The sequence below is a fragment of the Kitasatospora sp. NPDC088391 genome (assembly GCF_044753345.1).
Taxonomy (GTDB): domain Bacteria; phylum Actinomycetota; class Actinomycetes; order Streptomycetales; family Streptomycetaceae; genus Kitasatospora.
In genome coordinates this window covers 61549-174183 of record NZ_JBIVNB010000007.1, presented here as the reverse complement: position 1 = coordinate 174183, position 112635 = coordinate 61549, and the positions used below count along the sequence as shown (strand labels likewise).

Annotated in this window: 100 protein-coding genes, 1 tRNA gene, 2 pseudogenes and 1 riboswitch (2 of these 104 cut by a window edge); of the genes and pseudogenes, 38 read left to right on the top strand and 65 right to left on the bottom strand. The window is 74.2% G+C overall.

Going from position 1 to position 112635, the window contains the following annotated elements; genetic code table 11:
* The 3 genes from ACIQBJ_RS22070 to ACIQBJ_RS22060 all read right to left on the bottom strand — a co-directional run.
* Positions 1-150, bottom strand: partial view of an adenylate cyclase gene (locus ACIQBJ_RS22070; protein ID WP_400713028.1) — the 5' end (the start) only. It extends 321 nt beyond the left edge of the window; only the first 150 of its 471 coding nucleotides appear in the window; it begins with the start codon at positions 148-150; its stop codon lies beyond the left edge, outside the window.
* Between the two features lie 119 nt (positions 151-269).
* Positions 270-485: an SPOR domain-containing protein gene (locus ACIQBJ_RS22065; protein ID WP_400713025.1), complete on the bottom strand. Its 216-nt coding sequence runs from the start codon at positions 483-485 to the stop codon at positions 270-272.
* Between the two features lie 132 nt (positions 486-617).
* A complete protein-coding gene (locus ACIQBJ_RS22060) occupies positions 618-1427 on the bottom strand; it encodes a methyltransferase domain-containing protein (protein WP_400713022.1) in 810 nt (269 codons plus the stop codon).
* Positions 1428-1564: 137 nt separating this feature from the next.
* On the opposite strand from ACIQBJ_RS22060, the gene ACIQBJ_RS22055 reads away from it, so the two are divergent.
* The 3 genes and pseudogenes from ACIQBJ_RS22055 (at position 1565) to ACIQBJ_RS22045 (ending at position 4085) form a co-directional block, all read left to right on the top strand.
* Entirely contained in the window at positions 1565-2149 is a 585-nt protein-coding gene (locus ACIQBJ_RS22055) for a pyridoxamine 5'-phosphate oxidase family protein (RefSeq protein WP_400713019.1), read from the top strand.
* A gap of 74 nt (positions 2150-2223) precedes the next feature.
* Positions 2224-3358: pseudogene (locus ACIQBJ_RS22050) on the top strand (dihydrofolate reductase family protein).
* A gap of 70 nt (positions 3359-3428) precedes the next feature.
* Positions 3429-4085, top strand: a complete 657-nt coding sequence (locus ACIQBJ_RS22045; RefSeq protein ID WP_400713016.1) for an HAD-IA family hydrolase — start codon at positions 3429-3431, stop codon at positions 4083-4085.
* Positions 4086-4119: 34 nt separating this feature from the next.
* Here the strand turns inward: ACIQBJ_RS22045 and ACIQBJ_RS22040 are convergent, their stop codons facing one another.
* Positions 4120-5472, bottom strand: a complete 1353-nt coding sequence (locus tag ACIQBJ_RS22040; RefSeq protein WP_400713013.1) for an MFS transporter — start codon at positions 5470-5472, stop codon at positions 4120-4122.
* Positions 5469-6053 (bottom strand): TetR/AcrR family transcriptional regulator, encoded by a 585-nt coding sequence (locus tag ACIQBJ_RS22035; protein ID WP_400713010.1) that lies wholly within the window; start codon positions 6051-6053, stop codon positions 5469-5471. The genes ACIQBJ_RS22040 and ACIQBJ_RS22035 overlap by 4 nt, the downstream gene beginning before the upstream one ends.
* Positions 6054-6105: 52 nt before the next feature.
* On the opposite strand from ACIQBJ_RS22035, the gene ACIQBJ_RS22030 reads away from it, so the two are divergent.
* Positions 6106-6687, top strand: coding sequence for a Uma2 family endonuclease (locus ACIQBJ_RS22030; protein ID WP_400713007.1), 582 nt, complete (start codon positions 6106-6108; stop codon positions 6685-6687).
* Between the two features lie 63 nt (positions 6688-6750).
* Here the strand turns inward: ACIQBJ_RS22030 and ychF are convergent, their stop codons facing one another.
* Positions 6751-7824 carry a redox-regulated ATPase YchF gene (gene ychF, locus ACIQBJ_RS22025; RefSeq protein WP_400713004.1) on the bottom strand — a complete coding sequence of 358 codons (1074 nt, stop codon included), beginning with the start codon at positions 7822-7824 and terminating at the stop codon, positions 6751-6753.
* Between the two features lie 331 nt (positions 7825-8155).
* On the opposite strand from ychF, the gene ACIQBJ_RS22020 reads away from it, so the two are divergent.
* Complete coding sequence (locus tag ACIQBJ_RS22020; protein WP_400713001.1) at positions 8156-8614, top strand: DUF6542 domain-containing protein; 459 nt, start codon at positions 8156-8158, stop codon at positions 8612-8614.
* 27 nt (positions 8615-8641) lie between these two features.
* Here the strand turns inward: ACIQBJ_RS22020 and ppgK are convergent, their stop codons facing one another.
* A complete protein-coding gene (gene ppgK, locus ACIQBJ_RS22015) occupies positions 8642-9382 on the bottom strand; it encodes a polyphosphate--glucose phosphotransferase (protein WP_400712998.1) in 741 nt (246 codons plus the stop codon).
* Between the two features lie 176 nt (positions 9383-9558).
* Positions 9559-10533, bottom strand: coding sequence for a 4-hydroxy-3-methylbut-2-enyl diphosphate reductase (locus ACIQBJ_RS22010; protein WP_400712995.1), 975 nt, complete (start codon positions 10531-10533; stop codon positions 9559-9561).
* Positions 10534-10637: 104 nt separating this feature from the next.
* Between ACIQBJ_RS22010 and xseA the strand changes: the two genes are divergently transcribed.
* On the top strand, positions 10638-11858 hold the full coding sequence (xseA, locus tag ACIQBJ_RS22005) for an exodeoxyribonuclease VII large subunit (protein ID WP_400712992.1): 1221 nt from the start codon (positions 10638-10640) through the stop codon (positions 11856-11858).
* Positions 11859-12035: 177 nt separating this feature from the next.
* Positions 12036-12593: an RNA polymerase sigma factor gene (locus tag ACIQBJ_RS22000; protein ID WP_400712989.1), complete on the top strand. Its 558-nt coding sequence runs from the start codon at positions 12036-12038 to the stop codon at positions 12591-12593.
* Between the two features lie 7 nt (positions 12594-12600).
* Here ACIQBJ_RS22000 and ACIQBJ_RS21995 read toward each other — a convergent pair whose 3' ends face one another.
* On the bottom strand, positions 12601-13083 hold the full coding sequence (locus ACIQBJ_RS21995; protein WP_400712986.1) for a GNAT family N-acetyltransferase: 483 nt from the start codon (positions 13081-13083) through the stop codon (positions 12601-12603).
* A 60-nt stretch (positions 13084-13143) separates the two neighbouring features.
* Here ACIQBJ_RS21995 and ACIQBJ_RS21990 point away from each other — a divergent pair, with 60 nt between their 5' ends.
* Positions 13144-13380, top strand: coding sequence for an exodeoxyribonuclease VII small subunit (locus tag ACIQBJ_RS21990; RefSeq protein WP_400712983.1), 237 nt, complete (start codon positions 13144-13146; stop codon positions 13378-13380).
* A 136-nt stretch (positions 13381-13516) separates the two neighbouring features.
* A complete protein-coding gene (locus tag ACIQBJ_RS21985; RefSeq protein ID WP_400712980.1) occupies positions 13517-14110 on the top strand; it encodes a malonic semialdehyde reductase in 594 nt (197 codons plus the stop codon).
* Positions 14111-14168: 58 nt separating this feature from the next.
* Here ACIQBJ_RS21985 and ACIQBJ_RS21980 read toward each other — a convergent pair whose 3' ends face one another.
* On the bottom strand, positions 14169-14696 hold the full coding sequence (locus ACIQBJ_RS21980) for a DUF4245 domain-containing protein (protein WP_400712977.1): 528 nt from the start codon (positions 14694-14696) through the stop codon (positions 14169-14171).
* A 193-nt stretch (positions 14697-14889) separates the two neighbouring features.
* Between ACIQBJ_RS21980 and glpX the strand changes: the two genes are divergently transcribed.
* The gene (gene glpX, locus ACIQBJ_RS21975; RefSeq protein WP_400712974.1) at positions 14890-15930 is read left to right on the top strand and encodes a class II fructose-bisphosphatase; all 1041 of its coding nucleotides are present in this window, start codon (positions 14890-14892) and stop codon (positions 15928-15930) included.
* Between the two features lie 85 nt (positions 15931-16015).
* Here glpX and ACIQBJ_RS21970 read toward each other — a convergent pair whose 3' ends face one another.
* Positions 16016-16372, bottom strand: coding sequence for a WhiB family transcriptional regulator (locus ACIQBJ_RS21970; protein WP_400712971.1), 357 nt, complete (start codon positions 16370-16372; stop codon positions 16016-16018).
* Between the two features lie 247 nt (positions 16373-16619).
* Positions 16620-17306, bottom strand: coding sequence for a DUF1707 domain-containing protein (locus ACIQBJ_RS21965; RefSeq protein WP_400713587.1), 687 nt, complete (start codon positions 17304-17306; stop codon positions 16620-16622).
* 208 nt (positions 17307-17514) lie between these two features.
* Here ACIQBJ_RS21965 and ACIQBJ_RS21960 point away from each other — a divergent pair, with 208 nt between their 5' ends.
* Positions 17515-19176, top strand: coding sequence for a fumarate hydratase (locus ACIQBJ_RS21960; protein WP_400712968.1), 1662 nt, complete (start codon positions 17515-17517; stop codon positions 19174-19176).
* A gap of 81 nt (positions 19177-19257) precedes the next feature.
* On the opposite strand, the gene ACIQBJ_RS21955 is transcribed toward ACIQBJ_RS21960, so the two are convergent.
* A complete protein-coding gene (locus tag ACIQBJ_RS21955; RefSeq protein WP_400712965.1) occupies positions 19258-19464 on the bottom strand; it encodes a hypothetical protein in 207 nt (68 codons plus the stop codon).
* Between the two features lie 216 nt (positions 19465-19680).
* On the opposite strand from ACIQBJ_RS21955, the gene ACIQBJ_RS21950 reads away from it, so the two are divergent.
* The 3 genes from ACIQBJ_RS21950 to ACIQBJ_RS21940 all read left to right on the top strand — a co-directional run bounded on the left by ACIQBJ_RS21950 (position 19681) and on the right by ACIQBJ_RS21940 (position 25671).
* Positions 19681-22656 (top strand): BTAD domain-containing putative transcriptional regulator, encoded by a 2976-nt coding sequence (locus ACIQBJ_RS21950; protein WP_400712962.1) that lies wholly within the window; start codon positions 19681-19683, stop codon positions 22654-22656.
* Positions 22657-23124: 468 nt separating this feature from the next.
* Entirely contained in the window at positions 23125-23862 is a 738-nt protein-coding gene (locus ACIQBJ_RS21945; RefSeq protein WP_400712960.1) for a class I SAM-dependent DNA methyltransferase, read from the top strand.
* A gap of 54 nt (positions 23863-23916) precedes the next feature.
* Positions 23917-25671 (top strand): SpoIIE family protein phosphatase, encoded by a 1755-nt coding sequence (locus tag ACIQBJ_RS21940; RefSeq protein WP_400712957.1) that lies wholly within the window; start codon positions 23917-23919, stop codon positions 25669-25671.
* On the opposite strand, the gene ACIQBJ_RS21935 is transcribed toward ACIQBJ_RS21940, so the two are convergent.
* The 3 genes from ACIQBJ_RS21935 to ACIQBJ_RS21925 form a co-directional block, all read right to left on the bottom strand.
* Complete coding sequence (locus tag ACIQBJ_RS21935; RefSeq protein ID WP_400712953.1) at positions 25661-26386, bottom strand: HNH endonuclease; 726 nt, start codon at positions 26384-26386, stop codon at positions 25661-25663. The genes ACIQBJ_RS21940 and ACIQBJ_RS21935 overlap by 11 nt on opposite strands.
* On the bottom strand, positions 26383-27303 hold the full coding sequence (locus ACIQBJ_RS21930; RefSeq protein WP_400712950.1) for an AAA family ATPase: 921 nt from the start codon (positions 27301-27303) through the stop codon (positions 26383-26385). Before ACIQBJ_RS21930 ends, ACIQBJ_RS21935 begins: the two co-directional genes overlap by 4 nt.
* A 181-nt stretch (positions 27304-27484) precedes the next feature.
* A complete protein-coding gene (locus tag ACIQBJ_RS21925; RefSeq protein ID WP_400712947.1) occupies positions 27485-28426 on the bottom strand; it encodes a LysR substrate-binding domain-containing protein in 942 nt (313 codons plus the stop codon).
* A gap of 166 nt (positions 28427-28592) precedes the next feature.
* Between ACIQBJ_RS21925 and ACIQBJ_RS21920 the strand changes: the two genes are divergently transcribed.
* A complete protein-coding gene (locus tag ACIQBJ_RS21920; RefSeq protein WP_400712944.1) occupies positions 28593-29144 on the top strand; it encodes a peroxiredoxin in 552 nt (183 codons plus the stop codon).
* Positions 29145-29148: 4 nt separating this feature from the next.
* Positions 29149-29682 carry an alkyl hydroperoxide reductase gene (locus tag ACIQBJ_RS21915; RefSeq protein ID WP_400712941.1) on the top strand — a complete coding sequence of 178 codons (534 nt, stop codon included), beginning with the start codon at positions 29149-29151 and terminating at the stop codon, positions 29680-29682.
* 80 nt (positions 29683-29762) lie between these two features.
* On the opposite strand, the gene ACIQBJ_RS21910 is transcribed toward ACIQBJ_RS21915, so the two are convergent.
* From ACIQBJ_RS21910 to ACIQBJ_RS21895, 4 genes are all read right to left on the bottom strand, one after another.
* Positions 29763-31190 carry an AI-2E family transporter gene (locus tag ACIQBJ_RS21910; protein WP_400712938.1) on the bottom strand — a complete coding sequence of 476 codons (1428 nt, stop codon included), beginning with the start codon at positions 31188-31190 and terminating at the stop codon, positions 29763-29765.
* A 240-nt stretch (positions 31191-31430) separates the two neighbouring features.
* Positions 31431-32105, bottom strand: coding sequence for a transglycosylase SLT domain-containing protein (locus ACIQBJ_RS21905; RefSeq protein WP_400712935.1), 675 nt, complete (start codon positions 32103-32105; stop codon positions 31431-31433).
* 408 nt (positions 32106-32513) lie between these two features.
* On the bottom strand, positions 32514-33845 hold the full coding sequence (locus tag ACIQBJ_RS21900) for a PhoH family protein (protein WP_400712932.1): 1332 nt from the start codon (positions 33843-33845) through the stop codon (positions 32514-32516).
* A gap of 211 nt (positions 33846-34056) precedes the next feature.
* Complete coding sequence (locus ACIQBJ_RS21895; RefSeq protein WP_400712929.1) at positions 34057-34851, bottom strand: isoprenyl transferase; 795 nt, start codon at positions 34849-34851, stop codon at positions 34057-34059.
* Between the two features lie 368 nt (positions 34852-35219).
* Between ACIQBJ_RS21895 and ACIQBJ_RS21890 the strand changes: the two genes are divergently transcribed.
* Both ACIQBJ_RS21890 and ACIQBJ_RS21885 read left to right on the top strand, forming a co-directional pair.
* Positions 35220-36824, top strand: coding sequence for a chitinase (locus ACIQBJ_RS21890; protein WP_400712926.1), 1605 nt, complete (start codon positions 35220-35222; stop codon positions 36822-36824).
* Positions 36825-36946: 122 nt separating this feature from the next.
* Complete coding sequence (locus tag ACIQBJ_RS21885; protein ID WP_400712923.1) at positions 36947-37192, top strand: hypothetical protein; 246 nt, start codon at positions 36947-36949, stop codon at positions 37190-37192.
* A gap of 34 nt (positions 37193-37226) precedes the next feature.
* On the opposite strand, the gene ACIQBJ_RS21880 is transcribed toward ACIQBJ_RS21885, so the two are convergent.
* Positions 37227-37892: a prepilin peptidase gene (locus ACIQBJ_RS21880; RefSeq protein WP_400712920.1), complete on the bottom strand. Its 666-nt coding sequence runs from the start codon at positions 37890-37892 to the stop codon at positions 37227-37229.
* 118 nt (positions 37893-38010) lie between these two features.
* Here ACIQBJ_RS21880 and ACIQBJ_RS21875 point away from each other — a divergent pair, with 118 nt between their 5' ends.
* The gene (locus tag ACIQBJ_RS21875) at positions 38011-39225 is read left to right on the top strand and encodes a pyridoxal phosphate-dependent aminotransferase (RefSeq protein WP_400712917.1); all 1215 of its coding nucleotides are present in this window, start codon (positions 38011-38013) and stop codon (positions 39223-39225) included.
* A 54-nt stretch (positions 39226-39279) separates the two neighbouring features.
* Here ACIQBJ_RS21875 and ACIQBJ_RS21870 read toward each other — a convergent pair whose 3' ends face one another.
* Positions 39280-41109: a phosphoenolpyruvate carboxykinase (GTP) gene (locus ACIQBJ_RS21870; protein ID WP_400712914.1), complete on the bottom strand. Its 1830-nt coding sequence runs from the start codon at positions 41107-41109 to the stop codon at positions 39280-39282.
* A gap of 264 nt (positions 41110-41373) precedes the next feature.
* On the opposite strand from ACIQBJ_RS21870, the gene ACIQBJ_RS21865 reads away from it, so the two are divergent.
* On the top strand, positions 41374-42042 hold the full coding sequence (locus ACIQBJ_RS21865) for a hemolysin III family protein (protein ID WP_400712911.1): 669 nt from the start codon (positions 41374-41376) through the stop codon (positions 42040-42042).
* Positions 42043-42070: 28 nt separating this feature from the next.
* On the opposite strand, the gene ACIQBJ_RS21860 is transcribed toward ACIQBJ_RS21865, so the two are convergent.
* Positions 42071-42340, bottom strand: coding sequence for a hypothetical protein (locus ACIQBJ_RS21860; RefSeq protein ID WP_400712908.1), 270 nt, complete (start codon positions 42338-42340; stop codon positions 42071-42073).
* Positions 42341-42541: 201 nt separating this feature from the next.
* On the bottom strand, positions 42542-43474 hold the full coding sequence (locus tag ACIQBJ_RS21855) for an NADP-dependent oxidoreductase (RefSeq protein WP_400713584.1): 933 nt from the start codon (positions 43472-43474) through the stop codon (positions 42542-42544).
* 159 nt (positions 43475-43633) lie between these two features.
* On the opposite strand from ACIQBJ_RS21855, the gene ACIQBJ_RS21850 reads away from it, so the two are divergent.
* Positions 43634-44584 (top strand): GlxA family transcriptional regulator, encoded by a 951-nt coding sequence (locus ACIQBJ_RS21850; RefSeq protein WP_400712905.1) that lies wholly within the window; start codon positions 43634-43636, stop codon positions 44582-44584.
* Positions 44585-44669: 85 nt separating this feature from the next.
* Here ACIQBJ_RS21850 and ACIQBJ_RS21845 read toward each other — a convergent pair whose 3' ends face one another.
* Together ACIQBJ_RS21845 and ACIQBJ_RS21840 are read right to left on the bottom strand one after the other, a co-directional pair.
* Positions 44670-45503, bottom strand: a complete 834-nt coding sequence (locus ACIQBJ_RS21845) for a hypothetical protein (protein WP_400712902.1) — start codon at positions 45501-45503, stop codon at positions 44670-44672.
* Between the two features lie 11 nt (positions 45504-45514).
* Positions 45515-46156 (bottom strand): papain-like cysteine protease family protein, encoded by a 642-nt coding sequence (locus ACIQBJ_RS21840; RefSeq protein WP_400712899.1) that lies wholly within the window; start codon positions 46154-46156, stop codon positions 45515-45517.
* Between the two features lie 240 nt (positions 46157-46396).
* Between ACIQBJ_RS21840 and ACIQBJ_RS21835 the strand changes: the two genes are divergently transcribed.
* Positions 46397-47329, top strand: a complete 933-nt coding sequence (locus ACIQBJ_RS21835) for a hypothetical protein (protein ID WP_400712896.1) — start codon at positions 46397-46399, stop codon at positions 47327-47329.
* 18 nt (positions 47330-47347) lie between these two features.
* Here the strand turns inward: ACIQBJ_RS21835 and ACIQBJ_RS21830 are convergent, their stop codons facing one another.
* Complete coding sequence (locus tag ACIQBJ_RS21830; protein WP_400712893.1) at positions 47348-48112, bottom strand: SDR family NAD(P)-dependent oxidoreductase; 765 nt, start codon at positions 48110-48112, stop codon at positions 47348-47350.
* A 98-nt stretch (positions 48113-48210) separates the two neighbouring features.
* On the bottom strand, positions 48211-48912 hold the full coding sequence (locus ACIQBJ_RS21825; RefSeq protein WP_400712890.1) for a DUF4386 domain-containing protein: 702 nt from the start codon (positions 48910-48912) through the stop codon (positions 48211-48213).
* A gap of 76 nt (positions 48913-48988) precedes the next feature.
* Here ACIQBJ_RS21825 and ACIQBJ_RS21820 point away from each other — a divergent pair, with 76 nt between their 5' ends.
* Positions 48989-49498: a MarR family winged helix-turn-helix transcriptional regulator gene (locus ACIQBJ_RS21820; protein ID WP_400712887.1), complete on the top strand. Its 510-nt coding sequence runs from the start codon at positions 48989-48991 to the stop codon at positions 49496-49498.
* 323 nt (positions 49499-49821) lie between these two features.
* On the opposite strand, the gene ACIQBJ_RS21815 is transcribed toward ACIQBJ_RS21820, so the two are convergent.
* From ACIQBJ_RS21815 to mca, 4 genes are all read right to left on the bottom strand, one after another.
* Positions 49822-50676 (bottom strand): GNAT family N-acetyltransferase, encoded by an 855-nt coding sequence (locus ACIQBJ_RS21815; protein WP_400712884.1) that lies wholly within the window; start codon positions 50674-50676, stop codon positions 49822-49824.
* Positions 50677-50739: 63 nt separating this feature from the next.
* Positions 50740-52773, bottom strand: a complete 2034-nt coding sequence (locus ACIQBJ_RS21810; RefSeq protein WP_400712881.1) for a thioredoxin domain-containing protein — start codon at positions 52771-52773, stop codon at positions 50740-50742.
* Between the two features lie 530 nt (positions 52774-53303).
* Entirely contained in the window at positions 53304-53495 is a 192-nt protein-coding gene (locus tag ACIQBJ_RS21805; protein ID WP_400712878.1) for a hypothetical protein, read from the bottom strand.
* Positions 53496-53565: 70 nt separating this feature from the next.
* A complete protein-coding gene (gene mca, locus ACIQBJ_RS21800) occupies positions 53566-54435 on the bottom strand; it encodes a mycothiol conjugate amidase Mca (RefSeq protein ID WP_400712875.1) in 870 nt (289 codons plus the stop codon).
* A 162-nt stretch (positions 54436-54597) separates the two neighbouring features.
* On the opposite strand from mca, the gene ACIQBJ_RS21795 reads away from it, so the two are divergent.
* Both ACIQBJ_RS21795 and greA read left to right on the top strand, forming a co-directional pair.
* Positions 54598-55047, top strand: a complete 450-nt coding sequence (locus tag ACIQBJ_RS21795; RefSeq protein ID WP_400712872.1) for a DUF4307 domain-containing protein — start codon at positions 54598-54600, stop codon at positions 55045-55047.
* Positions 55048-55256: 209 nt separating this feature from the next.
* The gene (greA, locus tag ACIQBJ_RS21790; RefSeq protein ID WP_400712869.1) at positions 55257-55754 is read left to right on the top strand and encodes a transcription elongation factor GreA; all 498 of its coding nucleotides are present in this window, start codon (positions 55257-55259) and stop codon (positions 55752-55754) included.
* 117 nt (positions 55755-55871) lie between these two features.
* Here greA and ACIQBJ_RS21785 read toward each other — a convergent pair whose 3' ends face one another.
* The 3 genes from ACIQBJ_RS21785 to ilvA all read right to left on the bottom strand — a co-directional run bounded on the left by ACIQBJ_RS21785 (position 55872) and on the right by ilvA (position 59196).
* Positions 55872-56732, bottom strand: coding sequence for an ABC transporter permease (locus ACIQBJ_RS21785; protein WP_400712866.1), 861 nt, complete (start codon positions 56730-56732; stop codon positions 55872-55874).
* 1 nt (position 56733) lies between these two features.
* Complete coding sequence (locus ACIQBJ_RS21780) at positions 56734-57744, bottom strand: ATP-binding cassette domain-containing protein (RefSeq protein WP_400712863.1); 1011 nt, start codon at positions 57742-57744, stop codon at positions 56734-56736.
* A 240-nt stretch (positions 57745-57984) separates the two neighbouring features.
* Positions 57985-59196, bottom strand: coding sequence for a threonine ammonia-lyase (ilvA, locus tag ACIQBJ_RS21775; RefSeq protein WP_400712860.1), 1212 nt, complete (start codon positions 59194-59196; stop codon positions 57985-57987).
* 89 nt (positions 59197-59285) lie between these two features.
* On the opposite strand from ilvA, the gene ACIQBJ_RS21770 reads away from it, so the two are divergent.
* Positions 59286-59717 (top strand): MarR family winged helix-turn-helix transcriptional regulator, encoded by a 432-nt coding sequence (locus tag ACIQBJ_RS21770; RefSeq protein WP_400712857.1) that lies wholly within the window; start codon positions 59286-59288, stop codon positions 59715-59717.
* Between the two features lie 15 nt (positions 59718-59732).
* Here the strand turns inward: ACIQBJ_RS21770 and ACIQBJ_RS21765 are convergent, their stop codons facing one another.
* Positions 59733-60887, bottom strand: coding sequence for a cystathionine gamma-synthase (locus ACIQBJ_RS21765; protein WP_400712854.1), 1155 nt, complete (start codon positions 60885-60887; stop codon positions 59733-59735).
* 168 nt (positions 60888-61055) lie between these two features.
* Here ACIQBJ_RS21765 and ACIQBJ_RS21760 point away from each other — a divergent pair, with 168 nt between their 5' ends.
* The 3 genes from ACIQBJ_RS21760 to ACIQBJ_RS21750 all read left to right on the top strand — a co-directional run bounded on the left by ACIQBJ_RS21760 (position 61056) and on the right by ACIQBJ_RS21750 (position 64357).
* Positions 61056-62714, top strand: coding sequence for a M48 family metallopeptidase (locus ACIQBJ_RS21760; RefSeq protein WP_400712851.1), 1659 nt, complete (start codon positions 61056-61058; stop codon positions 62712-62714).
* Between the two features lie 30 nt (positions 62715-62744).
* Positions 62745-63872, top strand: a complete 1128-nt coding sequence (locus ACIQBJ_RS21755) for a hypothetical protein (protein WP_400712848.1) — start codon at positions 62745-62747, stop codon at positions 63870-63872.
* Positions 63873-63988: 116 nt separating this feature from the next.
* Positions 63989-64357, top strand: a complete 369-nt coding sequence (locus ACIQBJ_RS21750; protein WP_400712845.1) for a cupin domain-containing protein — start codon at positions 63989-63991, stop codon at positions 64355-64357.
* Here ACIQBJ_RS21750 and ACIQBJ_RS21745 read toward each other — a convergent pair whose 3' ends face one another.
* From ACIQBJ_RS21745 to ACIQBJ_RS21725, 5 genes are all read right to left on the bottom strand, one after another.
* A complete protein-coding gene (locus ACIQBJ_RS21745) occupies positions 64358-64864 on the bottom strand; it encodes a DUF1203 domain-containing protein (RefSeq protein WP_400712842.1) in 507 nt (168 codons plus the stop codon).
* Between the two features lie 143 nt (positions 64865-65007).
* Entirely contained in the window at positions 65008-66390 is a 1383-nt protein-coding gene (locus tag ACIQBJ_RS21740) for a hypothetical protein (protein ID WP_400712839.1), read from the bottom strand.
* Between the two features lie 65 nt (positions 66391-66455).
* Positions 66456-67727, bottom strand: a complete 1272-nt coding sequence (locus ACIQBJ_RS21735; protein WP_400712836.1) for an Ig-like domain-containing protein — start codon at positions 67725-67727, stop codon at positions 66456-66458.
* Between the two features lie 140 nt (positions 67728-67867).
* A complete protein-coding gene (locus ACIQBJ_RS21730) occupies positions 67868-68194 on the bottom strand; it encodes a hypothetical protein (protein ID WP_400712833.1) in 327 nt (108 codons plus the stop codon).
* A gap of 450 nt (positions 68195-68644) precedes the next feature.
* The gene (locus ACIQBJ_RS21725) at positions 68645-70069 is read right to left on the bottom strand and encodes a cystathionine beta-synthase (RefSeq protein WP_400712830.1); all 1425 of its coding nucleotides are present in this window, start codon (positions 70067-70069) and stop codon (positions 68645-68647) included.
* 614 nt (positions 70070-70683) lie between these two features.
* On the opposite strand from ACIQBJ_RS21725, the gene ACIQBJ_RS21720 reads away from it, so the two are divergent.
* The 3 genes from ACIQBJ_RS21720 (at position 70684) to ACIQBJ_RS21710 (ending at position 74329) form a co-directional block, all read left to right on the top strand.
* Positions 70684-71784 carry an SGNH/GDSL hydrolase family protein gene (locus ACIQBJ_RS21720; protein WP_400712827.1) on the top strand — a complete coding sequence of 367 codons (1101 nt, stop codon included), beginning with the start codon at positions 70684-70686 and terminating at the stop codon, positions 71782-71784.
* 57 nt (positions 71785-71841) lie between these two features.
* Positions 71842-73062, top strand: coding sequence for an acetyl-CoA C-acetyltransferase (locus ACIQBJ_RS21715; RefSeq protein WP_400712824.1), 1221 nt, complete (start codon positions 71842-71844; stop codon positions 73060-73062).
* A gap of 289 nt (positions 73063-73351) precedes the next feature.
* The gene (locus tag ACIQBJ_RS21710) at positions 73352-74329 is read left to right on the top strand and encodes a hypothetical protein (RefSeq protein WP_400712821.1); all 978 of its coding nucleotides are present in this window, start codon (positions 73352-73354) and stop codon (positions 74327-74329) included.
* Positions 74330-74431: 102 nt separating this feature from the next.
* Here the strand turns inward: ACIQBJ_RS21710 and ACIQBJ_RS21705 are convergent, their stop codons facing one another.
* Together ACIQBJ_RS21705 and ACIQBJ_RS21700 are read right to left on the bottom strand one after the other, a co-directional pair.
* The gene (locus tag ACIQBJ_RS21705; protein WP_400712818.1) at positions 74432-74806 is read right to left on the bottom strand and encodes a hypothetical protein; all 375 of its coding nucleotides are present in this window, start codon (positions 74804-74806) and stop codon (positions 74432-74434) included.
* A 76-nt stretch (positions 74807-74882) separates the two neighbouring features.
* Positions 74883-75788, bottom strand: coding sequence for a Bax inhibitor-1/YccA family protein (locus ACIQBJ_RS21700; protein ID WP_400712815.1), 906 nt, complete (start codon positions 75786-75788; stop codon positions 74883-74885).
* A gap of 170 nt (positions 75789-75958) precedes the next feature.
* Between ACIQBJ_RS21700 and ACIQBJ_RS21695 the strand changes: the two genes are divergently transcribed.
* Entirely contained in the window at positions 75959-76483 is a 525-nt protein-coding gene (locus ACIQBJ_RS21695) for a peptidylprolyl isomerase (protein ID WP_400712812.1), read from the top strand.
* A gap of 78 nt (positions 76484-76561) precedes the next feature.
* Here the strand turns inward: ACIQBJ_RS21695 and ACIQBJ_RS21690 are convergent, their stop codons facing one another.
* Positions 76562-79132 (bottom strand): ABC transporter permease, encoded by a 2571-nt coding sequence (locus ACIQBJ_RS21690; RefSeq protein ID WP_400712809.1) that lies wholly within the window; start codon positions 79130-79132, stop codon positions 76562-76564.
* Between the two features lie 48 nt (positions 79133-79180).
* On the bottom strand, positions 79181-79954 hold the full coding sequence (locus ACIQBJ_RS21685) for an ABC transporter ATP-binding protein (protein WP_400712806.1): 774 nt from the start codon (positions 79952-79954) through the stop codon (positions 79181-79183).
* A 349-nt stretch (positions 79955-80303) separates the two neighbouring features.
* Between ACIQBJ_RS21685 and ACIQBJ_RS21680 the strand changes: the two genes are divergently transcribed.
* Both ACIQBJ_RS21680 and ACIQBJ_RS21675 read left to right on the top strand, forming a co-directional pair.
* A tRNA-Leu gene (locus tag ACIQBJ_RS21680) sits at positions 80304-80385 on the top strand.
* Between the two features lie 126 nt (positions 80386-80511).
* Entirely contained in the window at positions 80512-80976 is a 465-nt protein-coding gene (locus tag ACIQBJ_RS21675; RefSeq protein ID WP_400712803.1) for a DNA-binding protein, read from the top strand.
* A 182-nt stretch (positions 80977-81158) separates the two neighbouring features.
* On the opposite strand, the gene ACIQBJ_RS21670 is transcribed toward ACIQBJ_RS21675, so the two are convergent.
* The 7 genes and pseudogenes from ACIQBJ_RS21670 to ACIQBJ_RS21640 all read right to left on the bottom strand — a co-directional run bounded on the left by ACIQBJ_RS21670 (position 81159) and on the right by ACIQBJ_RS21640 (position 88971).
* Positions 81159-82529 carry an NAD(P)/FAD-dependent oxidoreductase gene (locus ACIQBJ_RS21670; protein ID WP_400712800.1) on the bottom strand — a complete coding sequence of 457 codons (1371 nt, stop codon included), beginning with the start codon at positions 82527-82529 and terminating at the stop codon, positions 81159-81161.
* Positions 82530-82928: 399 nt separating this feature from the next.
* On the bottom strand, positions 82929-83864 hold the full coding sequence (locus ACIQBJ_RS21665; protein ID WP_400712797.1) for an exopolyphosphatase: 936 nt from the start codon (positions 83862-83864) through the stop codon (positions 82929-82931).
* A 116-nt stretch (positions 83865-83980) separates the two neighbouring features.
* A pseudogene (locus ACIQBJ_RS21660) lies at positions 83981-84517 on the bottom strand (DUF501 domain-containing protein); the annotation flags it as partial.
* A 43-nt stretch (positions 84518-84560) separates the two neighbouring features.
* Complete coding sequence (locus ACIQBJ_RS21655) at positions 84561-85016, bottom strand: septum formation initiator family protein (RefSeq protein ID WP_400712794.1); 456 nt, start codon at positions 85014-85016, stop codon at positions 84561-84563.
* An 84-nt stretch (positions 85017-85100) separates the two neighbouring features.
* A complete protein-coding gene (gene eno / locus ACIQBJ_RS21650; protein ID WP_400712791.1) occupies positions 85101-86381 on the bottom strand; it encodes a phosphopyruvate hydratase in 1281 nt (426 codons plus the stop codon).
* Between the two features lie 216 nt (positions 86382-86597).
* On the bottom strand, positions 86598-87293 hold the full coding sequence (locus ACIQBJ_RS21645) for a transglycosylase family protein (protein ID WP_400712788.1): 696 nt from the start codon (positions 87291-87293) through the stop codon (positions 86598-86600).
* A 3-nt stretch (positions 87294-87296) separates the two neighbouring features.
* A riboswitch (cyclic di-AMP (ydaO/yuaA leader) is annotated at positions 87297-87495 on the bottom strand.
* A 231-nt stretch (positions 87496-87726) separates the two neighbouring features.
* Entirely contained in the window at positions 87727-88971 is a 1245-nt protein-coding gene (locus ACIQBJ_RS21640; protein WP_400712785.1) for a cytochrome P450, read from the bottom strand.
* Between the two features lie 155 nt (positions 88972-89126).
* Between ACIQBJ_RS21640 and ACIQBJ_RS21635 the strand changes: the two genes are divergently transcribed.
* Positions 89127-89549 carry an SDR family NAD(P)-dependent oxidoreductase gene (locus ACIQBJ_RS21635; RefSeq protein WP_400712782.1) on the top strand — a complete coding sequence of 141 codons (423 nt, stop codon included), beginning with the start codon at positions 89127-89129 and terminating at the stop codon, positions 89547-89549.
* A 7-nt stretch (positions 89550-89556) separates the two neighbouring features.
* Here the strand turns inward: ACIQBJ_RS21635 and ACIQBJ_RS21630 are convergent, their stop codons facing one another.
* From ACIQBJ_RS21630 to ACIQBJ_RS21605, 6 genes are all read right to left on the bottom strand, one after another.
* Entirely contained in the window at positions 89557-90555 is a 999-nt protein-coding gene (locus ACIQBJ_RS21630; RefSeq protein WP_400712779.1) for a MazG family protein, read from the bottom strand.
* Positions 90556-90659: 104 nt separating this feature from the next.
* Positions 90660-92882 carry a hypothetical protein gene (locus ACIQBJ_RS21625; RefSeq protein WP_400712776.1) on the bottom strand — a complete coding sequence of 741 codons (2223 nt, stop codon included), beginning with the start codon at positions 92880-92882 and terminating at the stop codon, positions 90660-90662.
* A 126-nt stretch (positions 92883-93008) separates the two neighbouring features.
* Positions 93009-93647, bottom strand: coding sequence for a SurA N-terminal domain-containing protein (locus ACIQBJ_RS21620; RefSeq protein ID WP_400712773.1), 639 nt, complete (start codon positions 93645-93647; stop codon positions 93009-93011).
* 221 nt (positions 93648-93868) lie between these two features.
* The gene (locus tag ACIQBJ_RS21615) at positions 93869-95479 is read right to left on the bottom strand and encodes a protein kinase (protein ID WP_400712770.1); all 1611 of its coding nucleotides are present in this window, start codon (positions 95477-95479) and stop codon (positions 93869-93871) included.
* On the bottom strand, positions 95476-96096 hold the full coding sequence (locus ACIQBJ_RS21610; protein ID WP_400712767.1) for a hypothetical protein: 621 nt from the start codon (positions 96094-96096) through the stop codon (positions 95476-95478). The genes ACIQBJ_RS21615 and ACIQBJ_RS21610 overlap by 4 nt, the downstream gene beginning before the upstream one ends.
* A gap of 82 nt (positions 96097-96178) precedes the next feature.
* Entirely contained in the window at positions 96179-98320 is a 2142-nt protein-coding gene (locus ACIQBJ_RS21605) for an N-6 DNA methylase (RefSeq protein ID WP_400712764.1), read from the bottom strand.
* 179 nt (positions 98321-98499) lie between these two features.
* Here ACIQBJ_RS21605 and ACIQBJ_RS21600 point away from each other — a divergent pair, with 179 nt between their 5' ends.
* Positions 98500-99129: a DUF4352 domain-containing protein gene (locus tag ACIQBJ_RS21600; protein ID WP_400712761.1), complete on the top strand. Its 630-nt coding sequence runs from the start codon at positions 98500-98502 to the stop codon at positions 99127-99129.
* Positions 99130-99204: 75 nt separating this feature from the next.
* Here the strand turns inward: ACIQBJ_RS21600 and mfd are convergent, their stop codons facing one another.
* Positions 99205-102813, bottom strand: a complete 3609-nt coding sequence (gene mfd / locus ACIQBJ_RS21595) for a transcription-repair coupling factor (protein ID WP_400712758.1) — start codon at positions 102811-102813, stop codon at positions 99205-99207.
* A 590-nt stretch (positions 102814-103403) separates the two neighbouring features.
* Between mfd and ACIQBJ_RS21590 the strand changes: the two genes are divergently transcribed.
* Entirely contained in the window at positions 103404-104711 is a 1308-nt protein-coding gene (locus tag ACIQBJ_RS21590; protein WP_400712755.1) for a nucleotide sugar dehydrogenase, read from the top strand.
* A gap of 45 nt (positions 104712-104756) precedes the next feature.
* On the opposite strand, the gene ACIQBJ_RS21585 is transcribed toward ACIQBJ_RS21590, so the two are convergent.
* The 6 genes from ACIQBJ_RS21585 to ACIQBJ_RS21560 form a co-directional block, all read right to left on the bottom strand.
* Positions 104757-106160: a hypothetical protein gene (locus ACIQBJ_RS21585; RefSeq protein WP_400712752.1), complete on the bottom strand. Its 1404-nt coding sequence runs from the start codon at positions 106158-106160 to the stop codon at positions 104757-104759.
* A gap of 170 nt (positions 106161-106330) precedes the next feature.
* Positions 106331-108805 carry an SUKH-4 family immunity protein gene (locus ACIQBJ_RS21580; protein WP_400712749.1) on the bottom strand — a complete coding sequence of 825 codons (2475 nt, stop codon included), beginning with the start codon at positions 108803-108805 and terminating at the stop codon, positions 106331-106333.
* 25 nt (positions 108806-108830) lie between these two features.
* The gene (locus tag ACIQBJ_RS21575; protein ID WP_400712746.1) at positions 108831-109835 is read right to left on the bottom strand and encodes an SMI1/KNR4 family protein; all 1005 of its coding nucleotides are present in this window, start codon (positions 109833-109835) and stop codon (positions 108831-108833) included.
* 122 nt (positions 109836-109957) lie between these two features.
* Positions 109958-111064, bottom strand: coding sequence for a DegT/DnrJ/EryC1/StrS family aminotransferase (locus ACIQBJ_RS21570; protein WP_400712744.1), 1107 nt, complete (start codon positions 111062-111064; stop codon positions 109958-109960).
* Positions 111065-111179: 115 nt separating this feature from the next.
* Positions 111180-112316 carry a DegT/DnrJ/EryC1/StrS family aminotransferase gene (locus ACIQBJ_RS21565; RefSeq protein ID WP_400712741.1) on the bottom strand — a complete coding sequence of 379 codons (1137 nt, stop codon included), beginning with the start codon at positions 112314-112316 and terminating at the stop codon, positions 111180-111182.
* A gap of 41 nt (positions 112317-112357) precedes the next feature.
* A protein-coding gene (locus tag ACIQBJ_RS21560) for an NAD-dependent epimerase/dehydratase family protein (RefSeq protein WP_400712738.1) crosses the window boundary here: on the bottom strand, positions 112358-112635 show its end. It continues 703 nt past the right edge of the window; the window shows 278 of its 981 coding nt (coding positions 704-981); its start codon lies beyond the right edge, outside the window; the stop codon is at positions 112358-112360.

Genomic DNA, 112635 nt, shown 5'->3' with positions numbered 1-112635 from the left:
CAGCGAGCAGGACCCGGCCTGGTCGCGGACCCGGGCCTCGGCGCCCTCGGGTCCGATCACCAGGTAGCCCTGGCGGACCTCGAACTCCCGCCCCGCGGGGACCTCTGCGCCCTCCGGGACGAGGAACTTCCGCTCGATCTCGACGGCCACCGGGCGTCCTCCTGGGTCGGGGCGGCGCCGGCCCGCCGGGTGCGCGCGGCTGCCGACCACCACGCTACGCGGGGCGGGGGCGTTCGGCGGGGTCTTTCGGCGGGGCGTTCGGCGGCGGCTCAGCCGGCGGCGGGCGTTCCGGGCGGGGCGCCGCCCCCGTCGGCGTCCTCGGCCTCGACCCAGTAGAGCTGCTTGTGGCCGCGGGCCTCGAACTCGGCGGCCAGCGCCTCGGCCCCGGCCCGGTCGAGGCCGCGGGCGACCAGGAAGCGGTTGCCGTTGTCGTCCTGCCGCACCACCCGGTGCGGACCGTTCGCGGCGGCGTCGGTCGACTGCATGCCGCACACGGTAGCGGTCCGGCCCGGTGGGGGGCAGGCCGGACCGCGCGCCGCAGCTCCGAGGCTGGGCGGCAGATGCTACCGGGCGGTACGCAGCCGGTTAACAACTCGTCAACGCGGGGGCGTGCCCAACTAGCTTACGCGAAGCAGGAGTTCACCGTGCAGTACGGCGAACCAGGCGTCCGGGCGGGCGGCCCAGCGGGGCCAGCCGGCGGCGATCCGCTCCAGGTCGGCGGGGGTGGCCAGCCCTTCGGCGAGCGCGGTGGCGGCGGTGTTGGAGTGCACCGTCCGCTCGGCCCAGCTCTCCGACCACCAGGCGCGCTCGGCCTCCGTCGCGTACGTCCAGGTCGAGGAGGAGGGCACCGCCTCGAGGCCCGCCAGGTCGGCCCGGAGCGCCCAGGCCAGCAGGCGGCGCCCGGCGTCGGGTTCGCCGCCGCTCGCCCGGGCGACCCGGCGGTAGAGCGCCAGCCACTCGTCCAGCTCGGGCAGTTCGGGGTACCAGGCCATCGCGGCGTAGTCGGCGTCGCGGACCGCGACCACCCCGCCCGGGGCGGCGACCCGGCGCATCTCGCGCAGCGCGGCCACCGGGTCGGCCAGGTGCTGGAGCACCTGGTGGGCGTGCACCACGTCGAACGAGGCGTCGGCGTACGGCAGCCGGTACACGTCGGCGACCTCGAAGGACAGCTGGTCCAGGCCGCGTTCGGCGGCCAGTGCGGCGGCCTGCGCGAGCACCTCGGCGGACGGGTCGACGCCGGTCACCCGCCCCTGCGGGCCGACCAGCTCCGCCAGGTCGGCGGTGATCGTGCCGGGCCCGCAGCCGACGTCCAGCACCCGCTGCCCGGGCCGAAGTTCGGGCAGCAGGTAGGCGGCCGAGTTGGCGGCGGTGCGGGTGCGGTGCGAGCGCAGGACGGCGGCGTGGTGCCCATGGGTGTAACCGGCCACGGTGGCTCCCTCCCCTTCGAAGGCGGTGCCCCGAGCATAGGAGAACCGTCCGGGGATCGGACAATCCCGTCTCGCATCGCAAGACTGATCCGCCGTCACCTGGCCCGCCGCGCACCGCCGGGAGCAGAATCGACGGCATGGGAAAGACGTACGAACGGATCGACGCCCGGCTGCGCGCGTTCATCGAGCGGCAGCCCGTGTACTTCGTCGCCACCGCGCCGCTCGCGGCCGACGGCCACGTCAACCTGTCCCCCAAGGGCCGTGCCGGGACGCTCGCGGTCCTCGACGAACTCACCGTCGCCTACCTGGACTTCGGCGGTTCGCACGCCGAGACCATCGCCCACCTGCGGGAGAACGGCCGGATCACCCTGATGTGGTGCGCCTTCGAGGGGCCGCCCACCGTGCTGCGGGTGCACGGCCGCGGCGAGCCGGTGTTCCGCGACGACCCGCGCTTCGCCGGGCTGCTCGCCGCGTTCGACCCGGCCGCGGACGGCACCGGGCTGCGGGCGGTCGTGCTGGTCCGGGCCGAGCGGGTGAGCGACTCCTGCGGGTTCGCCGTCCCGTTCATGGACTACCGCTCCGACCGCGGGCTGCACGCCGAGTTCTTCGACCGCAAGGGCGAGGAGAAGTTCGGCGAGTACTGCGAGAGCAAGGACCACGTCGCCGTCAGCATCGACGGCCTGCCCTCGCTCCCCCTCCCGCTGCCGCCCCGGCCCGCCTGACCCGGACCCGGCAGGTCCGGGCGGGCGCGGCGTACCGTGGAGCCCGTCCCGCCGCCGACCCCGGAGTGCCGCCCGTGCCCCGCCCCCACGTCCTGCTGAGCGCCGCCGTCTCGATCGACGGACACCTCGACGACGCCTCCCCCGACCGGCTGCTGCTCTCCAACGCCGAGGACTTCGACCGGGTCGACGCACTGCGCGCCGACAGCGACGCGATCCTGGTCGGCGGCGGCACGCTGCGCGCCGACAACCCCCGGCTGCTGGTCAACTCGCCCGCCCGGCGTGCCGGGCGGCTCGCCGCCGGACACCCCGAGCACCCGCTCAAGGTCACCCTGAGCGCCAGTGGCCGACTCGACCCGGCGCTGCGGTTCTGGCACACCGGCGGCGCCAAGCTGGCCTTCACCACCGACGCCACCGCGCCCGCGCTGCGCGCCGCGCTGGCCGACGCGCCCGGCACCGAGGTGGTCGGGCTCGGCGGGTCCGTCCCGCTGGGCGCGGTGCTGGACGAGCTGGGCGCGCGCGGGGTCCGCCGGCTGATGGTCGAGGGCGGCGGCAGCGTGCACACCCGCTTCCTCGCCGAGGGCCTGGCCGACGAGCTGCAGCTGGCCGTCGCCCCGCTGCTGGTCGGCCAGGCGGACGCGCCGCGCTTCCTCTCCCCCGCCGCCTACCCCGGCGGCCCGACCCGCCGGATGCGCCTGCTGGAGGCACGTACCGTGGGGGACGTCGTCCTGCTGCGGTACGCCCCGAAGGAGTCCCCCGATGAGCACTGAGTCCGACCTGCGGTGGCTGCGGCACGCGATCGAACTCTCCCGGCGCTGCCCGCCCTCGGAGACCGCGTTCTCGGTCGGCGCGGTGGTCGTCGGCGCGGACGGCGCGGTGCTCGCCGAGGGCTTCAGCCGCGAGGTGGACGCCGTGAACCACGCCGAGGAGGCCGCCCTCGGCAAGCTGCCGGCCGGCGACCCGCGGCTGCGCGCCGCCACCCTCTACTCCACCCTGGAGCCCTGCGGGCAGCGCGCCTCCCGCCCGCACCCCTGCGCCGAGCTGATCGTCGCGGCCGGGGTGCCCCGGGTGGTGACGGCCTGGCGGGAGCCCGCGCTGTTCGTCGAGGCGTGCCGGGGCACCGCGCTGCTCGCCGCGGCGGGCGTCGAGGTGGTGGAGCTGCCGGAGCTGGCGGCGGAGGCCCGGGCGGTCAACGCGCACCTGGTGGGCTGAGGGCCGCACCCCCACGGGTTTTGTACGATTGAGGAACAAACACTCGTACCAGGTCTCCCGAGGAGCCCCGATGCCCGTCCTCACCCCGCCGGTCCGGGCCGTCCTGCTCGACATGGACGGCACCCTGGTCAACTCCGACGCCGTGGTCGAACGCTGCTGGCGCCGCTGGGCCGAGCGCAACGGCCTGGACGGGGACGCGATCATGCCCGTGGTGCACGGCCGCCAAGGCCACCTGACCATGGCCCTGCTGTTGCCCGACCGCCCGGTCGAGCAGAACCTCGCCGAGAACGCGGTGATGCTCGACGAGGAGTCCTCCGACACCGACGGCGTGGTCGAAGTCCCGGGCGCCGCGCGGCTGGTGGCCTCGCTGGCCGGGCTGCCGCACGCGCTGGTGACCTCAGCCGACGACCGGCTCGCCCGGGTCCGGATGGCCGCCGCCGGCGTACCGCTGCCGCCGCTGATGATCACCGCCGAGCAGGTCGGCGCCAGCAAGCCCGACCCGGAGGGCTTCCTGAAGGCCGCCGCCGAGTTGGGCGTCGCCCCCGCCGAGTGCCTGGTGCTGGAGGACTCCGAGGCGGGCATCGCCGCCGCCCGCGCCGCCGGGATGCCCGTCCTCGGCATCGGCCCGCGCGCGGCCGCCCACCGGCCCGACCACCACGTGGACGACCTCTCCGGGGTGACCGTCACCGCCGCCGGGGACGGCGGGCTGGTCGTCCGGCTGCCCTGACCCGCCGCACCGGTGCCGCACCGGTGCCGCACCGTCAGCGGGCCGGCTCGGCCGGGCCGGTGGGCCGCGAGGTCCGGCCGGCGCCGGGCCCCCGGCCCGGGAGCGCGGCCGCGGGCAGGGCCCCGCAGGCGGCGAACAGGGCGAGGGCGGGCAGCGCGTGCTGCGCCCCGACCCCGGCGGCGGTGGCGATGCCCAGGGTCGGGCCGATGTTCATCGCGGTCTGCTTCAACCCGCCGACGGCGCCCGCGTACCCGGGCGGGGCGTCGCCGACCACGCTGCCGGTCGCCGTCACCATCACCGCCGCGAACCCGGCCCCCAGCAACGCCGAGGCCACCCCCGTCGGCACCGGGACCGCCCCGCCGCCGCCCGGACCGGCCAGCCCGCCGATCCCCGCCACCAGCAGCAGGACGCCCGCCGAGGCCGTCCGGCGCGGCCCCCACCGGCCCAGTGCCCGGGCGGCGGCCGGCGCGCCCAGCACCATCAGCGCGGTCAGCGGCAGCATCCGCAGCGCGGCACCCAGCGGGCCGACGTGCAGGGCGTCCTGGAGCCGGAAGGTGGTGCGGAACAGGGTGCCGAACAGTCCGGCGGAGGACGCCAGCAGCAGCACCAGCGAAGCCGTCACCGGGCGGGAGCGGGCCACCGGACGCGGCACCACCGGCTCGGCGGCCCGCCGCTCGTGCACCACCAGGACGACCAACAGCCCCGCCGCGCAGGCGAGTTCGGGGACGCTGCCGGACCGGCCCCGGTCCGGGACGGCCGCCAGGGCGTGCACCAGGACGGCGAGCGCGGCCGCCAGCAGGGCCGCGCCGACCAGGTCGAGGCGCCGGGCCCGGCCCTCGACCGGCGGCGGGCGCAGCGCCAGCGCCATCGCCGCGATCAGCACCGCCACCGGCAGGTTGATCCAGAACACCGCCCGCCAGCCGAACGCGTCGACCAGGACGCCGCCCAGCAGCGGCCCCGCGCCGGCCGCGACCGCGATCGCGCCCGTCCGCACGGCGATCGCCCGGCCCAGCCGCTCCGGCGGGCAGCACAGCCGCAGCAGCGCGAGCGTCCCCGGCTGCAGCAGCGCGCCGAACGCGCCCTGGGCGACCCGGAGTCCGACCACCCAGCCGACCGTCGGGGCCAGCGCGATCGCGGCCGAGGACGCGCCGAACCCGAGCACGCCCGCCAGCAGCGTCCGGCAGTGCCCGTACCGGTCGCCGATCCGGCCCGCGACCACCAGCAGGGCCGCGACGGCGACCAGGTAGCCGGTGCTGGTCCACTGCAACTCGGCGGTGCTCGCGGCGAGTTCGCGCCGCATCGCGGGCTGGGCGATCAGCAGCACGGTGCCGTCCAGCGCCACCAGCATCGCGGCGGCGGCGCTCACCGGCAGTGCGAGCCGGCTCATCGCGCCCCGCCCAGGTGGGCCGCCAGCACCGCGTCCAGCAGCTCCCCCTCGCGGCCCTCCCCGAGCATCAGCCGGGTGCTCCCCCAGCCCTGCAGCTGGGCCAGCCCGTGCAGGTTCGCCCAGAGCGCGGCCGCCACCACCGGGGCGCGCCCCGCGTCCCCCGTGCACTCCCCCACCAGACGCGCCATCTCCGCGAACAGCGGCCCGGTCTCCTCCCGCAGCCGGGGCCCGTCCGCCTCCTGCCCGTCGCCGTTCAGCAGGTCGTGACGGAACATCAGCTCGTACATGCCGCGCCGCTCGTCCGCAAACCCCAGGTACGCCCGGGCGATCCCCGCCAACTGCCCCCGCGCGTCCGCCGCCCCGACCTCCGCGAACCGCGCCGCCAACTCCGCGAACCCGCGCCGCGCCACCGCCGACAGCAACTCCCGGTGCGTCGGGAAGTACCGCCGCGGCGCCCCGTGCGACACCCCGGCCCGCCGCGCGATCTCCCGCAGCCCCACCGCCCCCGACCCCTCGGCCAGCACCAACTCCACCCCGGCATCCACCAGGCGCTCCCGGAGGGACTCTCCCGCATCGCTCATAGACACTGTCTACCAGCCCCGCGCAGACACTGTCTACGGCTAGACTCGGGCCATGACCTCACTGCCCGACTGGATGCGCCCGCCCCGCGCGGAAGGCTGGTTCGCGGAGGATCTCGACCGCCTCCCGGAGGCGCCCCGGCACACCGAACTGATCGACGGAGCGCTCGTCTTCATGATGTCGCCGCAGAGGTGGTGGCACGGCCACCTCGTCACCATGCTCACCGTCGCTCTCATGGAGCAGGCGCCCGCCGACACAAGAGTCGGCCGCGAAATGACCATCAAGCTGGACCCGCGCAACCGCCCCGAACCGGACCTGTTGGTGACGACCGCCGATTTCGACGGCGACCGCACCTGGTTCGCCCCCGAGGACGTCCAACTCGTCATCGAGGTCGTCTCCCCCGAGTCCGCCCACCGCGACCGCACAGTAAAACTTCGCAAGTACGCAGAAGCCGGCATCCCGCACTACTGGCGCATCGAGGACGAGGACGGCGCACCCGTCGTCCACGTCTACGAGCTCGACGAGCCCACCCGCAGCTACGCACCGGCCGGGATCTTCCGCGGCACTCTCAGCCGCCCGGTGCCCTTCGGGATCGAACTGGACCTCGCCCGGCTGACGCCGCGGCCGCGGTCCTGAGCAGTGAACGGCGAAGGGACCGCCCCCGGTTGGGAGCGGTCCCTCGTGCGTGCCGATGGGGCGTCAGACGTTGAAGCGGAACTCGACGACGTCACCGTCCTGCATGACGTAGTCCTTGCCCTCGATGCGGGCCTTGCCCTTGGCGCGGGCTTCGGCGGTGGAGCCGGTTTCGACGAGGTCGGTGAAGGCGATGACCTCGGCCTTGATGAAGCCCTTCTGGAAGTCGGTGTGGATGACGCCGGCGGCCTCGGGGGCGGTGGCGCCCTTCTTGATGGTCCAGGCGCGGGATTCCTTGGGGCCGGCGGTGAGGTAGGTCTGCAGGCCGAGGGTGTCGAAGCCGACGCGGGCGAGGGTGGCGAGGCCGGGCTCCTCCTGGCCCATGGACTGGAGGAGTTCGAGGGCCTCGGCGTCGTCGAGCTCGATCAGCTCGGACTCGATCTTGGCGTTGAGGAAGATGGCCTCGGCGGGGGCGACCAGGGCGCGCTGGGCGTTCTTGAAGTCCTCGTCGGAGAGCTCGTCCTCGTCCACGTTGAAGACGTAGAGGAAGGGCTTGGCGGTGAGGAGGTGCAGCTCGCGGATCGGGGTGGTGTCGAACCCGGCCTCGAAGAGGGTCTTGCCGGTCTCCAGGACGGCCTGCGCGGCCTCGGCGGCGGCCAGGACGGGGGCGGTCTCCTTCTTGAGGCGCGCCTCCTTCTGGAGCCGGGGCAGGACCTTCTCGACGGTCTGGAGGTCGGCGAGGATCAGCTCGGTGTGGATGGTCTCGATGTCGTCCTTGGGGGACACCTTGCCGTCCACGTGCACCACGTCGGGGTCGGTGAAGGCCCGCACGACCTGGCAGATGGCGTCCGACTCGCGGATGTTGGCGAGGAACTTGTTGCCCAGGCCCTCGCCCTCGCTGGCGCCGCGCACGATGCCGGCGATGTCGACGAAGTCGACGGTGGCCGGGAGGATGCGCTGCGAGCCGAAGATCTCGGCGAGCTTGGTCAGCCGCTCGTCCGGGACGCCGACGACGCCGACGTTGGGCTCGATGGTGGCGAACGGGTAGTTGGCCGCCAGCACGTCGTTCTTGGTCAGGGCGTTGAACAGGGTCGACTTGCCGACGTTCGGCAGGCCGACGATTCCGATCGTGAGCGACATGGAGAGTGGTGTCCCGTGGCTTGGAGGGCTTCGAGGTGACCCGTGCGGGCCGATCCCCCAGTCTACGGGGCCTGCGGGGGCCCGACGGCAGCACGGTGGGGCGCGCGACGGACGGACACGGACAATTCCTCGGGGGCCATTACAGACGGTGTCGATGATCGGACCGTACGTTGGTCGGGTGGAGCAGAGAGTCCGTACCCAGCCGCCAGGGCCGCGAAGGCGTCCGCCCGGGCGCGGCGCGGCCGAGGCCGCAGTCCCCGAGCAGAGCGGGCCCCCCGAGTCCCGGTTGCGGACGGCCTCCGGGGGCCGGGCCGGGCCGCCGGTGCAGCAGGTGGTGCAGCGGCTGCTGACGGCCCGTCGGTCGCGCGGCCCCGGCACCGGCACCGGCGGCGGGCGTCCGGCCCGGCTGACGGCGGTGGGCACCGGGGTGGTCGCGGTGGCCGGGACGCTGGCGGCGGCGGGGCTGGACCGGCTGCTGTTCGGCGGGCTCGGGGTGCTGTTCGGGCTCGGCTATCTGGTGGTGTGCTTCCAGCTGGCCGTGCGGGTGCGGTACCCGGACCTGCCGGCGGCGCCGATCTGCGGGCCGATCGCCTTCGCGGCGGCGCTGGTGCTGCTGCAGCCGTCCACCGCGCAGGGGATCACCGGCCAGCTGGTGTCGCTGGCCGGCGGCCTGGCGCTGCGGGCGGGCTGGCTGTTCACCGGCACCGGCCTGGCCGGTGCGATCGTCACCGCGCGTTACCTCGCCCAGCGCCGCCGGCACCGCGCGCCCGCCGCCCGCCGCTCCTCCTGACGGCGGCGGGCGGAGCGGCGGACCGGCTCAGCCCCGGCCCGCGGCCATCGCCGCGCCGACGATGCCCGCGTCGTTGCGGAGTTCGGCCGGGACGACCTCGGCCCGGCGCTCCCTGAGCAGCGGCAGGAACTTCTCGTGCTTGCGGCTGACCCCGCCGCCGACGATCACCAGCTGCGGGGAGAAGAGCTTCTCGACCAGGTCGAGGTACTCGTCGACCCGCTCGGCCCAGGCGGCCCAGCTGAGGTCGTGGCGCTCCTTGGCGGCGGAGGAGGCGCGCCGTTCGGCGTCCTTGCCGCGCAGCTCCAGGTGGCCGAGCTCGGTGTTGGGGACGAGCACCCCGTCGGAGAACAGGGCGCTGCCGATGCCGGTGCCGAAGGTCAGCAGCAGCACCACGCCGGGGCGGCCGCGCCCGGCGCCGTGGGTGACCTCGGCGATGCCGGCCGCGTCGGCGTCGTTGACCACGGTGGCGGGCAGGCCGAGCGCCTCGGTGAAGCGGGCGGCGGCGTCCAGGCCGACCCAGCCCTTGTCGACGTTGGCGGCGGTGGTGGTCCGGCCGGCCACGACCACGCCGGGGAAGGTCAGGCCGACCGGCCCCCGGTGGTCGAAGTGCCGGACGACCTCGCAGACGGCGTCGATCACCGCGTCCGGCTCGGAGGGCTGCGGGGTGAGCACCTTGTGGCGCTCCCGGGCGAGCACGCCCCGCTCCAGGTCGACCGGGGCGCCCTTGATGCCCGAGCCGCCGATGTCCACGCCGAAGAGCGTCGTCACTGCTGTCGCCTCCCGTACCGCGCCGGTGCCGCCGGGGGCGCCCGCCGCCCACCGGCCTTCGCACCAACGTACGGGTGCGCGGGGGGCGGCGCAGCCGTTCCCGAGCCGCGGGCCGTCCGCACGGGCGACGCCCGGGCCTCCTGGCGGGGGTCCGGGCGTCGGGCGGTGACGGGGGGTCAGAGCTTGCCGGCGGCCTCGGCGCGCAGGTCGCGGCGGAGCTCCTTGGGGAGCGAGAAGGTGAGGTGCTCCTCGGCGGTCTTGACGATCCGGACGTCCTCGAAGCCGTGCGAGGCGAGCAGTTCGAGCACGCCGTCGACCAGGATCTCCGGCACCGAGGCGCCGCTGGTCAGGCCGACCGTGGTGACGCCCTCCAGCCAGGCCGGGTCGATCTCCTCGGCGAAGTCGACCAGGTGGGCGGCCTTGGCGCCGTACTCGAGGCCGACCTCGACCAGGCGGACCGAGTTGGAGGAGTTCTTGGAGCCGACCACGATCAGCAGGTCGGCCTCGGGGGCGAGCTGCTTGACCGCGACCTGGCGGTTCTGGGTGGCGTAGCAGATGTCGTCGCTGGGCGGGGAGACCAGCAGCGGGAAGCGCTCCTTGAGGGCGCCGACGGTCTCCATCGTCTCGTCCACCGACAGGGTGGTCTGGGAGAGCCAGACCAGCTTGGACTCGTCGCGGACGGTGACGTTGGCGACGTCCGCGGCGCCGTCCACCAGGTGGATCCGCTCCGGGGCCTCGCCCATCGTGCCGACGACCTCCTCGTGGCCCTCGTGGCCGATCAGCAGGATGTCGTAGTCCTCGTCGGCGAACCGGCGGGCCTCCTTGTGCACCTTGGTGACCAGCGGGCAGGTGGCGTCGATGGTGGCGAGCTTGCCGGCCTCGGCCTCGTCGTGCACGGACGGGGCCACGCCGTGCGCGGAGAACACCACGATCGCGCCCTCGGGCACCTCCTCCGTCTCGTCGACGAAGATCGCGCCCTGTCGCTCCAGGGTCTGCACGACGTACTTGTTGTGGACGATCTGCTTGCGGACGTAGATGGGCGCCCCGTACTGCTCAAGGGCCTTCTCCACGGCGATCACGGCGCGGTCGACACCCGCGCAGTAGCCACGGGGGGCGGCGAGCAGGACACGGCGCTGAGCACTGGTGGACATGGCCCCATCGTACGGGCGAGTCCCGGGGCCGCGGTTCCCCGCGTCCCGGTTTCCCGCTCGCCCGGTTCCCCCGGGACGTCCTCGGCTGCGGCTAGCCTCGGGACATGGCCAATGCGAGCAGTCCCGAAGCGCCCCTGCCGGTGGGGAAGGTCTCGGCGTTGATCGGCGGGTGGGTCGACCGGCTGGGCGAGGTGTGGGTGGAGGGGCAGATCGCGCAGCTGTCCCGGCGGCCGGGGGCGGGCATGGTGTTCCTGACGCTGCGTGACCCGGAGCGGGACGTCTCGCTGACGGTGACCTGCTTCCGGCAGGTGTTCGAGCAGGTCGCGGAGGCCGTCCAGGAGGGCTCCCGGGTGATCGTGCTGGCGAAGCCGGAGTGGTACGCGGCGCGCGGCAGCCTGTCACTGCGGGCGTCCGAGATCCGGCTGGTCGGGTTGGGCGAACTGCTGGCCCGGCTGGAGCAGTTGAAGCGCCGGCTGTTCGCCGAGGGCCTGTTCGAGGAGGGGCGGAAGAAGCCGCTGCCGTTCCTGCCGGGCTGCGTGGGGCTGGTGACGGGCCGGGGCTCGGCGGCCGAGCGGGACGTGCTGGAGAACGCCCGGCGGCGCTGGCCGGCGGTGCGCTTCGAGGTGCGGAACGTGCCGGTGCAGGGGCCGCAGGCGGTGGCCGGGGTGTGCGCGGCGGTGCGGGAGCTGGACGCGCTGCCGGAGGTCGAGGTGATCGTGGTGGCCCGCGGCGGCGGCAGCGTGGAGGACCTGCTGCCGTTCTCCGACGAGGAGTTGGTGCGGACGGTGGCGGCGGCCCGGACGCCGGTGGTGAGCGCGATCGGGCACGAGCCGGACCAGCCGCTGCTGGACTTCGTCGCGGACTTCCGGGCGTCCACGCCGACGGACGCGGCGAAGCGGGTGGTGCCGGACGTCGGCGAGGAGCTGGCCCGGGTGCGGCAGTTGCGGGACCGGGCCCGCCGGTCGGTGCTGCACCGGGTGGAGCGGGAGCGGGCGGGGCTGGCCGCGGTGCGCAGCCGGCCGGCCCTGGCGGCGCCGACCGAGGCGGTGGCGGCGCGCGGCGCCGAGGTGACGGCGCTGCTGGAGCGGGCCCGCCGGGTGCTGGGGCACCGGCTGGACCACGCGGAGACCGACCTGGGGCACGCGCTGGCCCGGGTGGTGGCGCTGTCGCCGCTGGCCACCCTGGAGCGCGGGTACGCGGTGCTGCGGAAGGCGGACGGCACGGTGGTGACGGACCCGGCGCAGGTCGCGGACGGCGAGGCACTGCGGGCCCGGGTGGCGGGCGGCAGCCTCGACCTGCGGGCGGGGACCGAGGACGGGGACTGACGGCGGACGGGCGGGGCTGGCGAGGCGTCGGACCGGCTCGCGGGGGGCTCCACGAGCCCCCTCTCCGCGGGCGAATCCGGGCGTTTCGCCGCCAATACCCGCGAACCGCTTGCTCCGGGTCGAACCGGCTCCTACTGTGACGGGCCTTCCCTTTTCCGGAGCTTCCCGGAGGTCGGCATGGCTGGTTCCCCGTCCGCGAGACCGGCGGCGACGCCCGCGCTGATCGAGGCAGCCCGGGCCGGGGACCGCGCGGCCTGGACGGACATCTACCGCTGCTACCACGGCGCGGTGCTGGCGTACCTGCTGCGCCGGACCGGTTCCCGCCCGCTGGCCGAGGACCTGGCCCAGGACACCTTCGTCCGGGCGATGGCGGGCATCCGCGGCTTCCGCTGGACCGGCGCGGACTTCGGCGCCTGGCTGTTCACGATCGCCCGCAACGTGCTGCTGGACCACGAGAAGCGGCGCTCCACCCGCCGGGAGCGGGCGGTCGCGGCGGTCGCCGACCGCGATTCGGGCGTCCGGGTGGAGGAGGCGGTGATCGCGGCGGCGGAGGCGGCCCGGGTGGACGCGGCGCTGGCGGTGCTGAACGAGCGCCAGCGGGCGGTGCTGCGGCTGCGGTACTGGGACGGGCTCAGCTCGCCGGAGATCGCGGACCGGATCGGGCTGCGGGTGGGCGCGGTGAAGACGCTGACGTACCGGGCCAGGCTGAACCTGCGCCGTTCGCTGGCCCGGTGACGGGCCGTCAGTCCTGGTCGAGCGGCCGCTGCCGGGAGAGCGGGGTGGAGTGCTCGCGGAAGCCGAGGCTCCGGTAGAGCGCCTCGCCGCCCTCGGTGGCGTGCAGGTCGACCCGGGTGGCGCGGTGGGCGTCGAACCAGGCGAGCAGGGCCTCGGTGCAGGCCCGGGCGTGGCCGCGGCCGCGGTGGGCGGGGTCGGTGCTGATGTTGAAGACGAAGCCGAACCGGCCCTCGGGGTGGCCGGGGGCGGGCAGCCGCTGCTCCAGGGTGCCGATGGCGCAGCTCGCCAGTCGGCCGGGCCGTTCCGGGTCGTCGACCACGTACGCCTGCATGCGGCGCTCCGGCTCGGCGAGCGCGCGGGCCAGCTCCCGGCGGGCCGTCTCCTGCCAGGGTCCGGGGCGGGCCGCGCCCTGCATCGACTCGAACATCAGCGTGCGGAGTCGGACCAGTTCGTCCGCGTCCGCGGGCCCGGCCGGGCGTGGAGTGCTCATGTCCGGCAGCGTAGGACGGGGCGCAAGGGGTTTGTCGGGTCGAGCGCCTACCCTGGCGGCATGGCAGATCAGCGGGGTGGCGCGGCGGAGTCGGAGCGGGCGCCCGGGTACGAGCAGGCGCGGGACGAACTGCTGGAGGTGGTCCGGCGGTTGGAGAACGGCGGGACGACGCTGGAGGAGTCGCTGGCGCTGTGGGAGCGCGGCGAGGAGCTGGCGAAGGTCTGCCAGCGCTGGCTGGACGGCGCCCGGGCCCGGTTGGACGCGGCGCTGGCCGCGGAGGAGCCCGCCGGGGAGTGAGCGCGGCCCGGGTGTGATCCGGATCACCGTCGGGCCCGGGAATGGTTTAAGTTTCATCGAAGTTGGAACCGTCCGTACGGCCACCGCGCCGCACCGACCCCGGACCCCGTTCCCGCTCTGCGAAGGACACCGAATCATGACCCTGGCCCTCGACGCCGCCGCCCAGGACCTGCTGTTCCGCGAGGCCCGCACCGCCAACACCTTCTCGGACGAGCCGGTCGGCGACGAGCAGATCCAGGCCGTCTACGACCTGGTGAAGTACGGCCCGACCGCGTTCAACCAGCAGCCGCTGCGGATCGTCCTGGTCCGCTCCGAGGAGGGCCGCGCCCGCCTGGTCGAGCACATGGCGGACGGCAACAAGGCGAAGACCTCGACCGCGCCGCTGGTCGCGATCCTGGCCGCGGACAACGAGTTCCACGAGGAGCTCCCGTCCCAGCTGCCGCACTTCCCGCAGGCCAAGGAGATGTTCTTCAGCGAGCGCTCGGTCCGCGAGTCCTCGGCGACCCTGAACGGCGCCCTGCAGGCCGCGTACTTCATCATCGGCGTCCGCGCCGCCGGCCTGGCCGCCGGCCCGATGACCGGCTACGACGCCGCGGGCATCAACAAGGAGTTCTTCGCCGACGGCGAGCACTCGGTGCTGGCCGTGGTCAACATCGGCAAGCCGGGCGAGGACGCCTGGTTCCCGCGCGGCCCGCGCCTGGCCTACGACGAGGTCGTCACCACCGTCTGAGCCCGGTGACAGCGAAGGCCCCCGCCGTTCCCGGCGGGGGCCTTCCGCGTGCCCGGCGCTACTTGAGCGAGCGGGCCAGTTCGGCCAGTTCCTCGTACGAGGCGGTGCCGGTGAGCACCGTGGTGCCGGTGCCGCCGGCCGGGCGGGTCAGCGCCCGGTAGCGGTCGCCCTGCACCCGCTGCCACTCCTGGCCGTCCACCGTGACGGTGCCGTCCGGCTTGCCGCCGGGGACGTTGGCGGAGACCACGTCGGCGGGCCGGTCGTTGCTCTGCTCGACCGCCGCGTACTGGCCGGAGGCGGTGCTCAGGCCCAGGTGCCAGAGCGCGTGGCCCTTGTCGCCGGGGCTGTACGTGACCGAGGTGGCCTGCCAGCCCGCGGGGAGCGGCTGCGGGCCGAGCAGCGGGTACGGGGCGGCCCGCCTGGCCGAGGAGAGCTCGGCCTGGAAGGGCACCGGGTGCACTCCGCCGTTCTTCTCGTCGGCGCCGGGGATGCTGAAGTACGCCACCACGACCACGACGCCGACCGCCGCCATCGACAGGACCATGTCCCGGACCGACTGGCGGTTGCGCTTGCTGCTGTCTGCCACCCGCCCATGGTAGGCGGCGCTTATCCCGGCCCCGCCCGCGGGCCGCCGCGGCGGGGTTCGCCGCCGGGCGCGAGGAGTGCGCCACAGACACCCGTCCGACCTGCCGATACGATCGCAGCAACCCTCATTGCAGCGCCGGTGGCCCTCCGTGTCCCGACGCTGACCGGCCGTCGCGTACAGAGAGGTAACGACGATGACCACGCAGTACCCGCACCACCTTCCCCGCTCCCTTGAGGTCGCGCCGGAAGCCCCCGACCGGAACCTCGCCCTGGAGCTGGTCCGGGTGACCGAGGCCGCCGCGATGGCCGCGGGCCGCTGGGTCGGCCGGGGCGACAAGAACGGTGCCGACGGCGCGGCCGTGAAGGCGATGCGCACCCTGGTCTCGACCGTCTCGATGAACGGCGTCGTCGTCATCGGCGAGGGCGAGAAGGACGAAGCCCCGATGCTGTACAACGGCGAGCGGGTCGGCGACGGCACCGGCGCCGAGTGCGACGTGGCCGTGGACCCGGTGGACGGCACCACGCTGACCGCCAAGGGCATGAACAACGCGGTGGCGGTCCTCGCGGTGGCCGACCGCGGCACCATGTTCGACCCCAGCGCGGTCTTCTACATGGACAAGCTGGTCTGCGGCCCCGAGGCCGCCGACTACGTCGACATCACCGCCCCGCCGGCCGTCAACATCCGCCGGGTCGCCAAGGCCAAGGGCTCCGCCGTCGAGGACGTCACCGTCGTCGTCCTGGACCGGCCCCGGCACGAGGGCCTGGTCCGGGAGATCCGCGAGGCGGGCGCCCGGATCAAGTTCATCTCGGACGGCGACGTGGCCGGCGCGATCATGGCTGCCCGCGAGGAGACCGGCGTCGACCTGCTGATGGGCGTCGGCGGCACCCCGGAGGGCATCATCGCGGCCTGCGCGATGAAGTGCATGGGCGGCGTCATCCAGGGCCGGCTCTGGCCCAAGGACGCGGCGGAGCGCCAGAAGGCGCTGGACGCCGGGCACGACCTGGACCGGGTGCTGACCACCGACGACCTGGTCAGCGGCGAGAACGTGTTCTTCGTCGCCACCGGCATCACGGACGGCGAGCTGCTGCGCGGCGTCCACTACCGCCAGGAGACCGCCACCACCTCGTCGCTGGTGATGCGCTCCAAGAGCGGGACGATCCGCCGGATCGACTCGACCCACAAGCTGTCCAAGCTGCGGGCCTACAGCGCGATCGACTTCGACCGCGCGAACTGAGCCGCGCCGCCGGGGGCGCGGGGAGCCGCGCGGCCGAGGTGCTCCTCCGCTGCGCGCGGCTCCCCGCGCCCCCGGTTCCGCGTCCTCAGCCGGCTATGCGGGTCGGGACCGGCACCCGGATCTCGGTCTCGCGGCGCCGGCGCCTGGTGAGCACCACCCGGCGCTCGGCGGCGGTGAGGCCGCCCCAGACGCCGTAGGGCTCGGGCTGGGCGAGGGCGTGCTCGCGGCACTCCAGCAGGACCGGGCAGCGGGCGCAGACCCGCTTGGCGTGCTCCTCGCGGGAGAGCCGGGCGGCCGTGGGCTCCTTGGAGGGGGCGAAGAACAGTCCGGCCTCGTCCCTGCGGCAGGCGGCGGAGGTGTGCCAGGGGCTGTCGTCCAGCTCCGGCGGCGCCGCGGGGCGGCGGGCGGCGGCGGTGGCGCTGGACTCGATCGGATGCAGCACGGTGACTCCTGACCGGGATCAGAGGCTCGGGGGCGGTGTCGCTCCCCGGGCGGCTGCCCCGTGCTCCCTCGCTGTGGCGCCGTCGTCGCCGACCCGCGGGGTCACAGCCGTACAGGGAACGTTGTGGCTGGGGAACTACCCCGCCGCCCCGGGATTCATGCACACCGCACGCAACCGACTACAGCCTGCACTCGGGGCAACGTCGAGTGCCGCCGGGCGGATTGACGCCCCGTCACGTTTCCGCAGCTCAGTGGTCCAGCTGTCGGCGGACCCACTCCTTGAGCTGCTTGCCGCGGCGCGGCCGGGCCTCGACGCCGCCGAACACCGCGGCGCCCTTGATCCGGACCACCGGCGCGTGCGGGTCGGCCGAGGTCTGCTCGCGGACCTCGAAACCGCCGAAGATGCCGGTGCCGCCGCCGTGCAGGCTGACGTTCTCGGGCACCCGGACCTCGACGCCGCCGAACACCGCGACCACCTCGATGACCACCTCGGGGGACTCGAAGACCGCGTCGGTGAGGTCGATCTCGACACCGCCGAACACCGCGACGGCCTTGAGGCGGGAGCCCACCCGCCAGCGGCCCTTGCGGACGGCGGCACCGAACACCGCGACCATCGACGGCGACTCGGCCCGGGCCGGCGGCAGCGCGGGCCCGGCGGCGGGGGCCGCCAGCGGGGGCTTGCTCAGGTCGTGGCGGATCGGCCCGGGGTGGCTGGGCAGGTCGCGGGTGAGCGGCTCCAACTCGCCGAAGGTGCGGGCGTTGTAGGCGGCCTCGACCCGTTCGGCGTGCTCGTCGGCGGTGAGCCGGCCCTCCGCGTAGGCGTCGCGGAGCAGGTCGGCGACCCGTTCGCGGTCCGCGTCGGCGGCCCGGAGTTCGGCGGCGAGGTCGGTGGCGGGCGCCTTCACGGGCGCCTCGGCGGGCGCGTTCTTCTGCATCGGGGCGGGCTGCTGGCCCTGCGGTTCCTGGGCGGGAGAGTTGTCCACGTCACAAGCCTAGCGAGCCCGTCCGCGGCCCGAACGCCGGTTCGACGCAATGGGCGTGACCCCGGTCACGCGGGCGGCCCCGGGCACGGCCGGACCCCCGGGTGCGCCTAACCTGGAGGGTGCCTCGTCGACGACGCCGAAAGAACTGAAGGATCTCCCCATGGCCCCAGAGTTCGCCTACCGCGACCTGCTCCCGCTCGGTTCGGACACCACGCCGTACCGCAAGCTCACTTCCGAGGGCGTCTCGACCTTCGAGGCGGGCGGCCGCACCTTCCTGCAGGTGGAGCCGGAGGCGCTGCGGCTGCTCACCGCCGAGGCGATGCACGACATCTCGCACTACCTGCGCCCGGCGCACCTGGCGCAGCTGCGCCGCATCCTGGACGACCCGGAGGCCAGCCCGAACGACCGGTTCGTGGCGCTGGACCTGCTGAAGAACGTCAACATCTCGGCCGGCGGCATCCTGCCGATGTGCCAGGACACCGGCACCGCGATCGTGATGGGCAAGCGCGGCCAGCACGTGCTGACCTCCGGCCAGGACGAGTCGGCGATCGCCCGCGGCGTGTTCGACGCCTACACGAAGCTGAACCTGCGGTACTCCCAGATGGCCCCGGTGACCATGTGGGACGAGAAGAACACCGGCAACAACCTGCCGGCCCAGATCGAGCTGTACGCCACCGACGGGGACGCCTACAAGTTCCTGTTCATGGCGAAGGGCGGCGGCTCGGCCAACAAGTCGTACCTGTACCAGGAGACCAAGGCGATCCTCAACGAGGCGTCGATGCTCACCTTCCTGGAGCAGAAGATCCGTTCGCTGGGCACCGCGGCCTGCCCGCCGTACCACCTGGCGATCGTGGTCGGCGGCACCAGCGCCGAGTTCGCCCTGAAGACCGCGAAGTACGCGTCCGCGCACTACCTGGACAACCTGCCGACCGGCGGCGACGCGAAGACCGGGCACGGCTTCCGCGACCTGGAGCTGGAGCAGAAGGTCTTCGAGCTGACCCAGAAGATCGGCATCGGCGCGCAGTTCGGCGGCAAGTACTTCTGCCACGACGTGCGCGTCATCCGGCTGCCGCGGCACGGCGCCTCGCTGCCGGTCGCGATGGCCGTCTCCTGCTCGGCCGACCGCCAGGCGCTGGGCAAGATCACCGCCGAGGGCGTGTTCCTGGAGCAGCTGGAGACCGACCCGGCGAAGTACCTGCCGGAGACCACCGACGAGCACCTGAACGACGACGTGGTGCGGATCGACCTGAACCGCCCGATGGCCGAGGTCCGGGCCGAGCTGTCCCGGTACCCGGTGAAGACCCGGCTCTCGCTCACCGGCACGCTGGTGGTGGCCCGCGACATCGCGCACGCCAAGATCAAGGAGCGCCTCGACGCCGGCCAGGGCATGCCGCAGTACCTGAAGGACCACCCGGTGTACTACGCGGGCCCGGCGAAGACCCCCGAGGGCTACGCGTCCGGCTCGTTCGGCCCGACCACGGCCGGCCGGATGGACTCCTACGTCGACCAGTTCCAGGCGGCGGGCGGCTCGATGGTGATGCTGGCCAAGGGCAACCGCTCCCAGCAGGTCACCAAGGCGTGCAACGAGCACGGCGGCTTCTACCTGGGCTCGATCGGCGGCCCGGCGGCCCGCCTCGCGCAGGACTGCATCAAGAAGGTCGAGGTGCTGGAGTACCCGGAGCTCGGCATGGAGGCGGTCTGGCGGATCGAGGTGGAGGACTTCCCGGCGTTCATCGTGGTGGACGACAAGGGCAACGACTTCTTCGCCGAGGTCACCGACGGCCCGCTGATCACCAGCCTGCGGGTGCGCTCCGCGGAGTGACGCCGACCGCCCGCCGAAACGGGACGAGCCCCGGCCGGTGAGGGTCGGGGCTCGTTCTGGTGCGGTGGCCGGGACGTGCGGTCACGGGCAGTTGTTGATGCTGCCGAGGGGTTCGAAGACCTCGCCGTCCTTCGGCTGCCCGACGGCGGGCACGGCGGCGGGAGCGGGCTCCTCGGCCAGCACCTCCAGGGCGTGCTCGATCGAGTTCGGGTCGGCCGGAGCGGCGGTGTGCTCGACCGGGGCCGGGGTCTGCCCGGCCTCGGGAACGGTGGTGGTGTCATCGGCCATGGGGTGGGCCGCCTTTCAGCTGGCTGAGGGGTGTGGATCACCCGGGAGACTGCTCTCCCGGCCTGCGGCCAGTATCGTAGGCGACGCTAAATGTCTTATAAACGCCCCACCGCGCATCCGCTTGGTGGACGTTTGCGAGCTGCCTCATAAGCTGACCCACCCACACGACGGGTGCCGGCGTGGGGAACAGACGGTTCATCGGCCACAGGGGAGGACATGGAGCTTCAGAGCACGCGCTCCGCAGACGCGTTGCGCTTCCAAGTGCTCGGGCCGGTCCAGGCGTGGCGGGGCGACACCCAGCTGGCCCTCGGGTCGCCCCAGCAGCAGGCGGTGCTGGTGGCACTGCTGCTCGGCGAGGGTCGCCCGGTGACCACCGACGACCTGGTGGACGGCATCTGGGGGGACCGGACCCCGCCACAGGCGGTGGCCGCCCTGCGCACCTACATCTCCCGGCTCCGCTCGGTGCTGGAGCCGAACCGCGCCGTCCGCAAGCCCGCCGAGGTGCTGGTGTCGGTCAGCGACGGCTACGCGCTGCGGGTCCCGGACGGGGCGCTGGACCTGGTGGTCTTCGAGCAGCGGGTCGGCGAGGCCGCCGCGGCCCGGTCCGACGGCGGCTTCCGGGCCGCCCACGACGGGCTGATGGCCGCGCTCGACCTGTGGCGCGGCCGTCCGCTGCCGGGCGTGCCCGGCCCCTACGCCGAGGCGCAGCGCGGCCGGTTGACGGAGCGCCGGCTCGCGGTCGCCGAGGAGCGGTGCGCGCTGGCGCTGGAGATCGGCCTGCACGCCGACGTGGTGTCGGAGCTGAACGCGCTGTCCGCCGCGCACCCGCTGCGCGAGCGGCTGCGCGAGCTGCTGATGCTGGCGCTGTACCGGAGCGGCCGGCAGGCCGAGTCGCTCGGCGTCTACGCGGACACCCGCAAGCTGCTGATCGAGGAGCTGGGCGTCGAGCCGGGCACCGCGCTGGCGGCGATGCACGCCCGCATCCTGGCCGGCGACCCCGAGCTGATGGCGGTGCTGGCTGCTCCGGCGAAGCCCGCCGAGGAGCCGGCGGCGTTCGTGCCGCCCGCCCAACTGCCCGCCGACGTATCGGACTTCAGCGGTCGCGGCAAGATCGTCAACGAGCTGCGGGACGTCCTGCGGGCGGGTTCCGGCCAAGCCGTGGTGGTGACCTCGCTGGCCGGCATCGGCGGCGTCGGCAAGACCACCCTGGCGGTGCACGTCGCGCACACCCTGCGGCCGGACTTCCCGGACGGGCAGCTGTACGTGGACCTGCGCGGCGCGGGCGCGTCCCCGGCCGACCCGGCCGTGGTGCTCGGCGACTTCCTGCACGCGCTCGGCACGCCCGACGCGCCGGACTCGCTGGACCAGCGCGCCGCGCTGTACCGCTCGCTGCTGGCCGACAAGCGGATGCTGATCCTGCTCGACAACGCCCGCGACGCCCGGCAGTTGCGGCCGCTGATCCCCGGCGTCTCCGGCAACGCGGTGATGGTGACCAGCCGCTCCCGGCTGGCCGAGATCCCCGGCGCGCACCTGGTGGACATCGAGGAGCTGACCCCGGACGAGGCGCTGGCGCTGTTCTCGGCGATCGTCGGGGCCGAGCGGGTGGGCGCCGAGCCGGAGGCCGCACTGCAGGTGGTGACCTCCTGCGGGTTCCTGCCGCTGGCGGTCCGGATCGCCGCCGCCCGGCTGGCCAGCCGGCCGCGCTGGAGCGTCTCCGACCTGGCCCGGCGGTTAGCGGACCAGCGCAACCGGCTCCAGGAGCTCCAGCTCGGCAACCTCGCCGTGGAGACCACCCTGGGGCTCGGTTACGCCCAGCTCCGCCCGGAGGAGGCCCGCGCCTTCCGGCTGCTGGCCCTGGTCGACTCGCCCGACCTGCCGCTGGCGGCGGTCGCGGCGCTGCTCGGCGCGCCCGAGCAGGAGGCCGAGGACCTGGCGGAGGCCCTGGTCGAGGCCAACATGCTGGAGTGCTTCACCCCCGGCCGCTACCGCTACCACGACCTGCTGCGGCTGTACGCCCAGCGGCAGAACGCCAAGCTCGACGACACCGCGGAGCAGCAGGCGGCCCTGCTGCGGCTGCTCGACCTGCTGAACGCCACCATGCAGCACGCGGTGCGGGTGATCGAGCCGGACGACCGGCCGGTCGAGTCGCTGCACACCACGGTCGCGGCCGGGCAGGACTTCCCGGACGGCGGCGCGGCCCGCGAGTGGCTGCGCGCCGAGACGGCCGTGCTGCTGAGCAGTGTCGAGGCCGCGGCCGGCGCGCCACTGGTGCTGCTGCGCCCGGCCGTGGACCTGCTGCAGAGCCTGGTCAGCCTGGTCGAGGACCCGTCGCTGGCTCCGCGCATCCGCGGTGCCCTGCAGGCGGCGTCGGCGAACCCGGACGCCGGCCGGGACGCCCTGGCGCTGGCCGGGGTGCAGTGCGCGCTCGGCCAGATCCACCGGGTGGCCGCCGAGTTGGCGGAGGCGGAGGGCTCGCTGCGCCGCAGCCTGGAGCTCCAGCCCGCCGACCTGGCGACGGTGCTGCGGATGACCACCGCGAACGCGCTGGCGATCGTGCTGATCATGGCCGGCCGGCCGGCCGAGGCGCTGCCGTTCTACCAGCAGGCGCTGCTGAGCAGCCGTCAGCTGGCGGCTCCGACCAGCGAGGCCCGGCTGCTGGGCAACCTGGCCCGCGCCCACGTCGGCCTGGACCGGCACGCGGAGGCGGTGGAGTCCGCCCGGGCGGCGGTGACGGCGGCCCGGGCGTCCGGGAACGCGCCGTGCCTGGCGGACACGCTCTACCAGTTGGGCGTGGTGCTGCGGTCGACCGGTTCGCCGGGCGAGGCGGCGCTGCACCTGCGGGAGGCGCACCAGTTGTACCGGGCGCAGCAGCACCCGATCTGGGAGGGTTACTCGCTGGCCCGGCTGGCGGCGTGCCTGGTGGCGGACGGCCGGTTCGCGGAGGCCGCGCAGGCGGCCGAGGAGTCGCTGTCGATCGCGCAGGAGATCGAGGCCGCGTACTGCCAGGGGATGGCGAACGCGGCGCTGGGCGAGGCGCTGCTGGAGCTGGGGCAGCCCTCGCGCGGGCTGGCGTGTCTCCGGGAGGCGCTGGTGGTGTACACGCGGCTCGGTGTGCCCGAGGCCCAGCCGGTGCGGGACCTCATCGACACTCGGCACACCGAGCCTTCCCCCTCTTCTCCCCCCGCGCCGTAGGCTTCCGTTCCCCCCCTCGGTACCCCCCTGGTCCCCCTCGGCGGAAGCCTGTCCCCCCGGGAGCGTCGGCGTCCCCGCAGCCCCCCGGCTGCGGGAACGCTTTGACGCTTCCCCGGCGCTGAGACGACTCTGACAGAGCCCGATTGACGTTCGATAAACGCCTGCGGCAAGGGAGTTGGCCGCAGCTCGGGGCAGCTCGGGGCAGCTCGGGGCAGGTCGAGGGGGGGTGGCGGGGCCGGGCCGGCCGGTGCGGCCGCGCCATGCGGCGCGCGGGGCGGTGGCGCACCACCTTGCGGGCTCCGGTGTGCTGCCCCTGGCGGGCGATCGGCGCCCGATGGCGCGCGAGTTGACCGGAAACGGACTCCACGGTCCGGTGATCGCGTTTATTCTCGAAGGCCAGGGTCGGGAGTGGAGTGCGGACCACGACGGGTAGGGCAGGACGCGCGCGGGAAAGGTGCCCAGATCATCGTGACGGACGAACGGACTGAAGTCCCCGCCGACGCCGACCCGGCGTCCGGGGCGGGTGCCCGCCGGGCCGAACGGGCCCGCGGCGCCGCCGTGTTCGACGCCATCGGCGCCCGCTACCAGGAGGTGTTTCCGGCCAGGTCGGGCCAGCTCGCCTGCGGCGACTGGCTGCTGGCCGGGCTCCCGGCCGGCGCCCGGGTGCTGGACGTCGGCTGCGGGGCCGGTGAGCCGACCGCCCGGCAGCTCGCCGAGGGCGGCCTGCGGGTGACGGGCGTCGACCTGTCGGAGGGCATGCTGGCGCAGGCCAGGGTCGCCGCCCCGGCCGCCGCCTTCCACCGGATGGACGTGGTCGACCTGGCCACGCCCGCCGCCGCGGACACCTGGGGCGTGCCGGAGCTGGGCCCCGCCGGGGCGGGGACGCTGGACGCCGCCGCGGCTTTCTTCTCGCTGCTGATGCTGCCGCGCGCCGAGATCGCCGAGACCCTCGGCCGGGTCCGCGAACTGCTGCGCCCCGGCGGCCTGCTGGCCCTGGGCATGGTCGAGGCGGACCTGGACGACGTGCCGCTGCCGTTCCTGGAGCGGGAGATCCGGGTCAGCGGGTACCTGCGCGAGGAGCTGGCGGCGCTGCTGGAGCGCACCGGTTTCGCCGTGGAGGCGGTGGACAGCCAGTCGTACGCCCCCGCCGGGCCGGCGCAGCCGCCGGAGACCCAGCTGTACCTGCGCTGTCGGCGCACCGGCTGACGACTCGTCAGCGCCCGTCCCGACGAACCGGCACCTGCACAGATCGGCCAGCCCGTGCGCGACCACCTGGAGCCCCTGGCGGGGCAGCCGCCCGCCGTCCCCGTCCAGCGGCACCCGCCGCCGGCCGGGGCGGCCGTCGGCGGGACGGCCCGGCTCGCCGAGCGGCTGGCCCAACTGGACTGCGCGGCCCGGCGGATCAACAGTTCGCTGGACCTGGCGGCGACGCTGCGCAACCTGGGCCGGGTGCTGGTCCCGTCGGTCGCGGACGCCCTGGTGGTGCTGGTCCGCGACCCGCTGCCGGACGTCGAGCGCGATCCGGGCCGGCCGCGGGCGCTGCGGGTGCGGCACACCTGCGGCACCCGGCTGGGCCGCGCCGCGGGAGTGCGGCCGGTGCCGCCGGGCAGCCTGCTGGAACGGGCCCTGCTGCGGCGGGGCCCGTCCGGCCCGACGGTGCTGGACGCCCGGCGCGGCGGCCTGGCCGCCGAGCTGCTGGGCGCCCGCGCGGTGGGCCGGCTGCCGGCCGGAACGACTCTGCTGGCGCTGCCGCTGCACGGCCGGCAGGCCGCGCTCGGCATGCTGCTGCTGGTCCGCCGGCCGCGGCCGGACGGTTCGGCGGCGGGCTTCGACCCGGGCGACACCGCGACGGCCGCGCACCTGGCCACCCACGCGGGCCTCGCCGTGGACACCGCGCTGCGCTACACCCGGGAGTGGGAGATCGCCGACGAGCTGCAGCGCTCGATGCTGCCCGCGCACCTGCCGCAGCCGCACGGCGTCCGGCTGGCGCACCGCTACCTGCCGGGCGAGCGCGGGGCGCAGGTCGGCGGCGACTGGTACGACGCGATCCCGCTGCCCGGCAACCGGGTTGCGCTGATCGTCGGCGACGTGATGGGGCACTCGCTGACCTCGGCGGCCGTGATGGGCCAGCTGCGCACCTCCGCGCAGACCCTGGCGGGCCTCGACCTGCCGCCGCACGAGGTGCTGTACCACCTCGACGAGCAGGCCCAGCGGCTGGGCCAGGAGCACCACTTGGCGACCTGCGTGTACGCGGTCTACGACCCGATCGCGGGCCGGGTGGTGATCGCCAACGCCGGGCACGTGCCGCCGGTGCTGGTCGGGCCGGACGGCTCGGCCCGGCTGCTGGACCTGCCGCCGGGCGCGCCGATCGGCGTCGGCGGGGTGGACTTCTCCTCGGTGGAGCTGCCCGCGCCGCCCGGCTCCTCGCTGCTGCTGTTCACCGACGGCCTGGTGGAGACCCGCCGCCGCCCGCTCGGCACCGGCCTGGAGCTGCTCCGGGCCCGGCTGGCGGGCGGGCCGCGGCCCGACCCGGAGCAGCTGTGCCAGGAGGCGCTGCGCATCCTGCCGCCGGGCGACCGGGCCGACGACATCGCGCTGCTGGCCGCGGCCTTCGACGGCATCCCGGCCGAGGACGTCGCCTACTGGTACCTGCAGCCGAAGCACGAGACCCCGGGCCGGGCCCGCCGGCTGGCCGGGCACACGCTGCGCCGCTGGGGCCTGGACCACCTGGCGGAGAACTGCGAGCTGATGGTGAGCGAGCTGGTCACCAACGCCGTCCAGCACGCGACCCGCCCGGTGACGCTGCGGCTGGTGCGGACCTCGGTGCTGCGCTGCGAGGTCGGCGACGACTCGCCCGCGCTGCCGCGCACCCGCCGGGCCGGGCCGGAGGAGGAGCGCGGGCGGGGCCTGCACATAGTGGGCCGGTGCGCGGACCGCTGGGGCGCGACCCGGCTGGGCACGGGCAAGGTGGTCTGGTTCGAGCAGCGGCTCGGCGGCGAGCCGGTCAGCCGCTGAACCTCCGGTCGGCGTCGGCGAGCCGGTCGAGCGCGTCGAGGACCTGCGGGCCGAGCACGGCGAGCGCCAGCGGGCGGCTGCGGCGCAGTCCGAGGACGGTGCGCAGCACGTCGGCGTGGTGGATCTCGCGGAGCGCCCCGGCGTACTCCTCGGCCTCCTCCGGGTCGGCCTCCTGCCAGGCCAGCAGCAGGGCCTTGACCACGGCGAACATCATCCGCCGCCCGCGCACGAGTTCGGGCCGCTGGTTGAGGCCGAACACCTCGATGGTGGCCTCGCCGCGGACGGTCAGCGGGTCGTAGGCGCCGGAGTCCAGGTAGAGCCGCAGGTGCTCGGCCGGGTCCTCGCGGCACGGGTCGACCAGCAGGCCGTCGCCGGTGGCCGGGTCGCGCGGGAACAGGTCGCGCTTGCGGTTGCTGTTGCAGTGCGCGCAGGCCAGCAGGTGGTTCTGCCAGTCGAAGGTGCGCAGCGGCGCCTGGGCGATCGGCTCGAAGTGGTCGATGTCGGTGCCGAGGTTGTCCCCGCAGTACATGCAGCGTTCCAGGCCGGGCGCCATCTGCCGCAGCAGCAGCCGCAGTTGGGCCTTCGGCCGGACGGCCTTGCGCCAGGCGGCGCGCCCGGAGGCGGTGCTCGGTCCGGCCGTGCGGATGCCCGCGGTGGCGCGTTCCAGTTCGGCGGCCAGCCGGGCCTGCAGCGGCGGCCGCTGGAGCGGGATCACCGGTCCCGGCCGAGCAGCCGCGCGGTGACCTCGTCGACCCGGGCGGTCAGCGAGCTGTTCAGCTTCGCCCCCAGCTCCCGGTACTCGGCGGCCTCCGCGTCGGTGGCCTGCCCGGCGTACAGCTTGCGCTCCAGCCGGACCAGCAGCCGCCGTTCGGCCTCGGCGGCCGGCGAGTAGGCGCTCGGCAGCCCGAACAGTTCGGACAGCGCGGTGTCCTCGCCGCTGCCGTACAGCACCCGCTGCCGGATCTCCTCGTCGAGCCGGTACGGGGCCCGCTCCTCGTCCGGGCCGGGCAGGCGGATCAGCGCGCCCGGGTCGGCGGCCTGGCAGAGGTACGGGCTGTGGGTGGCGACGATGAACTGGGCGTCCGGGAAGGACGCGGTCAGCCAGGGCCCGAGCCGCTGCTGCCAGGCCGGGTGCAGGTGCCGGTCCGCGTCGTCGAGCAGCACCGGGCCGGGGCGGCGGGTCGCGGCGAGCAGGCTCGCCAGCCGGGCCAGCCGGGCGGTGCCGTCGCCGAGTTCGTCCAGCGGGAGTTCCCGGCCGCCGTGCGCGACCAGCTGCCGTTCGGGGTCGCTGACCCGCCAGCCCGCGGGCAGCACCTGCTCCAGCAGCTCCGCGCGCAGCGGGACGTCGCGGCCGGCCCCGGGGTCGACGTACCGGGCCCGCGGAGCGCCCGCCGACCCGCCGACCCGCCAGCGCGGCGCGGGCGCGGCCTCCACCCAGCCCTGCTCGCCCCACAGCTCGGCGTTCCCGCCCGGCAGTGCCCCGAGCGCCATCCCGAGCGCCCGCAGCAGCGTGCTCTTCCCGCTCCCGTTCGGCCCCGCCAGCACCGTCCACCCGGCCGCCGCCGGCACCCGCACGTCGACCTCCCGCACCCCGCGGAAGCACTTCACCCCGGACACCCTGATCCGCGACACGTACACCGGCCACCCCCCGTCTGGAACCCGCCACCCGTTCTATGCCCACCCACCGTCGGCCGGACGCTTCCCGCGGGGCGTTCACGGGGTGGGCCGACGGGGAGGGACCGGCGGTCGGGCCGTGTCCTGCGCCGGGCTCTCCTCGTGGGGCGTTCACGGGTGGGCGGCAGGACCCCGGCCGTCAGGCCGTGAGGCGGACGGGCAGGTCGCGCAGCGACTCGCGGAGGTCGGCGGCGAAGCGCTGGTACTCGCCGGTGCGGGCGGAGCCGGGGCGGTGGGCGAGGCCGATCCGGCGGCCGGGGGCGGGGGCGGCGAAGCGGACGGCGGCGAGCCGGTCGGTGCGTCCGGCCTCGACGTCGAGCGCGGTCGCGGGGAGCAGGGTGACGCCGAGCCCGCCGGCGACGAGTTGGACCAGGGTGGCGAGTCCGGCGGCCCGGGTGGAGCCGCCGGAGGTGTCCGCGCCGGCCTCCCGGCAGATCTCCAGGGCCTGGTCGCGCAGGCAGTGGCCCTCCTCCAGCAGCAGCACGTCGAGGTCGAGCAGGAGGTCGCGGGCGACGTCGACCCGGCCGGCGAGTGCGTGCTCGGGCGGCACGATCAGCACGAAGTCCTCGTCGAACAGCGGGATCTCGGTCACCGGCACGCTCCCGCCGGCGGGCAGCGCGAGCAGCAGCAGGTCGAGCCGGCCGCCGGCCAGGCCGTCGAGCAGGGAGGGGGTGCGCTCCTCGTGGACGTGGAGTTCGAGGTCGGGGTAGGAGTCGCGGACCAGCCGGAGCACGGCGGGCAGCAGGTAGGGTGCGACGGTCGGGATGACGCCGAGGTGCAGCGGCCCGGTGAAGGGGCGGCGGGCGGCCTCGACCTCCTCGGTGAGGGCGTGCAGCGCGGACAGCACCCGGCGCGAGTGCTCGGCCACGCGCTCCCCGAGAGGGGTGATCATCACCCGTCGGGTGGTCCGCTCGACCAGTTGCGCGCCGAGTGCCTCCTCCAGGGCGGCGACCGCTCCGGAGAGCGCGGGCTGGCTGGTGCCGATCGCGGAGGCGGCCTCCCGGAAGTGCCGGTGCTCGGCGACGGCGGCGAAGGCCCGCAGCTGGGAGACGGTGGGGGTGCGGGGCGCGCTGCTTCTCACGGTGGTGCTTCCTTGCCGGTCGGTGCTCCCTCCCAGTGTGCCGGACTGATCGGAATTGCCTATCGCGGCATGAGCGAGAACCGATTTCACTGATCAGTAACCGTGTGCCAGGCTGGGAGGTGTCCGCAATCCGGACAACCCTCGTCCCAAACCCTGGAGAAGCGACGTGCTGACGATCGGCGACAAGTTCCCCGAGTACGAACTCAACGCCTGCGTGGACCTCGACGCCGCGAACGCCTTCGCCGAGATCGACCACAAGTCCTACGAGGGCAAGTGGCGCGTGGTGTTCTTCTGGCCGATGGACTTCACCTTCGTCTGTCCGACCGAGATCGCCGCCTTCGGCAAGCTGAACGACGAGTTCGCCGACCGCGACGCCCAGATCCTCGGCGTCTCCGGCGACTCCGAGTACGTGCACCACGCCTGGCGCAAGGACCACAAGGACCTGCGCGACCTGCCGTTCCCGATGCTGGCCGACGTCAAGCACGAGCTGATGCGGGCCTGCGGCGTCGAGGGCGCGGACGGCACCGCCCAGCGCGCGGTGTTCATCGTCGACCCGAACAACGAGATCCAGTTCGTCATGGTGACCGCCGGCTCCGTCGGCCGTAACCCCAAGGAGGTCCTGCGGGTGCTCGACGCGCTGCAGACCGACGAGCTGTGCCCCTGCAACTGGACCAAGGGCGAGGACACCCTCGACGCCCAGTCCCTGCTGGCGGGCTGACCCGATGGCCCTCGACGAACTCAAGGCCGCGCTGCCGGACTACGCCAAGGACCTCAAGCTCAACCTCGGTTCGGTGATCGGCAACTCCGACCTCCCCGAGCAGCAGCTCTGGGGCACCGTGCTCGCCTGCGCGATGGCCACCCGGTCGCCGGCCGTGCTGCGCGAGCTGGAGCCCGAGGCCAAGGCCAACCTCAAGCCCGAGGCCTACGAGGCCGCGAAGGGCGCGGCCGCGGTCATGGCGATGAACAACGTCTACTACCGGACGCTGCACCTGCTCTCCGACAAGGAGTACGGGACGATGCGGGCCGGTCTGCGGATGAACATCATCGGCAACCCGGGCGTCGACAAGGCCGACTTCGAACTCTGGTGCTTCGCCGTCTCGGCGATCAACGGCTGCGGCCAGTGCCTGGACTCCCACGAGGGCGTCCTGCGCAAGGCCGGTGTCGACCGCGAGGTCGTCCAGGCCTCGATCAAGATCGCCGCGACCGTCCAGGCGGTCGCCGCGGTGCTCGACGCCGAGGCCGCGCTCGCCCGCTAGGCGGCGGGCAGGCACCACGCGAAAGGTCCGGCCGAGGAGGAGAACCCTCCTCGGCCGGACCTTTCGCGTGGGCGCGCCGGCTACTGCTTGCGGGCCGCCTCGATGGCCCGGAAGACCTGCTGTCCCGCCGCGTTGCGCTGGCGCAGGTGCCCGGTGACGGTGTTGACCACGGCGATCAGCGGGACGGCGACGATCGCGCCCGCGATGCCGCCGAGGATGGAGCCGGCCGCGACGCCGAGGACGACGGCCAGCGGGTGGACCCGGACGGCCCGGCCGAGGATCAGCGGCTGCAGGATGTGGCCCTCCAGCTGCTGGACGGCGACCAGCACCACCAGGGCCATCAGCGCCTTGAAGGGCCCGACGGTGACCAGCGCGATCAGCACCGCGATGGTGCCGGTGACCAGCGCGCCGACCAGCGGCACGAACGCGCCCAGGAAGATGATCACCGCGAGCGGCATCGCCATCGGCACGCCCAGCAGCTGGAGCCCGATGCCGATGCAGAGCGCGTCGATGAAGGCGACCGTGACGGTGCCCCGGACGTACGCGGTCAGGGTGGTCCACGCCTTGGGCCCGGCCCCGGCCATCGCGTACCGGGAGTGCCGGGGCAGGCCGCGCAGCGTCCAGCTCCAGATCCGGGAGCCGTCGTAGAGCAGGAAGAAGGTGGTGAAGGCGGTCAGCGCGATGCCGGTGAGCAGTTCGACGGCGATGCTGACGCCGGTGAAGCCGGCCGAGGTGAGCTGGTCGGAGTTCTTCCCGATGGACGCGGTGATCTGGTTGGTGACGTTGTCCAACTGGTCCTGGGTCAGGTGGAACGGGCCGGTGACCAGCCAGTCCCGCAGCGTCCGGACGCCGTCCTGGGCCTTGACGGTGACCCGGTCCAGGTTGGTGGACACCTGCCAGAACACGAACCAGCCGACCAGGCCGATCCCGGCCAGGCCGGACAGGAACGTCCCGGCGGCGGCCAGCGAGCGCGGGACGCCGTGCCGGCGCAGCCAGGAGACGGTGGGCTCCAGCAGGGCGGAGATCAGCAGGGCGGCGACGGCGGAGAAGGCGACCAGCCGGAGCGTGTCGATGACCCGGAACAGCACGTAGACGGCGACGCCGAGCAGCAGCAGCCGCCAGGTGGACTCGGCGGCGACCCGCAGCGTCCAGGGCACCGCGTCGACGGGGTTGCTCGGGCGGCCGGGCGGGGGGCCCCAGGACGAGTGCTCGGCGGGCTCGGCGGGCTCGGCGGGCTCGGCGGCGCGCGGGGCGGGGACGGTGTCGGTCTCGACGACCGGGTCGGCGGCGGGCCCGGTGTGCTCGGCGAGCTGACGGGCCGTCTGCTCGGCGGTGCGCAGCGCGGCGCGCTCGGCGACCAGTTCGACGGCCTGCTCGTTGGCGAGGGCGTGCGCCTCCGCGGAGATGGCCGCGCGGCGGCGGCGTTCGGCGGCGGCGAACAGTCCGGCCGCGAGGGCGCCGATCTTGGCGACGCCGCGCCAGCGGCCGCCGCTCGTCTCTTCCGTCACTGCCCGGTCTCCCCCGTGTCGGTCCCTGCGGGCCGCGGGTCGCACGGCCGTCGGTGAGGAACGCTACCCGCCGGCGCGGGGCGGGGTCGCGGGGGTTCGCGGGCTGCCCACCGGAAAATCCTTGCGAATATGGACAAATGACCGCATTTCACCGGGCAGGGCGCGTCGACGGGCCCGGGCGGCGCGAAGGCCCCCGCCGCGGAGTGCGGCGGGGGCCTTCGACCGGAACGGCGGGCGTTCCTAGTACCAGTGGTGGGACTGCCAGAACGACCAGGCGCCGCAGGGGCTGCCGTAGCGGCTGTTCATGTAGTTCAGGCCCCACTTGATCTGGGTGGCGGGGTTGGTGCGCCAGTCCGCGCCGGCCGAGGCCATCTTGGAGCCCGGCAGGGCCTGGACCAGGCCGTAGGCGCCGGAGGAGGCGTTGGTGGCGGTGTAGTCCCAGCCGCTCTCGCGCTTGACGATCTGGCTGAAGCACTGGAACTGGTCGGCGTCGCCGACGATCTGCAGCGCCATGTCCTGGACCGAGCCGGGGCTGACGGTGGCCAGCACGCTGCGGGCGGCGGCCCGGTTGGCCTCCTCCTTGGCGCGCTTCTCCTCCGCGGCCTTGGCGGCCTTGTCCGCGTCGGCCTTGGCCTGCGCGTCCGCGGCGGCCTTCTGCCGGGCGGCCTCCTCGGCGGCCTTCTTCGCCGCGGCGTCGGCGGAGACCTGCTGGGCGTCGGCCTGGCGGCCGATCCCGTCGCTGACGTTCTGGACGTGCGCGCCGGCGGGTGCGTCGGCGAGCAGGGTCGCGCTCGCCACGTCGACCGTGGTGACGGCCTTGCCTTCACTTCCAGAGGCGGCGCCCACCACGGCACCGACGGCGGTCACCGCGGTGGCGGAGGCGACAGCGACTCCCCGGACCGAGATCCGAGTCACATGGTTTCCTTCCGGCGTCGCCCGGCGTGTGACCGTACGGGCGCGTATCTGCCCCTGGGCACTGGCCTCCGTCGAACACTGGTCACCGGGGGCGCGGGCTCGGCCGCCGGTCCGGACGGGCCGGGTGAGGGCGGTTCGATCGAGCGGCGTACGGCCTTGCGGTGTTCAGTTTTCCGCCCACCGACCGAAGTCGCCGGGCGAGGTGCTGCCGTACGCGGGGCCTGACAGAACCCACACCATGCCGCACGCGGGCGCGTCTACGCAATTCCCTCCGCCGTGGCAGATCTCACAAACTTTTCGACCAGCGCCTTTGGTGGACGAACGGTCGAGACCCCGTCAGTTCCCCCCGCGACGAAGGGGCCTGACGCTATGTGTCAGACCCCTTCGTCCCGGTGTGTCCCGTTATGCCTAGGGCTGGATGTCCTCCAGCATCTCGGTCACCAGTGCGGCGATCGGCGAGCGCTCCGAACGCGTGAGCGTGATGTGGGCGAACAGCGGGTGGCCCTTCAGCTTCTCCACCACCGCGACCACGCCGTCGTACCGGCCGACCCGCAGGTTGTCGCGCTGGGCGACGTCGTGGGTCAGCACGACGCGGGAGTTCTGGCCGATCCGGGACAGCACCGTGAGCAGCACGTTCCGCTCCAGGGACTGCGCCTCGTCGACGATCACGAAGGCGTCGTGCAGCGAGCGCCCGCGGATGTGGGTGAGCGGCAGCACCTCCAGCATGCCGCGGGAGATGACCTCCTCGATCACGTCGGGGGTGGTGACGGCGGAGAGGGTGTCGAAGACCGCCTGCGCCCAGGGGCCCATCTTCTCGGCCTCGCTGCCGGGCAGGTAGCCGAGCTCCTGGCCGCCGACCGCGTACAGCGGGCGGAACACCATCACCTTGCGGTGCTGGCGGCGCTCCAGGACGGCCTCCAGGCCGGCGCACAGGGCGAGCGCGGACTTGCCGGTGCCGGCCCGGCCGCCCATCGAGATGATGCCGATCTCGGGGTCGAGCAGCAGGTCGAGGGCGATCCGCTGCTCGGCGCTGCGGCCGCGCAGGCCGAACGCCTCGCGGTCGCCGCGGACCAGCTGCACCCGGCCGTCGGGGGCCACCCGGCCGAGCGCGCGGCCGCGCTCGGAGTGCAGCACCAGGCCGGTGTGGACGGGGAGTTGGTCGGCTCCCTCGATCCGGAGGGCGTGCTCCTGGCCGGCGAAGAGTTCGTCCACCCGGTCGGCCGGGACGTGCAGTTCGGTCATGCCCGTCCAGCCGGAGGTGACCGCCAGCTCGGCCCGGTACTCCTCGGCCAGCAGGCCGACCGAACTCGCCTTGATCCGCAGCGGCAGGTCCTTGGAGACGACAGTGACGTCGTACCCCTCGGCCTGCAGGTTGCGGGCCACCGCCAGGATCCGGGTGTCCGCCTCGCCGCCGCCGATCCGGTAGCCGGCCGGCAGGATCGAGGTGTCGGAGTGGTTCAGCTCGACCCGGATGGTGCCGCCCAGCTCGCCGACCGGGATCGGTTCGTCGAGCCGGCCGTGGCGGACCCGGTAGTCGTCCAGCAGGCGCAGTGCCTGGCGGGCGAAGTAGCCGAGTTCCGGGTGGTGGCGTTTGGCCTCCAGCTCGGTGACGACGACGACCGGGAGGACGACCTCGTGCTCCTCGAAGCGCGTCATGGCGAGAGGGTCGGCCAGGAGCACGCTGGTGTCGAGGACGTACGTGCGCCGGTCAGGTGTCCGGCGGCTCTTGGTACTGACCACTAGCCCTCCAGAGCGGGTGACCCGACGTCACCCGCGGCCCACCGGTCCCCGCGGCCCCGCTGGCCGGGAGGACGGTCTGAGGGGAGTATTCCCAGGCGAGGGGCCCGGCATTCGTCCCGGAGAGAACGTCGGGATCACAGCAGGTGAACGTTTTCCCACCCGCCCCACGGGTAGGGGGGCCTGACCGCGGGTCAGTCGCGGCGGGCTCCGGTCAGCGCCCCATCCGGCGGTTGCGGAGCTGGTAGTCGCGCAGCGCGCGGAGGAAGTCCACCTTGCGGAACGCGGGCCAGTAGGCCTCGCAGAAGTAGAACTCGCTGTGCGCGGACTGCCAGAGCAGGAAGCCGGACAGCCGCTGCTCGCCGGAGGTGCGGATCACCAGGTCCGGGTCGGGCTGCCCCTTGGTGTACAGGTGTTCGGCGATGTGCTCGACGTCCAGCACCTCGGCCAGTTCCTCGATCGAGGTGCCGCGGACGGCGTGCTCCTGGAGCAGCGAGCGGACGGCGTCGGCGATCTCCTGCCGGCCGCCGTAGCCGATCGCCACGTTCACGGTCAGCCCGTCGATGTGCTCGGTGGCCTGGGCGGCCTGCTTGAGCATCTCGGCGGTGGGGGCGGGCAGCAGGTCGAGCGCGCCCACCGGGTGGACCTTCCAGCGGCCGGCCTCGACCAGCCCCCGCACGGCGTCCTCGATGATGCCCAGCAGCGGGACGAGTTCCTCCGCGGGCCGGGACAGGTTGTCGGTGGAGAGCATCCAGAGGGTGACCACCCGGACGTCGGTCTCCGCGCACCAGCCGAGGAACTCGCTGATCTTGTCGGCGCCGCGCTGGTGCCCGTAGGCGGTGGTGCCGCCGGTGGCCTTCGCCCAGCGGCGGTTGCCGTCCAGGATCACCCCGATGTGGTGCGGGGTGTTGGCCAGGTGCACCTCGACCCGGCGACCGTACAACCGGTAGGCCTTGTCCAGCAGGGTGCGCAGCCCCGGCGTGCCTTCCACCACCTCGCGCAGACCCATGTCGAACGGCCCTTCCGTGCTGATTGCTCCGGGTGCGAAATCCCTGCGGCAGCCTACTCCGCTCTGCTTTCGGGACGGCAAAACCGCAGGTACCGGTCTTGTCACGGTGCGCGCACGGGTCGGGATACGGAACGGTCTCCGAATCCTTAAACCGTCCCTAAACCGGATTCCGGGTCTTGACGCTCCCCAATGGTCTAGTCCAGCGTGTGGGCAGCACCACACCGGACCCTCCCCCACAGCGGAGCCGCCGCGACCCCCACCGCGGCGGCTCCTTCCCCCCAGCGCGTCCCGGCCCGTTCCCGCTCCCCCCCACCCCGCACCCGGGGCACCCCTCGCCCCTCCCCCATCTCCCCGCACTGGAGCCTGTCATGGCCCGTACCACGCAACAGCCGTCCCACCGGCGCCGCAGCAAGATCCCGGCCGCCCTCGCCACCGCGACCGCGCTGGCCCTGGCCGGCACCGGCCTCGCCCTGACCGCGGGCGGCGCGAACGCCGCGGTCGGCAACCTGGTCTCCAACGGCGGCTTCGAGTCCGGCCTGTCCGGCTGGACCTGCGCCGGCAACGCGTCCGCGGCCGCCACCCCGGTCCACTCCGGCACCGGCGCGCTGGCCGCCACCCCGGGCGCCGGCGACACCGCCGAGTGCACCCAGACCGTCTCGGTGCTCCCCAACACCGCCTACACGCTGAACGCCTGGGTCCAGGGCCCGTACGTCTACCTGGGCGCCCGCGGCACCGGCGGCACCGACCCGTCGACCTGGTCGGCGCAGAGCGCGTGGAACCAGCTGAACACCGGCTTCACCACCGGCGCGACCACCACCAGCGTCACCCTCTACCTGCACGGCTGGTACGGCCAGTCCACCTACAACGCGGACGACGTCCAGCTGATCGGCCCGGGCGGCACCGCCTCGCCGAGCCCGTCGGCCTCCGCCACCTCGGCCTCGCCCTCCGCGTCGGCGTCGCCGACCAGGAGCGCCTCGCCGTCCGCGTCGGCCTCGCCCTCGCAGAGCGCCTCCCCCACCCAGAGCGCCTCGGCCTCGCCGACCGCCACGGCCACCGGCACCACGCAGCCGAACACCGGCCTGCCCAAGCACGTGCTGACCGGCTACTGGCAGAACTTCGACAACAACTCGACCGTCCAGAAGCTGGGCGACGTCCAGTCCGCGTACGACATCATCGCGGTGTCCTTCGCCGACGCGACCACCACCCAGGGCGCGATCTCCTTCACCCTGGACCCGGCGCTCGCCACCAAGCTCGGCGGCTACACCGACGCCCAGTTCAAGGCCGACATCGCGGCCAAGCACGCGGCCGGCAAGAAGGTCGTCCTCTCCATCGGCGGCCAGAACGGCGCCATCTCGGTCGGCAACGCCGCCGCGGCGACCAACTTCGCCAACTCGGCGTACAGCCTGATCCAGCAGTACGGCTTCGACGGCATCGACGTCGACCTGGAGAACGGCGTCGACCCGACCTACATGTCCCAGGCGCTGCACACCCTGCAGTCCAAGGTCGGCCCCGGCTTCGTGCTGACCATGGCGCCCGAGACCATCGGCATGTACTCCACCGCCGGCGCCTACTTCCAGCTGGCGCTGAACACCAAGGACATCCTGACCGTCGTCAACACCCAGTTCTACAACTCCGGTGGCATGAACGGCTGCGACGGCAAGGTCTACACCCAGGGCACCGTCGACTTCATCACCGCGCAGGTCTGCACCCACATCCAGGGCGGCCTGCGTCCGGACCAGGTCGGCATCGGCGTCCCGGCCTCGACCAAGGCGGCGGGCGGCGGCTACGTCAACTCCACCGTGGTCGACAACGCGCTGGACTGCCTGGCCACCGGCAACCACTGCGGCAGCTTCGTCCCGCCGGCCAAGTGGCCGACCATCCGCGGCGCGATGACCTGGTCCACCAACTGGGACGCCAACAACGGCAACGACTTCTCCACCAACGTCGGCGCCTTCGTCCACGCCATGCCGTAACTCCCGCCGGCGCGCCGCCTCTTGAGGGAGAGGCCGCCGCCCGCACCGGGGCCCGCCGTACCGCTGGGGTACGGCGGGCCCCGCCTTTTCCCCGGGAAGGCGGACCCCCTACAGTGCGCGGAATGGATCTCCGTACCAAGAAGACCCTGAGCGTCCTGCTCAGAGGCGCGATCATCCTCGCCGGCTGGACCCTGTTCGGCCTGGCCAGGGGCAAGCGGTTGGGGGTCAGTACGGGCTTCTTGATCTTCCTGGCCGTCTACGCGGCCCTCGCCGGGTACACGTGGTGGTGGTACGGCGACTCGCCCGGGGCGGTGGCGCGGCGGGAGAAGGCGGAGTACCGGAAGGCCCGCCGGAAGGACTGGGCCTGACCGGCACCGGCGGGCCGGGCGGGGGCGTCAGGACTCAGAACGCGGCAAGGACGGCGGCCAGGGTGCCCAGCAGCATGGCCGGGCCGAAGGCGAACTCGCCGTTGCGGCCGGTCCGGCGCAGCAGGAGGAGGGCGACCGCCCAGAGTGCGGCGGCCAGCCACATCCAGAGGACGCCGGTGTAGAAGGTGCGCCAGCCGGCCAGGCCGAGGACCGCGCCCAGGGACGGGGCGAGTTTGGCGTCGCCGAGGCCCATCGGGGCGAGCAGGGCCAGCAGCAGGAACAGCAGGCCGAGGCCGGTCGCGGCGAGGGCGGCGCGCAGCCAGGCGCCGGGGCGGGGGTCGGCGAGCGGGACGAGCAGCGCGGTGCCGAGGAACAGCGGCAGGGTGAGCGCGTCCGGGAGGCGCAGCACGGCGGCGTCGACGAAGCCCAGCACGGTGCCGAACAGGGCGAGCCAGGCCAGCAGCGGCAGCCAGCGTGCCGGGGCGGTCGCGCCGAGGGCCGCGCCGAGGGCGGCGGCCACCGCCTCGACGGCCAGTGGCGGCGGGCCGGTCCGGTCGCCGTGCCGGAGGCAGCGCCCGAGCGGGGTGACCGGGCAGGTCCGCCACGGCTCCCCGGCCGGCACCGCCCAGCGCACCACCGCGGACCTGAGCGGCACGCCCGCCAGCGCCCCCAGTACGGCCCCGACCACTGCCCCGAACATCGCGTGCCTCCCCTGACGGTCCGTCGTGACCCTACCGCCGTGCGGCGTTCGCCCGTCCGTGTCCAGGTGGCGAACACCACGCCGTGATCGGCGTTACACCGCCGTAAAGTAGGCGGGTATGCAGGTCATCCAGTCCAGCAAGCTCGCCAATGTCTGCTACGACATCCGCGGCCCGGTGCTCGACGAGGCGATGCGGCTGGAGGAGCAGGGCCAGCGCATCCTGAAGCTGAACACCGGCAACCCCGCCGCGTTCGGTTTCGAGGCGCCGCCCGAGATCCTCCAGGACATCCTCCGCAACCTGAACAGCGCGCACGGCTACGGTGATTCGAAGGGCCTGCTCTCGGCGCGGCGCGCCGTGGTCATGCACTACGAGGAGCGCGGCCTGCACGGCCTCTCGGTCGAGGACGTGTACCTCGGCAACGGGGTGTCCGAGCTGATCCAGCTCGCCATGACGGCGCTGCTCGACGACGGCGACGAGGTGCTCGTCCCGGCGCCGGACTACCCGCTGTGGACGGCCTCGGTGTCGCTGGCCGGCGGCACCGCCGTGCACTACCGCTGCGACGAGCAGGCCGAGTGGTACCCGGACCTGGCCGACATCGCCGCGAAGATCACCGACCGCACCCGGGCGATCGTGGTGATCAACCCCAACAACCCGACCGGCGCGGTGTACCCGCGCGAGCTGCTGGAGGGGATCGCCGAACTCGCCCGCGAGCACCGGCTGGTGATCTACGCGGACGAGATCTACGACAAGATCCTGTACGACGGCGTGGAGCACACCCCGCTGGCGACCCTGGCCCCGGACCTGTTCTGCGTCACCTTCAACGGGATGTCCAAGTCGTACCGGGTGGCGGGCTTCCGCTCCGGCTGGATGGTGCTCTCCGGCGACCGGCACCGGGCCCGCTCGTACATCGAGGGCCTGAACGTGCTGGCCTCGATGCGGCTGTGCGCCAACATGCCGGCCCAGCACGCGGTGGCCGCGGCGCTCGGCGGGCGGCAGTCGATCCGCGACCTGATCCTGCCCGGCGGCCGGCTGCTGGCCTCCCGGGACGCCGCGTACAAGCTGCTGAACGAGATCCCGGGCGTCTCCTGCGTGAAGCCGAAGGGCGCGCTGTACGCCTTCCCGCGGCTCGACCCGCAGGTCTACAAGATCAAGGACGACGCGCAGATGGTGCTGGACCTGCTGCGCTCGCAGCGCATCCTGATCGTCCAGGGCACCGGCTTCAACTGGCCCGACCCGGACCACTTCCGGCTGGTCACCCTGCCCCGGCCGGAGGAGATCACCGACGCGGTCACCCGGATCGGCGACTTCCTGTCGGGCTACGCCCAGCCGTAGCCGGGCAGGCCGAACCCCCGCGTCCCGTTCGGGGCGCGGGGGTTCGTCGTCCGGTCAGTCGCCGAGGCGCTTGACCAGGGCCCGGTACTCGTCCCACAGTTCGCTCGGCGTGTGCTCGCCGAACATCTCCAGGTGGGCCGGGACCAGCGCGGCCTCCTGCTTCCAGATCTCCTTGTCGACCGTGAACAGCAGCTCGCGGTCGGCGTCGGTCAGCTCCAGGCCGTCCAGGTCGAAGCCCTCGACGGTGGGGAGGACGCCGATCGGGGTCTCGACGCCCTCGGCGGTGCCCTCCAGGCGCTCGACGATCCACTTCAGGACCCGGCTGTTCTCGCCGTAGCCGGGCCAGACGAACTGGCCGTCGGCGTTCTTCCGGAACCAGTTGACGTAGTAGATCTTCGGCAGCTTCGCGGCGTCCGCCTCGGCGCCGACCTTCAGCCAGTGCGCGAAGTAGTCGCCCATGTTGTAGCCGCAGAACGGCAGCATGGCGAACGGGTCGCGGCGCAGCTCGCCGACGGTGCCCTCGGCGGCGGCGGTCTTCTCGGAGGCGATGTTGGCGCCGAGGAAGACGCCGTGCTGCCAGTCGAAGGACTCGGTGACCAGCGGGACGGCGGTGGCCCGGCGGCCGCCGAACAGGATGGCGGAGATCGGGACGCCCGCCTGGTCCTCCCACTCGGGGGCGATGGTCGGGCACTGCGCGGCCGGGACGGCGAACCGGGCGTTCGGGTGGGCGGCGGGGGTGCCGGACTCGGGGGTCCAGTCGTTGCCGCGCCAGTCGGTCAGGTGCGCGGGGGCCTCCTCGGTGAGGCCCTCCCACCAGACGTCGCCGTCGTCGGTGAGCGCGACGTTGGTGAAGACGGTGTTGCCCCAGAGGGTCTTGATCGCGTTGGCGTTGGTGTCCTCGCCGGTGCCGGGCGCGACGCCGAAGAAGCCGGCCTCCGGGTTGATCGCGTAGAGCTGCCCGTCGGCGCCGAACCGCATCCAGGCGATGTCGTCGCCGATGGTCTCGACCTTCCAGCCGGGAACGGTCGGCTGGAGCATCGCCAGGTTGGTCTTGCCGCAGGCGGACGGGAACGCGGCCGCCACGTACTTCACCTCGCCCGACGGCGGGGTGAGCTTGAGGATCAGCATGTGCTCGGCCAGCCAGCCCTCGTCGCGGGCCATGGTGGAGGCGATCCGCAGCGCGTAGCACTTCTTGCCGAGCAGGGCGTTGCCGCCGTAGCCGGAGCCGAAGGACCAGATCTCCCGGGTCTCCGGGAAGTGCGAGATGTACTTGGTGGTGTTGCACGGCCAGGCGACGTCGGCCTCGCCCGCGGCGAGCGGGGCGCCGACGGTGTGCACGGCCTTGACGAAGTCGCCGTCCTCGCCGAGCTGGTCGAGCACGGCCTGGCCCATCCGGGTCATCACGCGCATCGAGACGGCGACGTACGCGGAGTCGGTGATCTCGACGCCGTACGCGGCCAGCGGGGAGCCGACCGGGCCCATCGAGAACGGCACCACGTACATGGTGCGGCCCTTCATCGCGCCGCGGAACAGGCCGTTGTCGCCCTGGAAGACCTCCCGCATCTCGGCGGGGGCCTTCCAGTGGTTGGTGGGGCCGGCGTCCTTCTCCTGCTCGGAGCAGATGAAGGTGCGGTCCTCGACGCGGGCGACGTCGGACGGGTCGGAGGCCGCGTAGTAGGAGTTGGGCCGCTTGGTCTCGTCGAGCTTGGTGAAGGTGCCCTGGGCCACCAGCTGTTCGGCGAGGCGGTGGTACTCCTCCTCCGAGCCGTCGCACCACACCACGCGGTCCGGCTGGGTCAGCTCGGCAATCTCGTTGACCCACTCCACCAGGCGCTGGTGACGGGTGGGCGCGGACTCGGCGAGCGCAGAGATCTGAGGCGACACGATCGCTCCGTTTCACACCATCTCGGCCAGGAGACGGCTTCGCGGGGGTTGAGGGTGGTTACACCGTAGCCCCGGGCAACCACCGGCCCTTCGTCGAATTGGCGTCATTGACGAGATTTTTACTCCTCACTGTCCGGTTCGAAGGGGTCGATGCGCCCCGTACATGACCGAAGGAGACCTGGGTCACGCCCCTCGATTTAGCCGAAACGTACAAGAGTGAGAGTCGCCACTTTCCTACGCGTCAGTAACCTACGGTTCCGTAAGATGCTGCCCATGACCGCGGAAGTTCTGGAGCTCGTGAAGCCCAAGTGGCGCGGCTGGCTGCACGCCGGGATGTTCCCGGCCGCGCTCGCCGCCGGAATCGTGTTGATCTGCCTGGCCGACTCGACCGCGGTGCGCCTCGCCTGCGTCGTCTACTCGGTGAGCGCCTGGATGCTGTTCGGGGTGAGCGCGGTCTACCACCGCTTCACCTGGGGGCCGCGCGGCGAGGCGGTGCTGCGCCGGCTCGACCACGCCAACATCTTCCTGATCATCGCGGGGACGTACACCCCGTTCACCATCCTGCTGCTGGACGGCGCGCGGCAGCAGATCCTGCTCTGGCTGGTCTGGGGCGGCGCGCTGGCCGGGATCGCGTTCCGGGTGTTCTGGGTCGGCGCCCCGCGCTGGCTCTACACCCCGTGCTACGTGGCCCTCGGCTGGGCGGCGGTGTTCTTCCTGCCGGACTTCCTGCACAAGGGCGGGCCCGCCGTGCTGACCCTGATCGTCGTCGGCGGCGTGCTCTACACGGTGGGCGGCGTGGTCTACGGCCTGAAGCGGCCGAACCCGTCACCGCGCTGGTTCGGCTTCCACGAGGTGTTCCACGCCTTCACCCTCGGCGCGTTCATCGTCCAGTACGTGGGGATCTCGATCGCGGCGTACACCGTCGCCTCCTGAGACCCCGGCCGCTCAGTACCGGGGCCGCTCAGTACCGGACGGGCTGGGCCCGGCCCTCCAGCCGGAGGCGGGCCCGGCGGCAGCGCTCGCAGTGCGCGGCGTCGGGCCCCTCGCCCGCCGTCCGCTGGTGCGCGCGGCCCCGGAACCGGTAGGCCACCCAGGCCATCACGGCCAGCACCTCGACCGCGGAGACCACCCAGACCAGCCGGGCGCCCCCGACCAGGTACCCCGCGATGACGGCCAGCGCGGCCAGCACACCGACCACGCCGCTCCAGAAACGCGCCGCACCGTACTCCATCGACTGAACCTCCCGCCGGCCGACAGGTCTTCTGACAGGTCGTCAGAGAACTTCCCGCCTACAGTGACATGTTCAGCACCCGGCGGGGGCGAACGGGGGATCAACATCGCGTCAACACCAGTGGTGGGGATCGCACATCCCCTCCTCCGGTTCCCGGCGCGGACCGGCCGCCGCCGCCGGGAACCGCGACCCCGCGGCCGGTCAGTCGGCCAGCAGCACCAGCTTGCCGGTGGTCCGGCCGGTGTCGCCGAGCGCGTGCGCCTCCGCCGCCCCGGCGAGCGGGAAGGTCCCGGCGATCTCGGCCCGCAGCAGCCCGCGCTCCGCGAGGTCGGCGACCGCCGCCATCCCGGCCCGGTCGGCCTCCACCAGCATCATCGCGGTGCGCACGCCCAGCCGGGCCGCCTCCTCGGCCAGTCCCTCGACCGGGAACGGCAGGATCGACACCAGCAGCCCGCCGGGGCGCAGCGTGGCCAGCGAGCGCAGCTGGTAGGCGCCGCCGACGGTGTCCAGCACCACGTCGACGTCGCGGACCGCCGCGGCGAAGTCGGTCTCCCGGTAGTCGATCACCTCGTCGGCGCCGAGGCCGCGCAGGAACGCGTGCTTGGCGGCGCTGGCCGTCCCGATCACGTACGCGCCGCGGGCCTTGGCGATCTGCACCGCGAGGTGTCCGACGCCGCCGGCCGCCGCGTGCACCAGCACCCGGTCCCCGGCGCCGACGCCGGCCGTGTCGACCAGCGCCTGCCAGGCCGTCAGCGCGGCCAGCGGGAGCGCCCCGGCCTGGACGGTGTCGACGGCGGCGGGCCGGCGGACGAAGGCCCGGGCCGGGCCGGTGGCGTACTCGGCGTGCGCGCCGACCCCGTGCGGGTAGGGCAGCATGCCGAACACCTGGTCGCCGGGCGCGAACAGCGTGACGCCGAAGCCGACGGCCTCGACGGTGCCCGCCACGTCCCAGCCGAGGACGAACGGCGGGGCGCCGAGGAAGCCCCCGCCGGCCCGGTGCTTCCAGTCGGTGGGGTTGAGCCCGGCGGCCGCCACCCGGACCAGGATCTCGCCGGTGCCCGGCACCGGCCGGGGCAGTTCCACCACCTTCAGCACCTCGGGCCCGCCCAGCGCGTCCTGGCTGATCGCGCGCATCGTCCCGGTCGCGGGGTCGGTCGCCGTCCCGGTCGCGGGGTCGGTCTTCGTGTCGGTCTTCGTGTCGGTCGTCATGCCCTTCAGCCTGCCGGGGGCGGGGCGGGCCGACGAGTGGCATGATGGCCACTGTCCGATGGATTCCTGTCAGGAAGGTGTGCCGTGTCCGCTCCGCACCGGATCGCCGTACTCGCCCTGGAGGGCGTCTACCCGTTCGAACTGGGCATCCCCCGGCGGGTGTTCGGCAGCACCGACGGCCTGTACGAGCTGGCCACCTGCACGGTGGACGGGCGGCCGGTCCGCTCGGACGCCGACTTCACCATCGGGGTCGAGCACGGCCCGGAGATCCTGGCGGCGGCCGACACCGTGGTGATCCCGCCGTTCACCCCGGCGCTGGCCGGGGCCGAGCTGCCGCCGCCGGTCGCCGCCGCGCTGGCGCTGATCCGGCCCGGCACCCGCGTCCTGTCGATCTGCACCGGCGCCTTCGTGCTGGCCGCGGCCGGTCTGCTGGACGGCCGCCCCGCCACCACCCACTGGGCGCTCACCGACCGCTTCCGCGCGCTGTTCCCGCGGGTCCGGCTCGACCCGGACGTGCTGTTCGTCGACGACGGCGACCTGCTGACCTCGGCGGGCGCGGCCTCCGGCGTCGACCTCTGCCTGCACGTGCTGCGCGCCGACCACGGGGCCGCCGTCGCCAACCGGGCCGCCCGGCTCTGCGTGGTGCCGCCGTGGCGGGACGGCGGCCAGGCCCAGTACATCGAGCACCCGGTGCCCGCGAGCGGCTCCGCCGGGACGTCCGCGACCCGCGAGTGGGCCCTCACCCAGCTGCACCGCCCGCTCCCGCTGGACGAGCTGGCCCGGCACGCCGCGATGAGCACCCGCACCTTCGCCCGCCGCTTCCAGGACGAGACCGGCCAGAGCCCGGGCCGCTGGCTGACCGGGCAGCGGGTCGCGCTGGCCCGCCAACTGCTGGAGGCGACCGACCTGACGGTGGACCAGGTCGCCGCCCGGGTCGGCTTCGCCAACCCGGTCTCGCTGCGCCAGCACCTGCACGCGGCGATCGGCGTCTCCCCGCTGGCCTACCGGCGCACCTTCGCGGGGGCGTCCGCCTGAACCGGACGGCGGGGCCGGCCGGGCGCCCCCTGTGGGCGGCGCCGGCCGACCCCGCCGTCCGCGGGTCCGCCGCTCAGTACTTCGCTCAGTACTTGACGCGGACCTTGCGGCGCCGCAGGCCGATCGCGGTGCCGGCCAGGGCGGTCAGCCCCAGCACGGACCCGGCCGCGACCGCGGGGGTGGTGCGGTCGGGCGCGGGCGCGGCGTCGGCCCGGAAGCCGCCGGCCTTGCCGGAGGCGTCGTACGCGGAGCCGGGCAGCTTGTCCCCGTACCGCTGGTGGACGAGCTGCTGGTAGGCGGCGACGGTGGTGCCGTGCGCGCCGACCGAGCGGCGGGCGGAGTCCTCCAGCGGCAGGACCCGGCCGTCCTTGAGCTCGTACCAGGCGTTGATCTGCGGCTCGCGGAAGGCGGTGCCGCCGTCGGCGGCGGCCCGGGCCGCGTAGTCGGTCTCGTCGCCGCCGGAGGCGATGTTGACGACCCGCCAGGCGCCGTTCTGCTCGGCGGTCCAGACCGAGGCGGTCTGCCCGTCCGCGGCCACCGCCTTGGTCGCGGTGAACTCGACCGCGGCGACCCGCGCCCCGGGGCGGCCCGCCACGAAGGCGGCGTCCAGGGTGTAGACCGGCACGGTGTCGCCGGCCAGCCGGGGGGCGGCGGCGTTCGCGGCCTTCGCCTCGTCGGCGGCGCTGATCCCCAGCGACTGGGTGGGCGGCACGCCCCTGCGGGCGAAGAAGTGGCCCAACTGGTCCAGTACGGCCGGGTTCTGGGTCGCGCCGCGGGCGGCGGCGAGGTCCCCGCCGGTGAGCGCGGCGGGACCGTCGGCGGCCAGCGCCGACGGGGCGGCGGCGAGGCCGAGGGCGGTGGCCGCGGTGAGCGCGGCGGCGGCACGGGCGAGGCGGCCGCTCATCGAGGGCTTGCTCATGACGGGGCTCCTCACGCGCCGACGCGGTACAGGGAGTGGGTCCAGGAGAAGGAGCTGTTGCTCACGTAGTAGTTGTAGTCGCCCCAGTTGTAGCGGTAGTTGGACGGCCACGGGTCGCCCCAGTACAGCCAGTTGTTGCTGAGGTCGTAGCCGTAGAGCACGTTCATGTGGCCGCCGCCGGAGCTCCACTGGATGCGGGTCTCGACCGGCCGGCCGCTGTCGATCTCGGTCTGCACGGTGGAGTAGCGCAGGTAGCCGTTGACGTACGAGCCGGTGCTGATGCCGATCCGGTACAGCGCGTTCTGCACGTCGCCCAGGCTGGCCTGGTTGTTCGGGCAGCTGGAGTTGACGGAGCGGCCGAACGCCAGGTTGCAGAACTGGTTCTGGCTGTAGGTGTAGCCGTAGTACGTGGCGATGGTGTTGCCGCTGGCCGCCCAGCACCAGTTGGTCTGCTGCTGGGCCTGCATGGTGAGGTTCAGGGTGTGCGCGGTGCCGGCCAGGGTGGGGGCCTGGGGCTTGGCGGCGGCGGCCTGGACGGCGGCGGGGGCGGCGGCCTGGGCGGGGACGGCGGCCGCGACGCCCAGCACCGGGGCGAGGACGCCCAGGGCGAGCGCGGCGGCCGTCCGACGCAGCCGCATCGGGGTGAATGGCATGGGGGTGGTCCTCCTGGCAGGGGCGAGGAGTGGATGTGGGGGCGGCGTCCGGACGCGCTGGACGAGCATCCGGCCGTTGACACGGGTGGGTCAACGGCCGTTCCCGGCCCGGGGGGCGGGGTGTGAACGGGGCGGCCCCGGGTGTGAACGGGACGGCCCTGGGCAGCGCGGATATCGCCCGGACCGATGACAACGGGGCCGGAAGGTGTGAATATTCACGGTCAGTTGAGGAGGTGGCCCTTGCAGCAGCCGCCCGCACCACCGGAGTTGGCCCTCGCCCTGCGCACCGGCCCGTTCCACCTCGCCCTGCGGGCCGCGATCGCCGCCCGCGGCCTCGCCCTGCACCGGCTGCGCCAGCGCCTCGCCCAGCGCGGCGTGCGGGTCGGGGTGACCAGCCTGAGCTACTGGCAGCAGGGACTGCGCCGCCCCGAGCGGGCCGAGTCGCTGCGCGCCGTCGCGGTGCTGGAGGAGGTGCTGGAGCTGCCCGAGCACTCGCTGACCCGGCTGCTCGGCCCGCGCCGCACCTCCCCCGACCCGACCGGCCCGGCGGTCCGCCCCTACCGGGACCTGATCAGCCCCGCCGAGGCCGTGGACGGGCTGCTCGCCGTGCTGTCCGGCCCGCCCGACACCGGCCTGCACACCGTCACCCACATCGAGCGCATCCGGGTCGGCGCGGACCGCTGCCTGCAGCGCCGCGACTCCCAGCACGTGCTGCGCGCGCACCGGGACGGCATCGACCGCTACCTGGCGATCTACCAGGGCGACCCCGGCTGCGACATCGACCGGGTGCGGGTCCGCGCCGAGGAGAACTGCCGGCCCGGCCGCATCCGCCGCGACCCCGCCGCCCACATGCTGGTCGCCGAACTCCTGCTGGACCGCCGGCTGCGCACCGGCGACACCCACCTGCTCGGCTACGGCTTCGACGAGGCGACCGCCGCCGAACCCAGCCGCGAGTACGTCCGCGGCTTCAACGCGGGCGCCGGCCAGTACGTCCTGCAGGTCACCTTCGACCCGGCCGCGCTGCCGGTCCGCTGCGACCGCTTCATGCGGCGCCGCCCCGAGCAGTCCGCGCTGGAGATCGAGGAACTGACCCTGGACGGGCACCACTGCGCGCACCTGGTGGCCGCCGACCTGCCGCCCTGCCTGCTCGGCCTGCGCTGGGACTGGGAGTGAACTCTCTCGGATCTATTACTAGTTGGTGATCCGACCACCGGCCACGTCGACGGTCAGGCCGGTCAGCCAGCCCGCCGCGTCGGAGGCCAGGAACAGCGCGGCCGAGGCCACGTCCCGCGGGGTGCCGAGCCGGGCCAGCGGGTGGGTGCCGGCCACCCGCCGCTGCACCTCGGCGGGCATCCGCTCGCGCACCCGCTCGGTCAGGATCGCCGACGGGGCGAGGCAGTTGACCCGGATGCCGTGCGGCCCCAGCTCGGTCGCCAGGTGCCTGGTCAGCATCACCACGCCCGCGTTGGCCACCCCGTACGCCAGGTTCGCCCCGCTGGGCTGGCGGCCCGCCGCCGAGGACATGGTGAGGACGTTGCCCGAGCCGCGCTCCAGCATCCCCGGCAGGAACGCCTGCACGGTGAGGAACGCCGAGGTCAGGTCGGACTCCAGCACCTCGCGCCAGCGCTGCGCCGTCAAGTCGGCCGTGGGCACCGGGAATCCCTGCCCGCCCGCGAACGCCGCCAGCACGTCCACCGGGCCGAACCAGCCCTCCACCGACTGCCGCACCCCGTCCAGCGCCGCCGGGTCCGTCACGTCGGCCACCGCCGCCAGCGCGGCGCCGCCCGCCTCCTCGATCCCCGCGACCACGGCCGCCAGCGCCGCCTCGTCCCGGCCGACCACGCACACCGCCGCGCCCTGTGCGGCGAACGCCCGCGCCGTCTCGGCGCCGATCCCGCGCGAACCGCCGGTCACCACGACCGTCCGGCCGCGCAGCTCCGGGTAGTTTCCGGTCATCACGATCAACTCCCTCTGTTGGGTGCTCTGTTCTGTGCTCTGTTCGGTGCTCTGTCGGGTGCTCTTCCGGGCACCCTGTGGGGCGCCCTGTGTCGGGCTCAACTGTCGTGCGGGTCGTGCGAGCGGCGGCGGCTGACGGGCAACAGCGCGGCCGCGCAGAGCAGCCAGATCGCCCCGCCGAACCGGACCACCGGCAGCAGGTACAGGAAGCCGTCCACCACCAGGGCGAGCAGCGCCAGCATCCCGGCGGCGGCCACCACCAGGCCGGACCAGGTCACGCCCCGGGGCAGCAGCCCGGCCAGCAGCGCCGAGACCGACACCCCCGCGACCAGCAGCGCGAACCCGGCGGCGTACGCGGGCCCGCCGGCCAGGAACGAGACGTCCGCGAGCGCCCGGCCCAACGCGGGCGGCGCGTCCGCGGCCAGCCGGGCCCCGGCCCAGCCCGCGGCGGCGCTCAGCACCAGCGCCCCCGCCGCCAGCACCCCGCCCACCAGGGTGATCGCCGACCCCGGCGCGGTGATCCCGAGCGCCCGCAGCCGCCGGTAGAGCACGGCCGCGCACAGCGCCAGCGGGACGGCGGCCGCGAGCAGCAGCAGCGCGCCCAACTTCGCCGCGCCGCCGTGCTCCTGGGCGTACCGCACCACCTCCGCCCCCGTGGCGTCCGGGTGCGGGGTGGCCCGGTTGACCACCGTGTAGGCGATCGTCAGCGCCACGGTGGCGATCGCCGGCGCGAGCAGCGGCGGTCCGGTCTGCGGACGGCGGGCGCCCGCGGCGGGGCGGGTCGGAGCGGTGGCACTCATGGTTCCTCCCGGTCATCGATATACCCAAGATAATGATTACACGGTGGAACGATTGTCAAACGGGTACGATGTCGCCATGAGTACGGAGAGCGCAGAGAGTGCAGCGGGCGCGGACCACCAGGCCCCCCGCCCCGGCGGCTCGGCCTTCCTACTGGCCCAGCTCGGCGCCCACGCCGCCGACCGCTTCGCCGAACGGATCGCCGCCCTCGACCTCACCCCCGCCCAGGCCGGCCTGCTCCGCCTGCTCGTCCAGCAGCCCGGGCGCAGCCAACGCGAACTCGCGGACGCGCTGGGCATGCCGCCCAGCCGCTTCGTCCCCTTCGCGGACGGCCTGGAACAGCGCGGCCTGATCGAACGCCGCCGCAACACGGAGGACCGACGCCTCTACGCGCTGCACCTCACCGAGGACGGCCTCGCCCTCCTCGCCCGCCTCCGCGAGGCCGCCCTCGCCCACGAACAGGACACCACCCAGTCCCTCACCCCCGAGGAACACGCCCAACTCACCGCCCTGTTGGGCCGCATCGCCACCCAACAGGGCCTCACCCCGGGCATCCACCCGGGCTACCGCCACGTGCGCACCCACTGACCCGCCTCCAGGGGCCCGCCGGGCCCGCGCGGGAGCGAAGCTCCTTCCCGGGCCCGCGGGGCTCTGCTCTTCCCGGGCCCGCCGGGTTCTGCTCTTCCCGGGCCCGCCGGGTTCTGCTCTTCCCGGGCCCGCCGGGTTCTGCTCTTCCCGGGCCCGCCGGGTTCTGCTCTTCCGAGGCCCGGGGAACGGCGGTGCCGAGGGGCGGGTGGCCGACGGGCCGCGATGCGCCACCCCGTTTCGGGCCGAAGGCCCTCGGCGAAAGCCCCATACCGCCCGCCCCACTGTCCTCCGGGCCCCGAATACTTCGCCGCCGAAAGCTCCCCTCAGTAGAAGGCGACGTGCGCGGAGTCGCCCACCGGCACGTACCCGATGCGCTGGTAGATCGCGTTGCTGGTCGGGTTGGCGAGGTCGGTGAACAGCAGCACCTCGGCCGCGCCCCACTCCCGGGCCTGCGCCGACGCGGCGGCCGTCAGCGCGCTCGCGTACCCCCGCCCGCGCTGCTCGCGCGGCGTGTAGACCGGCCCGATCCGGGACATCCCGGCGACCACCGGGCTCGCTCCGGCCAGCGCGGTGATCCCGGCCGCGCCGTCCGTCTCCCAGAGCAGCAGGGTGCCGGCGGCGATCCGCTGCTCGGCGTCGGCCCGCAGGTCCGCGGGCGACATGACTCCGGCCTCGACGCAGAAATCGCCGAGCCAGCGTGTGACCAGTTCGGCGTCCGCCGGCCCGGCGAGTCGCGCCCGCCCGGCCGGCGGGGTCTGCGGCGGCGTCAACTCGCCCAGCCGGTAGAGCCGTTCGTTGGACTCGACCGACCACTGCCGGCCGCCGGCCCGGGTCTGTTCGGCGGCGTAGGCGAGCACCACCTCGCGGCCGCCCGCGACGTCGGCGGGCTGCTCGGGCTCGGCGGCGATGATCCGGGCGAGTTCCCCGGCGGCCGCGACGGGCATCCGGCCGAGGCGCTGCCCGTACGGCGGGGTGCGCAGGGTGGCGCCGGTGACGGTGCCGTCCGGCTCCCGCCACCAGCCGAAGCGCGGCGCCTGCTCGCCGTAGACGTGCGGCCCGTCCCGGCCGAGGCGGTCGAGGATGGTGAGGAGCACCGTGTTCCCGGCGGGGTCGGCCGCCAGGAAGGCGCCTGCCGCGGTGCGGAATTCGTCCAGGGATGTGGTCAGCGTCCAGCTCATGCCGCATCCTCCCCCACCCCGTCCGGCCGGGCCACCCGTTTGCGGCGGCCCGGCGGGGCGGGGTCAGTCGCGCAGGCGCTGCTCCAGTTCGGCCGCGTCGCCGGTGGGGCGTTCGCAGACGAAGTGCCGGCAGACGTACGCGGCGGCCTGCCCGTCGAGCAGCGGGCGGTCGGCCAGCAGCGGGACCTCGGTGTCGCCGGGGGCGCCGACCGCGACGACCGCGCCGGGGGCGGTGGAGCGCAGCGCGGCCAGGTGCAGGGCGGCGCGGCGCGGATCGCCGTCGGCGCCGACGACCGCGACCTCGCGCGGGCCGTCGAGCAGGGCCTCGGCGGCGGCGAGGCCCCAGCCGGTGAACCGGGGGGCGCGGGTGCCGAGGGTGGAGACGATGCCCAACGCCCGTTCGGCGGCGGTGCGGTGGCGGTCCGAGCCGGTGTACCCGGCGTACGTGAGCAGGGCCGCGGCGGCGGCGCTCCAGCCGGACGGGGCGGCGTTGTCGGTGGGGTCCTGCGGGCGGCGGATCAGCTGCTCGGCGTCGTCGGCGGTGTCGTACAGCGCGCCGGACTTCTCGTCGGTGAAGTGCAGCAGCACCAGGTCGAGGAGTTCGCCGGCCAGTTGCAGCCAGGACGCCTCACCGCCGACCGCGTACAGCGCGAGGAAGCCCTCGGCGACGTCGGCGTAGTCCTCCAGGACGCCCGCGTTGGCCCCGGCCCGGCCGTCCCGGGAGGTGCGCAGCACCCGGCCGTCGGCGGTGAAGTGGACGGCGACCAGCAGGTCGGCGGCGCGCTCGGCGGCCTCGACCAGGTCGGGGCGCTCCAGCAGGGCGCCGGCCTCGGCGAGGGCGGCGATCGCCAGGCCGTTCCAGGCCGCGACCACCTTGTCGTCCCGGGCGGGGGCGGGGCGCTGCGCCCGGGCCTCGAACAGCCGCCGCCGGATCTCCTCGTACTCCGCGGTGTCCCGCGGGTCCGCCGGCAGCTGCAGTACCGAGCTGCCGTGCTCGAACGTGCCGGTGACGTCGAAGAGTTCGACGGCGCGGGCGGCGTCCGCCGCCCCCAGCGCCTCCTCCAACTGCCCGGGCGTCCAGGCGTAGTACGCGCCCTCGGCGTTCTTCCCGCGTTCCGGGTCCAGCGAGTCGGCGTCCAGCGCGGAGGCGAACCCGCCCTCGGGGGTGCGCAGTTCGCGCAGCAGGAAGTCGGCGGTCTCCAGCGCGACCCGGCGGGGCAGCTCCTCGCCGGTGGCCCGCCACAGGTGCAGGTACACCCGCAGCAGCAGCGCGTTGTCGTACAGCATCTTCTCGAAGTGCGGCACCGTCCAGGTGGCGTCCACCGCGTAGCGGGCGAAGCCGCCGCCGAGCTGGTCGTAGATCCCGCCGCGGGCCATCGCCGCGCAGGTCCGCTCCACCATCTGCAGCGCGGCCTCGGAACCGGTCCGCGCGTGGTGGCGGAGCAGGAACTCCAGCACCATCGACGGCGGGAACTTCGGGGCGCCGCCGAAGCCGCCCCGCCGCTCGTCGTACGTCCGGCTCAACTCCACGACGGCCCGGTGCAGTTCGTCCTCACCGGGCAGTTCGGCCAGTCCGCTCCCGACCGCGTACACCGAGGCCCGCTCGGCCAGGTCCCGGCCGATCCGCCCGGCGACCTCACCGACCTCCGCGCGCCGCTCCGTCCAGGCCTTCCCCACACCCTCCAGCACCTGCCGGAACGAGGGCATCCCGTGCCGCGGCTCCGGCGGGAAGTACGTCCCGAAGTAGAACGGCTCCTGCTCCGGCGTCAGGAACACCGTCATCGGCCACCCGCCCTGCCCGGTCGCCGCCTGCACCGCCTCCATGTACACCGCGTCGACGTCCGGCCGCTCCTCCCGGTCGACCTTCACCGCCACGAACCGCTCGTTCAGGTACCCGGCCACCGCCTCGTCCTCGAACGACTCGTGCGCCATCACATGACACCAGTGACAAGCCGCATAGCCGACGGACAGCAGCACCGGCACTCCCCGCCGCGCCGCCTCCGCGAACGCCTCCGGCCCCCACTCCCACCAGTCCACGGGGTTGTCGGCGTGCTGCTGCAGGTACGGGGACGTGGCATCGGCCAGGCGGTTCACCATGCGGACAAGTATTCCAACGACCCGGCGTCGCGCGAAGCCCCTCCCGCCGAACACGCCGGGGTTCCGGGCGGGTCGGGCGGTGGCGGATTCGGCGGGGACGGCAGTGGGGGCAGGTGGGGCGCCGCGGCCAGCGGCTCGAACTGGAGCGGGAGGTCAGCGCGACGGCCTACCGGGTGGCGGTGGGGTCGCTCCGGGGGGTCGTGGTGACTGACGGCCTTCGACCTGGACGAGTACGTGCACGCCGCGCTGCGCGACGGTGCCTGCGGCTTCCTGCTCAAGCGCTCCCGGCGGAGGCTGGCCGCTCGGTGATGGCGGGGCGCCCTGATCAGGCCGCAGGTCACCGTCCGGCTGCTGCGCGAGCTGAACCCCCTGCCTCCCGCGAGACCGAGATCGCCCGCCCGGTCGCCCGTGGCGACACCGGTTCCGAGACCACCGAGGCCCTGTTCCCCTCCCCCGGCACCGTGAGGAACCACCTCGCCGCCCCGGACCCGCGGCAGGGCCGAGGCCCCGGAGCACCCGGTCAGTCGTCCTCAGTCGTCCTCGCGGTCGGGCTGCTCGGCGAAGTCGATCTTCTTGAAGCGGGCGTTCATGGACTTCAGGAGGAACCAGGTGGCGATGCCGAGCGCCGCGAAGACGACGAAGCCGAGCAGGCCGGGGGTGACCTTGGTTTCGTCGAGGGCCAGGGCGGCGGCGAGCTGGGTGGGGTTCACGGGGGTGCTCATTCCTCCATGGTGACCCGGCCTTAGGGCGGCCGGGTCACCGGGGGGTGGTACGGGGGGGGTGGTGCGGTGGTTACTTGCGGAGGCCGGCGAAGAGGTCGGTCTCCGGGAGGTCGGTGGGGACCAGGGACTTGGCGAGTTCGTAGTCCTCGGTCGGCCAGACCTCGCGCTGGACGTCGATCGGCACCCGGAACCAGGGCCCGTCGGGGTCGATCTGGGTGGCGTGCGCGATCAGCGCCTTGTCGCGGATCTCGAAGAAGTCCGCGCACTCGATCCGGCTGGTGATCTCGCGCTCGGTCCGCCCGGACTTCTCCCAGCCCTCGATCCACTCGCCGTACGGCGAGTCCTCGCCGTGCTCGGTGAGGTAGGCGTGCAGGGCGCGGATGCGGCCCATCGGGAAGCCGTGGTTGTAGTAGAGCTTGGACGGCTGCCAGGGCTCACCGGCCTCCGGGTAGGCGTCCGGGTCGCCGGCGGCGTCGAAGGCCGCCATGGTGATCTTGTGGGTCATGATGTGGTCGGGGTGCGGGTAGCCGCCGTTCTCGTCGTACGTGGTGACCACGTGCGGGCGGAACTCGCGGATCAGCTTGACCAGCGCGCCGGCCGCGACCTCGACCTCCTCCAGCGCGAAGCACCCCTCGGGCAGCGGGGGCAGCGGGTCGCCCTCCGGGAGGCCCGAGTCGACGTAGCCGAGCCACGCCTGCTGGACGCCCAGGATCTCCCGGGCCGCGTCCATCTCCTTGCGGCGCACCTCGTGGATGTTCTCCTCGACCCACGGGTCGCCCTGCAGCTTGGGGTTGAGGATCGAACCCCGCTCGCCGCCGGTGCACGTGGCGACCAGGACCTCCACCCCCTGCGACACGTACATCGCCATGGTGGCGGCGCCCTTGCTGGACTCGTCGTCCGGGTGCGCGTGCACCGCCATCAAACGCAACTGCTCGCTCAACGCCTGGTCCCCTTCAGGTACAGGTGGTTCTGTCCGCTTCGCCGGGCCGGCTCCCCCGCCGGCTCCGGCGCGGATGTGACCCTCCTATAGTGACGGACTGAAGGGCGCGTCCATTCCCACCGGAGGACGAACCGCCCCTCCGCGAAAGGACCGAGCCGCACCATGGACCACAGCCCTACGCCCGTGCCGCCGGAGGCCGCCCCCGCCGCCCCGTCGGGCGCCGTGCCGGCCGGCCGGTACGGCCGCGCCGACGACCGGGCCGCGGACCGCCGGCTGCGGGTCGCCGCCGTGGTGTGCGGGGTGCTGTTCCTGGGCCTGATCGGCTGGCTGGGCGGCTCGTACCTGCTGCGCGAGACGGCGCTGAACGGGACGGTGCCGACCTTCCAGGCGGTCTCCGACACCGAGGTGCAGCTGCAACTGTCGGTGCGCAAGAGCGCGGGCACCGGCGGGGTGTGCACCGTCCGCTCGCAGGGCGCGGACGGCGCGGTGGTCGGCCAGTCGGACTTCCAGGTCCCGGCCGAGGGCGACTCCTGGGTCAAGGTGGTCACGCTCCGCACCACCGCCCGCGGCACCACCGCCGAACTGCTCGGCTGCACCCCCGACGGCAAGTAGCGCCCCGCGCCGCGGTCACCCTTTCGAAGGCACCCGGCCCGCACTGCCCGCAGGCACTCCCGCCTGCGCCGGGAACTTGTTAGGCTCGTGGTTTCGCCCCTTCCGCACCCTTCGGTACGGAAGCGGGCGTTGCTTTGCATCTGCCGAAAGAATCGACCACTGCCGCGTTCCACCCGCGCGGCCGCGCCAGCACCGACGAGGAGCACCCTGTGACCCAGACCAACGATGACGTGACCTGGCTCACTCAGGACCACTACAACAAGCTCAAGGCCGAGTTCGACCACCTCACCGGTCCGTGGCGGATCGAGATCGCCAAGAAGATCGAGGCGGCGCGCGAGGAGGGCGACCTCAAGGAGAACGCCGGCTACCACGCGGCCAAGGACGAGCAGGGCAAGACCGAGGCCCGGATCCGCCAGCTGAGCCAGCTGCTGGAGCGCGCGAAGGTCGGCGAGGCCCCGGCGGACTCCGGCGTGGTGGCCCCCGGCATGGTGGTGAAGGTGGCGTTCGACGGCGACCTGGACGACACCATGGAGTTCCTGCTGGCCTCCCGCGAGGTCACCGACGGCGACATCGACGTGTACTCCCCGCAGTCGCCGCTGGGCAAGGCCATCATCGGCAAGTCGGTGGGCGAGGACGCCCGCTACGAGCTGCCGAACGGCAAGAAGGCCGGCGTGAAGATCATCGACGCGAAGCCGTTCTCCGGCTGACGCCCCGCCGCGCGCACGGCGGACGGCCGCTCCCCCGGGGGGGGGGAGCGGCCGTCCGCCGTTTCCGGCCGGGGCGTCGGGCCCGTTCGCCGTTTCCGGCCCGGGCCCGACGCTCCGTCAGCCGGCCGCGCGGCGGTACTTGCGCACCGAGAGCCAGGAGAAGACGGCCGTGATGAGCAGCGACCAGACCACCGACACCAGGGCGGCGTGCTGCATCGGCCAGGAGTCCGGCACCGGGCCGATCTGGTTGCCGAACAGGCTGCGGCAGGCCTGCACGGTGGCGGAGAACGGGTTCCAGTAGGCGATCGGCTGGAGCCAGCTCGGCATCGAGCTGACCGGGACGAAGGCGTTGGAGATGAACGTCAGCGGGAACAGCCAGATCAGGCCGGCCGAGGTGGCGGCCTCGGGGCTGCGCACGGACAGGCCGATCAGCGCGCCGATCCAGGAGAAGGCGTAGCCGAGCAGGAGCAGCAGGCCGAACGCGCCGAGCGCCTTCAGGAAGCCGTCGTGGATGCGCCAGCCGACCAGCAGCGCGACCAGGGCGAGCACGACGACGGTGAACGCCGTCTGGACCAGGTCGGCCAGGGTGCGGCCGGTGAGGACGGCGGCGCGGGCCATCGGCAGCGAGCGGAACCGGTCGACCAGGCCCTTGGTCATGTCCTCCGCGATGCCGGCCGAGGCGCCGGCGACGGCGAAGGTGACGGTCTGGGCGAAGATGCCCGCCATCAGGTACTCGATGTACACGTCGTGGCTGGGCTGGGCGCCGGGGATGGCGATGGCGCCGCCCATCACGTACGAGAACAGCAGCACGAACATGACCGGCTGCATGAGTCCGAACACGACGATCTCGGGGATGCGGGTCATCCGGCGCAGGTTGCGCTTGGCGACCACCCAGGAGTCGTGGACGGTCGCGGCGACGCCGCGGCGCGGGGCGACGGGGAGGCCGCCGATGGCGCCCCCGGTGCTGGCGGTGGTCATCTCAGGCGTCCTTCCCCTTGGCGCGGCGGCCCTTCCCGGCGGGGGCGGCCCCCTCGTCCTCCTCGGCGCCGCCCTCGGTGGCGTGGCCGGTGAGGGAGAGGAAGACGTCGTCCAGGGTGGGGCGGCGCAGGCCGATGTCGTCGATCTCGATGGAGCGGGCGTCCAGTTCACGGATGGCGTCGGCGAGGACCTTGGCGCCGCCGCTGACCGGGACGGTGATCCGGCGGGTGTTCTTCTCCACCGCCGGGTCGCCCTTGGCGTACGGGGCGAGCGCGGCGACGGCCTCGGGGACCAGGCCGGCGTCGTGGACGACGACCTCGATCCGCTCGCCGCCGATCTGCGCCTTGAGCGCGTCGGCGGTGCCGCGGGCGATCACCTTGCCGTGGTCGACCACCGCGATGTCGTGGGCGAGGCGGTCGGCCTCCTCCAGGTACTGGGTGGTGAGCAGCAGGGTGGTGCCCTGCTCGACCAGCGTCTCGATGACCTCCCAGAGGGCGAGCCGGTTGCGCGGGTCGAGGCCGGTGGTGGGCTCGTCGAGGAACATCACCGGGGGCCGGACCACCAGGGCGGCGGCGAGGTCGAGGCGGCGGCGCATGCCGCCGGAGTAGGTCTTGGCGGTGCGGTCCATGGCCTCGGAGAGGTTGAACCACTCCAGCAGTTCCAGGGCCCGCTTCTTCGCGTCGCGGGCGCTCATCTGGTAGAGCTCGCCGACCATCTGGAGGTTCTCGCGGCCGGTGAGGTACTCGTCCACGGCGGCGTACTGGCCGGAGAGGCCGATCAGGCTGCGCACCTTGTTGGGGTGCTTGAGCACGTCGACCCCGGCCACGGTGGCGCGGCCCGAGTCGGGTTGGAGCAGGGTGGTCAGCACCCGGACGGTGGTGGTCTTGCCGGCCCCGTTGGGGCCGAGCAGTCCGAGCACGGTGCCCTCGGGGACGTCCAGGCTCACGCCGTCCAGGGCGCGGACGTCGCCGAAGGTCTTGACCAGGTTCTCGGCTTCGATGGCTGCCGCCATGGGCCTGCCTCATCTCCTGATGCGAGTCGGTTCTGTGCGGATGCATGTGGATGCGTACAGCTGCGTACAGCTGCGTACGGATACCTACGGATGTGTACGGAATCATCCGTTCTGTTACCCGAGCCCACCGACGGCGAAGCTCGCGATACATCGCAAGATGCTGGCACTCGCGATATATCGCGTCAAGCCCCGCAGGTGAGGCGGCTCACAGCATCACACCCCCCACTGACAACGCCCGCCTCAGCGGCTCACCACGTACCCGGCCTCGCGCAGCTCGCCGATCACCGCGGCGCAGTGCTCCGGGCCCTTGGTCTCCAGGTGCAGGTCCACCTCGACCTCGGCGAGGCCCAGCTGGGGGTCGATCCGGACGTGCGCGACGTCCAGCACGTTGGCGTCGACCCGGGTCAGCACGCCCAGCAGGTCAGCCAGCGCGCCGGGCCGGTCGGCCAGCCGGACCCGCAGCGACAGGTACCGGCCGGCCGCGGCCAGGCCGTGCCGGAGCACCCGCTGCATCAGCTGCGGGTCGATGTTGCCGCCGGACAGCACCGCCACCACCGGGCCCTCGAACCGGCCCGGCTCGGCCAGCAGCGCGGCGATCGGGGCCGCCCCGGCGGGCTCCACCACCAGCTTCAGCCGCTCCAGGCCGACCAACAGGGCCCGGGACAGCGCGTCCTCGGAGACCGTCAGGACGCCGTCCGCGAGGGCGTTCACCATCTCGAACGGGATGTCGCCCGGCCGGCCGACCATGATGCCGTCGGCCATGGTCGCGAACCGCTCCAGCGAGACCGGGCGACCCGCCGCCAGCGAGGGCGGGTACGCGGCCGCGGCGGCGGCCTGCACGCCGATCACCCGGACGTCCGGGCGGACCGCCTTGACCGCGAGCGCCACGCCCGCCAGCAGCCCGCCGCCGCCGGTGCCGACCAGCAGGGTGCGCACCTCGGGGCACTGCTCCAGCACCTCCAGGCCGAGGGTGGCCTGGCCGGTGATGACGTCCAGGTGGTCGAAGGGGTGGATGAACACGGCGCCGGTGGTGTCCGCGTACGCGCGCGCCGCCCGCAGCGCCTCGTCGACGTTCGCCCCGTGCAGCCGGACCTCCGCCCCGTAGTCGCGGGTCGCGGCGACCTTCGGCAGCGGGGCGGCGACCGGCATGAAGACGGTGGAGCGCACCCCCAGCAGCGCGGCGGCCAGCGCCACCCCCTGCGCGTGGTTGCCGGCGCTGGCGGCGACCACCCCGGCGGCCCGCTCCACCGGCAGCAGCCCGGCGATCCGCAGGTACGCCCCGCGCAGCTTGAACGACCCGGTGCGCTGCAGGTTCTCGCACTTCAGGTGGACCGGCGTCCCGGCCACCCCGGACAGGTACCGGCTGCTCTGCATCGGGGTCACCCGGGCCACCCCGGCCAGCATCTTCTGCGCGCCCCGGACGTCGTCGAGGGTGATCGGCCAACTGTGCATGGGGGGAAGCCTAGGGCCGCGTGGTTCCGGTGCCCGCCCGGCGCGCGTACGCTGCTGGGCACGAGTCGCCCGCACCCCCGTGAGCCGCGATGAGCCTTCCTTCGCCCGAGATTCCCGATCCCGACCGCCAACTCCCCTACCAGGTCGCGGTGTTCGCGCGGCGGATCAGTGCCGCCGAGGAGCTGGACCGGGCCGCCTACCTGCTGCTCGACCAGCTGGCCGCGACCGGTCCGGCCAATGTGAAGACGCTCGCCGCCGCGCTCGGCGTGGACTCCTCCACGGTGACCCGGCAGGCCGCGCCGCTGCTGCGCGAGCGGCTGCTGGCCCGGGTGCCGTACCCCGCGGACCGGCGCGCCGTGCGGCTGGCGCTGACCCCGCTGGGGGCCGGGCGGCTGGCCGAGGTGCGGGAGGAGCGGCGGCGGGTGGTCGCCGAGCTGACGGCCGGTTGGACGCCGCAGGAGCGGGCGCTGTTCTGCGTGCTGCTGGGGCGGTTCAACGACGGCCTGCGCGGCCGCCGTTGAACCGCTGACGGCCCGTCAGCCGAGCGCCCGCTCCAGGTCGGCGAGCAGGTCGTCGGCGGACTCGATGCCGACCGAGACCCGCACCAGGTCGGCGGGCACCTCCAGCGGGGAGCCCGCGGCGGAGGCGTGGGTCATCCGGCCGGGGTGCTCGATCAGCGACTCGACGCCGCCCAACGACTCGCCCAGGGTGAAGAGTTCGGCCCGGTTGCAGACCGCGACGGCCGCCTCCTCGCCGCCCGCGACCCGGAACGACACCATGCCGCCGAACGCCTTCATCTGCTTGGCGGCGACGTCGTGGCCCGGGTGGGTGGGCAGGCCCGGGTACAGCACCTGGGTCACCTTCGGGTGCGCGGACAGCAGTTCGGCGACCTTGGCGGCGTTCTCCGAGTGCCGGTCCATCCGGACGCCGAGGGTCTTGATGCCGCGCAGCACCAGCCAGGCGTCGAACGGGCCGGAGACCGCGCCCATCGCGTTCTGGTGGTAGGCGACCTCCTCGGCCAGGCCCGCGTCGGCGACCACCAGGGCGCCGCCGACCACGTCGGAGTGGCCGCCCATGTACTTGGTGGTGGAGTGCACCACCACGTCGGCGCCGAACGCGATCGGCTGCTGCAGGTAGGGGCTGGCGAAGGTGTTGTCGACCACCAGCTTCGCACCGGCGGCGTGCGCGATCTCGGCGACCGCGGCCAGGTCGGTGATGCCCAGCAGCGGGTTGGACGGGGTCTCCACCCATACCGCGCGGGTGGTCGGGCGGATCGCCTCGCGGACCTTCTCGGGGTGGTGCGTGTCGGCGACGGAGAACTCGACGCCCCAGCGGGTCAGCACCTTGGCGAACAGCCGGAAGGTGCCGCCGTAGGCGTCGTTCGGGATGACGATGTGGTCGCCCGGCTTGAGCAGGGTGCGCAGCAGGGTGTCCTCGGCGGCCAGGCCGGAGGCGAAGGCGAGGCCGCGGGCGCCGCCCTCGATCGCGGCGAGGCACTCCTCCAGGGCGGTGCGGGTCGGGTTCGCGGAGCGGCTGTACTCGTAGCCCTCGCGCAGGCCGCCGACGCCGTCCTGCTTGTAGGTGGACACCTGGTAGATCGGCGTCACGACTGCCCCGGTCCGGGGGTCCGCTTCCTGGCCCGCGTGGATGGCGAGGGTCTCGAAGCCGTGGGAAAGCTGGTGCTCGGTCATGCCACCGAGCCTAGTGCGGCCGGGGGTGCGCGGCAGGGCTTGCGCCCACGTGCCGTGACGGCGGGTCAAGGCCGGATTTCGTCATCCAAAAGTTGTCGAAAAGGCGCAGGTCGTGTCGGTACGATCGCCCGGCCGCACACATGATCGAACCCGCTGGGGGAATCCCGTATGTCCATCGAGCGCACCGGCATGCGCACTTCCACCCGGGCGCTGCTGGCCGTCGCGCTGCTCGTCGGGTTCTACCTGCTCTCGGCCGCCGTGGTGGTCGGCCTGGTGTGGGCCAACGTCGAACTGGTCGTCAACTCCGACCGCTTCCACGCCGGCATGGTCAAGCTCTGGGCGCTCAGCGCCGCGATCGCCTACCCGGTGCTCCGGGTGGTGTTCCTGACCCGGCGTCCGCGCGGGGACGCCGAACGGGACGGCCTGCTGCTGACCCGGGCCGAGCAGCCCGAGCTGTGGGCCCGGGTGGACCGGATCGCCGGGGCCACCGGCGTCCGCGGCCCCGCCGAGATCCGGCTGGTCTCGGACGTCAACGCCTACGTCTCGGAGGACACCCGGCTGCTCGGCCTGGTCCGCGGCCCGCGCCACCTGGCGATCGGCGCGCCGCTGCTGATCGGCCTGAGCGAGGCCGAGCTGGACTCGGTGCTCGCCCACGAGTTCGGCCACTACGCCAACAACGACGTCCGGCTGGGCGCCGTCACCGTGGCCGGCCGCACCGCGCTGCTGCACTCGATCGCCACCCTGCACCACCGCGCCGACCTGCACCGGGCCGACAAGGCCGCCGAGATCGCCGAGAACAACGCCGACCGGCAGGCCCGCGGCCGCAAGGCCCGCGACGAGGACCCCGGCAACGGCGGCGTCGAGCGGTTCCTCGCCAAGGCGTTCACCCAGTACGCCAAGCTGTACTTCCGGGTCACCGAATCGGTGAGCCGCCGCGAGGAGTTCGCCGCCGACCGGCACGCCGCCCAGGTCGCCGGCCGGGACGCCACCGCCGCCGCGCTGCGCCGCATCCCGGTGCTGGGCGCCGCCCAGGGCTTCTACCTGAACCGCTACGCCACCATGGGCTGGTCGGCCGGACTGCTGCCGCTGCGCGGCCAGTTCTACGGCGGCCTGGCCCACCTGCTGGCCGACCCGGAGCGGCGCGAGGAACTCGCCGCGATGGGCCTCGACCTGCCGGACCAGCAGCCCGACCCGTACGACTCGCACCCGCCGATCCGGCAGCGGGTCGCCGCGATCGAGGCCCTGCCGGACACCCCCGGCCTGCCCGGCCTGGGCGCCGACGCGCCCGCGGTCGGCCTGCTCCGCGGGGCCGACCGGCTGTTCGGCGACCTGGAGACGCTCGACCTCGTCCCGGAGGCCGCCGGCAAGCGCCGGGTGGAGTGGCCGGAGCTGGTGCACGAGACGCTGCTCGCGGACTGCCGCGAGGCGGCCCAGCCCGTCCTGCGCGCCCTCACCGGCAGCGGCCTGCACGGCACCGTCGAGGCCATGCTGGACGCCCTGGCGGCGGGCCGCGGCGAGGAGTTGGCGAAGCGGCTGCCGCAGAGCGAGGAGGCCGCGGCCGCCACCGGCCGGGCCGCCCGCGAGTTCCGCCGCCCGCAGCTGCGCGACGCCCTGCGGACGCTCACCGTGCTGGCCCTGGCCTCCGACCGGACCGCCCACTGGGAGCTGTCCTGGAGCCGCCCGGCCGCGCTGGTCCTGCCCGACAACCTCGGCGACCGGCTGCCCGCCGCGCTGGACGCCGCGGTCGCCGACACCCCGGACCCCGCCCCGCTGCGCGCCCTGCTGGCCGAGGCCCGCGCCGCCGCCCCCGCCCCCGCCGCGTCCTGACGCCCCGTCATCCCTGGAGCACCGCCCCCGATGGCCCGACTGATCGTCATCATCCCGCTCGTCCTGCTGGTCGGCTTCAAGGTCGCCACCTGGCTGATGAAGCGCCGCACCGCCCACCTGGAGGCCGCCACCGCGGCCGCGAAGGCCACCATCGCCCGGGTCGAGGACGCGAACCGGCCGACCATCGTCCCCTCCGAGCACGGCCTGGTCGGCAAGGCCGACCTGGTCGCCGACCCGGGCCTGACCGGCCCGGACGTGGACGCCGCGCTGGCCGCCCTGGAGACCGGCGACTGGCACCCGGCCGCCGACCTGCTCACCGCCGCGGCCGGCGACCACGACCGGCGCTGGGGCCTGATCGGCCGGTTCGCCGAGCCCGCCGCCCAGGACGACACCTGGCTGCTGGCCTGGCGCGCCGAGCGCCCGGACAGCGCGGACGCCGCCGTGCTCGCCCTGGACGCGCTGATCGACGTGGCCTGGGAGGTCCGCACCAGCTACAGCGCCAGCCAGGTCAGCGCCGAGCGCTGGGCCGCCTTCCGCAAGGTACTGGCCGAGGCCGAGGCGGCCGCCGCCGAGGCCGTCCGGCTCGCCGGGCCGGACGACCCGCTGCCGTACGTCGCACAGATCCCGCTGGCAATGGGTCAGAGCTGGGACAACGCCCGCTTCCTGGCGCTCTGGGCGGAGCTCTCCGCCCGCGACCCGCACCACTTCTGGGCGCACGTCAACGCCACCCAGTACTGGTGCGCCAAGTGGCGCGGCAGCCACGAGAAGATGCACGCCTTCGTGGACGCCGCGATCGCCGCCGCGCCGCGGGGCAGCCTGCTCACCGCGGTCAAGCTGCACGCGTACTACGAGCAGATCCAGCGCGACAAGTCCCCGCGCTCGGCGTACGCCGCCCCCGAGGTGCGAGCCGCCGCGGACGCGGTGATCGCCGACCTGGCGGCGGCCGCGCCCGACGACCGGCGGCGCACCTACGCGCACGGCTGGCTGGTCTGGGTGCTGGCCCGCTCGGGCCGCGAGGCCGAGGCGCTGGAGCACCTGCGGGCGCTCGGCCCGGTCATCCCGGTCCCGTGGTCGTACTGGGACAAGCCCGCCGACAAGTTCGTCGACGAGCGGATCGACACCGTGCTGGCCGCCACCGCCGGGCGGTCCGGCGACTGACCGTCCCGCGTCGCGTCCGTCCGGCCCGGTGCCGATGATGGAGACGTCAAGCCGCGCCCCCGCCGCCGAGCCCGGCGACGGGGGCGCGGGTCGTTCTCGGCCGGAGGTGGAGTGAGATGGCCGGGTTGGAGCGGATGAGTCTGGACCAGCCGGAGGAGGTCCGCCCGTTCGAGGGCGGCACGGGGCAGCTGGCGCTGGTGAACCTGGCGGGCGGCGGCATCGGCCGGGCGGTCTTCGAGCCGGGCTGGCGCTGGTCCGAGCACGTGAAGCCGATCGCCGGCACCGACAGCTGCCTGGCCTCGCACGTCGGGTACGTGATCTCCGGGCGGCTGCGGGTGGAGATGGACGACGGCCAGGCCGAGGAGTTCGGCGCGGGCGACTTCATGGTCTGCCCGCCCGGACACGACGCCTGGGTGCTCGGCGACGTGCCCTGCGTGATGCTCGACTGGCAGGGCTACGTCGACTACGCCAAGCCGCAGGGCTGATCAGCCGGCCCGGCGGACCTCGTGCAGGAAGCAGCCGAACTCGACGGCCCGGACGTGCAGCACGGCGGTCTCCGGGTCGGCGAGCAACTCGGCTGCCACCGCGGGCAGTTCGGCGGGTTCGGTGAGCCGGCCGCCGAGGATGCGGCCGTCCGCGGCGTAAGCCCGCAGCACCCGTCGCGCGCCGTGGAAGGCGTCCGGCCAGCCGCCCGGGTGGCCCGCGCACGGCTCGGCGTGCACGAAGACCGGGCCGGTCTCCACGTACGCGCCGGGGTCGCAGCCGGTCTCGGCGGCCCAGCGGCGCAGCGGCGCGTAGGAGACCAGCGCGATCCGCTCGCCGGTGCGGGCCCGGGTGAGGCAGCAGCGCAGCGGGTGGCCGCCCTCCTCCTCGACGGTGAAGGGGACGACGGGGCGCCCGGCGTCGTCGGTCTGCCGCAGTGCGGCGAGCACGTCGGCGGGGACGGCCCGGACGTCCGTGGCGGTGGCGGTGGCGGTGGCGGTGGGGTTCATGCGTCCAGCTTCCGCCGCCGGGGCGGCCGGGTCCGGCGGCTTCCGGACGTCGCGCTGCCGCCGTTGCCGCCGTTGCCGACCGGACGCGGCGCGGCCCGCCGCAGGAGGGTGTCCTGCGGCGGGCCGCGGTGCGCGACGGTCCGTCAGCCGAGGCGGCTGCCGGGGGCGATCTGCTTCATCTCCTCGAAGCTGAGGCCGGCCCGGGCCATCGCCCCGGCGGTGTTCCCGTCGACGCCGAGCTTCGCCAGCTCGGCGAGCTGGTCGGCGGTCAGCTCGGTGGCGGGCAGGTCGCCGTAGTCGGCGTCGTCCGCGGAGTCGTCCGCGGCGCCGGCCATCGCGCCGGCCAGGTCCTTCAGCTTGTCGAGGTCGAACTCGGTGGCGCCGGACGGGGCGGTCAGCGGGGCGGCGTCGCCGGAGAAGCCGATCCGCAGCGGGAGGTGCGCGGAGCCGTCGGTCTTGTCGTCGAGCTGGGCGAGGTCGAACAGCACGGCCTGCGCCCGGCCGTCCTTGATCCGCACGTCGGCGGAGAGCTTGCGGTCCGGGACGTCCGCGAGGTCGTCGTCCTCCGTCGGGAGGCCCGGGTAGCCGGGGATGCCCTTGGTGAGCGCCTTGGCGGACTTGGTGAAGCTCGCGACCAGCGGGCGGAGCGGGGCGGAGACCCGGATGACGTCGGCGTCGCCGTCGCGGCCCTTCTCCTCCAGGGTGACGTTCTTGCTGAACGCCTCCTTCAGCGACTTGGCGAACTCCTGGACGGCGGCGCCGTCGACGCCGGGCAGCGTGTCCGGGAGGGTGGCGCGGCCGATGTCGTTGGGGTCGATCTTGGTGGAGCTGCCGGGCTTGCCGCCCTTGGCGGCCTGCTCGGACAGCTCCTGGAGCTTGGCGAGGTCCACCGAGAGCCACTTGCCGTCGATGACGTCCTTGACCGGGGCGGCCTCGGACGGCAGCTCGGCGACCGCCCGGTCGATCTGCGCGGGGTCCTCGCCGGCCAGGCCGGCGATGCCGCGGACGTCGGCCTTGACGTACATCTTCCGGTCGACCAGGCGGATGTCGGCGTAGGTCTTGCCGGACTTCTTGGCGCTCAGCGTGTAGCCGACCGCGACGCCCTTGAGGTCGGTGAGGTTGGTGTCGCCGCTGTAGCCGTTCTTGAACGCCTCGCTGTCCTTGAGCGGCTTGTCGGATGTCATGGTGACGGACAGCTTGAGGTCGCCGATCAGGTCGGCGGCCTTCTGCTCGATCGGGCTGTCGACGGCCTTGCCGAAGGCCACCACCTGCTCGGGGGTGGCGTCGAAGGACAGGTCGATCCGCAGCGACTTGGCGTCGCCGAGCTTCTCGAAGGCGTTGCCGAGCTTGTCGCCCGCGCTCAACTGCTCGACCGTGCTGCAGGCGGCGAGGCCGGTGGTGAGCGCGACGGCGCCGACGGTGAGGGCTGTGCCGACGCGGACGGAGCGACGGGTGGGGGTGTTGATGGCAGGCTCCTGCGGCTGAGGACGATCGCGGGGCCCGGACGGCCCTGGTCGCGGAGCCAAGCTCAGCACAGTGGTGCGTCCCCCCGCACACGAATATTTTAATCATCCTTTGGGGGACGCAGGGATCAGAGCGCGCTGCCGGCCTTCCAGTCCGCCCAGCTCAGGTTCCAGCCGTTCAGGCCGTTCGAGGCGTTCACCGTCCGGTCACCGGAGTTGACCACTTCGACCACGTCCCCGACCATCGAGCTCGCGAAGAACCTGGCCGCACTGGTGCCCGGGTTGCCGCCGCCCTGGACGTCCTGCAGGGCGATGCAGCCGTGGCTGGTGTTGGCGCTGCCGAACTGCCCGGCGGGCGACCAGTAGTTGCCGTGGATGAAGGTGCCCGAGGTGGTCAGCCGCTGGGCGTGCGGCACGTCCGGGATGTCGTACTCGCTGCCGAGCCCGACCGTCGCGGAGTTCATCCGGGTCTCCTTGTACTGCTCGGAGATCACCATCTTCCCGCCCCAGGTGCGGTGGTCGGGGGCGCCGCCGATCACCGGGTAGGTGGCGCTGACCGCGCCGTCGGTGGTGACGGTGAGGGTGTCGGCCCTCAGGTCGGCGACCGAGACCTGGCTGCGGCCGACGGTGAAGACGACGTCCTTGGACTGGGTGCCGTAGACGCCCTTGGCGCCGGCCACGTCCTTCAGCCGGAGCTTCAGGGTGACCTTGGTGCCCTTCGCCCAGTACTGCTCGGGGCGGAAGTCGAGCCGGGTGGCGTCGTACCAGTGGCCGACGACCTCGACCGGCGGGTCGGCGACCACGGTGATCGCCTGCTCGACGGCCTTCCGGTCGGTGACCGGCTTGTTGAAGGTGATCGACACCGGCATGCCGACGCCGACCGTGGTGCCGTCCTCGGGCGTGAAGTAGCCGACGAAGGTGTTGGCCGGGGAGGCGGTGGAGAAGTGCGCGTTGGCGTCGGCCGGACGCTTGTCCTTGTCGACGGCGGCGGCGGCCACCGCGTACTTGCCGCCGCTGGCCAGCCGGTCGGTGGAGGTCCAGCTCGCGCCGTCGGCGGCGAGCTGCCCGGCTATCTGCTTCCCCGCGCCGTCGGTGACGGTGACCGAGGTCAGCGTGCCGTCCTGCACGGTGACGGTGACCGGGTCGGCGAACGGCACGGCGGTGGTGCCGTCCGCGGGGCTGACGGTGATCTTCGCGACGGAGGGCTTCGGGGTGCTCGACCCGGCCGGGGCGCCGCCGCCGGAGCCGGACGCGCCGGTCCGGCCGGTCACGTCCTTGCTCCCGGAGCAGGCCGCGACCAGCAGCACGGGCGCCCCCAGCAGCCCGGAGAGCACGCCTCGCCGGCTCCAGCCGCCGCCGTCGCGCGGCCGGTCCTGCTTCTCCCCTGCGGTCACGTCCACGCTCCTCGATCCAAGATCACTCAATCATGTGCAGATCGTACGAGAGTACCCAAGGAGTCCACAGAACGGACAAAAGCCCGGTCCGGGGGTACCGGACCGGGCTTCTGCGGCTGCCGCGCGGGAGCCGGCGGGAACGGGTGTCACTGCACCTCGTACTCGTCCCAGCTCTCGTCGTCCGGGTCGTAGTCGGTGGTGGCGGACTCCCAGGTGGCGGAGGCGAGTTCGACACCGGGGACGTCGCCGAGCAGGGCGACCGGGTCGACGAAGTGGGCGAGCGAGCCGGTCGGGTCGACCTCGATCGCCTCGGTGGCCTGGGCCCGCTCGTCGTCGTCCAGGTACTCGTCCTCGGCGACCTGGCTCAGGGCGGCGGCCTTCAGGGCCTGCTCGTCGGTGATCTCGGCGATCAGCTCGATGGACAGGCGGACGTAGCGCGGGGCGTCCTGCTCGGGCAGGTCAGTGCTGGTCATGCCAGTGAGCGTAGGCGGTCCGCCGGGCCGATCGGAAACGGCCCTGCCCACCGCCCCGCGGCGACCCGCCCCGGAACGCGGCGAGGGCCGGCCCGGGCGAACCCGGACCGGCCCTGCCGCCTCGCGCGGGCTCCCCCACCCGGGAGCTCGCGGAGCCGCGCCTCTCGGCGCGTGATCTGCCGCGGGAGCCGCCGCACCCTGTCTCGGACAGGGGCGGGACGACGGCGTCCCCCACGGACGGACACGGCGGGCCGGGTCAGGGCCGACCGTCGTGTCGCCGGCGGTCCCGGGGTCCGGGGAGCCGCTCCCGTCACCCGCCACCGCCGTGCTCGGCTTCTTGCCGTGCTTCAAAGATGCCCTGCGCGTGTTAACCGGATGATGCGCAGCTGTGACGTCCGCGTACCGACTTTCCGTTCACCCGATCGGCGGGCGGGGCGTCCTGAGCGGGGGTCAGTGACCGGCCCGGGCGGTCAGGAAGGCCAGCAGGTCCTGGCGGGTGACGATGCCCTGCGGCTTGCCCTCCACCAGCACCACCACCGCGTCGGCCTTCTCCAGCACCGACATCAGGTTGGTCACCGACTCGCCGGAGCCGACCACCGGCAGCGGCTTCGACATCACGCCGTCCAGGGTGTCGGTGAGCTGGATGCGCCCGCCGAACAGCCCCTCCAGCAGCTCGCGCTCCACCACCGAGCCGACCACCTCGCCGGCCATGATGTCCGGGTGCCCGGCACCCGGGGAGACCACCGGCATCTGCGAGACGCCGAAGTCCCGCAGCACCCGGACCGCCTCCGCGACCGTCTCGCCCGGGTGCATGTGGACGAACTGCGGGATGCCCTCGTGCTCAACGGCGTCCTTGCGGGCCAGCACCTCGCCGATGTGCGCCTCGTCGGTCGCGGTCGGCAGGAAGCCGTAGTCGGCCATCCAGTCGTCGTTGAAGATCTTCGACAGGTAGCCGCGGCCGCCGTCCGGCAGCAGCACCACGACGACGTCGTCCGGGCCGAGTTCGCGGGCCACCTCCAGCGCGGCGACCACCGCCATCCCGCAGGAGCCGCCGACCAGCAGGCCCTCCTCCTTGGCGAGGCGGCGGGTCATCCGGAACGAGTCCTTGTCGGAGACCGCGACGATCCGGTCCGCGACGTTCCGGTCGTAGGCGGTCGGCCAGAAGTCCTCGCCGACGCCCTCCACCAGGTACGGCCGGCCGGTGCCGCCCGAGTAGACCGAGCCCTCCGGGTCCGCGCCGACCACCTGCACCTTCCCGCCGGACGCCTCCTTCAGGTAGTTGCCGGTGCCGGAGATGGTGCCGCCGGTGCCGACGCCCGCCACGAAGTGGGTGACCTTCCCGCCGGTCTGCTCCCAGATCTCCGGGCCGGTGGAGTGGTAGTGCGAGGCCGGGTTCTCCGGGTTGGAGTACTGGTCCGGCTTCCACGCGTTCGGGGTCTCCCGGACCAGCCGGTCCGAGACGTTGTAGTACGACTCCGGGTGCTCGGGCGCGACCGCGGTCGGGCAGACCACGACCTCGGCGCCGTACGCCCGGAGGGTGTTGATCTTGTCCGTGGACACCTTGTCCGGGCAGACGAAGATGCACTTGTAGCCCTTCTGCTGGGCCACGATCGCCAGCCCCACCCCGGTGTTGCCGCTGGTGGGCTCGACGATGGTGCCGCCGGGCTTGAGCGCGCCGGAGGCCTCCGCCGCCTCGATCATCCGCATGGCGATCCGGTCCTTCACCGAACCGCCCGGGTTGAAGTACTCGACCTTGGCCAGCACGGTGGCGCTGATGCCCTCGGTGACCTTGTTGAGCTTCAGCAAGGGGGTGTCGCCGACCAGCTCGATGATCGAATTGTGGTACCGCACGGGGGTCCTCCCGGTCCGTGGCATCACTGATTTTCCCGAAACCCCCAGCCTAGGCCCCCGGCCCGGCCACAGGCCCCCGGACCGCCCCCGGCGGGAGCACGGCGCAGCTCCCTCCCCCTTCCCCCTCCGCCTCCGCCTCCGGCAGGCGGAGGTGGTGGGCGGGTACCAACGGCCACACCCCCGGCCGCAGGCCGACAGACCCCCGGCGCAGCCACGGCGCCGTGCTCCCCCGCCTCCGGCAAACGGGCAGTTCCCAGTAGACCGGGGTGGCGGGCGGGTACCAACAGCCCGGCCGCAGGCCGACAGACTCCCGATGCCGTTCTCCCCCGCCTCCGGCAGGCGGGCGGTTCCCGGCAGACAGGGATCAATACCCAGACCCCCGGCCCGGCCGCAGGCCGACAAACCCCCGACGCCGTTCTCCCCCGCCCACCTCCCCGCCTCCGGCAGGCGGGCGGCTCCCGATAGGCGGGGATCGTGGGCGGGCACCAACACCCACACCTCGGCCCGGCCGCAGGCCGACAGACTCCTGGTGCCGTTCTCCCCCGCTCACTTCCTCCGCCTCCGGCAGGTGGGTGGTTCCCGGTAGGCGGGGGTGGTGGGCGGGTACCAGAGGAGGGAGCGGAGAAGGGGGTTGCCGGATGGGTGGATCGCAGGCGTCGCGGGCCCGGGTGGCCCGGCGGATCGCGACGGCCGCGGCGTACGGCGGCGGGGGGCTGGGGCTGCTGGGCGTGGGCCTGGCCGGGGTGCTGCTGACCGAGAGCCGGATGGCGGTGCGGGCGATCGGCCTGCTGGAGGGCGACCCGCCGCACGCGGACGGGGTGTACGGGGAGGCGTTCGCCGACCCGGCGGACCGGCGGGCGCCGCTGGTGCTGGCGTTCCTGGGCGACTCGACGGCGGCGGGGCTGGGCGTGCGGCGGGCCCGGGAGACGCCGGGCGCGCTGCTCGCCTCGGGGCTGGCCTCGGTCGCGGAGCGCCGGGTGCGGCTGGTGAACGTGGCCCGTTCGGGCGCGCGCTCCTCCGACCTGGCCCGGCAGGTGGAGGCGGCGCTGGTGGCCCGGCCGGAGGTCGCGGTGGTGATGATCGGCGCCAATGACGTGACCCGGCACGCCCCGGCGGCGCGCAGCGTCCGGGAGCTGGGCGAGGCGGTGGGCCGGCTGGTGTCGGCGGGCTGCCGGGTGGTGGTCGGGACCTGCCCGGACCTGGGGACGATCAAGCCGGTGCGGCCGCCGCTGCGCTGGGTGGCGCGCCGGGTGAGCCGGCAACTGGCGGCGGCGCAGACCATCGCGGTGGTGGAGGCGGGCGGGCGGACGGTCTCGCTGGGCTCGCTGCTGGGTCCGGAGTTCGCGGCCCGGCCGGAGCTGTTCGCGGCGGACCGCTACCACCCGTCGGCGCAGGGGTACGCGACGGCGGCGATGGCACTGCTGCCCTCGCTGTGCGCGGTGCTGGAGCTGTGGCCGCAGGACGTCCCGGCGGCGGGCACGCCGGTGGAGCCGCAGGCGGTGCTGCCGATGGCGGTGGCGGCGGCCGCGGCGGCGGGGCGCTCGGGCACCGAGGTGTCGGCGGCGGGCCCGGCGAACGGGACGTGGCGGTGGGCGACGCTGAAGCAGCGGTTCCGGCTGGCGCTGCCGGGCGGCGAGGAGGCGGGGGCGGCCGTCCCGGCGGAGGGAGCGGCGGCACCGCCGGACGCGTCGGCGAACTCACATCCGGAGGCGGATGACGCCGGAGCTACCAAGCGGTAACTTTCCCGGGGAGATCCGCCGGATCGCGTCCCGAGGTCACTCAGCGAGGAGCCCGCCATGCCCGAAGCCGTCATCGTCAGCGCCGCCCGTTCGCCGATCGGCCGGGCGTTCAAGGGTTCGCTGAAGGACATCCGCCCGGACGACCTGACCGCGCAGATCATCGGCGCGGCGCTGGCGAAGGTGCCGGAGCTGGACCCGCGGCAGATCGACGACCTGATGCTGGGCTGCGGCCTGCCGGGCGGCGAGCAGGGCCACAACCTGGCCCGGATCGTGGCCGTCCAGATGGGCATGGACTACCTGCCGGGCGCGACGATCACCCGCTACTGCTCCTCCTCGCTGCAGACGACCCGGATGGCGCTGCACGCGATCAAGGCGGGCGAGGGCGACATCTTCATCTCGGCCGGTGTCGAGACGGTCTCGCGTTCGATCCACGGCACCTCGGACGGCATGCCGGGCACCATGAACCCGCTGTTCGACGAGGCGCAGGCGCGCACCAAGCACCGCGCAGAGACGGGCGGCGGCGAGTGGCACGACCCGCGCGAGGACGGCCTGCTGCCGGACGCGTACATCGCGATGGGCCAGACCGCGGAGAACCTGGCGGCGCTGAAGGGCATCACCCGGGCCGAGCAGGACGAGTTCGGCGTGCGGTCGCAGAACCTGGCCGAGGCGGCGATCAAGGCCGGCTTCTGGCAGCGCGAGATCACCCCGGTGACGCTGCCGGACGGCACCGTGGTGAGCGCGGACGACGGCCCGCGCGCGGGCGTGACGGTGGAGGGCGTGTCCGGCCTGAAGCCGGTGTTCCGTCCGGACGGGACCGTGACGGCCGGTAACTGCTGCCCGCTGAACGACGGCGCGGCCGCGCTGGTGGTCATGTCCGACACCAAGGCCCGCGAGCTGGGCATCACGCCGCTGGCCCGGGTGGTCTCCACCGGCGTCTCCGGCCTCTCCCCCGAGATCATGGGCTACGGCCCGGTGGAGGCGTCCAAGCAGGCGCTGCGGCGGGCCGGCCTGTCGATCGGCGACATCGACCTGGTGGAGATCAACGAGGCGTTCGCGGCCCAGGTCATCCCGTCCTACCGGGACCTGGGCATCGACCTGGACCGGCTGAACGTGAACGGCGGCGCGATCGCGGTCGGCCACCCCTTCGGCATGACCGGCGCCCGGATCACCACCACGCTGATCAACTCGCTGCAGTGGCACGACAAGCAGTTCGGCCTGGAGACCATGTGCGTGGGCGGCGGCCAGGGCATGGCGATGGTGATCGAGCGCCTCAGCTGAGGCCGCGGGCGGCACTGTGACGGGCATCTCACCCGTCCGGAGTCACCGAGCGTGATTGAGGGCCGGATCACACCCGAGGTGTGATCCGGCCCTTTCTTCGTCCTTCCGGGACCGGATTGTCGACGCAGCGAATTGGATCAACTCCGCTGCGTAGAACGGTAGTACCTAACAATTTGGGGACGAGTGGGAAATTCCCCGACAGATCGGACATCAGCCCCTGCAGTAACGGCGGCCGATACGGCAGTGTGGAGACGTAACCCCGTTCCGCTCCTCGTTGGGAGTACGTTCCGTGAGCGCCGTCTTCCTCTCCCTGCTGCTGGTCCTGATCGTCCTGTCCGCCGCCGTCCTGCTCCACCTCCGTGCCCTGGCACGGAAGTTGGACACCGCCGCCCGACCCGCCCCGCAGTTCGACGAGGCGCTGATACGCCGCGCCGTCGCCGAGGCACTGGCCGCCGACCGCGAGCGGGAGATCACCGAGGCCCGGGCGTTCTGGGCCGAGCAGGAGGCCCGGGCCGCCGAGGACTCCCCGCTGTTCGACACCCCGTTCACCACGGTCGGCGAGGACTGGCCGATCTTCTTCCCGCGCCCGACCGGCCCGCAGGAGGCCGTGGACAACGGCGGGGTGATGGACCCGGAGTTCGGCGAGGCGCTGCGCAGCGCGCTGGAGGACCTGATCAAGGAGGGCCCCGTGGACGGCGGTTCGGCCGCTCCCGGGCACGACGGCCCGCGCCACCCGGCGCAGGGCGGCGGCTTCCCCGTCCCCGCCGACGGCGGCGGCTTCCCGGCCCCCTCCGACGGCGGCAGCTTCCCGGCCCCCGCCGCCGGCGGCGACGTCCGGGCCCGCCGGGAGGCCGACCTGCTGGCCACCGGCCTGGAGGCCGGGCTGCTGGACGCCGAGGCCGAGCCGGCCGCCGCGCCGGACCCGCGCCGCCACCCCTCGCACCCCGACTTCGTGCCGAGCCCGACCCCGTCCCGCGAGTGGACCGACGACCGGCTGGCCGCGCTGGCCGAGGACTGCGTCGCGCTGACCGACGTCCGCCCGGGCCCGCTGGGCACCCTGGACGTGTACGCCTTCGCCGACGGCACCACGCTCTGCGTCGCCCCCGGTGACCGCGAGGCCGCCTACCGCCTGATCGACGCGGTCCGGGCCGGCGAGGACGTCCGGCTGCTCGGCGGCTCCCGGTTCTCCGGCTCGTACTCGCTGACCTTCTCCACCGACGACGAGGCGGTCTACGTCCTGGCCGACCGGGTGGTCGCCTCGATCTGACCCACCCGGGACGCCCGCGAAGGGGCGCCGACCGCGCGGCAAGGGGTTGCCCGCACCGGTCGGCGCCCCTTCGCCGTGCCCCGGGGGCGGGTTGACGCCCCGTCAGGCGGTGAGTCGGTCCGTGCGGTCGAGGTCGGCGAGCGCGGCGGCCAGTTCGGCCGGGCGGTCGGCGGCCGCGAGGGCCAGGTCGTGTCCGGTGACGGCGATCTGGTCGCCGACGGCGAACACCCCGCAGTCAGGCACCGGCAGTGGCGGCAGTCCCTCCAGGGCGCGGGCCGCGACGGCCAGCCGGCCGGCCAGCGCGAGGGCGGCCGCGGCCCGGGACGGGTGGCCCTCAACGGGGGCCAGCAGGCGGCTCTGCGGCATCGCCCGGAACCGGTCCGCGAGCCGGTCGGCGGCGGCGTTCAGCCGCTCGGGGGCGGCGGGGGCACGGGCGGGATCGTGCGCGGGGCTGTGCTCAGGGTTGTGCTCGGACATGGCCCCGAGGGTAGCCAAAAAGCCGGCGGGCCCCGGAGGATCGCTCCTCCGGGGCCCGCCGGGGCAGCGCCGCGGGTCAGTCGTCGCCGCGCAGGATGGCGATCAGGCGCAGCATCTCCAGGTAGATCCAGACCAGCGACAGCGTCAGGCCGAAGGCGGCCCGCCAGGCCTCCTTCTCCGGGGCGCCCTGGCGGATGCCCTGCTCGATCTCGGCGTAGTCGAGGGTCAGGAAGAAGGCGCCGAGCGCGATGCCGACCAGGCCGACCAGGATGCCGAGCGGGCCCGAGCGCAGGCCGAAGTCCGCGCCGAACACCATGGCGACCAGGTTGACCATCATCAGGATCATGAAGCCGAGGGCGATCGAGATGCCGATCCGGGTGTACCGCGGGGTGACCCTGATCCGACCGCTCCTGTAGGCGATCAGCGTCGCGGCGAACACCGCGGCGGTACCGAGCACGGCCTGGATGGCGATGCCCGGCTTGTACATCTCGAAGGCCTTGCTGATCGCGCCGAGGAAGAAGCCCTCCAGCCCGGCGTAGGCCAGGATCAGCCCCGGGTTGACGCTGCGCTTGAAGCTGATCACCAGGCCGAGGACCATCGCGACCAGGGCCGCGCCGATCGCCGGGGCGAAGTTGTCCATCGGCAGGGCGAACCAGGCGACGGCGCCGGCCGCGACCAGCGTCAGCAGCGTCATGGCCGTCCGGGCGACCACGTCGTCCATGGTCATCCGGCCGGTCTGCAGCGGGCCCGCGGACGGGGCGCCGTACATCTCGGCGAGCTGGGCGTCCGTCGGCGTCCCGACCTCGGCGGCCGGGCCGCCGTACGGGTTGTTGTCGTACGGGTTGCCGCCGTACGGGCCGCCGGCCGCCGGGGCGCCGTACGCGTGCCCGGGCTGCGCGGCCGTCTGCGTGCCGAATCCCGCGTGCTGGTCGTCGCGGGTGAAGGACCCCTCCCGCGAGAAGACCGGGTTCCTGCTTCTCATCACATTCCCTCCGGGGCGGCACGGCACCACCCACACAGAGCACAAGAGTAATGGTTTGGCAAAGTATTCCGCGTCAGTCGTGAGGAGGATTCCGTGTCGGCTGCGCGGAGGGCCGCCGAGCGGGCAGGGTGGGTTCCGCACGTGACGCACGATCAGAAAGGCGGCCCCCGATGGCCGAGGAGCTGTACGCCACCCTGAAGACCAACAAGGGCGACATCGTGGTCCGGCTGCTGCCGAACCACGCGCCCAAGACGGTCAAGAACTTCGTGGAGCTGGCGACCGGCGAGCGCCAGTGGATCGACCCGAACACCGGGCGGCCCAGCAACGCGCCGCTGTACGACGGCACGGTGTTCCACCGGGTGATCCAGGGCTTCATGATCCAGGGCGGCGACCCGCTGGGCAACGGCACCGGCGGCCCGGGCTACGAGTTCGCCGACGAGTTCCACCCGGACCTCGCCTTCACCAAGCCGTACCTGCTGGCGATGGCCAACGCGGGCCCGGGCACCAATGGTTCGCAGTTCTTCGTCACGGTCGGCCCGACCACCTGGCTGACCGGCAAGCACACCATCTTCGGCGAGGTCGCGGACGCGGCGAGCCAGCAGGTGGTGGACGCGATCGTCGGCGTCGAGACCGGCCGCAACGACCGGCCGCTGGAGGACGTGGTGATCGAGAAGGTCGTGGTCGAGACCCGCTGACCCGGGCCCGCACGCGCGGACGCCGCCCGCTCCCCGGCCGGGGAGGGGCGGCGTCCGCGCGTGCGGGCCGGAGCGGCGTCAGTCGGTCTTGATGCTGCTCAGGATGTCCATCCGGGAGGCCCGGCGGGCCGGCCAGAGGGCGGCGACGATGCCGACCAGGGCGGCCAGGCCGAGGAAGAGCAGGACGCTGCCGTACGGGATCACCGTGGTCAGTCCCTTCAGGTCGGAGGCGAGCACCCGGGTGGAGGCCCAGGCGAGGAAGCAGCCGAGCAGGACGCCGATGAAGGCGCCGAAGACCGAGATCACCACGGACTCCAGGCGGATCATCCGCTTGATGCCGCGCCGCTCCAGGCCGATCGCCCGCAGCATGCCGATCTCGCGCTTGCGCTCGAACACCGACATCGCCAGCGTGTTGATGACGCCGAGGACCGCGACGATCACCGCCATGCCGAGCAGGCCGTACATCAGGTTGAGCATGGTCGAGATGATCCGGCTGAACTGGTCGACCAGGTCCTTCTTGGTCTGCACCTCCATCACCGGGTTGCGGCCGGTGGCGTCCTTGATGGACTGCTTGAGCGCGTCGGAGGGGCCGTCGACGCCCTTCACCAGGATCTGCTGGACCAGCGGGTTCGGGTCGTACTGCTCGATCAGCTTGTTCGGCGCGACGATCGGGGAGACCCCGTCGTTGCGCTCGAACACGCCGCCGACCGTGAGCGTGGCGGTGGTGCTGTCGTCGACCTTGGCCTGCACGGTGGAGCCCACCGCGAGGTGCTGGTCGCGGGCGACCTCGTCGTTGACCAGGATCTGGTTCTGCTTCAACGCCGCGGTGGAGCCGGACTGCATGGTCAGGTTGACCAACTGGTCGAAGGCGTCCGCGTCGTAGCCCTCGATGGCCTTGTCCTTGCCGGTGTCGCCGAGCTGCCACCAGACGTTGTCGACCTGGCTGGCGGCCTTGACGCCGTTCGCCTTGGCGACCAGCGGGGCCAGCTCGGGCGAGAGCTCGCGGTGGTTGGCCATCGCCACCACGTAGTCGGCCTTCAGCGAGCCGCCGACCATCGAGGTGACCGCCGAGGTGACCGAGTTGCCGATCACCGTCAGGGCGGTGACCAGCGTCAGGCCGATGGTCAGCGCGGCGGCGGTGGTGGCGGTCCGGCGCGGGTTGCGCACCGCGTTCAGCCGGGCCAGCTTGCCGGGAGTGCCGAACACCTTGGCCAGCACCGGGCCGACCAGCGCGATCACCGGGCGGGACAGCAGCGGCAGCAGGACGAACACGCCGATCAGCGTCAGCGGGGCGCCGAGCTCCAGCTTGGTCCGGGCGCCGGAGCCGGTGCTGTTCGCGCCGGACAGGATCAGGCCGAGGCCGGCGCCGGCCAGCAGCACGCCGATGCTGTTGCGGACCACCAGGCCGCGCTGGGTGGTGGGCTGGTCGCCGCTGCTCATCGCCGCCACCGGGGGGATCCGGGAGGCCCGGACCGCGGGCAGCAGCGCGGAGAGCACCGTCACCACGACGCCGGTGACCAGGGTGCCGACGATCGTCGCCGGGGCGATCACCAGCGAGCCGGTCGGGATGCCGTCGTTGAAGGCGTGCAGCAGGGCCTGCAGGCCCGCGCCGATGCCCACGCCGGCGAGCAGGCCGGCCAGCGAGGCGAGCACGCCGATGGCGAGCGCCTCGACCAGCACCGAGCGGGTGACCTGGCCGCGGCTGGCGCCGACCGCGCGCAGCAGGGCCAGCTCCTTGATCCGCTGGGCGATCAGCATGGTGAAGGTGTTGACGATGATGAAGATGCCGACGAACAGCGAGATGCCGGCGAACACCAGCAGCATGGTCTTCAGGCCGCTGATCGAGTCGGCGACCATCTTGGTCTGCTCGTCCTTCAGCTGCTGGCCGGTCTGCAGGGTGTAGTCGGCCTCGGCCAGCTTGCCCTTGGCCTGGTCGAGCAGCTGGGCCTCGGAGGTGCCCGCCTTGGCCGTCAGGACCACCGAGTTGAACCGGCCGGGCTGCAGCAGGCGCTGCTGGGCGGTGGCGGTGTCCATCAGGGCGAGCGTGCCGCCGGAGCTGACCTGCGGGTCGTCGGTGGTGAACACGCCGGTGAGGGTGGTGTCCTCGGCGGCGCCGTTGCCGGCCACCCGGACCTTGTCGCCGACGTGGTAGCCGGCCTTGTCGGCGGCCTGCTTGTTCAGCGCGATCTCGCCGGCGTTGCGCGGGCCGCGGCCCTCGGCCATCGGGTAGCGCGGGTCGGCGCCGGAGGCGTCGGGGGCGAAGTTGGCGCCGCGGGCGCCGTACGCCTCGCCGATCAGGTTGCCGTTCTTGTCGGCGACGCCGGTGAAGCCGGTGACCACGCCGCGGGCCCGGTCGGTGCCGGGCAGCGCGGCCAGTTCCTTGACCGTCGCGTCGGTCAGCGACTTGTCGTCCTTCTCGCGCGGCTGGGGCTCCTCGCCGGGGCCGCCCCGGTCGCCGCCGCCGTGGCTGGAGACCAGCACCGAGACGTCGGAGAAGCTGCTGGAGTAGCTGTTCCGCATGGCCTGGCCCATGGTGTCGGAGAACACCAGGGTGCCCGCCACGAAGGCGGTGCCGAGCATGACGGCGAGCGCGGTCATCAGGAGTCGGCCCTTGTGGGCCAGCACGTTGCGCAGTGCGGTGCGATACATGGGGTCAGTCCTGGGGTGGTGGCGGTCGGTTCGGCGACTGACGGGCCGTCAGCTGGTGCGGCCCTTGGCGTCGAAGCGACGCATCCGGTCGAGGACGGTGTCGGCGGTCGGGTTGGCCAGCTCGTCGACGATCCGGCCGTCGGCGAGGAAGACCACGCGGTCCGCGTAGGAGGCGGCCACCGGGTCGTGGGTGACCATCACGACGGTCTGGCCCAGCTCGCGCACCGAGTTGCGCAGGAAGGAGAGGATCTCCGCGCCGGAGCGGGAGTCCAGGTTGCCGGTGGGCTCGTCGGCGAAGATGATCTCCGGCTTGGAGGCCAGTGCACGGGCGCAGGCGACGCGCTGCTGCTGGCCGCCGGAGAGCTGGGCGGGGCGGTGCGAGAGCCGGCCGGACAGGCCGACCGTCTCGACCACGCGGTCCAGCCAGGGCTGGTCGACCTTGCGGCCCGCGATGTCCATCGGGAGCGTGATGTTCTCCAGCGCCGTCAGGGTGGGCAGCAGGTTGAACGCCTGGAAGATGAAGCCGATCTTGTCCCGGCGGAGCTTGGTGAGCTGCTTGTCCTTCAGCCCGACCAGCTCGGTGTCGCCGATGGTGGCCGAGCCGGAGCTGACCTTGTCCAGGCCGGCCATGCAGTGCATCAGCGTGGACTTGCCGGAGCCGGAGGGCCCCATGATCGCGGTGAACTCGCCCTGGCCGAAGGCGACGGAGACGTCGTCCAGCGCGACGACGCGGGTCTCGCCCTCGCCGTAGACCTTGTTCAGACCGTTGGCGCGGGCCGCCGCCAGACCGGTGTGGGCTGCGTACGCGGTCGAGGTGCTCACGGTGGGGACTCCTTCTCCGAGGATGGCCGGGTTCGTCACGCTGCGGTGGCCGTGGACCTGATCCGACCGCTACTCCATCCTCCCGGCGGCGACCGCCCCGTTCGTCGCCCCGCCGAACGGTTGTCCCACCGCCCCCAGGCGTACGGCCGCCGCGCGCCTCTCCTCCTCCGGTATGACCCCGTCCCCGACGGCGGGCCGCGACCGACGGTGGCCGAGAAGCACCGGACGGTGGCCGAAATGACAGACGCTTCGTCAGATGTCATGGAAGCATGACAACTTCCGGGCCCGGAAATATGCGAAATCGCCACCGGGCCGACTAGGCTCGGGGACGAGTTCGACGCGGTCCCAGGCCCAGATGGTGGAACGCAGACACGGGCAGCTTAAAACTGCCTGGCCGTGAGGCCGTGCCGGTTCGAGTCCGGCTCTGGGCACTCCCCTGCCCACCCTTCGTGACCTGCGGTGATGATCCGGTCACGGGCGCTCGCGGCAGCACGGTTGAACGGAGCGTTCAACACGGAAGGTTGACGCTGCCCCGTTGCCCCGGGCATCCTGTCGCCATGCCCGACACTCCCCCGCCGCCCGCGGCCGCCGACGCCGCCGACGCCGCCCCCTTCGACCGGCCCGACCCGGAGGCCGATCGGGCCCGGCGGGTGCCCGCCGCGCTGTTCCGGATCGCCGAGCGGCACGCCGCCACCCCCGAGCAGCGCGGGCGGCAGACCAACCCCGTGCTGCCCGGCCCGCACGAGGCGGTGCGGCTGGTGGCCTTCCTGCTCAGCGGCGCCGCGCTGGCCGAGGACGGCGAGCCGGAGGTGGACCGGGCCGACCTCACCGCCGCGCTGACCCTGCTGCCGCTGGTGCGGGCCGAACTCGACGAACTGGAGGCCGGGTTGCTGAAGATGGCCCGCGGCCGCGGGATGACCTGGCAGGACCTCGCCTTCGGCCTGGGCCTGGGCACGCCGCAGGCGGCCCGCCAGCGCGCCGAGCGGCTGGCCGCACGGACCGTGCCCACCGGCCAGGACTGACCGCCCGGCGCCGGGACGCGCGAAGGCCCCCACCCCGGGCGGGGTGAGGGCCTTCGTCAACTGCCTGCTGTACTCCGCCCGGTAACGGAACCGGCTGAGCACCACGGAGGTCGTGGTCCGGCGGCGCTGCCGGGCGGAGGGCCTCCGACTCGTCCCCGACGCCTGGTCGGGTCTGGTCGTTCCTACTTGCTGGCGGCGAGTTCCTTCTTCGGCTCGGCCGCGGCGACCGCGGGCTTCGGCGCGGGGCCGGTCGCCTCCTGGAACGCGTCGAAGGGCTTCTCCATCTCGGAGAGGCCGACCGTCTCGCGCTTGAGGAACATCGCGAGGGTCCAGTCGGTGAAGACGCGGATCTTCCGGTTCATGGTCGGGACCATCGCGCCGTGGTAGCCGCGGTGGAACCACCAGGCCAGGCGGCCCTTGAGCTTGACCTTGCCGAACAGGATCGCCACACCCTTGTGCAGGCCGAGGCCGGCCACCGCGCCGAGGTTCTTGTGCTTGTACTCGGCCTGCGGGAAGCCGCGCATGCCCGCGATGACGTTGTCACCGAGGACGGCGGCCTGGCGGACCGCGTGCTGCGCGTTCGGCGGGCACCAGGCGCCCTCACCGGCGGCCAGGTCGGGGACCTGGGCGTTGTCGCCGGCCGCCCACACGTAGTCGAAGCCCTGCACCTGGAGGGTCGCCGCGGTGTCCACGTGGCCGCGCGGGCCGAGCGGGAGGCCGAAGCGGTTGACCACCGGGTTGGGCTTGACGCCCGCGGTCCACACGATGGTGGAGGCGTCGAACTCCATGCCGTTCTTCAGCACCACGTGCTGGTCGACGCAGGAGTCCATCGAGGTCTCGATGTAGACCTCGATGTTGCGCTCCTCGAGCCGCCCCTTGGTCCACAGACCCAGGTCGGGGCCCATCTCGGGGAGGATGCGGTTGGCCGCCTCCACCACGACGAAGCGCATGTCGTCCCGGCTGACGGTCTTGTAGATCTTGGCGGCGTCGCGCGCCATGTCCTCGATCTCGGCGACCGTCTCGATGCCGGCGAAGCCGCCGCCGATGACCACGAAGGTCAGGGCCTTGCGCCGGACGTCCTCGTCCGCGGTGGACTCGGCCTTGTCCAGCTGCGCCATGACGTGGTTGCGGAGGCTGATCGCCTCCTCGACCGTCTTCATGCCGATGCCGTGCTCCGCCAGACCCGGGATCGGGAAGGTGCGGGAGACCGAGCCGGTCGCCACGACCAGGTACTCGAAGGGCAGTTCGTAGGATTCGCCGGCCGCGGGCTGGATGGTGGCGACCTTGCGGGCGTGGTCCACCTCGGTCACGTGACCGGTGAGCACCTCCGCCTTCTTCAGGGCGCTGCGCAGCGGTGCGACGAGGTTGCGGGGCGCGACGTTGCCGCCGGCCGCCTCGGGAAGGAAGGGCAGGTACGTCATGTACGACCGCGGGTCGACGACCGTGACGGTCGCTTCGCCGTAGCGCATCTTCTTGAGGATGCGCATCGCGGCATACAGGCCGACGTAACCACCGCCGACAATGAGGATGCGAGGACGCTCCGTGGTGCTCATATCCGAAAGTATCCACCCCCTCCCGATGGGCCGTTCGTGAGGCCCATCACAAGCCTCTGGACACCGGGTGCTACACTGCGCGCCCACACTTTCGCCCCGGAGGGGTCTCCGCGCCCCCGCCGCCGCCCCGCCGGACCCGGTCCGGCGTCGAGGGCCGCGTTGAGCAGCAACGATCCTTGTGGGGCGCGGGTTCCCGAGTGGGGTTTCGATTTCCTCCGGATGAACGCCGGGTGGCCTGCGATCCCATGAGCAACCCGCCAGCGGCACCTTCGGTCCCACATTTCGGACGGAGCGGACACCCGGCTCGGTCGAAAGGCTGGAATGCCATGTGAAGAAATTCACGAAGGTTCTCGGCGCGACACGCCGGGAGGCCCGCGGCGGGCCTCCCGGCGGGCCCGGTCAGGCGATCGACCAGGCGATTCCGTCCAGGATGTCGTGCTCGCTGACCAGCAGTTCGGCCGCCCCGGTGCGCTCCATGACCTCCAGCAGCACCAGCGCGCCGGCCGCGATCACGTCCACCCGGCCGGGGTGCATCACGGGCATCGCGGCCCGCTCGGCGTGCGAGGAGTGCAGCAGCCACTCGGCGGTCTCCCGGACCTGCCGGACGTCCAGCACCGCGTGGTGGATCCGCTCGGACTCGTAGCCGGGCAGCTCCAGGGCGATCCCGGCGACCGTGGTGACGGTGCCGGCCAGGCCGACCAGGGTGGCGCCGGTGTCCAGCGGGACGACGGCCGCAACGGTGTCCAGGGCGGCCCGGATGTCGGCCCGGGCGGCCTCGATCTGCGCCTCGGTGGGCTGCCCGCCCGCGAAGTGGCGCTCCGTCATCCGGACGCAGCCGATGTCCATCGAGTGCGCGGCCCGGACCTCCCGCTCGCCGAGCACGAACTCGGTGGAGCCGCCGCCGAGGTCGAACACCAGGTACGGCGGGCGGTGCGGGCCGCCGAGCAGTTCCCGGGTGGCGCCGGTGAAGGAGAGCCGGGCCTCCTCCTCGCCGCTGACCACGGTCGGGGTGACGCCGAGGATCTCCTTGACGCCGGCGGTGAACTCGGCGGCGTTCTCGGCGTCCCGGGAGGCGGAGGTGGCGACCATCCGGACCCGGTCCGGGGCGACCCCGTGCGCGGCGATCACCTCCGCGTACTCGCGGCAGGCCGCGAAGGTGCGGTCCAGCGCCTCGGGGTGCAGCCGGCCGGTCCGGTCGACGCCCTGGCCGAGCCGGACGATCAGCATCCGGCGGTCCAGGTCGACGATCTCGCCGGTCCCGGGGTCGAGGTCGGCGATCAGCAAGCGGATCGAGTTGGTGCCGCAGTCGATCGCGGCGACCCGGGTCGCGGTCACGATTCCCCGTCCTCCTCGGTCGCGGCCTTCCGGGCCGCCCGCTCGGCGCTCAGCGCCTCCTTGGCGGCGATCACCGCGGCGTGGTCCTGGTCCTTGGCCCGGTTGCGGGCCACCCGCTCACCGGCGGCGTCGACCTCGGCGGGGCTGACGCAGGGGCCCTTGGCCCACCACTCCTCCAGCAGGCCGATCGCCTCGTCGCCGAGCGGGTTGACGCCCTCGCCGGCCGCCAGCGAGTGGCCGACCAGCACGTGCAGGCACTTGACCCGGTCCGGCATGCCGCCGGCGCTCGGGAAGCCCTCCAGCACCTCGACGGCGTCCCGGCGGGCGATGTAGTCCTCGTGCGCCCGCCGGTAGGCGGCGGCGAGTTCCGGGTCCTCGGCGAGCCGGGCGGTCTGCTCCTTCATCATGCCGTCCGCCTCCAGGGTGCCGATCAGCGAGGCGGCCTTCGGGCAGGTCAGGTAGTACAGCGTCGGGAACGGCGTGCCGTCGGGCAGCCGGGGCGCGGTCTCCACCACGTCCGGGTTGCCGCAGGGGCAGCGGTGGGCGACGCCGCGCAGCCCGCGCGGCACCCGGCCGAGCTGGGCGGCGATGGCGGCGACGTCGCGGTCGGACACGTCGGGGGCGTCGGACGCGGGAGGGTTCTGGTTGCTCATCAGGGGTCTGTTCGTCAGGGGGACGGGGGCAAGTGACGGGGCGTCAGGGGCGCTCGGCGGGCGGCCAGCCGCGCGCGGGCGGCGCGGCGGCGTCGGCGGCGTCCACCGAGTCCCAGAGGGTGGTGTACCAGGGGCGCAGGGCCTTCGGCTGTCCGGGCGCGGCGTCCGCCGAGGAGGGCCGGTCGCCGGCGGCGGGCCGCGGGCCGACCGAGACGAACGGGGTCTCGCCGGGCAGCGCGTAGTGCAGCCGCTGCCGGGCCTGCGCCTTGACGTACTCCGGGTCCTGCCAGCGGGCCTTCTCCCGGCGCAGCTCGTCGACCTGCTGGCGGGCATGCTCGGCCCTGGCGCGCTGCTGGGCGATCTCGCCGCGCTGGGCGATGTACTGCCGGGCCGGGTAGGCGAGTATCGCCACCAGCGAGCAGAGCACGAGCACCAGCACGGTGGCCCGGCTGGTGAAGCGCGGTCGCGCCGCCAGTCCGGGAATCCTCCACTTGGCCATCTGCTCGCCCCTCCTGCGCATGCCGGTGCCCCGGCCCCACCCTACGCGGTGGGGGCCGGGGCACCGGTCACATCAAGCGGTTGTTCAGCCCTTGAAGCGCGGGAAGGAGGAACGGCCCGCGTACTCGGCGGCGTCGTCGAGGATCTCCTCGATGCGCAGCAGCTGGTTGTACTTGGCGACGCGCTCGGAGCGGGCCGGGGCGCCGGTCTTGATCTGGCCGCAGTTGGTGGCGACGGCGAGGTCGGCGATGGTGACGTCCTCGGTCTCGCCGGAGCGGTGCGACATCATGCAGCGGTAGCCGTTGCGCTGGGCCAGCTCGACGGCGTCCAGGGTCTCGGTGAGCGAGCCGATCTGGTTGACCTTGACCAGCAGCGCGTTGGCGGTGCCGGTCTCGATGCCCTTGCGCAGGCGCTCCGGGTTGGTGACGAACAGGTCGTCGCCGACCAGCTGGACCTTGTCGCCGATCGCGTCGGTGATGGCCTTCCAGCCGTCCCAGTCCGACTCGTCCAGCGGGTCCTCGATGGAGACCAGCGGGTAGTCGGCGACCAGCTCGGCGTAGTACGCGATCAGGTCGGCGGAGGAGAGCGCCTTGCCCTCGAACCGGTAGGCGCCGTCCTTGAAGAACTCGGAGGCGGCGACGTCCAGGGCGAGCGCGACGTCCTTGCCCGGGGTGTAGCCGGCCTTCTTGATCGCCTCGGTGATGAGGTCGAGGGCCTCGCGGTTGGAGTCCAGGTTCGGGGCGAAGCCGCCCTCGTCGCCCAGGCCGGTGGAGAGGCCGCGCTCCTTCAGCACGCCCTTGAGCGTGTGGTAGACCTCGACGCCCCAGCGGACGGCCTCGGAGAAGGACTCCGCGCCGATCGGGGCGATCATGAACTCCTGGATGTCGACGTTGGAGTCCGCGTGCGAGCCGCCGTTGAGGATGTTCATCATCGGGACGGGCAGCACGTGGGCGTTCGGGCCGCCCAGGTAGCGGAACAGCGGCAGGTCGCTGGCCTCGGAGGCGGCGTGCGCCACGGCGAGCGAGACGCCGAGGATGGCGTTGGCGCCGAGCGAGGACTTGTCCGGGGTGGCGTCCAGGTCGAGCATGGCCTGGTCGATGAGGCGCTGCTCGGTGGCGTCGTAGCCGACCAGCTCGGGGCCGATCTGCTCGATCACGGCGAGGACGGCCTTCTCGACGCCCTTGCCGAAGTAGCGGTTCTTGTCGCCGTCGCGGAGCTCCAGGGCCTCGAAGGCGCCGGTGGAGGCACCCGACGGGACGGCCGCGCGACCGGTGCTGCCGTCGTCGAGACCGACCTCGACCTCGACCGTGGGGTTGCCGCGGGAGTCGAGGATCTCACGGGCTACGACGACATCAATGGACGGCACGAGGCATCTCCTAGCGGAAGCGGATGTGTGGTCGTTACGACCTGAGCCTAGCCGCACACCGCTCCCCGGCCACGTCCGGCCGGGCCCCGTCTCACGGTGTGGCCCGGCTACTCACCGGTAGTTCACCTGAATGCCGACCGCCCCGCCGCCCCGGGCGGCGCGAACTGCGCCGCGCGCGCCCGGAGTGGACGGAGCGTCAGCCGGGAGCCGGCGGGGTCAGAGCGCGAGCAGCTGTCCGGGCTCGATCAGGTCGGGGTCGGCGCCGATCACCGCGCGGTTCGCCGCGTACAGCCACTCCCAGCCGCCGGCCAGGTTCCGCGCGGTGGCGATCCCGGAGAGCGTGTCGCCGTCCTGGACGGTGTAGCCGCCACCGGCGGGCGCGGCCTGCGGGGCGGCGGCCTGCGGCGCGGGCGTCTGCGCGGGGGCGGGCGCGGCCGGCTCGGCGGCGGCGGGCCTGGCGGGCGCGGCGGGCTTGGCGGGCCGCGGGGCGGCCGGGCGCTCCTGCGCGCGGGAGGCGGCGTCGGCGGGGGCGCCGCCCCTGACGAGGCCGGCGCGCTTGGAGCAGACCGGCCAGGCGCCGGGGCCCTGCGCGGCGAGCACCCGTTCGGCCACCGCGATCTGCTGGGCGCGGCCGGCCTGGTCGGCGCGGGGCGCGTACTGGGCGCCACCGAAGGAGCGCCAGGTGGAGGAGGTGAACTGCAGGCCGCCGTAGAACCCGTTTCCGGTGTTGATGTTCCAGTCGCCGCCGCTCTCGCACTGGGCCACCCGGTCCCAGACGTCGCTCGGTGCGGCTGCCGCCTGGGTGGCGGCGAGCAGGGGCAGGGCCAGGCCGATCGAAGCGACGCCGGCGGCGGCGACGAACTTCTCGGCCTTGGTACTACGGCGGTGGCGACCGTTGGAGGAGAACAGCACGGGACTTCCTCTCCGCACGCCTGCGGGGTGAGCTGTCGGGTTCGGACCGGGAGGCTGGCCCGGCCGCCGGCGGGACCGGACGCGGTCGCGTCCGCTCCCCGGCGGCTTCACCCCAAGCCGTTGGGACGACGGCGTTCACACTGGTTCCCCCACTCCTGTCCGGTACCTGTTCGGTGGCCCGGGGACGCGGCGGACAGGACTCGGCGTGCCGCGTTCGGGGCCCACGGCTGCGGGCAGTTCGGAGACTAGGCAGAGCTGACGGGGGATCACAAGCTCATATCACCGCAATCACGCCGAAATTACGCACCCTCACTTCTCGTGCACAAAACATCCTCATATGTCCGGGTTTGTCCATGGTGCGGATGCGGAATGCGCCCCGGCCGGACGCGCCGCCGACCCAAGGGGGCGGCGGCCTGGGGCCGCTGAAACGGCGTCAGCGGGGCGCGAAGGAGACCGGGAGGTCGCGCAACCCGCGCATGATCAGTCCGCCCCGCCAGCGCAGCTCGGCCGGATCCGCCGCCAACCGGAGGTCCGGCAGCCTGGTCAGGAGGCTGCCGATCGCCCGCTGCCCCTCCAGCCGGGCCAGCGGGGCGCCGATGCAGTAATGGATGCCGTGTCCGAAACCGAGGTGCGGATTGTCCGAACGCGCCAGGTCGAGGGTGTTCTCGGCCGCGAACCTCGCCGGGTCGCGGTCCGCCGCGGCCAGCACCACCAGCACCGGGTCGCCGACCGGGATCTCGACCCCGCCGATGCTCAGCGGCGCGGTGGCGAACCGCCAGGTGGCCAGCTCCACCGGGCCGTCGTAGCGCAGCAGTTCCTCGACGCCGGTCTCCAGCAGGGCCGACTCGCCGCGCCCCAGCGACTCCTGGAGCAGGGTGCGCTGCCCCGGGTTCCGCAGAAGCGCGTACATGCCGTTGCCGATGAGATTAATAGTCGTTTCGAAGCCGGCGAACAAGAGGATGAAGGCCATCGCCGCGGCCTCGTTCTCGGTCAGGTGCTCGCCGTGGTCGCTCGCCCGGATCAGGCCGGAGATCAGGTCGTCGCCGAGGTCGGCCCGCTTGCGGTGGATCAGGTCGGCCAGGTAGCCACGGATCTGCTTGACCGCGCGGCCGACCCCGCCGCGCTTCCCGCCCGTGTGTCGGATCATCATGCCCGCCCAGTCGCGCAGGTCGTCCTGGTCCTCCGGCGGCACGCCGAGCAGGTCGCAGATCGCGTAGATGGGGAGCGGGAAGGCGAACTCGTGGATCAGGTCGGCCTCGCCGCGCCCGGCGAAGGAGTCGATCAGCCGGTCGGTGAGCTGCTGCACCCGCGGTTCGAACTCGGCGACCCGGCGCGGGGTGAACGCCTTCGACACCAGGCGGCGCAGCCGGGTGTGGTCCGGCGGGTCGATGTTCAGCAGGTGGGTCATCAGGTCGGCCTGCCGCTCCCCCGGGATGCCGACCCGGCCGGTGCGGTGCGCCTGCTCGCTGTGGTGCGCCGGGTTCTTGGAGAGCCGGGCGTCCGCGAGCGCCTGCCGGGCGTCCGCGTACCGGGTGACCAGCCAGGCGTCGACCCCGCTCGGCAGGGTGGTGCGGTGCACCGGGGCGTACTCCCGCAGCCAGGCGTACGCCGGGTACGGGTCGGCGGCGAACTCCCAGGTGAAGAGTGGCGGACGGGTGTCATGGGGCTGGTCTGGCATGTCTTGACCGTATCGGGAAGCGCCGCCGCGTGAGTCTGGTCACCTGGTGGGTATTCCCTGTTGCGGAGCGTCGGGGCGCGCCTACGATCCTCCGATAACCACAGTGGGTGGCGTGCGGGCTGCCCACGGGTTCGCTCTGTGAAGGGAGCAGACCAATGCGAGTAGCCGGTGCAGTGGTGGTCATCGCGGTGCTCGACGGAGGATCGGGGGCCGACCTGGCCCGCAGGTTCTCCGCCGCCGGCGCCGCCGGTCTGCTGATCGCCGACGTGCGCCCCGGTGCCGCCGAGGACCTCGCCGCCGAACTCGACCGCCCCGGCTGCCCGGTGGTCGGCGTCTCCGGCGACATCCACCACCCCGCGGACATCGCCGCCCTGGTGGACACCGCCGTCAAGCACCTCGGCCCGATCGACCTGTTCGCGGTGACCGGGCCGGACGGCGAGCGGATCGTCCAGCTCGCCGACCTGCCCCGCCACCTCGACCCGCTGGCCGAACTGCTCGCCCTGGTCGGCGAGGCGATCGGCGAGGTCGTCGTGCCGCTCCAGCGCCGCCCCGTCCAGGACGTCCCGCTGGCGGGCTGACCGGCCGTCAGCCCGCGTCCGACAGACCTTCGGCCGCCCGGACCGCCGACCGGTAGCGCCGGGCCGCCGCCCGCAGCGCCGCGTCCACGTCCACGCCCCGGTCGTGGGCGCGCTGCGCGACCGCCAGCAGCAGCTCCCCCGCCGACTCCGCGGTGAGTTCGGCGGGCAGCGCGTAGGCCGCGTCCGGCACGCCGGTGAAGTCCGCCCGGCGCACCCGGGACACCAGCTTCGCCGCGTACGCCAGCGCGGGCAGGCCCGCCGGGACGCCGTCCAGCACCGATTCGCGCTGCTTCTCCGCGGCCTTCAGCTGCTCCCAGTTGGCCTCGGTCTCGGCCGAGCCGGTGACGCTGACGTCGCCGAACACGTGCGGGTGGCGGTACATCAGCTTCTCGACGATGTCGCCGGCCACGTCGTCGACCGAGAACGGGTCCTCGGCGTGCTCCTCGGCGATCCGGGAGTGGAAGAACACCTGGAGCAGCACGTCGCCGAGCTCCTCGCGCAGGGTGGGCCGGTCGCCCTCCTCGATCGCCTCGACGAGTTCGAACGACTCCTCGACCAGGTACTTCACCAGGCTCTCGTGGGTCTGCTCGGCGTCCCAGGGGCAGCCGCCGGGCGAGCGCAGCCGGTCCATCACCGCGACCAGGTCGAGCAGCCGGGCGCCCGGCAGGTCGTACGAGCCGGGCAGTACCTCGATCTCCGGGTGCTCGCCGGCCTCCTCCACCGCGATCCGGGCCAGCGCGTCGGTCAGCCCCGGGTCGCCGTCCGGGCTCTCCAGCCACACCGCCGGGGCCTGCGCCAGCAGGTGCCGGGCCAGCGCGGGCGCGGAGCCGCGCTCGACCACCCGGGGCTCGACCCCGGCGGCGCGCAGCGCGGGCAGCTGCGGGTGGTCGGCGGCGCCGACCAGCACGGCGGGCGCGGAGCGGAGCGCGTCCCAGGCGGGCCAGGAGAGCAGGCCGGGGGCGACGCGGTGGGTGGTGGTCAACAGGATCAGCTTCGGAGTCTCCACGGGACCGAACTTACGCGACCGCCGGGACGGGCCGGTCCGGGGACGGCGAAGCGGGGACGGCGAAGGGGGCGCGGTTTCCCGCGCCCCCCGGTCGGGTGCCGGGCTCAGTGCCTGCGGCGGGCCCGGGTGGCGAGGACCAGCAGACCGGTGAGGAGGAGTCCGAGGGCGGCGAGGCCGATCAGCGGGAGCGCCTCGGCGGTGCCGGTGGAGGGCAGTTCGGACCCGCCGTCGGTGGCGGTCGGGCTGGGCGCCGGCTGCGGGGCGGTGCTGCCGGTGGGGCTCGCCGAGGGGCTCGGGCCCGGCTCGTCGGTGGCCGTCGGGTCGGGGGACGGCTCGGGCGTCGGGTCGGGGGCGGTGACCGTGACGACGGCCCGGCAGGCGGCGTCGGTGCTGCCCTCGCCGCAGTTGTTGCGGTAGGTGGTGGAGCCGACGGTGTTGCGGAGCGTGCCGGCCGTGCGGGCGGTCACCGAGTAGGTGACGGTCGCGGTGGCGCCGACGGCGAGGTCGCCGGTCCAGTGCAGGGTGCTGCCGGTGACGGTGGCGGTGCCGAGGTCGGCGGCGGCGTCGCCGTTGTAGACGGCGCCGGCCAGCACGGCGGTCAGGTCGTCGTCGAGGGCGACGCCGGGGGCGGCGACCCGTCCGGTGTTGGTGACGGTGATCCGGTAGCCGATCCGGTCGCCGGTGCGGGCGGTGGCCGGGGTGGCGGTCTTCTCGATCCGGTAGGCGGGCCGGTCGACCACGGTGTTGCGGACGGTGTTGCTGGTCCTGGTCTGGGCCCGCTGGGTCTGCACGCCCCGGAAGTCGAGGGTGGCGGTGTCGTCCAGCCTGGTGCCGGCGGCGGCGTCCCGGTCGACGGTGGCCCGGAAGGAGACGCTCGTCGCGGCGCCCGGGGCGAGGTCCGCGACCCGGCAGGTGACGGTCCGTCCGCTCGCGGCGCAGTCCGGGTTGGAGCCGGCCTCGCAGGAGGCGCCGGCCGGGAGTTCGTCGGTGACGGTGACGCCGGTGGCGGTGTCGAGGTCGGTGCTGCTGCCGTCGGCGTGCTTGTTCTCGACGGCGAAGGTGTAGGTGACGGTGCCGCCGGGTTCGACCTCGCCGGGCGGGTTGTCGTCGGTGCTGCCCGCCGGGGAGTTGGACTTGGTGATCCGCAGGTCGGGTTCGAGGGCGTCCACGGCCAGCCAGACCGCCTGCGGGTGCAGGGCGTCGCCCGCGCCGTTGATCCGCAGCACGGCCTGGCTGCTGCCGGCCGGGAGCTTGCCGGTGACGTCGACGGTGCGGGCGTCGTAGCCGTAGTTGTTGACCGGCGCCGGGTCGCGGGTGGTGGTGTTGCTGCCGGTGCCGTCGGCGGCGACCCGGTCGATCCGGCTGGTGAAGGCGTTGTCCGTGACGACGCCGGCCGGGCCGGGCATCGGCAGCAGGGTGAGCGCGCCGGTGTCGGGGCCGACCGACAGCTCGTCGCCGGAGATCGGCACGTCGCCGTCGCCGACCGTCACGCCCAGGGTGGTCCGCGGGGCGGTGGTGGCGGGGGTGCGGATGCCGCCCAGGGTGAGGGTGGCCAGGTTGTCGGGCGAGCGCAGCAGCTGGAAGCCGTCCCAGACGTTGAGGTAGCGCAGCGGGTCGGCCGGGTCCTCGTAGGCCACCACCAGCGACCAGCCGCCCCAGCAGCCGACGTTGTTGCCGCCCCAGTTGGCGGCGGACGAGCGCCCGGCGCAGGCCTGCAGGTCGGCGACGGTGTAGCTGCCGGGTCCGGCCGCCCGCACCTCGGCGGTGACGTCCTTGACGCCGGCCCCGGCCAGCAGTGGCTCCGGCGGGGTGCCGCCGGCCTGCTGGTCGAACCAGTCGTAGGTGTCGGCGGTCAGCTGCTGGTAGCCGGCGGCGCCGGGGACCTTCCAGGACACCCGGTCGCCCTTGGCGATGTCGCCCGGCGTGCCGTTGGTGCTGGTGTTGGTGGGGTTGAACTGCCAGTACAGCCGGGCCGAGAGGACCTGCGCGCCGGCCGGGACCTCCAGCTGCGCCGAGGAGGCGTTGTTGCCGGGGGCGGCCGGGTCGGTCTTCACGTACTTGGTGCGGTTGTTGTTGGTGCCCTCGGTGTCGTTGCAGACCGAGCCGTCGCTGGAGTCGCAGGTCAGCACCGAGTTCGACGCCATGGTGAGGTTGCCGTGCGCCAGCAGGTTCACCGCGGGGGCGGGCCCGATCGGCCGCTGGGTGCCCGCGCCGCGCACGGCGGGCACCGCGGGGGCCGCGGCGAGCGGGACGAGCAGGCCCGCGACCGGCAGGACCGCGCACAGCGCGCCCAGCAGTCTCGGGAGGGACGGACGGCGGTGCAGCACGGGGACCTCGCAACCGGGCGGCGGGACTGGGCAGGTGCCCAGCGTCACCGGCCCGCGGTGCCTCCCGGTCCCACCACGCGGCGGCGGTCCCCCGGCCGGCCGAGCCCGGCCCGGCCGTCGGGGGCGCTACTGGAGGTCGGCCTTCGCCGGGAGCCAGTCCTCGGTGCTGTCGGCCATCCCGATCCGGGTGGCGTCCCAGGTGCCGTAGCGCGGGTTGACGGTGATGTGCAGGGCCGTCCCGGCGTCGGCCAGGGCCTTGCGGATCGCGGCGTCGCCCTCGGGGCCGGACGGGTCCTGGCCGTCGGCCAGCTTGGTGATGCCGACCTGCCGCCGGTAGAAGGCGTCGATGCCGTCCGCGGGCACGCCCTGCTTGGCGAGCAGCAGCTGGACCAGGGTGGCGTCGCTGCCGACGGTGCGGGCGTCGCCGGCCCGGGCGGCGCCGACCTCGGCCGCGCTGACGTCCAGGTGACGGTCCGTCAGCGCGCGGTCGACGACCTTCGCCAGGATCAGGTCGGAGACGGCGTGCCTGGTCAGGCCGGGCTGCTCCTGGGCGCGGCCGGCCCCGGTGGCGGCGGCCTGCGCGGCCACGCCGTCGCGGACGGCCCCGACCCGGGCCTCGACCTGCGCGACGGTGATCCGCTCGTCGCCGACCACGGCGGCGGCCCCCTGGCGGGCCGGACCGGCGCCGCAGGCGGTGAGCGCGGCGACGGCGGCCGCGACGCCGAGGGCGGCGCGCAGGCGGCGGGCGGAGCTGGTGCGGATCACTGGGGCCTCCTGGCGGCTGGAGCGCGGTCCGGTGGTGCTCTCTGCGCGCGTGCGACGGAAGCGCACGGCTGGGACGAACAATAGGGAGCCCCGCCGCCCGGTGCCAGACCCCGCGCACGGACGCGCCGCGGAGATCCACCGCGAACCCCCTTCGCCCGCACGCCCGTTCGCATCGGGTCGGTCGTCCGATCGACCGTCCGGCCGCCCGTCCGAGGGGCGGGTCAGCCCGCGTAGGGGTTGGCGGTACTGGTGCGGTGGGCGCCGAGTTGTTCGAGGTGGGCGCGCAGGCGGCGGACGTCGGGGTGGTGCGGGCCGTGGCGGCGTTCGGTCTCCAGCAGGAGTTCCAGCAGGGTCTGCCAGCCGGTCGCGGTGTGGCCGGTGGCGGCCAGCAGCAGGCCGATCCGCTCGCGCAGTTCGGGGCCGGCCGGGGCCTCGGGCGGGAGCGCGGCGAGCACCGCGCGGTACTCGGCCAGCGCCTCGGCCGGCTGCCCGAGGTGTTCCAGGCAGCGGGCGGCGCGCCGGCGGTGGTCGAGGACGGCGGGGTCGTCCGGCGCGGCGGTGGCGGCGAGTCGGCGCAGTTCGGGCAGGGCGTCGGCCCAGCGCCGCTCGGTGAGCAGGGTGCGGGCCCGGATCGCCCGGACGGTGCGCACCAGCGGGGCGCCCTCGCCCTGTTCGGCGACGGCCCGGGGCAGCAGCGCGGCGGACAGGTCGAGCACCTCGGTGTGCCGTCCGGCGCCGACCAGGTCGGAGAGCCGGGCGCAGGCCCCGGCCAGCGTCTCCTGCCCGACGGCCGGGTCGACGGCGGGGGCGGGGACGGGAGCGGCCACCGGACCGGTGACCGGGTGCGGCGGCGGGAGGGTCTCGGCGGCGGCGGGCGGCGGGGGTTCGGCGGGGTGGCCGGGCTGCGGGTGGTGCGGGTAGCGGTAGGGGTCGCCGGGGTCGGGGACGGCGGGCAGCCGGGTGCGGACCCGGCCGGTGGGCGCGGGCAGCATCGGCAGCAGCATGGCGTGCACCTCGGCGGCCTCGGCGGGCCGTTCCGCGGGGCGCTTGGCGAGCAGCCGCAGCACCAGCGCCTCCAGCGCGGCGGGCACCTCGGCGCGCAGGCGGCGCAGCGGGACGGGCGGGTCGTCGACCTGGCGGCGCAGCACGCCGAGCGCGGTGGGGGCGGGGAACGGGGGCCCGCCGGCCAGCATCTCGTGCAGCATGCAGCCGAGCGCGTAGAGGTCGCTGCGGTGGTCGGCCCGGGCGGCCATCGCCTGTTCGGGGGCCATGTAGGCGGGGCTGCCGAGCGGGCTGCCGGTGAGGGTGAGCCGGGTGGCGCCGGGGTCGAGGGCGGCGGCGATGCCGAGGTCGAGCAGGATCGCCCGCCCGTCCGGACGGACCATCACGTTGCTGGGCTTGAGGTCGCGGTGGACCACCCGGGCCCCGTGCACGGCGCCGAGCGCCGCGCAGAGCTGTCCGGCGACGGCGACGGCCTGCTCGACCGGCAGCGGGCCCTCCTCGGCGACCAGGTCGGCGAGGCTGAGGCCGGGGACGCGCTGCATCACCAGGTACAGCTCCTCGCCGTCGGTCCCGGCGTCGTACACGGTGACCAGCCCGGGGTGGTCCAGCCCGGCGCCGATCCGGCACTCGCGCAGGAAGCGCTGCCGCAGCAGGTCGCCCCGGCTGTCGGCGGGGCCGGTCCCGGCCGCGCCGGGCAGCAGGTCGGCGCGGAGCAGCTTGACCGCGACCCGGCGTTCGAGCCGCTCGTCGTGGGCGGCCCAGACCTGGCCCATCCCGCCGTGGCCGATCTTCTCCGCCAGCCGGTAGCGCCCGCCGACGACCCGGCTCACGGCTGTCCGTCCCCGGCCTGTCGGCGCAGCAGTTCGCCGAGTTCGCGCAGCTCGGCGGCCCCGGTCTGGCCGGGCGCGGGCGTCGGGGCGCCGGGCGCGGGGGCGGCGGGCGCGGGCACCGGCGCGGCGGGCTGGTAGGGCGTCAGGTACGGGTTGGCCGGGGTCGGATAGGCCGGTGCCGGGGTCGGGTACGCCGCGGTCGGGGCGGTGGCCGGGTACCCGGCGGTCGGGTGGGCGGGGGCGGCCGTCGGCCAGCCCTGCGGCGCGGCGGCCGGGTAGCCGTAGGCGGCGGGGGCGGCCTCGGCGGCCGGCCAGAACCGGCGCTGGTTCATCAGCAGGAAGTGCACCGGCGTGCCGATCCACAGCGGCACCAGGATCAGCACCCCGACCAGGTTGCTGATCTGGCCGTCCTTGGGGGTGAGTCCCATCTCGATGTAGAGCGTCAGCTGCATCAGCCCGATGACGACCGCGCCGACGATGTCGGCCCGGCGCCGCCGGCCGACGGCGAGCACCACGGACGGCGCCATGCCGAGGATGCCGAGGGTCAGCACCGGGATCGCGGCGCACACCACCGTGACCCAGGTCCGGTAGGGGCCGGACGCGGCGCGGGCGGACATGGGCGCTCCTCGGTGACAGCGGGGCAGTGCGGGGCAGTGCGGGGCCCACGCTACCGTCACCGGACGAACCGTCCCATGCCCGTTACCCGGTCGATGCCGGTCCGGTGCCGGCCCCGGTGGCCCCGGCGGCACCGGCGGGCGCGGTGGCCCCGGCGGCCAGCCCGTCGGTGAGCGCCCGGGTCAGCGCGCGGGCCCCGGCGGCCGCGGCGGACAGCGCCGCCTCGTAGTCGGCGATCCGCCGGAACGCCGCGCCCAGCGCCCGCTGCTGGCCGATCGGGACGCGCGGCACCTCGAAGCGGCGGACGTCGAGCCGGGTGGTGGTGGAGGCGTAGCTGCTGGCCCGGCGGCCGGCGCCGGTGGCGCGCAGTTGGCCGGCCAGGAAGTCGGGGTCGAGCAGGGCGGGGTCGGGCCGGAGCAGGTGCAGCCGGGGGCCGAGCGCGGCCCCGAGGTACGGGCTGCCGGCGTGCACGGCGAGTGCGCCCTCGCCGCCGAGCGCCGGTACCAGGACGTCGCCCTGACGGACCGTCGGGCCGTCGGCGCCGGTGGCGTCGGTGGTGCCGCTCGGCGGGGCGGCGGACTGCAGGTCCGGCTCGGTGAGCAGGGGGGTGCGGCCGCCGGGGCGGGCGGGGGCGCCCTGGCCGGCGGGGTACAGCTCCAGGGCGCCGGAGCGGGCGAGTTCGCCGAGGCCGACCTGCGGGGGCGGGGCGCTGCCGGTGGCGGTGACGGCGGGCAGCGCGGCGTCCAGGTCGGCGAGGCGGGCGAGTTCGGCGGTGAGGCGCTCGCGCAGTCCGGCGAGCGCGTCGGGGGCGGCCGCGACGGGGGCGGCGGGCAGGTGGCGGGCGGGGGTGAGGTCGGTCTCGTCGTCGAGCAGGTCGAGGGCGGGGACGGCGCGGTACCGGCCGGGGCGGTCGGCGGGCGGCGGGGTGCCGGTGCGGGCGGCCCGGTCGAACTCCCGCCAGGGCGTCAGGACGGCCGCGCGCAGGGCGTCCCGGTCGATCCGCTCGCGGCCGCCGTCGGTGGCGGCGTCCAGCAGCAGCACCTGCCGGAAGGCGTCGCCGGGTTCGGGGCCGCGCAGCACCCAGGCGTGCAGCGGCACGCCGTAGGGCGGGGCGGCGCCGGCGGGCAGCGCGACCACGGCGCGCAGCGCGCCGGTGCGGACGAGTTCGGCGCGGACCCGGCGGCCGGCCCGGCGGGAGGCGACGGTCGGCGGCAGCAGCAGGACGGCGGTGCCGCCGGGGCGGGTGTGCGCCAGGCAGTGCAGCACCCAGGCGAGTTCGGACTCGCCGCGCGGCGGCACCACGCCGCCGGGCCAGCGCGGGTCGTACTGCAGCCGGTCGTGGCCCCAGTCGCGCTCGTTGTACGGCGGGCGGCAGAGCACGGTGGCGAAGGCGGCACCGGGGAAGGCGTCGGCGCGCAGCGCGTCGCCGGCGCGGACCTCGATCGGGAGCGGGCCGGGCCGGTCGGCGGGCCGGGCGAGGGCCAGCCGGAGCGGGGCGACGCCGGCCAGTGCGGGGTCCGGGTCCTGGCCGCGGCGTTCGGCGGCGCCGGCGGCCAGCAGCAGCCCGCCGGTGCCGCAGGCCGGGTCGAGGACGGTGTCCCCGTCGTCGTCGCCGTCGGTCGGGGCGGCGAGGGCGGCGAGCAGCGCAGCGGTGTCGGCGGGCAGCGGCGGCTGGTGCCGGGGGTTGGCCTCGGCGTGCCGGGCGAGCAGTTGCTCGTACGCGGCGGGGGGCGGGGTGTCGGCGGTGAGGGCGGCCAGCAGCCGGGCCAGGTCGAGGTGGGTGGCGCCGGCCAGCAGCGGCAGGCCGAGGGCGGCGGGGGCGTCCGGGCCGAGCGCCTCGGCGGCGGTGCGGCGCAGCGCCTTGGGCAGGGCGGTGGCCAGCCGGGTGTCGGGCTGTTCGGCGAGTTCGGTGCGGGCGGCGGGGTCGCGGTGCAGCAGGAGCAGCACGGCGCCGGCGGTGACCAGCGGGGCGAGGGCGGGCCCGTCGGGGTCGCGGAGGGTCTCCAGTTGCTGCCAGATCCGTTCCAGCAGCGGGAGTTCGGCGAGTTTGCCCTGGGCCCGCAGCCACTGCTCGACCTGGTCGAGGCGGAAGGTCGGGCTGGTCTCGCTGCCTCCGGCGGGCGGCGGGAAGTCGGGGTGGCGGCGGCGCCAGTTGGAGACGGCGGCGCGGCCGACCCCGGCCAGCCGGGCGATCTCGGCGGCCGTGACCTCGGGGCTGTCCGGCATCGGCGGGCTCCTTCGCGGCTGGTGTGGCCACACAGCATAGCGAGACGGCCACCCGGGCACGTTCACACGTGAACAGAGAGGTTTCTCTGTTTCTCATTGACACTGTTCACAGAAGAGGGTTTCATTGAGCTCGTCGCCGGAACACCGGCCACCACCGCACTCCAGGGGGAGAACCCGCCATGTCCATCCGCACGTCCGTCCGCGCGTCCGTCCGCACCAACCGCCGCACCGCCGCCGTCCTGTTCGGCGCCGCCCTGCTCGCCGCCGCCACCACCGCCTGCGGCCCGGCCGACAACTCGGTCTCCACCACCCCGAAGAGCACGGCCGCCGCGACGGGCGCGGCGGCCGGCGGCTCCCCGCAGGCGCAGGGCGGTGAGGCGAAGTCCTCGACCGCCAAGGTCGGCGACACCATCGCCCTCAAGGGCACCGAGAAGACCAACACCGCGGACGTCACCGTGGTGAAGGTGGTCGACAACCCGGAGGGCGCCGACGAGTTCAGCAAGCCCGCCGACGGCAAGCGCTTCGTCGCCGTCCAGTTCCGGATCAAGGCCACCGGCTCCGCGGCCTACGCGGACGCCCCGCAGAACAGCGCCAAGCTGCTGGACGCCCAGGGCCAGGGCTTCGGGTCCAGCATCGCCTCCGAGACCAAGGCCGGCCCGGAGTTCCCCGTCCCGGCGAACATCGCCCCCGGCGAGAGCGCGCTCGGCTTCATCACCTTCGAGGTGCCGGCCGACGCGAAGATCGACAAGATCCAGTTCGCGCTGGACAGCGGCTTCGCCCAGCAGACCGGGCAGTGGAAGGTCGGCTGATGCGGGCCGGGAACGGCACGGGGCGCGCGGGCGGTCTCCCGCCCCGCGCGCCCCGGTCGGAGCCTCCCGGCCCCGCTACCGCTTCAGGTCGTCGAACATCGTGGTCAGGAACTCGGCGCACCAGGCCAGCAGTTCCCGCCCGAGCAGCGGCTTGCCGCCGATACGGTTGCCGCTGCCGGGCCGCGGCACCAGCAGCTGCTGGGCCGAGGACTTCACCTGGGTGCGCGGGTAGAGCCGGTTGAGCCGCAGCTCCTGGGACTCGCGCAGCTCGACCGGGCCGAACCGGACGAAGGTGCCCTGCAGCGTGATGTCGCCGATGCCGCAGCGCCGGGCGAACAGCCGCAGGCCCGCCACCAGCAGCAGGTTCTCCACCGGCTCGGGCAGCTTGCCGTAACGGTCCGTCAGCTCCTCGCGGACGTGCGCGATGTCCTCCTCGGAGTTGACCGCGGCGATCGAGCGGTACGCCTGCAGCCGCAGGCGCTCGCCGGGCGCGTAGTCGTGCGGGACGTGCGCGTCGACCGGCAGCTCGATCTTCACCTCCAGCGGCTCCTCCTCCGGCTCGCCGCCGCCGCTCTCCAGCGACTCGCGGAACTCCGCGACGGCCTCGCCGACCATCCGCATGTAGAGGTCGAAGCCGACGCCCGCGATGTGCCCGGACTGCTCGCCGCCGAGCAGGTTGCCGGCGCCGCGGATCTCCAGGTCCTTCATCGCGACGTACATGCCCGCGCCCATCTCGGTGTGCTGGGCGATGGTGGCGAGGCGCTCGTGCGCGGTCTCGGTCAGCGGCTTCTCCGGCGGGTACAGCATGTACGCGTAGCCGCGCTCCCGGCCGCGGCCGACCCGGCCGCGCAGCTGGTGCAGCTGGGACAGGCCGAAGGTGTCGCCGCGCTCCACGATCAGGGTGTTGGCGTTCGAGATGTCGATGCCGGACTCCACGATGGTGGTGGAGACCAGCACGTCGAACTCCTTCTCCCAGAAGTCGACGACGACCTTCTCCAGCTGGGTCTCCCCCATCTGCCCGTGCGCGGTCGCCACCCGGGCCTCCGGCACCAGCTCCTTCAGCCGGGCCGCCGCCTTGTCGATCGACTCGACCCGGTTGTGGATGTAGAACACCTGGCCCTCGCGCAGCAGTTCGCGCCGGATCGCGGCCGAGATCTGCTTCTCGTCGTACGGGCCGACGAAGGTCAGCACCGGGTGCCGCTCCTCCGGCGGGGTGGTGATGGTGGACATCTCGCGGATGCCGGTGACCGCCATCTCCAGGGTGCGCGGGATCGGGGTCGCGGACATCGTCAGCACGTCCACGTTGGCCCGCAGCTTCTTCAGCTGCTCCTTGTGCTCGACGCCGAAGCGCTGCTCCTCGTCGACGATGACCAGGCCGAGGTCCTTGAACCGGGTCTCCGAGGAGAACAGCCGGTGGGTGCCGATCACCACGTCCACCGAGCCCTCGAACAGGCCCTCCAGGACGGCCTTCGCCTCGGTGTCGCTCTGGAACCGGGAAAGCGCTTTCACGTTCACCGGGAAGTTGGCGTACCGCTCGGCGAAGGTCGAGAAGTGCTGCTGCACCAGCAGCGTGGTCGGCACCAGCACCGCCACCTGCTTGCCGTCCTGCACCGCCTTGAAGGCCGCCCGGACCGCGATCTCGGTCTTGCCGTAGCCGACGTCGCCGCAGATCAGCCGGTCCATCGGGACGGACTTCTCCATGTCCGACTTGACCTCGCCGATGGTGGTCAGCTGGTCGGGCGTCTCCGCGTACGGGAAGGCGTCCTCCAGTTCGCGCTGCCACGGGGTGTCCGGGCCGAAGGCGTGGCCGGGGGCCGCCATCCGGGCCGAGTACAGCTTGATCAGGTCGGCGGCGATCTCCTTGACCGCCTTCTTGGCCCGCTGCTTGGTCTTGGCCCAGTCCGCGCCGCCGAGGCGGTGCAGCGTCGGGGCCTCGCCGCCCACGTACTTGGTGACCTGGTCGAGCTGGTCGGTCGGCACGAACAGCCGGTCGCCGGGGTGGCCCCGCTTGGCGGGCGCGTACTCCAGCACCAGGTACTCGCGGGTGGCGCCCTGCACGGTGCGCTGCACCATCTCCACGTACCGGCCGACGCCGTGCTGCTCGTGCACCACGTAGTCGCCGGCCGCCAGCGCCAGCGGGTCGATCGCGTTGCGGCGCCGGGACGGCATCCGGCGCATGTCCTTGGTGGAGGACCGCTGGCCGGACAGGTCGGTCTCGGTGATGACGGTGAGCTTCAACTCCTCGTCCACGAAGCCGTGTTCGATCGAGCCGCAGGAGACGTGGACCACGTCCCGGGTCGGGGCCCCGTCGAGGTCGGCGACCAGCCGGGCCGCGATGCCCTCGTTGCCGAGCACCTCCGCCAGCCGGGACGCCGGGCCGTGGCCCTCCGTCACCATGACGACCCGCCAGTCCGCGGCCAGCCGCTCCTTGGCGTCGGCGATCGCCCGCGCGGTGTCGCCCCGGTACGCCTCGACGGCGTGCATGCCCAGGGTCAGGGTGTCGGCGTCGCGCTCCAGGACGGCGGAGACCGTCGAGTCGCTGGTGGCGAACGGGCTGACCGACCACCAGGGCAGGCCGATGCCCGCCGCGTGCTCGCGGACGTCCGCCAGCGACCGCAGCGAGGCGGCGGAGACGTCGATCGCCTCCAGGTCGATCGGCCGGTCGGCGCCCGCCGCCGCGGCCACCCAGGACGCGGCCAGGAACTCCTGGCTGGTGGCGACCAGGTCGGCGGCCCGGGTGCGGACCCGCTCCGGGTCGCAGACCACCGCGACCGAACCGGCCGGCAGCACGTCCAGCAGCAGCTCCATGTCGTCGACCAGCACCGGGGCCAGCGACTCCATCCCCTCGACCGCGATCCCCTGCGCGATCTTGTCCAGGATCTCGCCCAACTCGGGGTGCCGCAGCGCGAGTTCGGCCGCCCGGGCGCGCACCTGGTCGGTCAGCAGCAGCTCCCGGCAGGGCGGTGCCCACAGGCCGTGCTCGGCGATCTCCAGCGAGCGCTGGTCGGCGATCTTGAAGTAGCGGATCTCCTCGACGTCGTCGCCCCAGAACTCCACCCGCAGCGGGTGCTCCTCGGTCGGCGGGAAGACGTCCAGGATGCCGCCGCGGACGGCGAACTCGCCGCGCTTCTCGACCAGTTCGACCCGGGCGTAGGCGGCGGCCGCCAGCTTGCGGGCCACCTCGTCCAGGTCGTGCTGCTCGCCCCGCAGCAGCGCCACCGGCTCCAGCTCGGCCAGGCCCTTGACCTGCGGCTGGAGCACGCTCCGCACCGGCGCCACCACCACCTGCACCGGCCCGGCGGCCGGGTCGTCGGCCCTGGGGTGGACGATCCGGCGGAGCACGGCGAGGCGGCGGCCGACGGTGTCCGAGCGCGGGGAGAGCCGCTCGTGCGGCAGCGTCTCCCAGGCCGGGAACTCGGCCACCGCGTCGGCGGGCAGCAGCGAGCGGAGCGAGGCGGCGAGGTCCTCGGCCTCCCGGCCGGTGGCGGTGACCGCCAGCACCGGGCGGCCCCGCTCACCGGCGCGGGCGGCCATCGAGCGGGCCAGCGCGGCGATCGCGAACGGCCGGGCCGCGGGCGGCCCGACCAGGTCGAGGTGCTGCCTGTGTCCCGTGGCCGCCGCCTCGATCGCCTCGGCGAGGGCGGCGTCCCGTACGACGACATCGAGCAGTCCGGACAGGCTCATACGTCAAGTTCTCCACGGCGGGGAGTGGCCCGGCGCCAGCGGGCGGCCGGGCAGCGCGACAGGCCCGGAACGCGGTGCGCCCGGGGGGTGTCCAGCCTACGCCGCGCCGCGCCCGGGCACGCGGCCCGGCGTCCCGACCGGCACGTCGGCCCGGACGCACCGGTATTCGGCGTGGCTCGTCCAGAGATCATGCGGTCGACACATTGCTGTCACTGTGCGTCCATGGTCGCCGCGCAGGATGGGTGTCAGCGCAGGCCGCACCCAACCGTGGGGGATGGTTGCGGAAGCGCGGTCGCACCTCGATGGGGGTCGGGAGTGCGAAGGCCGGGCGACCCTGGGTGGGGGCGCCCGTGCCACTCACGCCGGGACTCGCGGCGTCCGCTCCGGCGGGCGCCGCGGATCTCGGCGTCGCCGCGTTCGCACCCGGCCCGCCGCGCCCGTCCGCGAGGCCGTCCGCACACCACTCGGCGAACCCGCACCGGCCTGCCCCGGCCACTTCCGGCGAAGCGCCCCGCGCGGAGGCCGCGGCTCCGTACCCTCGTGTGAAGAAGGTGTGGGGACGCCGGTCATTCCAGGGGGTTTACTTCGTCATGCGCGTTGTCATCGCAGGTCAGGGCTACGTCGGTCTCCCGCTCGCGGTTCGCGCCGCCGAGGTCGGCCACCGGGTCGTCGGGTACGACGTGGACGAACGCCGGATCAAGCGGCTCGCCGTCGGCGAGTCCTACGTGGAGGACATCCCGGCCGAGCGGCTGCGCCCGCTGCTGGACGCCGGACAGTACCTGCCGACCGCCGACCCGGCCGACGTCGCCGACTTCGACGTCGCCGTGATCACCGTCCCCACCCCGCTCCGGGACGGCGTGCCCGACCTCTCCTACATCGAGGCGTCCGCGAAGCTGCTGGCCCGCCACCTGAAGGCCGGGGCGACCGTGGTGCTGGAGTCCACCACCTACCCGGGCACCACCGAGGAGCTGCTCGCCCCGCTGCTGGAGGCCGGTTCCGGGCTGCGGGCCGGCGCCGACTTCCACCTCGGCTACAGCCCGGAGCGGATCGACCCGGGCAACCCGGTGTGGAAGCTGGAGAACACGCCGAAGGTGGTCTCCGGGACGACGCCCGAGGGCCTGGCCGCGGTCGGCGACTTCTACGGGCAGCTGGTCGAGCGGACGGTGCCGGTGTCCTCCTGCAAGGAGGCCGAGCTGACCAAGCTGCTGGAGAACACCTTCCGGCACGTCAACATCGCGCTGGTCAACGAGCTGGCGATGTTCGCGCACGACCTCGGCATCGACGTCTGGGAGGCCATCGACGCGGCCTCCACCAAGCCCTTCGGCTTCCTCCGCTTCACCCCGGGCCCGGGCGTCGGCGGGCACTGCCTGCCGATCGACCCGTCCTACCTGTCCTGGCGGGTGGAGCGCGCCCTCGGCCAGTCCTTCCGGTTCGTCGAGCTGGCCAACGACGTCAACAGCCACATGCCGGACTACGTGGTGCGCCGCCTCGCCGACGCGCTCAACCAACGGCGGCGCTCGGTCAACGGCTCCCGGGTGCTGGTGCTCGGCCTGGCCTACAAGAAGAACACCGGCGACGCCCGCGAGACGCCCGCCGCCCGGGTCGTCGAGCTGCTGACCCGGATGGGCGCCGAGGTCCGGGCCGCCGACCCGCACGTGGTGGCGGGCGTGCACGTCGCCGAGCCGCACATCCCGGGCCAGCGCGCCGCCGAGCACGACGGCGGCCCGCTGGCCGGCGTCCGCCGGGTCGAGGCCACACCGGAGGAGCTGGCCGCCGCCGACGCGGTGGTCCTGCTCGCCGACCACGACGAGTTCGACTACGCGGCGATCACCGAGCACGCCCAGTACGTCCTGGACTGCCGCCGCCGCCTGACCGGCGCCGCCGTCGAGGTGCTCTGAACGCCGCCGCCCCGGGCCCCCGACGGGGCCCGGGGCGGTGTCGGCTCAGCCCTTGCGCTGGATCCGGTTGCGGTCCGGGCGGGTGTCGTGGTCGATGCCGTCGTCCACGATGACGATCTTCGGGATGATCTTCGTCTCGGCCTCGGGCGCGGGCTGCGGGGCCGGGGCCGGGGCCGGGGCCGGGGCCGCCGCGGGCTTCGGCGGGGCGGCGGGCGGCTCGGCGGGCGCGGCCGGGAGCGGCTCCTTGGCGAAGCTCGCGGGCTTGACCGGCGGGGCCGGAGGGGTCGACGGGACCGGGGGCGCGGCGTAGGGCTTGCGCGGGTCCTCGGCCCTGGGCCGGTCCGCCGGGGCCTTGTCCAGGACGGGCTTGAGGACGGCGGTGGGCTGGTCGACGGCCGGGGCGGCGGTCGGCTTGTCGGCGACCGGCTTGTCGGCGACCGGCTTGTCGGCGACCGGCTTGTCGGCGACGGTCTTCCCGGCCTTCTCGGCGGTCGGCTTGTCGGTGACCGGCCGGTCCCCGACCGCCTTCGCCAGGTCGGCCTTCAGCGCGCCGAGGTCGACCTCCTCGACGGCGCCGACGGCGGCGCCGGTGAGCGAGGCCAGGGTGCCCTTGATGTGGTCCAGGTGGGTCTGGACCTTGTCGAGCCGCTTGGTGAAGTCGGCCTGCTCCCGCTCGCTGGCGATCTTGATCCGGGCGGCCTTCTCGCGGGCCCCGGCCAGCGCCGCGTCGGCCTTGGCCTGCGCGTCGGTGTCGAGTCGGCGGGCCTCGGCGAGCATGTCCTCGCGGTGCTGCTCGGCCTCCCGGACCCGGCGCTCGGCGTCGGCGGTGATCTTCGCGACCGCCTCGTCGGCCTTGGTCTCGGCGAGGGCGACCTCCACGTCGGCCTTCCGGCGGCGCTCGGCGAGCGCGGCCTCGGACTGCTCGGACGCCTGGGCGGCGGAGACCCGGACCCGGGCGGCGTGGCCGGTCGCGGCGTGCACCACGGCGCGGGCCTCGGCGTCGGCCTCGGCGCGGATCCGCTCGGCCTCGGCCCGGGAGCGCTCGTCGGTGCGGCGGGCGGCCTGGTCGGCGGCCTCCCGCTGCTTGACGCTGTACTCCTTGGCCGCCCGGGCGGCGGCCTCGCCGGCCTCGTGCGCGGCGTCCCGGGCGTCCTCGCCGGAGCGCTTGGCCTTGGCGTGGACGGCGTCGGCCTCGTTGAGGGCGATCCCGAGCAGGGCCGCGGCCTGGTCGCTGAGTTCGCCGAAGTCGGGGTCGGGGGCGTCCTCGGCGGCCTGCCGGACGTCGGCGAGGCGCTTCTCCATCTCGCGCAGGCCGGAGCCGAGCACGCTCAGCCGCTCCCAGGCCCGGTCGCGGTCCCGGCTGAGCGCGGTGACGGCCGCGTCGACCTGGTCGGGCGCGTAGCCGCGCCGGGAGACGGTGAAGCCGTACTGGGACACGGCGTCGCTCATTTCGGCTGATCTCCTCGTGCTCGCGGGCTGCGCAGCCCCGCCGGGTGCGTGGTTCGGGCGGGACGGACCGGCCGTCCCATTGACCTATTTTGCGCAGATACGAACGCAAACCAAACAGGCCGCCGCCGCGCGGCCGGGGGAACCGGCCGCGGGGCGGGTGCGGGGACCGCCTACAGCAGGCCGTCCCAGAGCTGTTCGACCAGGACCGCCCACCAGCTCTCGGGGGTGTGCAGGGCCGCCGGGTCGGCGGCCAGCAGCTGGGCCTGGAAGTCGGTGGTCCAGCGGCCCGCCTGCTCGGGGGTCAGGCCGTGGCGCAGCCGCCACATCCGGGCCAGCACCAGCAGGCAGTGGACGAACTCGGGCACGCCGCTGTTGACGAACCGCGGCGGCTCGGCCGGGTTCTCGATGTCCACGGCGACCACCGCGGCGGTGCCGTACTGGACGCACAGCTGCCGGCCGTAGTCGTTGCCGAGCACCAGGTAGCCGCCGAAGTCCGGGCCGGGCGGCAGGCCGCGCTCGGCGGCCAGCTCGGCCAGCGTCGGGATCGGTCGGCCCTCCTGGGCCTGGGCCCAGAAGAACGGCGGGAACTCGCGCGGCAGGCCGACCCACATCAGGGTCTGCGCGACCGGCTCCGGGACGCCCTGCCGGGCCACCGCGCGCTGCTCGAACCGGAACATGCCCGGGCCGAACAGCTGCCCGAACTCGCCGGCCAGCTGCTGCGGCGGCGGGACCGGCGACGGCGGCACCGAGCCGGGCGCGGGCAGCGGCACCCGGACGGTGCGCGGGCGCGGCGGCGCGGACACCAGCTGGTGCAGCTGCTCGACGTGCTCGTTCAGCACCGCCATGCCGGCCTGCCGGGCCGCGGTGTCCCGGCCGTACGGGGCGGTGTGGCTGATCCGGGCGTTCGGCCAGGACGCCTTGACCATCCGGGCGCAGTAGCCGGCCGGCAGGTCGCACAGCTCCAGGTCGGTGTGCACCTCCAGCACCTGGTCCGGCGGCACGCCGAGGCGGCGCAGCTCCTGCAGCGCCTTCCACTCCGGGTGCGGGGTGCCGGGCTCGGACATCATCACCAGGCTGCGCTCGGAGCCGTCCGGCGCCCGGTAGTTGACCACGGCGGTGGAGCCGGGGCCGATGGTGGGCGTGCCGGACGGCGGCGCGGCCGGGGCCGGACCGCCGGGCGGGAAGCCCTGGCCCGGCGGCGGGAACGGCGCGCCCTGCGGCGGGGGCACCGGCGCGCCCGGGAACGGCGGCGGGGCCTGGAACGGGGCGCCCTGCGGCCCGCCCTGCGGTGCGCCGGGGAACGGCGGCGGGGCGGGCAGCTCGATCGCCGGGGCCAGCTGGGTCGCCTGGTACGCCACGGCGGCGGCCTCGGGCGCGGCGGCGGGCGGCGCGGCCGGCGGGGCGGCCGGGGCGGGCTGTCCGCCGTCGGGGCGCAGCTCGCCGGGGGCGGGCGGCGGGGGCGCGCCGGGGCCGCCGCGGCCGGTGCCGGCGGACGCGGGGCCGCCGGTGTTCGGCAGCAGCTCGTTCGGCGGGGGCGGCGGCGGGGCGCCGGGGCCACCGCGGCCGGTGCCGGCGGAGGCCGGGCCGCCGGCGTTGGCCAGCAGCTGGCCCGGCGGGGGCGGCGGGGGCGCGCCGGGGCCGCCGCGACCGGCCGGGGCCGGGCCGCCGGGCAGCCCGGGGGCGCCGGGCAGGCCCATCAGCCCGGGCGGGCCGTCGGTGGCGAGCATGGTCGCGGCGTGCTCCAGGCCGGGCACCGGCGGGGCGGGCGTCCCGGGCGGGCCGCCGACGGGGTGGGGCGGGGTGGCGCCGGGCGGCGGGGCCAGCAGCGTGGGGGCCGGGTCCGGGCCGGGCGCGCCGGGCCCCGGGTACGGCGGGGTGGCGCCGGGCGGGGGCGGCACGGGCGGCACGGGGCCGTCCGGCGGGAACGGCAGGCCCGGCGCGAGCACGGTCGCCGCCTCGGAGCCGGGTGGCGGCGGAACGGGGCCTCCCGGGAAGGGAGTTGACGGTCCGTCGGCGGCCGGGAACGGCAGGCCGGGCGCGAGCACCGTCGCGGCCTCGGAGCCGGGCGGCGGCGGCACCGGCGTGCCGGGCACGGGCGTCGCCGAGGAGCCCGTGAAGTAGCTGGGGCCCTCCTCGCCGGGCTCCGGCAGGCCGGCCGACGGCGCGGGCGGCACCGGCGGAGCGGGCGGGACCGGCGGGACCGGCTGCGCGGGCGGAGGAACGTTCCCGCCCGGGCTCGCGTTGCCGCCCAGGCTCGCGGCCTCGGCGGCGATCGCCGCGGCCCCGGCCTCCTGGAGCCACTGCGGCGGGCTGAGCAGGAAGGAGGTCGCCTCGACGGCGCCGCGGACCGGCTTGGCCGGGCCGGCCGGGTTGGGCGCGCTCGCGGTGCCGTACAGCTCCTCGAACTGCCGGACCACCTCGTTGACCGGCAGCGGCGGCCAGAGCGTGCTGGCGCCGCTGTCGCGGGCGATCACCAGGCGCGGCGAGGTGCCGGGGCCGCCGCTGTGCTCGCTGCCGTCGACGGCCCAGCAGACGTAGCCGAGGTCGAACTCGCGGACCTTCACCTCGCGGTGCTGCGAGCGCGGCACCCCGGCGTTGATCCAGTCCTCGGCGGTCTCCTGCGCCTGCGCGTACGTGGTCACCACGTCTCGTCCCACCCCTGTCGTTCGGTCAGTTCACCGGGACGGCGCGCGCGAAGCCGCCGTCCACCATGAGTTCGGCGACGGTCTCCAGCTCCGCGGGGCTGCCCGCGAGGCGCAGCAGGAACGCGTCGAAGCTGTCGCCGCAGGGCAGCAGCAGGCGCTGCACGCGCTGCTCGGGGGTCTCGTCGGCGCCCGTGTCGCGGGCGTCGTCGTAGGGCAGGAACCAGACCGATCCGGTCCGCTCGCCGCGCACCTTGAGGGCGAGCAGGCCGCCCTGCAGGTAGGCGACGGCCAAGTGGTCCTTGGTGAGGTGGTCGCGCAGGCACTTGTTGGCGTACACCAGGTCGTGGGTGCCGTACTCCTCGCTGAGGGTGAGGAACGGCTGGTCGACCAGCAGGCCGAGGTCGACGTCGAGGGCGACGCCGGCCGGGCCGCGGCCGCCGGTGAGCTTCAGGAAGTCCCGGTAGGCGGTCGGCAGCGGGTGGCCGAGGCGCTGTTCGGCGCGCTGCACCAGGTCCTCGGTGACGACCAGCGGGTCGCCGCCGTCCTTGGTGAGCGAGAAGTGGACGGGGCGGTGCTCCTGGAGCGGGCGGGTGCCGCGCCGGGTGTGGTCGGCGGTGGAGCGGGACAGGCCGCCGTGGTGCCGCAGCAGGGCCTTGACCTCGACCGGGACGAGTTCCATCCGGCGCCAGCCGGCGGGGGCGCCGCCGACGGCGTGGTGCCAGGTCCAGCCGGGCGGGGTGGCGACGGCGGTGTCCAGGTCGGCCCAGAGTTCGTGGCCCTTGGTGTACAGCGCGGCGTTCGCCGACACGTAGTCGGTCAGGCGCAGTTCGTCGACGCCGAAGCCCTCCGGCGGGTCGGCCACCTCGGCGGCGGCGGCCGCGTACGGCCCGAAGTCCGGGTACCCGGCCTCGTCGACGCGTACGCCGCGGGGGTGCCGCTCGGCCCGGACCGGGTCCGGGAACTGCACCACCTGGCCCGCGTAGGCCGCGTTGGGCACGGCGGCGGCGGTGCCGGGCCGACCTGTCGTCATCTGTGGTCCCCCACTGGCTCAAGCCGAAATCCTCGGGGACCAGCGTAGGGCAACGGCCGCCCGGGTTCGGGGGCGCGGTGGGTACCCGGCCGGATGCCGGCCGGCCGGGTGCCGCCGCGGCCTCAGCGGCTGCGCAGCGCCGCGGCGAGCGCCTCCGCGACCCGGGTCTGCTGCCCCTCGGTGAGCTGCGGGAACAGCGGCAGGGTGAGCAGCTGTCCGGCGGCCCGCTCGGTGACCGGGAAAGCGCCTTCCGCATGCCCCAGGTGACGGAACGCGGGCTGCAGGTGCACCGGCACCGGGTAGTGCACGCCGGCCCCGACACCGGCCTGCTGGAGGGCCGCCAGCACCCCGTCGCGGTCCCGTTCGACCCGGACCGCGTACAGGTGCCAGACGTGCTCGTTGCCGGGCAGGGTGCGGGGCAGGGTGATCCCGTCCAGTCCGCCGAGCAGCTTGTCGTAGCGCTCGGCGGCGGCCCGGCGGGCCTCGTTCCAGGCCGGGAGCCGGCGCAGCTTGGCCCGCAGCACCACGGCCTGCAGGGTGTCCATCCGCGAGTTGAACCCGAACCGCTCGTGGACGTACTTGCGGGCCGAGCCGTGGTCGCCGATCAGCCGGACGGCCCGCGCGAGTTCCGCGTCGTCGGTGACCACCGCGCCGGCGTCGCCGTACGCGCCGAGGTTCTTGCCCGGGTAGAAGCTGGTCGCCGAGATCCGCCCCCAGCTGCCGGAGACCCGCCCGTGCCGGGTCGCACCCTGCGACTGGGCCCCGTCCTCGACCACCGGCAGCTCTCCGGCGATCTCCAGCAGCCGTTCCATCGGGGCGAGTTGGCCGTTCAGGTGGACCGGCATCAGGGCGACGGCGTCGCCGAGCCGCTCGGCGGCCCGCTCGACGTCGATCAGCAGGTGCTCCTCGTCCACGTCCACCAGCACCGGCCGCAGCCCGGCCCGCACCACCGCCTCGGCGGTCGCCACGAAGGTGTTCGCGGGCAGCACCACCCCGCCGCCCGCCGGCAGGTCCAGCGCCCGCAGCGCCAGCTCCAGCGCGTCGGTGCCGTTCGCCGTCCCGACCGCGTGGCGCACCCCGGAGAACGCCGCGTACTCCCCCTCGAACGCCACCACGTCGGGGCCCTTGATGTAGGCCCCGCTCGCCAGCACCGCCTCGAAGCCGGCCCGGACCTCGTCGGCGATCTCGGCGTGCGAGGCGTGCAGGTCGACCAGCGGAATGTCGGTCACAGTAAACCCTCTCGGAGGCGTGGAACCAGGGGCGCGAGGAACTGCGCGAAGAGGAAGGAGCACGTCGGAAAGATCGCGGCACGGACAGCGGGTTGCACGTGGGTGCGCCCCCGCGTCAACGCCCCAGCGCCGCGAGCAGCGCCGCAACCACCCGCTCCTGCTGCCCGTGCGTCAGCGAGTGGTACAGCGGCAGGATCAGCGACCGCGAGGTGATCAGCTCCGTCACCGGCAGCGGCACCCGCGCCGTCCCCTTGTACGGGGCCTCCAGGTGCGCCGCCATGATGCCGCGCCGGGCGGAGACCCCCTCGGCGGCGAGCAGGCCGAGCACCTCGCCCCGGTCGGGGGCGTCCTCGGGGAGCAGCAGCCAGAGCGACTGGAAGTTGGAGGTGCCGTGCGCCGGGTCGGCGACCAGCCGGGCGGCCAGCTCGGGCCCGAGCAACTCCCGGTAGCGGTCGGCGAGTTCGCGCCGCCGGGCGACCATCGCCGGCAGCTTGCCGAGCTGGACCAGGCCGATCGCGGCCTGGACGTCGGTCATCCGGTGGTTGAACCCGATCTCGTCGTAGGTCTCCACCACGCCCGCCCCGCCCGCGCCGGCGTGCCGGTCGGCGGCCGAGACGCTCATCCCGTGCTCGCGCAACCGCCGCAGCCGGGCGGCGAGTTCGCCGTCCTGGAGGGTGAGCATGCCGCCCTCGCCGGTGGTGAGCAGCTTGCGCGGGTGGAAGGAGTAGGCGGAGATCGCGGCGCCCGCGCCGGCCGGGCGGCCCCGGTAGACCGAGCCGGCGGCGCACGCGGCGTCCTCGACCACGGCGATGCCGCGCGGTTCGGCCAGGGCGCGGATCGCGTCCAGGTCGACGGGGACGCCGCCCTGGTCGACGGCGATCACGGCGCGGGTGCGGTCGGTGAGCAGCGGGGCGACGGTGTCGGGGGTGAGGTTGGCGGTGGCCGGGTCGACGTCGGCGAAGACGGGGACGGCGCCGACGTAGGTGACGGCGTTGGCGGTGGCGATGAACGACAGCGAGGGGACGACCACCTCGTCGCCGGGGCCGACGCCGGCCCCGATCAGGGCGAGGTGCAGGGCGGTGGTGCAGTTGGAGACCGCGACGGCGTGCGGCGCGCCGGTGGACTCGGCGAACGCCTTCTCGAACGCGGCCACCCGGGGGCCCTGCGCGACCCACCCGGAGCGGACGGCGTCGGCGGCGGCCTGGGCCTCCTCCTCGCCGAGCCACGGGATCATGACGGGGATGGTGGACATGGTGCTCCTTCTCGGTTCACGCACAGCCGGGGCGCGGGAGGTTACTGCTCGCGCCACCAGCCGACGAGCTTGCGCAGCCCGTCGGTGAGCCCCAGCTCCGGCTTCCAGCCGAGGTCGTGCTCGGCGGCGGAGATGTCGGCGAGCCGGCGGACCACGCCGCCGGCGGTGTCGCGGGCGGGGCCGTGCTCGACGCCGAGGTCGGAGTCCATGGCTTCGAGCAGGGCGTCGGCGAGGCCGCGCAGCGAGACCTCGGTGCCGGAGGCGATGTTGTAGACCCGGTCGGTGACGGGGGCGCTCGCGGCGAGCAGGTTGGCCCGGG

What these genes read in the sequence shown, in the direction of transcription:
- ACIQBJ_RS21785 (WP_400712866.1), bottom strand. Translation starts at nt 56,732, where the DNA reads ATGACCACCGCCAGCACCGGGGGCGCCATCGGCGGCCTCCCCGTCGCC.
- ACIQBJ_RS21730 (WP_400712833.1), bottom strand. Translation starts at nt 68,194, where the DNA reads ATGACCAGCACTGACCTGCCCGAGCAGGACGCCCCGCGCTACGTCCGC.
- ACIQBJ_RS21780 (WP_400712863.1), bottom strand. Translation starts at nt 57,744, where the DNA reads ATGGCGGCAGCCATCGAAGCCGAGAACCTGGTCAAGACCTTCGGCGAC.
- ACIQBJ_RS21755 (WP_400712848.1), top strand. Translation starts at nt 62,745, where the DNA reads ATGGCCCGACTGATCGTCATCATCCCGCTCGTCCTGCTGGTCGGCTTC.
- ACIQBJ_RS21670 (WP_400712800.1), bottom strand. Translation starts at nt 82,529, where the DNA reads ATGAGCACCACGGAGCGTCCTCGCATCCTCATTGTCGGCGGTGGTTAC.
- ACIQBJ_RS22045 (WP_400713016.1), top strand. Translation starts at nt 3,429, where the DNA reads ATGCCCGTCCTCACCCCGCCGGTCCGGGCCGTCCTGCTCGACATGGAC.
- ACIQBJ_RS21690 (WP_400712809.1), bottom strand. Translation starts at nt 79,132, where the DNA reads ATGTATCGCACCGCACTGCGCAACGTGCTGGCCCACAAGGGCCGACTC.
- ACIQBJ_RS21840 (WP_400712899.1), bottom strand. Translation starts at nt 46,156, where the DNA reads ATGCCATTCACCCCGATGCGGCTGCGTCGGACGGCCGCCGCGCTCGCC.
- ACIQBJ_RS21810 (WP_400712881.1), bottom strand. Translation starts at nt 52,773, where the DNA reads ATGGTGAACCGCCTGGCCGATGCCACGTCCCCGTACCTGCAGCAGCAC.
- ACIQBJ_RS21885 (WP_400712923.1), top strand. Translation starts at nt 36,947, where the DNA reads ATGGATCTCCGTACCAAGAAGACCCTGAGCGTCCTGCTCAGAGGCGCG.
- ACIQBJ_RS21965 (WP_400713587.1), bottom strand. Translation starts at nt 17,306, where the DNA reads ATGCAGAAGAACGCGCCCGCCGAGGCGCCCGTGAAGGCGCCCGCCACC.
- ACIQBJ_RS21820 (WP_400712887.1), top strand. Translation starts at nt 48,989, where the DNA reads ATGAGTACGGAGAGCGCAGAGAGTGCAGCGGGCGCGGACCACCAGGCC.
- ACIQBJ_RS21825 (WP_400712890.1), bottom strand. Translation starts at nt 48,912, where the DNA reads ATGAGTGCCACCGCTCCGACCCGCCCCGCCGCGGGCGCCCGCCGTCCG.
- ACIQBJ_RS21880 (WP_400712920.1), bottom strand. Translation starts at nt 37,892, where the DNA reads ATGTTCGGGGCAGTGGTCGGGGCCGTACTGGGGGCGCTGGCGGGCGTG.
- ACIQBJ_RS21865 (WP_400712911.1), top strand. Translation starts at nt 41,374, where the DNA reads ATGCTGCCCATGACCGCGGAAGTTCTGGAGCTCGTGAAGCCCAAGTGG.
- ACIQBJ_RS21590 (WP_400712755.1), top strand. Translation starts at nt 103,404, where the DNA reads ATGCGCGTTGTCATCGCAGGTCAGGGCTACGTCGGTCTCCCGCTCGCG.
- ACIQBJ_RS21610 (WP_400712767.1), bottom strand. Translation starts at nt 96,096, where the DNA reads ATGTCCGCCCGCGCCGCGTCCGGCCCCTACCGGACCTGGGTCACGGTG.
- ACIQBJ_RS21720 (WP_400712827.1), top strand. Translation starts at nt 70,684, where the DNA reads ATGGGTGGATCGCAGGCGTCGCGGGCCCGGGTGGCCCGGCGGATCGCG.
- ACIQBJ_RS21700 (WP_400712815.1), bottom strand. Translation starts at nt 75,788, where the DNA reads ATGAGAAGCAGGAACCCGGTCTTCTCGCGGGAGGGGTCCTTCACCCGC.
- ACIQBJ_RS21955 (WP_400712965.1), bottom strand. Translation starts at nt 19,464, where the DNA reads ATGGCCGATGACACCACCACCGTTCCCGAGGCCGGGCAGACCCCGGCC.
- ilvA (WP_400712860.1), bottom strand. Translation starts at nt 59,196, where the DNA reads ATGCACAGTTGGCCGATCACCCTCGACGACGTCCGGGGCGCGCAGAAG.
- ACIQBJ_RS21745 (WP_400712842.1), bottom strand. Translation starts at nt 64,864, where the DNA reads ATGAACCCCACCGCCACCGCCACCGCCACCGCCACGGACGTCCGGGCC.
- ACIQBJ_RS21705 (WP_400712818.1), bottom strand. Translation starts at nt 74,806, where the DNA reads ATGTCCGAGCACAACCCTGAGCACAGCCCCGCGCACGATCCCGCCCGT.
- ACIQBJ_RS21750 (WP_400712845.1), top strand. Translation starts at nt 63,989, where the DNA reads ATGGCCGGGTTGGAGCGGATGAGTCTGGACCAGCCGGAGGAGGTCCGC.
- ACIQBJ_RS22010 (WP_400712995.1), bottom strand. Translation starts at nt 10,533, where the DNA reads ATGTCCACCAGTGCTCAGCGCCGTGTCCTGCTCGCCGCCCCCCGTGGC.
- ACIQBJ_RS21675 (WP_400712803.1), top strand. Translation starts at nt 80,512, where the DNA reads ATGCCCGACACTCCCCCGCCGCCCGCGGCCGCCGACGCCGCCGACGCC.
- ACIQBJ_RS22040 (WP_400713013.1), bottom strand. Translation starts at nt 5,472, where the DNA reads ATGAGCCGGCTCGCACTGCCGGTGAGCGCCGCCGCCGCGATGCTGGTG.
- ACIQBJ_RS21565 (WP_400712741.1), bottom strand. Translation starts at nt 112,316, where the DNA reads ATGTCCACCATCCCCGTCATGATCCCGTGGCTCGGCGAGGAGGAGGCC.
- ACIQBJ_RS21760 (WP_400712851.1), top strand. Translation starts at nt 61,056, where the DNA reads ATGTCCATCGAGCGCACCGGCATGCGCACTTCCACCCGGGCGCTGCTG.
- ychF (WP_400713004.1), bottom strand. Translation starts at nt 7,824, where the DNA reads ATGTCGCTCACGATCGGAATCGTCGGCCTGCCGAACGTCGGCAAGTCG.
- ACIQBJ_RS21715 (WP_400712824.1), top strand. Translation starts at nt 71,842, where the DNA reads ATGCCCGAAGCCGTCATCGTCAGCGCCGCCCGTTCGCCGATCGGCCGG.
- ACIQBJ_RS21695 (WP_400712812.1), top strand. Translation starts at nt 75,959, where the DNA reads ATGGCCGAGGAGCTGTACGCCACCCTGAAGACCAACAAGGGCGACATC.
- ACIQBJ_RS21960 (WP_400712968.1), top strand. Translation starts at nt 17,515, where the DNA reads ATGGCCCCAGAGTTCGCCTACCGCGACCTGCTCCCGCTCGGTTCGGAC.
- ACIQBJ_RS21635 (WP_400712782.1), top strand. Translation starts at nt 89,127, where the DNA reads ATGCGAGTAGCCGGTGCAGTGGTGGTCATCGCGGTGCTCGACGGAGGA.
- ACIQBJ_RS22030 (WP_400713007.1), top strand. Translation starts at nt 6,106, where the DNA reads ATGACCTCACTGCCCGACTGGATGCGCCCGCCCCGCGCGGAAGGCTGG.
- ACIQBJ_RS21655 (WP_400712794.1), bottom strand. Translation starts at nt 85,016, where the DNA reads ATGGCCAAGTGGAGGATTCCCGGACTGGCGGCGCGACCGCGCTTCACC.
- ACIQBJ_RS21725 (WP_400712830.1), bottom strand. Translation starts at nt 70,069, where the DNA reads ATGCCACGGACCGGGAGGACCCCCGTGCGGTACCACAATTCGATCATC.
- ACIQBJ_RS21990 (WP_400712983.1), top strand. Translation starts at nt 13,144, where the DNA reads ATGGCAGATCAGCGGGGTGGCGCGGCGGAGTCGGAGCGGGCGCCCGGG.
- ACIQBJ_RS21815 (WP_400712884.1), bottom strand. Translation starts at nt 50,676, where the DNA reads ATGAGCTGGACGCTGACCACATCCCTGGACGAATTCCGCACCGCGGCA.
- mfd (WP_400712758.1), bottom strand. Translation starts at nt 102,813, where the DNA reads ATGAGCCTGTCCGGACTGCTCGATGTCGTCGTACGGGACGCCGCCCTC.
- ACIQBJ_RS21890 (WP_400712926.1), top strand. Translation starts at nt 35,220, where the DNA reads ATGGCCCGTACCACGCAACAGCCGTCCCACCGGCGCCGCAGCAAGATC.
- ACIQBJ_RS21875 (WP_400712917.1), top strand. Translation starts at nt 38,011, where the DNA reads ATGCAGGTCATCCAGTCCAGCAAGCTCGCCAATGTCTGCTACGACATC.
- ACIQBJ_RS22035 (WP_400713010.1), bottom strand. Translation starts at nt 6,053, where the DNA reads ATGAGCGATGCGGGAGAGTCCCTCCGGGAGCGCCTGGTGGATGCCGGG.
- ACIQBJ_RS21915 (WP_400712941.1), top strand. Translation starts at nt 29,149, where the DNA reads ATGGCCCTCGACGAACTCAAGGCCGCGCTGCCGGACTACGCCAAGGAC.
- ACIQBJ_RS21585 (WP_400712752.1), bottom strand. Translation starts at nt 106,160, where the DNA reads ATGAGCGACGCCGTGTCCCAGTACGGCTTCACCGTCTCCCGGCGCGGC.
- xseA (WP_400712992.1), top strand. Translation starts at nt 10,638, where the DNA reads ATGGCCAATGCGAGCAGTCCCGAAGCGCCCCTGCCGGTGGGGAAGGTC.
- ACIQBJ_RS21995 (WP_400712986.1), bottom strand. Translation starts at nt 13,083, where the DNA reads ATGAGCACTCCACGCCCGGCCGGGCCCGCGGACGCGGACGAACTGGTC.
- ACIQBJ_RS21640 (WP_400712785.1), bottom strand. Translation starts at nt 88,971, where the DNA reads ATGCCAGACCAGCCCCATGACACCCGTCCGCCACTCTTCACCTGGGAG.
- ACIQBJ_RS21795 (WP_400712872.1), top strand. Translation starts at nt 54,598, where the DNA reads ATGGACCACAGCCCTACGCCCGTGCCGCCGGAGGCCGCCCCCGCCGCC.
- ACIQBJ_RS21845 (WP_400712902.1), bottom strand. Translation starts at nt 45,503, where the DNA reads ATGAGCAAGCCCTCGATGAGCGGCCGCCTCGCCCGTGCCGCCGCCGCG.
- ACIQBJ_RS21860 (WP_400712908.1), bottom strand. Translation starts at nt 42,340, where the DNA reads ATGGAGTACGGTGCGGCGCGTTTCTGGAGCGGCGTGGTCGGTGTGCTG.
- ACIQBJ_RS22065 (WP_400713025.1), bottom strand. Translation starts at nt 485, where the DNA reads ATGCAGTCGACCGACGCCGCCGCGAACGGTCCGCACCGGGTGGTGCGG.
- ACIQBJ_RS21855 (WP_400713584.1), bottom strand. Translation starts at nt 43,474, where the DNA reads ATGCGCGCGATCAGCCAGGACGCGCTGGGCGGGCCCGAGGTGCTGAAG.
- ACIQBJ_RS21600 (WP_400712761.1), top strand. Translation starts at nt 98,500, where the DNA reads ATGTCCATCCGCACGTCCGTCCGCGCGTCCGTCCGCACCAACCGCCGC.
- ACIQBJ_RS21985 (WP_400712980.1), top strand. Translation starts at nt 13,517, where the DNA reads ATGACCCTGGCCCTCGACGCCGCCGCCCAGGACCTGCTGTTCCGCGAG.
- ACIQBJ_RS21770 (WP_400712857.1), top strand. Translation starts at nt 59,286, where the DNA reads ATGAGCCTTCCTTCGCCCGAGATTCCCGATCCCGACCGCCAACTCCCC.
- ACIQBJ_RS21950 (WP_400712962.1), top strand. Translation starts at nt 19,681, where the DNA reads ATGGAGCTTCAGAGCACGCGCTCCGCAGACGCGTTGCGCTTCCAAGTG.
- ACIQBJ_RS21605 (WP_400712764.1), bottom strand. Translation starts at nt 98,320, where the DNA reads ATGCCGGACAGCCCCGAGGTCACGGCCGCCGAGATCGCCCGGCTGGCC.
- glpX (WP_400712974.1), top strand. Translation starts at nt 14,890, where the DNA reads ATGACCACGCAGTACCCGCACCACCTTCCCCGCTCCCTTGAGGTCGCG.
- ACIQBJ_RS22000 (WP_400712989.1), top strand. Translation starts at nt 12,036, where the DNA reads ATGGCTGGTTCCCCGTCCGCGAGACCGGCGGCGACGCCCGCGCTGATC.
- ACIQBJ_RS22055 (WP_400713019.1), top strand. Translation starts at nt 1,565, where the DNA reads ATGGGAAAGACGTACGAACGGATCGACGCCCGGCTGCGCGCGTTCATC.
- ACIQBJ_RS21895 (WP_400712929.1), bottom strand. Translation starts at nt 34,851, where the DNA reads ATGGGTCTGCGCGAGGTGGTGGAAGGCACGCCGGGGCTGCGCACCCTG.
- ACIQBJ_RS21805 (WP_400712878.1), bottom strand. Translation starts at nt 53,495, where the DNA reads ATGAGCACCCCCGTGAACCCCACCCAGCTCGCCGCCGCCCTGGCCCTC.
- ACIQBJ_RS21765 (WP_400712854.1), bottom strand. Translation starts at nt 60,887, where the DNA reads ATGACCGAGCACCAGCTTTCCCACGGCTTCGAGACCCTCGCCATCCAC.
- ACIQBJ_RS21830 (WP_400712893.1), bottom strand. Translation starts at nt 48,112, where the DNA reads ATGACCGGAAACTACCCGGAGCTGCGCGGCCGGACGGTCGTGGTGACC.
- ACIQBJ_RS21575 (WP_400712746.1), bottom strand. Translation starts at nt 109,835, where the DNA reads ATGACGACAGGTCGGCCCGGCACCGCCGCCGCCGTGCCCAACGCGGCC.